Annotated in this window: 129 protein-coding genes and 7 tRNA genes (2 of these 136 cut by a window edge); 81 read left to right on the top strand and 55 right to left on the bottom strand. The window is 29.8% G+C overall.

The window, feature by feature from the left end:
• The 4 genes from amrS to leuS form a co-directional block, all read right to left on the bottom strand.
• Positions 1–41 carry the start of an AmmeMemoRadiSam system radical SAM enzyme gene (amrS, locus tag CALAG_RS02255; protein WP_015232126.1) on the bottom strand. 1,063 nt of this gene lie to the left of the window's left edge, so 41 of the gene's 1,104 nt are visible here — the first part of the coding sequence; it begins with the start codon at positions 39–41; its stop codon lies beyond the left edge, outside the window.
• Complete coding sequence (locus CALAG_RS02250; protein WP_015232125.1) at positions 8–871, bottom strand: hypothetical protein; 864 nt, start codon at positions 869–871, stop codon at positions 8–10. The genes amrS and CALAG_RS02250 overlap by 34 nt, the downstream gene beginning before the upstream one ends.
• A gap of 40 nt (positions 872–911) precedes the next feature.
• Positions 912–1,442, bottom strand: coding sequence for an HD domain-containing protein (locus CALAG_RS02245; protein ID WP_015232124.1), 531 nt, complete (start codon positions 1,440–1,442; stop codon positions 912–914).
• Between the two features lie 135 nt (positions 1,443–1,577).
• Complete coding sequence (gene leuS / locus CALAG_RS02240) at positions 1,578–4,448, bottom strand: leucine--tRNA ligase (RefSeq protein ID WP_015232123.1); 2,871 nt, start codon at positions 4,446–4,448, stop codon at positions 1,578–1,580.
• A gap of 307 nt (positions 4,449–4,755) precedes the next feature.
• On the opposite strand from leuS, the gene CALAG_RS02235 reads away from it, so the two are divergent.
• From CALAG_RS02235 to infB, 5 genes are all read left to right on the top strand, one after another.
• The gene (locus CALAG_RS02235; RefSeq protein ID WP_157463154.1) at positions 4,756–5,082 is read left to right on the top strand and encodes a hypothetical protein; all 327 of its coding nucleotides are present in this window, start codon (positions 4,756–4,758) and stop codon (positions 5,080–5,082) included.
• Positions 5,083–5,272: 190 nt separating this feature from the next.
• On the top strand, positions 5,273–5,974 hold the full coding sequence (locus CALAG_RS02230) for a 30S ribosomal protein S6e (protein ID WP_015232121.1): 702 nt from the start codon (positions 5,273–5,275) through the stop codon (positions 5,972–5,974).
• Between the two features lie 241 nt (positions 5,975–6,215).
• Entirely contained in the window at positions 6,216–6,440 is a 225-nt protein-coding gene (locus tag CALAG_RS02225; protein ID WP_425393262.1) for a hypothetical protein, read from the top strand.
• Entirely contained in the window at positions 6,406–6,741 is a 336-nt protein-coding gene (locus tag CALAG_RS02220) for a hypothetical protein (RefSeq protein WP_172633876.1), read from the top strand. The genes CALAG_RS02225 and CALAG_RS02220 overlap by 35 nt, the downstream gene beginning before the upstream one ends.
• A 98-nt stretch (positions 6,742–6,839) precedes the next feature.
• Positions 6,840–8,702: a translation initiation factor IF-2 gene (gene infB / locus CALAG_RS02215; protein WP_015232118.1), complete on the top strand. Its 1,863-nt coding sequence runs from the start codon at positions 6,840–6,842 to the stop codon at positions 8,700–8,702.
• A 132-nt stretch (positions 8,703–8,834) separates the two neighbouring features.
• Here infB and ndk read toward each other — a convergent pair whose 3' ends face one another.
• The gene (ndk, locus tag CALAG_RS02210; RefSeq protein ID WP_048816684.1) at positions 8,835–9,260 is read right to left on the bottom strand and encodes a nucleoside-diphosphate kinase; all 426 of its coding nucleotides are present in this window, start codon (positions 9,258–9,260) and stop codon (positions 8,835–8,837) included.
• 190 nt (positions 9,261–9,450) lie between these two features.
• On the opposite strand from ndk, the gene CALAG_RS02205 reads away from it, so the two are divergent.
• From CALAG_RS02205 to CALAG_RS02180, 6 genes are all read left to right on the top strand, one after another.
• Entirely contained in the window at positions 9,451–9,906 is a 456-nt protein-coding gene (locus CALAG_RS02205) for a 30S ribosomal protein S15 (RefSeq protein ID WP_015232116.1), read from the top strand.
• 153 nt (positions 9,907–10,059) lie between these two features.
• A complete protein-coding gene (locus CALAG_RS02200; RefSeq protein ID WP_015232115.1) occupies positions 10,060–11,334 on the top strand; it encodes a hypothetical protein in 1,275 nt (424 codons plus the stop codon).
• Entirely contained in the window at positions 11,316–11,579 is a 264-nt protein-coding gene (locus CALAG_RS02195; protein ID WP_015232114.1) for a KEOPS complex subunit Pcc1, read from the top strand. The genes CALAG_RS02200 and CALAG_RS02195 overlap by 19 nt, the downstream gene beginning before the upstream one ends.
• Positions 11,580–11,789: 210 nt before the next feature.
• Positions 11,790–12,425: a 30S ribosomal protein S3ae gene (locus CALAG_RS02190; protein WP_015232113.1), complete on the top strand. Its 636-nt coding sequence runs from the start codon at positions 11,790–11,792 to the stop codon at positions 12,423–12,425.
• Between the two features lie 504 nt (positions 12,426–12,929).
• Positions 12,930–13,130, top strand: coding sequence for a hypothetical protein (locus tag CALAG_RS02185; RefSeq protein WP_048816683.1), 201 nt, complete (start codon positions 12,930–12,932; stop codon positions 13,128–13,130).
• Between the two features lie 141 nt (positions 13,131–13,271).
• Positions 13,272–13,598 carry a hypothetical protein gene (locus CALAG_RS02180; RefSeq protein WP_157463153.1) on the top strand — a complete coding sequence of 109 codons (327 nt, stop codon included), beginning with the start codon at positions 13,272–13,274 and terminating at the stop codon, positions 13,596–13,598.
• Positions 13,599–13,691: 93 nt separating this feature from the next.
• On the opposite strand, the gene glmU is transcribed toward CALAG_RS02180, so the two are convergent.
• On the bottom strand, positions 13,692–14,939 hold the full coding sequence (gene glmU / locus CALAG_RS02175; protein WP_015232111.1) for a bifunctional sugar-1-phosphate nucleotidylyltransferase/acetyltransferase: 1,248 nt from the start codon (positions 14,937–14,939) through the stop codon (positions 13,692–13,694).
• A 6-nt stretch (positions 14,940–14,945) separates the two neighbouring features.
• A complete protein-coding gene (locus CALAG_RS02170; RefSeq protein ID WP_015232110.1) occupies positions 14,946–15,842 on the bottom strand; it encodes an MBL fold metallo-hydrolase in 897 nt (298 codons plus the stop codon).
• 234 nt (positions 15,843–16,076) lie between these two features.
• Between CALAG_RS02170 and CALAG_RS02165 the strand changes: the two genes are divergently transcribed.
• Entirely contained in the window at positions 16,077–16,484 is a 408-nt protein-coding gene (locus CALAG_RS02165) for a hypothetical protein (protein WP_048816682.1), read from the top strand.
• A gap of 70 nt (positions 16,485–16,554) precedes the next feature.
• On the opposite strand, the gene CALAG_RS02160 is transcribed toward CALAG_RS02165, so the two are convergent.
• Together CALAG_RS02160 and CALAG_RS02155 are read right to left on the bottom strand one after the other, a co-directional pair.
• Positions 16,555–17,133 carry a hypothetical protein gene (locus CALAG_RS02160; protein WP_015232108.1) on the bottom strand — a complete coding sequence of 193 codons (579 nt, stop codon included), beginning with the start codon at positions 17,131–17,133 and terminating at the stop codon, positions 16,555–16,557.
• A gap of 169 nt (positions 17,134–17,302) precedes the next feature.
• Positions 17,303–17,659 carry a hypothetical protein gene (locus CALAG_RS02155; protein WP_216475983.1) on the bottom strand — a complete coding sequence of 119 codons (357 nt, stop codon included), beginning with the start codon at positions 17,657–17,659 and terminating at the stop codon, positions 17,303–17,305.
• Between the two features lie 699 nt (positions 17,660–18,358).
• On the opposite strand from CALAG_RS02155, the gene CALAG_RS02150 reads away from it, so the two are divergent.
• From CALAG_RS02150 to CALAG_RS02095, 12 genes are all read left to right on the top strand, one after another.
• Positions 18,359–18,850 carry a hypothetical protein gene (locus CALAG_RS02150; RefSeq protein ID WP_015232106.1) on the top strand — a complete coding sequence of 164 codons (492 nt, stop codon included), beginning with the start codon at positions 18,359–18,361 and terminating at the stop codon, positions 18,848–18,850.
• A gap of 113 nt (positions 18,851–18,963) precedes the next feature.
• Entirely contained in the window at positions 18,964–20,625 is a 1,662-nt protein-coding gene (locus tag CALAG_RS02145) for a cytochrome ubiquinol oxidase subunit I (protein ID WP_015232105.1), read from the top strand.
• 2 nt (positions 20,626–20,627) lie between these two features.
• Positions 20,628–21,818 (top strand): cytochrome ubiquinol oxidase subunit I, encoded by a 1,191-nt coding sequence (locus tag CALAG_RS02140; protein WP_015232104.1) that lies wholly within the window; start codon positions 20,628–20,630, stop codon positions 21,816–21,818.
• A 109-nt stretch (positions 21,819–21,927) separates the two neighbouring features.
• Positions 21,928–22,116: a 50S ribosomal protein L24e gene (locus tag CALAG_RS02135; protein WP_015232103.1), complete on the top strand. Its 189-nt coding sequence runs from the start codon at positions 21,928–21,930 to the stop codon at positions 22,114–22,116.
• A gap of 162 nt (positions 22,117–22,278) precedes the next feature.
• Positions 22,279–23,043, top strand: a complete 765-nt coding sequence (gene psmA, locus CALAG_RS02130; protein WP_015232102.1) for an archaeal proteasome endopeptidase complex subunit alpha — start codon at positions 22,279–22,281, stop codon at positions 23,041–23,043.
• 62 nt (positions 23,044–23,105) lie between these two features.
• Complete coding sequence (locus tag CALAG_RS02125; RefSeq protein WP_015232101.1) at positions 23,106–23,804, top strand: ribosome assembly factor SBDS; 699 nt, start codon at positions 23,106–23,108, stop codon at positions 23,802–23,804.
• A 3-nt stretch (positions 23,805–23,807) separates the two neighbouring features.
• Positions 23,808–24,500: an exosome complex RNA-binding protein Rrp4 gene (rrp4, locus tag CALAG_RS02120; protein WP_015232100.1), complete on the top strand. Its 693-nt coding sequence runs from the start codon at positions 23,808–23,810 to the stop codon at positions 24,498–24,500.
• Positions 24,497–25,228 carry an exosome complex exonuclease Rrp41 gene (rrp41, locus tag CALAG_RS02115; protein WP_015232099.1) on the top strand — a complete coding sequence of 244 codons (732 nt, stop codon included), beginning with the start codon at positions 24,497–24,499 and terminating at the stop codon, positions 25,226–25,228. Before rrp4 ends, rrp41 begins: the two co-directional genes overlap by 4 nt.
• Complete coding sequence (gene rrp42 / locus CALAG_RS02110) at positions 25,225–26,079, top strand: exosome complex protein Rrp42 (RefSeq protein WP_015232098.1); 855 nt, start codon at positions 25,225–25,227, stop codon at positions 26,077–26,079. Before rrp41 ends, rrp42 begins: the two co-directional genes overlap by 4 nt.
• Positions 26,079–26,345, top strand: coding sequence for a 50S ribosomal protein L37ae (locus CALAG_RS02105; RefSeq protein WP_015232097.1), 267 nt, complete (start codon positions 26,079–26,081; stop codon positions 26,343–26,345). Before rrp42 ends, CALAG_RS02105 begins: the two co-directional genes overlap by 1 nt.
• Before the next feature lie 14 nt (positions 26,346–26,359).
• Positions 26,360–26,968, top strand: a complete 609-nt coding sequence (locus tag CALAG_RS02100) for a Brix domain-containing protein (RefSeq protein ID WP_015232096.1) — start codon at positions 26,360–26,362, stop codon at positions 26,966–26,968.
• Entirely contained in the window at positions 26,952–27,179 is a 228-nt protein-coding gene (locus CALAG_RS02095) for a KEOPS complex subunit Pcc1 (RefSeq protein WP_172633875.1), read from the top strand. Before CALAG_RS02100 ends, CALAG_RS02095 begins: the two co-directional genes overlap by 17 nt.
• Positions 27,180–27,192: 13 nt before the next feature.
• On the opposite strand, the gene CALAG_RS02090 is transcribed toward CALAG_RS02095, so the two are convergent.
• Positions 27,193–28,083: a prenyltransferase gene (locus CALAG_RS02090; protein WP_048816681.1), complete on the bottom strand. Its 891-nt coding sequence runs from the start codon at positions 28,081–28,083 to the stop codon at positions 27,193–27,195.
• Positions 28,084–28,488: 405 nt separating this feature from the next.
• Between CALAG_RS02090 and thpR the strand changes: the two genes are divergently transcribed.
• The 3 genes from thpR to CALAG_RS02075 are packed head-to-tail and all read left to right on the top strand — an operon-like array spanning position 28,489 to position 31,144.
• Positions 28,489–29,046: an RNA 2',3'-cyclic phosphodiesterase gene (thpR, locus tag CALAG_RS02085; RefSeq protein WP_015232093.1), complete on the top strand. Its 558-nt coding sequence runs from the start codon at positions 28,489–28,491 to the stop codon at positions 29,044–29,046.
• The gene (gene cca, locus CALAG_RS02080) at positions 29,043–30,404 is read left to right on the top strand and encodes a CCA tRNA nucleotidyltransferase (RefSeq protein WP_015232092.1); all 1,362 of its coding nucleotides are present in this window, start codon (positions 29,043–29,045) and stop codon (positions 30,402–30,404) included. Before thpR ends, cca begins: the two co-directional genes overlap by 4 nt.
• Positions 30,386–31,144 (top strand): hypothetical protein, encoded by a 759-nt coding sequence (locus CALAG_RS02075; protein WP_172633874.1) that lies wholly within the window; start codon positions 30,386–30,388, stop codon positions 31,142–31,144. The genes cca and CALAG_RS02075 overlap by 19 nt, the downstream gene beginning before the upstream one ends.
• Here CALAG_RS02075 and CALAG_RS02070 read toward each other — a convergent pair.
• A complete protein-coding gene (locus CALAG_RS02070; protein ID WP_048816680.1) occupies positions 31,109–31,459 on the bottom strand; it encodes a hypothetical protein in 351 nt (116 codons plus the stop codon). The two genes, CALAG_RS02075 and CALAG_RS02070, sit on opposite strands and share 36 nt — an antisense overlap.
• Before the next feature lie 709 nt (positions 31,460–32,168).
• Here CALAG_RS02070 and CALAG_RS02065 point away from each other — a divergent pair.
• Together CALAG_RS02065 and CALAG_RS02060 are read left to right on the top strand one after the other, a co-directional pair.
• Positions 32,169–32,272, top strand: a tRNA-Pro gene (locus CALAG_RS02065).
• A 17-nt stretch (positions 32,273–32,289) separates the two neighbouring features.
• Positions 32,290–32,505, top strand: a complete 216-nt coding sequence (locus CALAG_RS02060) for a hypothetical protein (RefSeq protein ID WP_015232089.1) — start codon at positions 32,290–32,292, stop codon at positions 32,503–32,505.
• A gap of 100 nt (positions 32,506–32,605) precedes the next feature.
• Here CALAG_RS02060 and CALAG_RS02055 read toward each other — a convergent pair whose 3' ends face one another.
• Positions 32,606–33,139, bottom strand: a complete 534-nt coding sequence (locus CALAG_RS02055; protein ID WP_015232088.1) for a GTP-dependent dephospho-CoA kinase family protein — start codon at positions 33,137–33,139, stop codon at positions 32,606–32,608.
• A 15-nt stretch (positions 33,140–33,154) separates the two neighbouring features.
• Positions 33,155–33,388 (bottom strand): transcription elongation factor subunit Spt4, encoded by a 234-nt coding sequence (gene spt4 / locus CALAG_RS02050; RefSeq protein ID WP_015232087.1) that lies wholly within the window; start codon positions 33,386–33,388, stop codon positions 33,155–33,157.
• 225 nt (positions 33,389–33,613) lie between these two features.
• Here spt4 and CALAG_RS07970 point away from each other — a divergent pair, with 225 nt between their 5' ends.
• The 3 genes from CALAG_RS07970 to CALAG_RS02040 all read left to right on the top strand — a co-directional run bounded on the left by CALAG_RS07970 (position 33,614) and on the right by CALAG_RS02040 (position 36,306).
• Entirely contained in the window at positions 33,614–33,778 is a 165-nt protein-coding gene (locus CALAG_RS07970; RefSeq protein ID WP_015232086.1) for a hypothetical protein, read from the top strand.
• A 193-nt stretch (positions 33,779–33,971) separates the two neighbouring features.
• The gene (locus CALAG_RS02045) at positions 33,972–34,790 is read left to right on the top strand and encodes a hypothetical protein (protein ID WP_157463152.1); all 819 of its coding nucleotides are present in this window, start codon (positions 33,972–33,974) and stop codon (positions 34,788–34,790) included.
• A 70-nt stretch (positions 34,791–34,860) separates the two neighbouring features.
• Entirely contained in the window at positions 34,861–36,306 is a 1,446-nt protein-coding gene (locus tag CALAG_RS02040; RefSeq protein ID WP_015232084.1) for a phosphohexomutase domain-containing protein, read from the top strand.
• Between the two features lie 29 nt (positions 36,307–36,335).
• Here CALAG_RS02040 and CALAG_RS02035 read toward each other — a convergent pair whose 3' ends face one another.
• Positions 36,336–37,046: a metallophosphoesterase gene (locus CALAG_RS02035; protein ID WP_245529250.1), complete on the bottom strand. Its 711-nt coding sequence runs from the start codon at positions 37,044–37,046 to the stop codon at positions 36,336–36,338.
• A gap of 205 nt (positions 37,047–37,251) precedes the next feature.
• Between CALAG_RS02035 and CALAG_RS02030 the strand changes: the two genes are divergently transcribed.
• Both CALAG_RS02030 and CALAG_RS02025 read left to right on the top strand, forming a co-directional pair.
• Entirely contained in the window at positions 37,252–38,412 is a 1,161-nt protein-coding gene (locus CALAG_RS02030) for a cystathionine gamma-synthase family protein (RefSeq protein WP_015232082.1), read from the top strand.
• A gap of 627 nt (positions 38,413–39,039) precedes the next feature.
• A complete protein-coding gene (locus CALAG_RS02025; RefSeq protein WP_015232081.1) occupies positions 39,040–39,825 on the top strand; it encodes a KaiC domain-containing protein in 786 nt (261 codons plus the stop codon).
• A 176-nt stretch (positions 39,826–40,001) separates the two neighbouring features.
• Here the strand turns inward: CALAG_RS02025 and CALAG_RS02020 are convergent, their stop codons facing one another.
• From CALAG_RS02020 to CALAG_RS02010, 3 genes are all read right to left on the bottom strand, one after another.
• A complete protein-coding gene (locus CALAG_RS02020) occupies positions 40,002–41,519 on the bottom strand; it encodes a hypothetical protein (protein ID WP_048816679.1) in 1,518 nt (505 codons plus the stop codon).
• Between the two features lie 9 nt (positions 41,520–41,528).
• Positions 41,529–42,725 (bottom strand): nicotinate phosphoribosyltransferase, encoded by a 1,197-nt coding sequence (locus CALAG_RS02015; protein WP_015232079.1) that lies wholly within the window; start codon positions 42,723–42,725, stop codon positions 41,529–41,531.
• Positions 42,726–42,858: 133 nt separating this feature from the next.
• Complete coding sequence (locus CALAG_RS02010; protein WP_015232078.1) at positions 42,859–43,146, bottom strand: hypothetical protein; 288 nt, start codon at positions 43,144–43,146, stop codon at positions 42,859–42,861.
• Between the two features lie 272 nt (positions 43,147–43,418).
• On the opposite strand from CALAG_RS02010, the gene CALAG_RS02005 reads away from it, so the two are divergent.
• The 5 genes from CALAG_RS02005 (at position 43,419) to priX (ending at position 45,670) form a co-directional block, all read left to right on the top strand.
• Positions 43,419–43,787, top strand: a complete 369-nt coding sequence (locus CALAG_RS02005) for a DNA-binding protein (RefSeq protein ID WP_015232077.1) — start codon at positions 43,419–43,421, stop codon at positions 43,785–43,787.
• A 6-nt stretch (positions 43,788–43,793) separates the two neighbouring features.
• Positions 43,794–43,949 (top strand): 50S ribosomal protein L39e, encoded by a 156-nt coding sequence (locus tag CALAG_RS02000; RefSeq protein WP_015232076.1) that lies wholly within the window; start codon positions 43,794–43,796, stop codon positions 43,947–43,949.
• Positions 43,950–43,961: 12 nt separating this feature from the next.
• On the top strand, positions 43,962–44,291 hold the full coding sequence (locus tag CALAG_RS01995; RefSeq protein WP_015232075.1) for a 50S ribosomal protein L31e: 330 nt from the start codon (positions 43,962–43,964) through the stop codon (positions 44,289–44,291).
• Positions 44,292–44,305: 14 nt separating this feature from the next.
• Positions 44,306–44,980: a translation initiation factor IF-6 gene (locus CALAG_RS01990; protein ID WP_015232074.1), complete on the top strand. Its 675-nt coding sequence runs from the start codon at positions 44,306–44,308 to the stop codon at positions 44,978–44,980.
• 234 nt (positions 44,981–45,214) lie between these two features.
• A complete protein-coding gene (priX, locus tag CALAG_RS01985) occupies positions 45,215–45,670 on the top strand; it encodes a DNA primase noncatalytic subunit PriX (RefSeq protein ID WP_015232073.1) in 456 nt (151 codons plus the stop codon).
• An 86-nt stretch (positions 45,671–45,756) separates the two neighbouring features.
• Here the strand turns inward: priX and CALAG_RS01980 are convergent.
• The 11 genes from CALAG_RS01980 to priS form a co-directional block, all read right to left on the bottom strand.
• Positions 45,757–45,849, bottom strand: a tRNA-Gln gene (locus tag CALAG_RS01980).
• Between the two features lie 56 nt (positions 45,850–45,905).
• Entirely contained in the window at positions 45,906–46,841 is a 936-nt protein-coding gene (gene thyX, locus CALAG_RS01975) for an FAD-dependent thymidylate synthase (RefSeq protein WP_015232072.1), read from the bottom strand.
• Between the two features lie 57 nt (positions 46,842–46,898).
• On the bottom strand, positions 46,899–47,528 hold the full coding sequence (locus CALAG_RS01970; RefSeq protein WP_015232071.1) for a PHP domain-containing protein: 630 nt from the start codon (positions 47,526–47,528) through the stop codon (positions 46,899–46,901).
• Positions 47,528–47,959, bottom strand: a complete 432-nt coding sequence (locus tag CALAG_RS01965; RefSeq protein ID WP_015232070.1) for an RNA-binding domain-containing protein — start codon at positions 47,957–47,959, stop codon at positions 47,528–47,530. Before CALAG_RS01965 ends, CALAG_RS01970 begins: the two co-directional genes overlap by 1 nt.
• 31 nt (positions 47,960–47,990) lie before the next feature.
• Complete coding sequence (locus CALAG_RS01960) at positions 47,991–48,641, bottom strand: 50S ribosomal protein L15e (RefSeq protein WP_015232069.1); 651 nt, start codon at positions 48,639–48,641, stop codon at positions 47,991–47,993.
• Between the two features lie 98 nt (positions 48,642–48,739).
• Positions 48,740–49,156: a thioredoxin family protein gene (locus CALAG_RS01955; RefSeq protein WP_015232068.1), complete on the bottom strand. Its 417-nt coding sequence runs from the start codon at positions 49,154–49,156 to the stop codon at positions 48,740–48,742.
• A 372-nt stretch (positions 49,157–49,528) separates the two neighbouring features.
• A tRNA-Asn gene (locus tag CALAG_RS01950) sits at positions 49,529–49,601 on the bottom strand.
• A gap of 284 nt (positions 49,602–49,885) precedes the next feature.
• Positions 49,886–50,095, bottom strand: coding sequence for a 30S ribosomal protein S27e (locus CALAG_RS01945; RefSeq protein ID WP_015232067.1), 210 nt, complete (start codon positions 50,093–50,095; stop codon positions 49,886–49,888).
• 5 nt (positions 50,096–50,100) lie between these two features.
• Positions 50,101–50,388, bottom strand: a complete 288-nt coding sequence (locus CALAG_RS01940) for a 50S ribosomal protein L44e (RefSeq protein WP_015232066.1) — start codon at positions 50,386–50,388, stop codon at positions 50,101–50,103.
• A 49-nt stretch (positions 50,389–50,437) separates the two neighbouring features.
• Positions 50,438–50,917 (bottom strand): hypothetical protein, encoded by a 480-nt coding sequence (locus tag CALAG_RS01935; RefSeq protein WP_015232065.1) that lies wholly within the window; start codon positions 50,915–50,917, stop codon positions 50,438–50,440.
• Complete coding sequence (priS, locus tag CALAG_RS01930) at positions 50,862–51,926, bottom strand: DNA primase small subunit PriS (protein ID WP_015232064.1); 1,065 nt, start codon at positions 51,924–51,926, stop codon at positions 50,862–50,864. Before priS ends, CALAG_RS01935 begins: the two co-directional genes overlap by 56 nt.
• A gap of 194 nt (positions 51,927–52,120) precedes the next feature.
• Between priS and pcn the strand changes: the two genes are divergently transcribed.
• The 4 genes from pcn to CALAG_RS01910 all read left to right on the top strand — a co-directional run bounded on the left by pcn (position 52,121) and on the right by CALAG_RS01910 (position 54,836).
• A complete protein-coding gene (gene pcn, locus CALAG_RS01925) occupies positions 52,121–52,864 on the top strand; it encodes a proliferating cell nuclear antigen (pcna) (protein ID WP_157463149.1) in 744 nt (247 codons plus the stop codon).
• Between the two features lie 242 nt (positions 52,865–53,106).
• Positions 53,107–53,685, top strand: coding sequence for a TATA-box-binding protein (locus CALAG_RS01920; protein ID WP_048816867.1), 579 nt, complete (start codon positions 53,107–53,109; stop codon positions 53,683–53,685).
• 111 nt (positions 53,686–53,796) lie between these two features.
• Positions 53,797–54,594 carry an enoyl-CoA hydratase/isomerase family protein gene (locus CALAG_RS01915; RefSeq protein WP_048816678.1) on the top strand — a complete coding sequence of 266 codons (798 nt, stop codon included), beginning with the start codon at positions 53,797–53,799 and terminating at the stop codon, positions 54,592–54,594.
• Positions 54,595–54,750: 156 nt separating this feature from the next.
• Positions 54,751–54,836 (top strand) — tRNA-Ser (locus CALAG_RS01910).
• On the opposite strand, the gene CALAG_RS01905 is transcribed toward CALAG_RS01910, so the two are convergent.
• From CALAG_RS01905 to CALAG_RS01890, 5 genes are all read right to left on the bottom strand, one after another.
• Positions 54,818–55,591 (bottom strand): RNA-guided pseudouridylation complex pseudouridine synthase subunit Cbf5, encoded by a 774-nt coding sequence (locus tag CALAG_RS01905; protein WP_245529270.1) that lies wholly within the window; start codon positions 55,589–55,591, stop codon positions 54,818–54,820. The genes CALAG_RS01910 and CALAG_RS01905 overlap by 19 nt on opposite strands.
• 56 nt (positions 55,592–55,647) lie before the next feature.
• Positions 55,648–55,923: a hypothetical protein gene (locus CALAG_RS08010; protein ID WP_216475980.1), complete on the bottom strand. Its 276-nt coding sequence runs from the start codon at positions 55,921–55,923 to the stop codon at positions 55,648–55,650.
• 30 nt (positions 55,924–55,953) lie between these two features.
• Positions 55,954–56,238 carry a 50S ribosomal protein L14e gene (locus tag CALAG_RS01900; protein ID WP_015232060.1) on the bottom strand — a complete coding sequence of 95 codons (285 nt, stop codon included), beginning with the start codon at positions 56,236–56,238 and terminating at the stop codon, positions 55,954–55,956.
• 90 nt (positions 56,239–56,328) lie between these two features.
• On the bottom strand, positions 56,329–57,054 hold the full coding sequence (locus CALAG_RS01895; RefSeq protein WP_015232059.1) for a molybdenum cofactor biosynthesis protein: 726 nt from the start codon (positions 57,052–57,054) through the stop codon (positions 56,329–56,331).
• Positions 57,051–57,296, bottom strand: coding sequence for a hypothetical protein (locus CALAG_RS01890; RefSeq protein ID WP_015232058.1), 246 nt, complete (start codon positions 57,294–57,296; stop codon positions 57,051–57,053). Before CALAG_RS01890 ends, CALAG_RS01895 begins: the two co-directional genes overlap by 4 nt.
• A gap of 398 nt (positions 57,297–57,694) precedes the next feature.
• Between CALAG_RS01890 and CALAG_RS01885 the strand changes: the two genes are divergently transcribed.
• Positions 57,695–57,907, top strand: a complete 213-nt coding sequence (locus CALAG_RS01885) for a ribbon-helix-helix domain-containing protein (RefSeq protein WP_015232057.1) — start codon at positions 57,695–57,697, stop codon at positions 57,905–57,907.
• Between the two features lie 46 nt (positions 57,908–57,953).
• Here CALAG_RS01885 and CALAG_RS01880 read toward each other — a convergent pair whose 3' ends face one another.
• The 3 genes from CALAG_RS01880 to CALAG_RS01870 all read right to left on the bottom strand — a co-directional run bounded on the left by CALAG_RS01880 (position 57,954) and on the right by CALAG_RS01870 (position 63,199).
• Positions 57,954–58,877: a GHMP family kinase ATP-binding protein gene (locus CALAG_RS01880; RefSeq protein ID WP_015232056.1), complete on the bottom strand. Its 924-nt coding sequence runs from the start codon at positions 58,875–58,877 to the stop codon at positions 57,954–57,956.
• Between the two features lie 796 nt (positions 58,878–59,673).
• Complete coding sequence (locus tag CALAG_RS01875; protein ID WP_015232055.1) at positions 59,674–60,273, bottom strand: hypothetical protein; 600 nt, start codon at positions 60,271–60,273, stop codon at positions 59,674–59,676.
• A gap of 91 nt (positions 60,274–60,364) precedes the next feature.
• A complete protein-coding gene (locus CALAG_RS01870) occupies positions 60,365–63,199 on the bottom strand; it encodes a DEAD/DEAH box helicase (protein ID WP_015232054.1) in 2,835 nt (944 codons plus the stop codon).
• A 191-nt stretch (positions 63,200–63,390) separates the two neighbouring features.
• Between CALAG_RS01870 and CALAG_RS01865 the strand changes: the two genes are divergently transcribed.
• On the top strand, positions 63,391–64,611 hold the full coding sequence (locus CALAG_RS01865) for a tRNA pseudouridine(55) synthase (RefSeq protein WP_015232053.1): 1,221 nt from the start codon (positions 63,391–63,393) through the stop codon (positions 64,609–64,611).
• A gap of 57 nt (positions 64,612–64,668) precedes the next feature.
• Positions 64,669–65,958, top strand: coding sequence for an ArsB/NhaD family transporter (locus tag CALAG_RS01860; protein ID WP_216475979.1), 1,290 nt, complete (start codon positions 64,669–64,671; stop codon positions 65,956–65,958).
• Positions 65,959–66,037: 79 nt separating this feature from the next.
• On the opposite strand, the gene CALAG_RS01855 is transcribed toward CALAG_RS01860, so the two are convergent.
• The gene (locus tag CALAG_RS01855) at positions 66,038–67,093 is read right to left on the bottom strand and encodes a glycosyltransferase (RefSeq protein ID WP_015232051.1); all 1,056 of its coding nucleotides are present in this window, start codon (positions 67,091–67,093) and stop codon (positions 66,038–66,040) included.
• An 86-nt stretch (positions 67,094–67,179) separates the two neighbouring features.
• The gene (locus CALAG_RS01850) at positions 67,180–67,431 is read right to left on the bottom strand and encodes a hypothetical protein (protein WP_048816677.1); all 252 of its coding nucleotides are present in this window, start codon (positions 67,429–67,431) and stop codon (positions 67,180–67,182) included.
• 275 nt (positions 67,432–67,706) lie between these two features.
• On the opposite strand from CALAG_RS01850, the gene tes reads away from it, so the two are divergent.
• A complete protein-coding gene (gene tes, locus CALAG_RS01845; protein WP_015232049.1) occupies positions 67,707–69,494 on the top strand; it encodes a tetraether lipid synthase Tes in 1,788 nt (595 codons plus the stop codon).
• A gap of 1 nt (position 69,495) precedes the next feature.
• Here tes and CALAG_RS01840 read toward each other — a convergent pair whose 3' ends face one another.
• Both CALAG_RS01840 and CALAG_RS01835 read right to left on the bottom strand, forming a co-directional pair.
• The gene (locus CALAG_RS01840) at positions 69,496–70,152 is read right to left on the bottom strand and encodes a 2,5-diamino-6-(ribosylamino)-4(3H)-pyrimidinone 5'-phosphate reductase (RefSeq protein WP_015232048.1); all 657 of its coding nucleotides are present in this window, start codon (positions 70,150–70,152) and stop codon (positions 69,496–69,498) included.
• Positions 70,153–70,270: 118 nt separating this feature from the next.
• Positions 70,271–70,627 carry a hypothetical protein gene (locus CALAG_RS01835; protein ID WP_048816676.1) on the bottom strand — a complete coding sequence of 119 codons (357 nt, stop codon included), beginning with the start codon at positions 70,625–70,627 and terminating at the stop codon, positions 70,271–70,273.
• Positions 70,628–70,789: 162 nt separating this feature from the next.
• Here CALAG_RS01835 and CALAG_RS01830 point away from each other — a divergent pair, with 162 nt between their 5' ends.
• Positions 70,790–71,593 carry a translation initiation factor IF-2 subunit alpha gene (locus CALAG_RS01830; protein WP_015232046.1) on the top strand — a complete coding sequence of 268 codons (804 nt, stop codon included), beginning with the start codon at positions 70,790–70,792 and terminating at the stop codon, positions 71,591–71,593.
• 4 nt (positions 71,594–71,597) lie between these two features.
• Positions 71,598–71,765, top strand: a complete 168-nt coding sequence (locus tag CALAG_RS01825) for an RNA-protein complex protein Nop10 (RefSeq protein WP_015232045.1) — start codon at positions 71,598–71,600, stop codon at positions 71,763–71,765.
• Position 71,766: 1 nt separating this feature from the next.
• Here the strand turns inward: CALAG_RS01825 and CALAG_RS01820 are convergent, their stop codons facing one another.
• Both CALAG_RS01820 and secY read right to left on the bottom strand, forming a co-directional pair.
• Positions 71,767–72,384 carry an adenylate kinase gene (locus tag CALAG_RS01820; RefSeq protein WP_015232044.1) on the bottom strand — a complete coding sequence of 206 codons (618 nt, stop codon included), beginning with the start codon at positions 72,382–72,384 and terminating at the stop codon, positions 71,767–71,769.
• Positions 72,384–73,748 carry a preprotein translocase subunit SecY gene (gene secY / locus CALAG_RS01815; protein ID WP_015232043.1) on the bottom strand — a complete coding sequence of 455 codons (1,365 nt, stop codon included), beginning with the start codon at positions 73,746–73,748 and terminating at the stop codon, positions 72,384–72,386. The genes CALAG_RS01820 and secY overlap by 1 nt, the downstream gene beginning before the upstream one ends.
• 233 nt (positions 73,749–73,981) lie before the next feature.
• Between secY and CALAG_RS01810 the strand changes: the two genes are divergently transcribed.
• Positions 73,982–74,066 (top strand) — tRNA-Leu (locus CALAG_RS01810).
• On the opposite strand, the gene CALAG_RS07785 is transcribed toward CALAG_RS01810, so the two are convergent.
• Positions 74,048–74,659, bottom strand: a complete 612-nt coding sequence (locus tag CALAG_RS07785; protein ID WP_157463148.1) for a hypothetical protein — start codon at positions 74,657–74,659, stop codon at positions 74,048–74,050. The genes CALAG_RS01810 and CALAG_RS07785 overlap by 19 nt on opposite strands.
• Positions 74,660–74,850: 191 nt before the next feature.
• Between CALAG_RS07785 and CALAG_RS01800 the strand changes: the two genes are divergently transcribed.
• From CALAG_RS01800 to CALAG_RS01765, 8 genes are all read left to right on the top strand, one after another.
• On the top strand, positions 74,851–76,044 hold the full coding sequence (locus CALAG_RS01800; RefSeq protein ID WP_015232042.1) for an NAD(P)-binding domain-containing protein: 1,194 nt from the start codon (positions 74,851–74,853) through the stop codon (positions 76,042–76,044).
• A gap of 5 nt (positions 76,045–76,049) precedes the next feature.
• The gene (hemB, locus tag CALAG_RS01795) at positions 76,050–77,066 is read left to right on the top strand and encodes a porphobilinogen synthase (protein WP_015232041.1); all 1,017 of its coding nucleotides are present in this window, start codon (positions 76,050–76,052) and stop codon (positions 77,064–77,066) included.
• Positions 77,067–77,114: 48 nt separating this feature from the next.
• Positions 77,115–77,190 (top strand) — tRNA-Arg (locus CALAG_RS01790).
• A 207-nt stretch (positions 77,191–77,397) separates the two neighbouring features.
• Positions 77,398–77,853: a hypothetical protein gene (locus tag CALAG_RS01785; protein WP_015232040.1), complete on the top strand. Its 456-nt coding sequence runs from the start codon at positions 77,398–77,400 to the stop codon at positions 77,851–77,853.
• A gap of 59 nt (positions 77,854–77,912) precedes the next feature.
• On the top strand, positions 77,913–78,194 hold the full coding sequence (locus CALAG_RS01780) for a hypothetical protein (RefSeq protein WP_015232039.1): 282 nt from the start codon (positions 77,913–77,915) through the stop codon (positions 78,192–78,194).
• A 58-nt stretch (positions 78,195–78,252) separates the two neighbouring features.
• On the top strand, positions 78,253–79,752 hold the full coding sequence (locus tag CALAG_RS01775) for a B12-binding domain-containing radical SAM protein (RefSeq protein WP_015232038.1): 1,500 nt from the start codon (positions 78,253–78,255) through the stop codon (positions 79,750–79,752).
• Between the two features lie 70 nt (positions 79,753–79,822).
• The gene (locus CALAG_RS01770; RefSeq protein WP_015232037.1) at positions 79,823–80,170 is read left to right on the top strand and encodes a Rieske (2Fe-2S) protein; all 348 of its coding nucleotides are present in this window, start codon (positions 79,823–79,825) and stop codon (positions 80,168–80,170) included.
• A gap of 64 nt (positions 80,171–80,234) precedes the next feature.
• Positions 80,235–80,570: a DNA-directed RNA polymerase subunit G gene (locus CALAG_RS01765; RefSeq protein WP_015232036.1), complete on the top strand. Its 336-nt coding sequence runs from the start codon at positions 80,235–80,237 to the stop codon at positions 80,568–80,570.
• Here CALAG_RS01765 and CALAG_RS01760 read toward each other — a convergent pair.
• The gene (locus tag CALAG_RS01760) at positions 80,567–81,079 is read right to left on the bottom strand and encodes a DUF1947 domain-containing protein (protein ID WP_015232035.1); all 513 of its coding nucleotides are present in this window, start codon (positions 81,077–81,079) and stop codon (positions 80,567–80,569) included. The genes CALAG_RS01765 and CALAG_RS01760 overlap by 4 nt on opposite strands.
• A 415-nt stretch (positions 81,080–81,494) precedes the next feature.
• On the opposite strand from CALAG_RS01760, the gene CALAG_RS01755 reads away from it, so the two are divergent.
• The 5 genes from CALAG_RS01755 to CALAG_RS01735 all read left to right on the top strand — a co-directional run bounded on the left by CALAG_RS01755 (position 81,495) and on the right by CALAG_RS01735 (position 84,864).
• A complete protein-coding gene (locus CALAG_RS01755) occupies positions 81,495–81,734 on the top strand; it encodes an LSm family protein (protein WP_015232034.1) in 240 nt (79 codons plus the stop codon).
• A gap of 6 nt (positions 81,735–81,740) precedes the next feature.
• Positions 81,741–81,929, top strand: a complete 189-nt coding sequence (locus CALAG_RS01750; protein ID WP_015232033.1) for a 50S ribosomal protein L37e — start codon at positions 81,741–81,743, stop codon at positions 81,927–81,929.
• Between the two features lies 1 nt (position 81,930).
• Positions 81,931–83,058, top strand: a complete 1,128-nt coding sequence (locus CALAG_RS01745) for a M24 family metallopeptidase (RefSeq protein WP_245529249.1) — start codon at positions 81,931–81,933, stop codon at positions 83,056–83,058.
• Positions 83,059–83,112: 54 nt separating this feature from the next.
• The gene (locus CALAG_RS01740) at positions 83,113–83,469 is read left to right on the top strand and encodes a DsrE family protein (protein WP_015232031.1); all 357 of its coding nucleotides are present in this window, start codon (positions 83,113–83,115) and stop codon (positions 83,467–83,469) included.
• A gap of 126 nt (positions 83,470–83,595) precedes the next feature.
• The gene (locus CALAG_RS01735) at positions 83,596–84,864 is read left to right on the top strand and encodes a Glu/Leu/Phe/Val family dehydrogenase (RefSeq protein WP_015232030.1); all 1,269 of its coding nucleotides are present in this window, start codon (positions 83,596–83,598) and stop codon (positions 84,862–84,864) included.
• On the opposite strand, the gene CALAG_RS01730 is transcribed toward CALAG_RS01735, so the two are convergent.
• Together CALAG_RS01730 and CALAG_RS01725 are read right to left on the bottom strand one after the other, a co-directional pair.
• Positions 84,839–85,861 carry a GTPase gene (locus tag CALAG_RS01730; RefSeq protein ID WP_015232029.1) on the bottom strand — a complete coding sequence of 341 codons (1,023 nt, stop codon included), beginning with the start codon at positions 85,859–85,861 and terminating at the stop codon, positions 84,839–84,841. The genes CALAG_RS01735 and CALAG_RS01730 overlap by 26 nt on opposite strands.
• 49 nt (positions 85,862–85,910) lie before the next feature.
• The gene (locus CALAG_RS01725) at positions 85,911–86,474 is read right to left on the bottom strand and encodes a TFIIB-type zinc ribbon-containing protein (protein ID WP_048816674.1); all 564 of its coding nucleotides are present in this window, start codon (positions 86,472–86,474) and stop codon (positions 85,911–85,913) included.
• A gap of 368 nt (positions 86,475–86,842) precedes the next feature.
• On the opposite strand from CALAG_RS01725, the gene xerA reads away from it, so the two are divergent.
• On the top strand, positions 86,843–87,799 hold the full coding sequence (gene xerA, locus CALAG_RS01720) for a site-specific tyrosine recombinase/integron integrase (RefSeq protein WP_015232027.1): 957 nt from the start codon (positions 86,843–86,845) through the stop codon (positions 87,797–87,799).
• A 78-nt stretch (positions 87,800–87,877) separates the two neighbouring features.
• On the opposite strand, the gene CALAG_RS01715 is transcribed toward xerA, so the two are convergent.
• Entirely contained in the window at positions 87,878–88,342 is a 465-nt protein-coding gene (locus tag CALAG_RS01715; protein WP_015232026.1) for a PadR family transcriptional regulator, read from the bottom strand.
• A gap of 49 nt (positions 88,343–88,391) precedes the next feature.
• A complete protein-coding gene (locus CALAG_RS01710; protein WP_015232025.1) occupies positions 88,392–89,141 on the bottom strand; it encodes a TrmB family transcriptional regulator in 750 nt (249 codons plus the stop codon).
• Between the two features lie 71 nt (positions 89,142–89,212).
• Between CALAG_RS01710 and CALAG_RS01705 the strand changes: the two genes are divergently transcribed.
• From CALAG_RS01705 to CALAG_RS01675, 7 genes are all read left to right on the top strand, one after another.
• A tRNA-Arg gene (locus CALAG_RS01705) sits at positions 89,213–89,288 on the top strand.
• A 371-nt stretch (positions 89,289–89,659) separates the two neighbouring features.
• On the top strand, positions 89,660–90,580 hold the full coding sequence (locus CALAG_RS01700) for an isoaspartyl peptidase/L-asparaginase (RefSeq protein ID WP_015232024.1): 921 nt from the start codon (positions 89,660–89,662) through the stop codon (positions 90,578–90,580).
• 205 nt (positions 90,581–90,785) lie between these two features.
• Positions 90,786–93,509 carry an ABC transporter substrate-binding protein gene (locus CALAG_RS01695; protein WP_015232023.1) on the top strand — a complete coding sequence of 908 codons (2,724 nt, stop codon included), beginning with the start codon at positions 90,786–90,788 and terminating at the stop codon, positions 93,507–93,509.
• 138 nt (positions 93,510–93,647) lie between these two features.
• Positions 93,648–94,670 (top strand): ABC transporter permease, encoded by a 1,023-nt coding sequence (locus tag CALAG_RS01690; RefSeq protein ID WP_245529248.1) that lies wholly within the window; start codon positions 93,648–93,650, stop codon positions 94,668–94,670.
• 15 nt (positions 94,671–94,685) lie between these two features.
• A complete protein-coding gene (locus tag CALAG_RS01685) occupies positions 94,686–95,585 on the top strand; it encodes an ABC transporter permease (RefSeq protein WP_048816673.1) in 900 nt (299 codons plus the stop codon).
• A gap of 1 nt (position 95,586) precedes the next feature.
• Complete coding sequence (locus CALAG_RS01680; RefSeq protein ID WP_048816672.1) at positions 95,587–96,972, top strand: ABC transporter ATP-binding protein; 1,386 nt, start codon at positions 95,587–95,589, stop codon at positions 96,970–96,972.
• The gene (locus tag CALAG_RS01675; protein ID WP_015232019.1) at positions 96,969–98,237 is read left to right on the top strand and encodes an ABC transporter ATP-binding protein; all 1,269 of its coding nucleotides are present in this window, start codon (positions 96,969–96,971) and stop codon (positions 98,235–98,237) included. Before CALAG_RS01680 ends, CALAG_RS01675 begins: the two co-directional genes overlap by 4 nt.
• Positions 98,238–98,240: 3 nt before the next feature.
• On the opposite strand, the gene CALAG_RS01670 is transcribed toward CALAG_RS01675, so the two are convergent.
• Both CALAG_RS01670 and CALAG_RS01665 read right to left on the bottom strand, forming a co-directional pair.
• On the bottom strand, positions 98,241–99,338 hold the full coding sequence (locus CALAG_RS01670; protein WP_015232018.1) for an ATP-NAD kinase family protein: 1,098 nt from the start codon (positions 99,336–99,338) through the stop codon (positions 98,241–98,243).
• A gap of 2 nt (positions 99,339–99,340) precedes the next feature.
• Positions 99,341–99,895, bottom strand: coding sequence for a DUF309 domain-containing protein (locus tag CALAG_RS01665; RefSeq protein WP_015232017.1), 555 nt, complete (start codon positions 99,893–99,895; stop codon positions 99,341–99,343).
• 167 nt (positions 99,896–100,062) lie between these two features.
• Between CALAG_RS01665 and CALAG_RS01660 the strand changes: the two genes are divergently transcribed.
• The 4 genes from CALAG_RS01660 to CALAG_RS01645 all read left to right on the top strand — a co-directional run bounded on the left by CALAG_RS01660 (position 100,063) and on the right by CALAG_RS01645 (position 103,992).
• Positions 100,063–101,829, top strand: a complete 1,767-nt coding sequence (locus CALAG_RS01660; protein ID WP_015232016.1) for a hypothetical protein — start codon at positions 100,063–100,065, stop codon at positions 101,827–101,829.
• Positions 101,830–102,021: 192 nt separating this feature from the next.
• On the top strand, positions 102,022–102,750 hold the full coding sequence (locus CALAG_RS01655; RefSeq protein ID WP_015232015.1) for a nucleotidyltransferase domain-containing protein: 729 nt from the start codon (positions 102,022–102,024) through the stop codon (positions 102,748–102,750).
• A gap of 57 nt (positions 102,751–102,807) precedes the next feature.
• A complete protein-coding gene (ribH, locus tag CALAG_RS01650; RefSeq protein WP_015232014.1) occupies positions 102,808–103,263 on the top strand; it encodes a 6,7-dimethyl-8-ribityllumazine synthase in 456 nt (151 codons plus the stop codon).
• Positions 103,264–103,284: 21 nt separating this feature from the next.
• A complete protein-coding gene (locus CALAG_RS01645) occupies positions 103,285–103,992 on the top strand; it encodes a GTP cyclohydrolase IIa (RefSeq protein WP_015232013.1) in 708 nt (235 codons plus the stop codon).
• On the opposite strand, the gene CALAG_RS01640 is transcribed toward CALAG_RS01645, so the two are convergent.
• The 5 genes from CALAG_RS01640 to CALAG_RS01620 all read right to left on the bottom strand — a co-directional run bounded on the left by CALAG_RS01640 (position 103,973) and on the right by CALAG_RS01620 (position 108,243).
• Complete coding sequence (locus CALAG_RS01640; RefSeq protein WP_015232012.1) at positions 103,973–104,620, bottom strand: HAD family hydrolase; 648 nt, start codon at positions 104,618–104,620, stop codon at positions 103,973–103,975. The genes CALAG_RS01645 and CALAG_RS01640 overlap by 20 nt on opposite strands.
• 174 nt (positions 104,621–104,794) lie before the next feature.
• Positions 104,795–105,643 carry a molybdenum cofactor guanylyltransferase gene (gene mobA / locus CALAG_RS01635; protein WP_048816671.1) on the bottom strand — a complete coding sequence of 283 codons (849 nt, stop codon included), beginning with the start codon at positions 105,641–105,643 and terminating at the stop codon, positions 104,795–104,797.
• Between the two features lie 152 nt (positions 105,644–105,795).
• On the bottom strand, positions 105,796–106,578 hold the full coding sequence (locus tag CALAG_RS01630) for a phosphopantothenate/pantothenate synthetase (RefSeq protein ID WP_015232010.1): 783 nt from the start codon (positions 106,576–106,578) through the stop codon (positions 105,796–105,798).
• Positions 106,575–107,408, bottom strand: a complete 834-nt coding sequence (locus CALAG_RS01625) for a pantoate kinase (RefSeq protein WP_015232009.1) — start codon at positions 107,406–107,408, stop codon at positions 106,575–106,577. The genes CALAG_RS01630 and CALAG_RS01625 overlap by 4 nt, the downstream gene beginning before the upstream one ends.
• Positions 107,409–107,418: 10 nt before the next feature.
• Entirely contained in the window at positions 107,419–108,243 is an 825-nt protein-coding gene (locus tag CALAG_RS01620; RefSeq protein WP_015232008.1) for a hypothetical protein, read from the bottom strand.
• Positions 108,244–108,469: 226 nt separating this feature from the next.
• On the opposite strand from CALAG_RS01620, the gene CALAG_RS01615 reads away from it, so the two are divergent.
• The 6 genes from CALAG_RS01615 to CALAG_RS01590 all read left to right on the top strand — a co-directional run.
• Positions 108,470–110,401, top strand: coding sequence for a 2-oxoacid:ferredoxin oxidoreductase subunit alpha (locus CALAG_RS01615; RefSeq protein ID WP_015232007.1), 1,932 nt, complete (start codon positions 108,470–108,472; stop codon positions 110,399–110,401).
• On the top strand, positions 110,391–111,323 hold the full coding sequence (locus tag CALAG_RS01610) for a 2-oxoacid:ferredoxin oxidoreductase subunit beta (protein WP_015232006.1): 933 nt from the start codon (positions 110,391–110,393) through the stop codon (positions 111,321–111,323). The genes CALAG_RS01615 and CALAG_RS01610 overlap by 11 nt, the downstream gene beginning before the upstream one ends.
• A gap of 12 nt (positions 111,324–111,335) precedes the next feature.
• Entirely contained in the window at positions 111,336–111,644 is a 309-nt protein-coding gene (locus CALAG_RS01605; protein WP_015232005.1) for a DUF424 domain-containing protein, read from the top strand.
• An 83-nt stretch (positions 111,645–111,727) separates the two neighbouring features.
• Positions 111,728–112,537: an electron transfer flavoprotein subunit beta/FixA family protein gene (locus tag CALAG_RS01600; RefSeq protein WP_015232004.1), complete on the top strand. Its 810-nt coding sequence runs from the start codon at positions 111,728–111,730 to the stop codon at positions 112,535–112,537.
• A 10-nt stretch (positions 112,538–112,547) separates the two neighbouring features.
• The gene (locus CALAG_RS01595; protein WP_015232003.1) at positions 112,548–113,453 is read left to right on the top strand and encodes an electron transfer flavoprotein subunit alpha/FixB family protein; all 906 of its coding nucleotides are present in this window, start codon (positions 112,548–112,550) and stop codon (positions 113,451–113,453) included.
• A gap of 97 nt (positions 113,454–113,550) precedes the next feature.
• Positions 113,551–115,343, top strand: partial view of a 2-oxoacid:ferredoxin oxidoreductase subunit alpha gene (locus CALAG_RS01590; protein ID WP_015232002.1) — the 5' portion only. 130 nt of this gene lie beyond the right edge of the window; only the first 1,793 of its 1,923 coding nucleotides appear in the window; its start codon is at positions 113,551–113,553; the stop codon falls past the right edge of the window.

The raw sequence follows: 115,343 nt of genomic DNA, 5'->3' as shown, positions 1-115,343 counted from the left end.
TGACTCTTTAATCTAGCTGAATCGCTCTCGGGTCGTACCAAATTATATCACCATTGCTTATTCTACCAAACATTTTATCAGTTTTTTTAGATATTACTTTATTAAATGGTAGCTCAACACCACAATTCCAACAATGGTTTCCTTTTAATTCCAAATCTAATAGTACACCTTCTTCTCTATATGCTACCGGTTTTTTACAGTTATAACAGTAGGTTATATACTCGCCGTATAGATTAACATGGATATAAACATATGGATTTACTTTTTTGAGCTCATTATATAACTCCCTTACAGCACCTCCTCCTTTATTATCAAGCAAATAGATGTGAACTGGTATTTCCTTTTTGCCTACAACTTTTACTAAAGGTAAAAATTTTTCTAATAATGGTTCTTTATAATATAACTGTACTTCTATCCATGAATTATATTTGTTAAAATTATTAATATAATTTATAAAATCAATATTTGTATAATAATCCAAAAAATGATCATAAACTATAAAATCAATATTGTATAAATTTATTGGTTCAGCAATTCTGATTCCTATAGGTATATTTAATTGTTTTTTAATATTATCTAATAGTTCATCATTAATTAGATTTTTTATATCACAGCCTTCTAATATTAACCCATCGGCCCCCCACTTATTAATTAGATTATCTATACTAGAAATATTAATTTCTCTTAGATTCTCAAAGTTAGATTTATAAATTTCGCATATATCGAAATCCTTACACCTTATAGGTTTAGTCGATGGTAATAAAATATGCATTACTTTACCCCCCGATAAATAATGATATAGGGATAAAGCTTCTGGAGTGCTAATTCCTATCGCTGATACTGGAAGATTTAATGTTTTCTTGTCACTCATTATGCCCATCCTTTTAATGTATACTCTGAAAGTCTTAATTTTATTTGTTAGTTTTGTCTAATCCTTTTAAGAAATCTATTATAATATTTTCTAAGTTGTATTTCTTTGATAGATTAATTATTTCTTCTTTAACATTATCTTTAATGCTGTTTACATTATAGCCTTCTCTTTCATATTTAAGAGAAATGATGTATGTAGATAATAAATCTGAAATCTTAGCAATAATGCCTTCTATAGTATTACTAGATTCAAACTCGTAGTATAGTTTCTTTATTTCATTGTTTATATCTAAGCTATTTATTGCATCTTTTTCTGATTTAGATTTATCTATGTTGGCAGTCTTACTTATATCACCAATTATTGCCTCACCAATATCATGTATCAAAGCAATTGATGCTGCTTTATATTTATCTACATTATTTAGTTTTGATGATATCTCTAATGCTATTAATGAGGATGCAAATAGATGTTGTGAAACAGTCTCAGCTTTGCATGGTTCTATTCCTTTTATCATCCATCCGCTTCTCGCAATGCTATTAAGAGAATATATTAATTCATCAATTTTACTCATTTTTCTGACCTTTAAATTTATAGAAGACTTAAATAACTTATAAAATTATCTTATAATAATATCTGAACCTAAAAGATGTGGATTTTCATTACGTTGTAATTTAGTTAGGCATGAAAATTCAATAAAAGCACAAAATTATTTTTCCAAATAAAGGGCAGGTCTTCCAGGTAATGCTAGATCGCTTCTCGGTAAGTTGCTATTTTCTTCTAAAGCTATACTGATTTCCTTATTAAGCTCTTTTTCAAGAAAGTCCTTAGATTCTTGGATGGATTTTATTTCAAGATCTCTTGATATGTAATTCTCTAAAAGCTCAGGATATTTAGATATCATATCAATAACTTTCGCTACCTTGCCTTTTTCTACTTTATAATCATTTTTAATCAGCTCACTTCTTAATTCTTTTAATGATTTATTTTTCATTTTGCTTTTGGCATCATTGAAAAGTTCATATTTCCATGGAGATGCTATTATTATATGGACTTTCTTTGCATCGCCTATTAAGCTGATTAGTTCTTTTGAATCGTTGATTATTTTTTCTATTAACTCTTCACTCTTTTCATAGTCTTTGTTAATTTTGCTTTCATCTGCTTCTGGCCATGAGTGAAGAGAAACAAAATCATTATGTCCCATTAAATGCCATGCTTCTTCAGCAACATGGGGTGCAATTGGGGCAATCATTAAAGTAACAGTCTCTAAGTATTTGTTAACAACTTCTTTATTTGGTACATTTGATCTAGTTAGATACCATTTGTATTTATTCTTAAGATAATAATATGACTTTATAAGAGCGCTCTTAAATCTCGTTTTTTCCATGTCTTCTGTAACTTCTTTTATTGTGCTATTAATTATGCTTTCAAACCAATAATCTAAACTGAGTCTATAATCTCTTCCCTTATTGTAATTATTTTTCACAAAATTAAGCCATGTGTTAAGCTCTTCTATTGCATTTTCAACCAAAGAAGATTCAAAGTTTGCATCATCATATCCAGGATCAGCCCCAGCCATTATTTCAGACCATCTTGTTACATCTGCACCCCATTTGTTTAATGCATCTCTTAAAAGCAAGAAGTTCCCTTTGCTTTTTGCCATCTTTTCTCCATTTAATAAAACCCAGCCATTTATACCAATTCCCTTAGGCCATCTTTCCTTATCAAATATTGCAGCATGATGGTAGATGAAAAATAGCAAATGATTTTGTATTAGATCTTTCCCACTAATTCTTAAGTCAACTGGATACCAATACAAAAATTCTTTTCTCATGCTTTCTATGAAATTTTTATCTAAATGAGTCTTTTTTGATATCTCATCTAAATCTCCTATACCCAAAAATATGTAATCAAAAAGCTCTGGAATAAGATTTGATGGATCAACTTTATTTTGAATAAAGTGAGAAATTGTATAATATGCCATATATATGGTTGAATCGCTAAGGCTTTCTATTACCCAATTTTTATCCCAGGGCAATGGTGTTCCAAGCTCATTCATATGTGTGCATGCCCAGTCATTAAGCCAATCAACTAGTCTTAGGAAATCATCCTTTGCGGATTCTGGATAGAAATTCATATTTTTAACAATTTCCCTTGCTTTGCTTTTCCACTCTTCATTACTATATAACAAAAACCATTGGTTTTCTACGAATTTTATATGAGTCCTTGCTCCACATCTACAATAGACTTTTGAAGGAAGTGTGTAAACTTTTAACGCTTTATTTTCGTTTCTTAAATCACTTGCTATCAATTCTTTTGCTTCATTAACCTTTAGATTTGTATATTTACTATCAACATTGTACATAATTCCGTTATAGAACTCCTTCGCATAAAGCTCCTTTGTAGCTTTTTCTAATAGCTCTACATTATTTTGATTCTTTATACCAAGCTTTTTTGTAATTTCCTTTGCAGGTATATCTTTAAATTCTGCTGTTTTTATGATTTGTATGGGTGTCAATTTGTTAATTTCTTCTTCATTTAGATTAAGTTCTTTGATTAATTTTTTATTGATTTTAAGATCTTCAAGCGCTACATAGTCATATGGTGCATGGGCTGGAACGCTCATAACTATGCCTGTACCTTCATCAGGGATAACGAATTCCGCTGGTAGGATTAATACTTTTTTATTGTTAATTGGATTTATGGCATATTTTCCTATTAATTCTTTCCCATTTATTTTTTGTATTAATTTAACTTCATGTTTCTGATCAGCTAACTCTTCAGCCATATAGTCGTTTATTATCCATATTTCCCCATCAATTTCAGCTATATTATACATGTAATCTTTATTTATCCATATATTTGTTACTCCAAATATCGTTTCAGGTCTATAAGTCAAAGTAGGAATGATTTTTCCATCTTCCATCTTAAACTTTATAATTGTTGCATCAATCGGGCCTATACCAGCATATTCATCAGGTCTATCATGATCTCCTACAACTTTCTTTTCCTTAGGGCACCATACTACTGGGTGGCTTCCTTTTGTAACATAATTTCTTTCTCTTAGTTTATAATATTGCCATTCAACAAATTTACTAAAATAAGGATTAAGGTTTGTTGTAAAGAACTTTCTTCTCCAATCAATGCTTAGGCCATATCTTTTTAAATCTTTTTCCCATTCATTTGTAAAATAATAAACCCAATATGATGGTTCCTCAAAATTTTTGATTAATTCATCTGGAACTCCCATGCTTTTAAGTTCTTGGATTTTCTTTGTGTCATTTTCTTTAATTCTTCTCGCAGATGCAACTATTGGCCCACCAGTTGCATGCCAACCCTGAGGAAACAAAACATTATATCCTCTCATTCTTTTGTATCTAGCCATTACATCAACTCTTAGTATGGTAAAAGCGCTTCCCAAATGTGGTAATCCGTTCATGTAAGGGAATGGAAATGTAATAAAGAATTTCTTTTTGTTTTCGTCAGGATTAGCTTCAAATATTTTGCTTTCACTCCATTTATTTTGCCATTTGCTTTCAATTTCTTTTAAATTATTTATTATTTCGTTTTTGTCTTCCATTTTTTTCACTCTGTTCTTTTGGGTTAATGTTGTTGCCTAAAAGTTTTCTCAGCTTTTAACCTAGTAAAGTATTCAAGTATTAAACCTGGATTTAAAATTTTTCATATAATTGCTGTTCATATGATCAAAAAAGGTAAAAGTTCATTAAGTTAGGATATCAAATAATCTTAAAATAATTAGATAGAAATAATTCATTATAGGTGATACATTATATAGCTTACCTTTCTATATGACTTTGCTTTTTGACATCATCTTTGCAGACATAAACATATTAAATCTAACAACTATAGTTATTCCGGTGAAAATTATGTCAGAAGAAAAGCCTGTTGTGGTCAAAGAGTTTAAAGGAGAAGCCAAAATTGGCAGAGTATTTAAGAATTTTGCAACTTTGACCCTAAAACCAGAGGATTTGTCAAGCCCTGTAACTTTCCAAATGGCTATATCAAGGTTGTATGAATCTTTGATGAAAGTCTTCGAATCAGGAGGACCTGAAACGACATATATTGCAGAGGTAAAGATAACTGATGATACTGGAAATCAAGTTTCTATAGCAATTGATTTAGGAAACTCTATCCCACCATTTTCATCAGAGAAAGTTAAGGCGGATGTTAAGGTCACACTGCATGAGGATTAATTTTGTTAATTTATCAATAAGATCAAAATATTGTTTTTATAATTAAAAATTAATTATCTTTAAACTAGAAAACTTATTCGTAAAGATGGGTATCTAGTTTTAAAATAATATTTTTATGGAATAATGATAGCAAAAGGATTTAAAACTACCGAAGAATGATTTTCAGAGGGAGCAAGAAGGTGTATAAAACATGCCAGCTGAAGAAAGACCGCCACTAAGGGTTGTTATATCTGATCCCAAAGCAGGAGATAAGACAGTTAGTGTAAAGGTTAAAGGAGTAGATGATAATGAGTTGAAATTAAATGAATCTATGAAAAAAACTAAGGAACAAGAGAGAAAAGAGTTGCCAAAAGCGAAGGTTAACAAAAAATTAATTGAAGATCTTAAATTAAACGAAGTAGGAGTTTTGACGCTTACCATTAAAAAAGAAGGAGGAAAATCAAATGTACCATTAAAAACCATTCAAGATGATAAAGTTCCTGAAAATGAGGTATGGGTTAGCAATGAGCTTTTAGGAGAAATTGCAGGATCAAATGAAGCAGATGCGATAGCATTTAGAGCTAAAGCTTGGCAATTAGCAGTCCCAGAGGATATAATGATAAGGCTATCTGGTTTAGAAATTGGTGATGAGTTTGATGGAGAACTATTAGGTTTTAATAATATTAAGCTCAAAATAAAGGGAGGAAGCGATGCTACTGGTTTTCCAATGCATCCAGGTATTCCGGGGGCAGTGAGAAAAAAGGTACTTTTATCAGGACCTCCAGGTTTTCATCCTGAAAAAGAAGGAGAAAGGAGAAAGAAAACGGTAAGAGGACGTATGATTCCAGATCCAAGGGCTGAAAGAAGAAAAACAGCATTAGCTCAATTAAATGTAGAAATAAGTTATTCATAAATTTAAAAATTGTATTTCTTATGAATTTATATTAAAATTTTAAATTTAAAAATAATTTATCAATAGATTTATAGAATAAGCTGAGTTCTCTCAACCTTTAGATTTTTAAAATTGTAATATGCTTTAAGCAAAATAAATTTAAGGAGTAAATTTATAAAAATAATTTGGAAAGCTAGCTTTAAAAAGGTGGCCTTAAAAATAAATACTAAATATAAAATTGATGGGGGAATTTTAATTGACTATGAAAGCAAGAATAACAAAAAGAGGAAGTTTAGCATTTATTGAAACTGAAGCAGGACAAAAGGCTGTAGTACCTTGGGATAACATATGCAACATAATAAGGAGATTTGAATTAATTCCTGAAATTGTTGGGAATGAAAAGTTAGATTGTGTAAATAACTTTAATAAAGAAGGTGAGGTTGATATCGATGTTGAGTCAGAAGGAAATGATGAAGAGGAAGATTGAATCCTTAATTTCTATATTAAGGCAAAAAGGTTTAAAGGTATCATCAATAGAAGATAAAAATACTTGTTTTTATTCTGTATCAGAATATAAAAATAAAATATTTGCGTTATTTTTCTATATTCCAAAATATAGTAATTATATTATAACGAAGCTTACTGTTACTATAGGAGGGTGCGAAGAAACCTTATATGGAGCAAATGGGCTGTTTATTCTAGAAGAGAATGAATCTACTTTGGCAGAAAAGATTATAGAAAAACTTGAATATATGAAAAAAGTTAATTTTAATGCAGATTTAAGCTAAAAATTTTTTAATTAATTTTATTATTAGAAAAACTATAATAATTTTATAAGCATTTTTATATTAAACCTTTAAGGGTTTCTGTATAAGAGGGAATCAAAATGAGTCAAGTACAACCTCAAGGTCAGACAAAAAAATTAAGGCAACCAATTGTTGTAGTATTAGGCCATGTTGATCATGGAAAGACTTCTCTCTTGGATAAAATTAGAAGCACTGCTATTGCTGCAAGGGAAGCTGGAGGTATAACCCAGCACATAGGAGCAAGTATAGTACCTTCTGCAGTTATTGAAAAAATATCCGAACCTCTCAAAAAGATTGTCCCAATAAAATTAGCTATTCCAGGTTTGCTATTTATAGATACGCCAGGTCATGAACTTTTTTCAAATCTAAGAAAAAGGGGAGGCAGTATTGCAGATTTTGCTATATTGGTTATAGATGTAACAAAAGGTTTACAAGATCAAACGTTTGAGGCTATAGATTTACTTAAATCAAGAAAGGTTCCTTTTCTAATTGCTGCAAATAAGATAGACAGACTACCTGGTTGGGAAAGTAACCCTGATCAACCATTTGTAGTTTCGTATCAAAATCAATCAAGAAGGGCCAAAGAAGAACTTGAAAGAGTTATTTATGGAATTATAGTTACAAAATTCTCTGAATTAGGATTTCAGACAGAGCTATATACAAAAATCAAAGATTTTACGAAAACTGTTGCAATTGTTCCAGTTTCAGCAAAAACAGGTGAAGGTATACCTGACTTGCTTGCCGTTTTAGCTGGTCTTACACAACAATATTTAAAAAACAGGTTGATATTTGCTGAAGGGCCAGCTAAAGGATCAGTTTTAGAAGTTAAGGAAGCTGAAGGATTAGGCACCGTTATTGATACAATAATATATGATGGTATTATTAGAGTTGGGGATATTATAGTTTTAAACGGCAAAAATGGGCCTATAATAACAAATGTGAGATCATTATTAATGCCAGCTCCTCTAAGCGATTTAAGAGCTAAAGGTACAAGATTTGTTAATGTATCAGAAGTTTATGCAGCTGCAGGAGTAAGAATTGCAGCCCCAGACCTTGAAAATGCATTAGCTGGATCATCTATATATGTTGCAAACAGTGTTGAAGAGGCTAATGAATTAAGCAAGACATTACAAAGCGAAGTTAAAGAGCTCATTTTTAAAGCGGATAAGGATGGGATAATAATTAAAGCTGATACTTTGGGAACCCTGGAGGCTTTAATAGAAGCATTTAAACGCATGAATATTCCAATTAGGGTTGCTGATATTGGAAATATAAGTAAATCTGATGTATTAGAAGCTTCATTAACGGCCAAAAAGAATAGGTCATTGGGAGTTATAATTGCCTTTAATGTTAAAATATTGCCAGAAGCAGAAGCTGAATTGGCAAATAGTAATGTTAAGGTCATACAAAATAATATTATATATCATTTAATAGAAGAATATGAAAATTGGAGTGAAAATCTAAAGAGGGAAGAGTTACAAAAAGAATTAGATTCTTTAATAAGGCCAGGAAAATTCAAAATATTGCCAGGATATGTTTTCAGGAGAAGTGATCCCGCTATTGTAGGAGTAGAGGTAAATGGGGGTATTATAAAACCAGGATATCCTTTAATAAATGAAAAGGGCAAGGAGTTAGGAAGAATTATGGCTATAAAAGATAAAGACAAGAGTCTTGAATTTGCTAAAGTAGGGCAGGCAGTTGCTATTTCTATTGAAGGGAAAATATTAATAGGTAGGCATGCAAATGAAGGTGATGAAATTTATACCGATGTTCCTCTTGAACACGCAATGAAACTAGTTTCTCAATTTAAGAATGTTATTAGTAATGATGAGCTATTAACTTTGAAAGAAATAGCTGAAATAAAGAAAAATTCAGGCTTTAAGGAATATAATTTGCTTTTATCAAAAATAAAGGATATTTTGGATAAAAAAATTAACAGTTAATAATTATTAAAAATTTTTCCTTTAATAAGTTTCAATGAAATTCTTTCTATAAGCTTTTTTTAGATATGAAACACATTTCTTAGCATAATCATGAATTTAAAAATTAAATTATTAAAAATTATTTATGTTGATTTAATAATTGGAGATTATCTCTTCATCTCTAAATATTACCTTATATTCTCGTTCAAAACTTTCCTGAGAGTCACTTGCATGAACCACATTATCTTGTATAGATAATGCAAAGTCCCCTCTTATAGTTCCTGGTTGAGCTTTTCTTCCGTCAGTACTTCCTATCATAAGTCTAACTACAGATATAGCAGAATCCCCTTCTAATATCATTGCAACTATTGGACCACTTGTTATGAAATTTACAAGATCCGAGAAGAAGCTTTTATCTTTATGCACAGAATAGAACTCTTCTCCTTTTGTCCTATCAAATTTAACCATTTTTAAAGCAACTAGTTTTAATCCTTTCTTTTCAAACCTAGAAATAACTTCTCCAATTAACCCCCTTTTGACTCCATCAGGTTTAACCAATACTAAAGTTCTTTCTGTCATTCTTATTGTCACCAAGCTATGATTTTGTTTGCTAGTTTATAACATTTATTATAACCTTTATCATGCTGATTTCTTTCTTTATTAAAGGGCAAAACTTTCATTATGTGGTAATTATAAAATAAGTTTAATGATATATCAATGATAAAAAATAAATTCCTAGATTGCATTAGACAGTATGGAGTGATTTAATATGCATAAGAATAGCAGGAGAGGTAAGTCACATTCCATAAGGCCTTCAACGTTTACAGCAAATTGGATTACTTATTCACAGCAAGAAGTAGAAATGATAATAGAAGAGCTTGCTAAGAAGGGATACACACCTTCTCAAATAGGATTGGTTTTAAGGGATCAATTTGGAATACCCCTTGTTAAACCAATTATAGGAAAAAAGGTAGGTAAGGTTTTAGAAGAAAAGAATTTATCACCAAAAATACCTGAAGATCTGTTTAATTTAATAAGGAAAGCAGTTAATTTGAGGAGGCATTTGAATGAACATCCTAAAGATAAGACAAGCATGAGAGGTTTAATATTTACTGAAAGCAAGATTAGAAGGCTTTCAAATTATTATAAAAAAGTTGGTAAATTGAATAAAGATTGGGTATATGATCCAAATGCTGCAAAGCTTTTGGTTGCTGGGAGTAGCTAATAATTAATTCTAATCCTACACTTCATGTTTATTATATAGAATCGTTGAATAAACCGAAAACCTTAATAAGTTTTTTATACTTTAATTAAATGAAATAATATAAAATAATGACATATAACGGAGAAATTCTAAAAATAATATGGTGAAAAACAATTGCTTAAAATAAAGCTCGATAAAGGAAAGGACATTGATAAGCTCAAGTTACAAATTTCAGCTGCATTAAATAAAGTATTACAAGAGTCAAAAGATAACAATATACTTAGAATTATTGTTTATCCATCTTTAGAAAATATAATAGGAGGCTTAATGTTATTTAATGTTGCATTAAATCTAAATATAAAAGCATCCATATCAACTAGATTAAATGCTCCATCAAAGATTACAGATCCCACTATATTAATTGGTTATTCTAACTTAAATTATAAGGTAAGCGATATAGAATCTGTTTTGGTTTCTCTTTCTCATGAGATTAACGAAATACCAATAGGAAACTCTACTTTTGTAGAAATAAATGGTAGCATAGGATCAGGAATTTATTTTGCTTTAAAAGGATCTGATATAATTAATGTTAAACCCGAATATGCTATATTATCATTGGCATCAACATATGCGAGCAAATATGTTAGCAAATCAGGTGAGTTTAGTTCTTTTGATAAAGATGTTATAGAAACATTGATAACATCTGATGACAGCCTTAATATGGAAATAGTAACAGGTCTAAAGATATTTAGACCCACTTCGCTCAATTTCTGTGAATCTTTATCGATTACACTGAATCCATTATATCTAACATTAACTAACGAAGATTCTTGCCAGAGGTTTTTAAAAGAAAATGGGTTTGAGATGCTAATCAATTCAAACATTGGGAAAATAGATAATGAAACGAATAAAAATATAACCGTATCTATATATAAATATTTGAAGGATAATATTATAAAAAATAAAATAGATATACAAGAATATGTTGGAGGAGTTGGAGTTTCTAAGGCAAGAATTGTTATGCAAGATCCAAGAGAGGTAATTTATTCAATAATGCTGCTTATTGAAACTATGGGATTCCATTCAGCTGTAGGTCTTATAGCTGATTATGAGAATGAATATCCTCAGATACCTCATTATCTTAGGTCTTCAGTAAAAATTGCTGAAGATGTTATCTTGAATAATAAATTTAATAGGGCATCTCAGATTAATTTTGCAAAAGTTTACGTTACAAATGAGGATAACTTGCCTATTACAGCAATACAAAAACAACTAAAAATAATGGGTTACATAGACAATGATGCAATATTAGGTTACTTGGATAAAAATAAACTAAAAATACCCATATTATCATTAGAGGATTCATTAGGATATGGATCTGCAGCTAGATTTATTCAGACATTTAAAGGAGAATTTGATGGTGAATCGGTATGGATAAAGATAGTGTAGAGTGCACAGCAGAATTAGTTATACCAAATAAAGACGCAAATGCTATAGCAAAATCATTAACTCCAGATAACATAAAAGACTTACCTAGTTATTTAGATATTAGTTGCAAAAACGAAAATGATAAACTAATTTGCACAATAAGAATTAAAGACTGTAAAGACCCTAAAAGAATAATGTCGTTAAAGAATACACTAGATGACCTGTTAATCAATATAAGATCAATTATAGATTCAATGAATATTTAACCATGAGTCTGAAATTTTCCTTAATATAACTATTTATTGTCTAATATTTATTTTTGTTAAATGGATATTAAAAATAATTTTTATTATTAAAAATAAATTCTCTTTTTATTAATATGGAATAATTATAAGCAAGAGAGAATTAGGTTAGAAGGATTTAAAACCTCAAACTTTTAATTTTATATGTGCGAAAAAGAATAAGGTGTGCTTGAGTTGCCAAGGCAAAAGTCAAAAACTTCAGTTAGAGATGCTTGGAAGTTAAAGAAATGGTATAATATAATATCACCAGAGACGTTTGGTAAAATACAAATAGGTTTAACTCCGGCTGATTCTGAGGAAAAATTAAGCAAGAGAACTGTTGAAATAACGCTTTTTGATATAACTGGAAATTATTCCCATGTTAATACCAAATTAAAGTTTCAAATAAATTCAGTAAGCGAAGATAATGCCTATACCATATTTAAAGGCCATGAATTGCTAAGGGATTATTTAAGGAGCTTAACTAGGAGAAGAAGCAGTAAAATAGCTATCATTTTAAATGTTACTACAAAAGATGGTGCTAAGATAAGGGTTACCTCAGCTGTATTTACGCAATATAGATGCAAAACAAGTCAAAAACAAACAATTAGAAAAATTATGAAAGATATAATTGAAAGCAAAGGAAATCAGTTAACCTTTGATGAATTTGTTAGATTAGCTGTATTTGGTGAGCAAGATGGAAGCCTAGCTCAAGAGATAACTAAAGCTGCTAAAAAAGTTTGCAATGTAAGAAAGGTAGAAATTATAAAACAAAAAGTTATAGAATTACCTAAAAATGTTGCTAGTTCTCATGAGGCAGTTGCAGCCTGATTTTAAACTTAACCTTGTTTTTAACTTTAAAATATAATTATTCATTTGATTTATTTAATTTAATGTCAATAATTTTATAGAATAAGTAAATATGTTAACTAAAATAAAAATTTATTTCTTGTTTTTATTTTACGCTATTAAGAAATAAAAAAGGTGAGCTTAATGGATACTCACCCGAATATCAAAGAATTGAAAATGTGCGATAATGAGAGGTTCTATGATTTAGTTAAATAATCTTAGAAATAGAAATAAATTTAAATAATATATGTTAAGAATTTATAAATTGGGAATAATTTTTATGCCTGAGGTACATGAAGAAGTCATTAATGTTAAGCTTGCTGAGATCTTAAGCAATGAATTTGGTATAGATGCTAGATCTGAGATACAAAAAGGAAGGAAAGGGCAGATATAAGATGTTTTTATAATGGATTCAATATAGGAATAGAGGCTTCATATCATAAAGAAGATGCTGAAAAAGATGCTAAGATGAGAATAGAATAGGGATTGGTTGATATTTCGATTGCTCTTTGGATTAAGAAAGAATATCATGATGTCCCTGAAAAGGATCTTTACAAAGAGATAAAGGAATCCAAATTTGATGCAAGAATTTTTGTTCCCAATTATGTGGAGAATTTTAATCCAGAATCATATATTTGGGAAGTTAAAAAATATCACAGCCTTCTAATAGCTGGTTCGCTGATTTAGATATACCAAAGCTAAAAGATGTTATTGATGCGTCTATAGAGTTCTTAGTTGGAAGTCATGAAATAGATAAATATGTGAAGAAAATCAAAGAAAAGATACTTGAGAAAGCTTTTACCTTATGGCTTAATACTACATGGGGTTATGCTAACAGTACTAATAAATAGAGAAGAAACAGGAGGGGCTTGGACAAGCTTAAAGATGTCTCAATGGAGATTATTACCTATAATAGATTTTTATAAGCTTAATAAGGAAACAATCGAAAAATTATCAGATCTTTTTGATAGGGTTAGCAAAAAAGTTCTCAAAGAAATTCCTGAGCAGTTTAATCCTGAAAACATAGATCAGATAAGATTTGAAATAGATTGTGGATTTCTTAATGCCTTTAATCAATCTCCAAGTGAAATAGAGAACTATCTAAACAAACTATATGGCAAAGTTTATATTGCTTTGAAAAGAATGTGGGGTTAATTTTTAATAAAAAGTGATGTTAGAAAACAAAATTAAAATCATATTTAAGCATCTATTCCATAAAATAATTTATGGGCTAATATCACCATTTTACTAAAGAGCATTTTTACATTTAAAAATCTCATAAGAATTTACATCTCTATCTACAATACAACCTGGATATATTATCGCATGTGAACCTATTTTTTTACCAGGCAAAATTGAAACATTAATGCCAGTTTGAGCATAATCTCCTATTATTGAACCTAGTTTTTCCATTTCTGTATCTATAATGTCCTCTTTAACTTTCATTTTTATTGATTTATGATCAAATCTCAAATTCGCTGTTATTGTACCAGCTCCTAGATTAACATGCTCTCCAATAATGCTATCACCAACATAATTAAAATGAGGCAATTTAGAAAATTCCATTACTATAGAACCTTTAACTTCTACAGAATAACCAGCTGATGAATTCTTTAAAAATATTGTATATGGCCTCAAATGTGATGTTGGACCAATTATAGAATTCTTTGATATAAATACAGGTCCTTCAATAACTGTATATGGTTTTATCTCAGCACCTTCTTCTATTATAACATCACCTTTAATTACTACTGAATTATGAACATCACCTTTAATTACTTGCCCTTTAATTTCTTCATCTAACGCTAATCTATTAGCAATTAATAGGTCCCAAGGTCTTCCTATATCTAGCCATTGATTTTTAGGTATATTTAATGTAAAAATATCAAAGCTTTTAATCATTTCTTTTATTGCATCAGTAACCTCATATTCATTTCTTGATGATAATTTAATGTTATCAATATATTCCTTAGAATCAAAAGGTAGTCTCAAAATCCCGGCGAAAATCGTATTTGAAACAGGCTCATCTATTTTAGGTTTTTCTTTTATATCTTTTATAATTTCATTTTCAATTTTAACCACACCATAATTCCAAGGTTTACTTACCTCAGTAACAACTATACCTGGGGATTTTAGTTTAATTAAATTTTTATAGACATTTTTTGATAAATATAAATCAGAATATATGATAAGATAATCTCCTTCTCCTCCATAATCCATAGCCATTTTTATTGCATGGCCTGTTCCTTTTTCCTCTTTTTGATCTACATAAACAATCTTATTTTCATTTGGAAAACACTTTTTTACTTCTTCAACAACCTGTTCCTTTTTATATGATAATATGATAATAATTTTTTCTGGGTTTAATTTAGATAATTCTTTAAGATGTCTGCATATTAATGGTTCTCCCAGTATTGGCATTAGTGCCTTTTGTTTATTATCAGTCAATGGTCTAAGTCTTTCCCCTTTACCTCCAGCTAACAGGACTAATTTCATGATTATTCACCTCATTAATTTTCTAGCTCTCCATGGCTTGTGATTTCTATCGACTTCTATTATCTTCATATTTTCAAGGGATCCTAGATACCCTATCATACTCCTTGCTGCAATATATAATAATGGACCGTTAAGATTTGGATAAAGCTTAGGCAATAAATCATTTATTGAAACCCAATCACTATTTAAAATGGAACTTAGTTGCATCATCTTCTTTTCTTTACCAGTTAACGTATCTTTTATCCATTGTTGTATATCAATTCTCTTTGTATCTGGTCCATGACCTGGACGTATCAAATCCCAATTGTTTAGAGTAAACAGTTTAATTATAGATTCTTGATATTTTAAAAAGTCTAATAACGTAAGTCCTCCTCCTGGTAAAATGTTATCTCCTGCAAAGAGATTATTAGAAATAAAATAGCATACATGATCGTTACTATGTCCTGGACATGGAATATATTCTATTATATTTTGTTTAATTGGGTCGCATTCATCTAATGGAATATATTCATTAAATTTTAATGCATTAGCAATATCATCGTAATAACTTAAAGTTTTATCTATTATAGTTTTTATTTCATTATTTATATTAAATTCTTTGCCATTATAGCCAAAGATCTCGGCAATTCTATTCGCGCTGTATTTAAATTCTCCGTTAATTAAACTATTGTAAGTATCTTGACTTGCGCATATTTTCTTATTTTTAATGCCGGTTATTCCATAAGTATGGTCCCAATGACCATGTGTAATCAATATATAATCAATTTTGCTTTCATATGCCATAAGATTTTCTTTAGTTGCTCCGGCATCTATTAGTATGTTATATTTGTCATGCTTTATTAAATAATTATTTGCAGGTCTATCTAAGGGGAAATTATAGCTTTCTAATCTAATTATTTCCATTATTATTCCCATGAGATATAATTTCGTTTAGGGTTAAAAATATAAATTGTTAATTTTAATTTTGTTCCTGATAAATAGCTTATATAAATTTAATTTAAGAGAAGAAATTTTGTATTTTATTTTAATAAAAATTAATTATTTAAGTAAAATTTTTATTAATAAAAAATTTTTGACATATATAATAGCTTATATACTTTAGTTTTATTATATATATAGGATATAGGGGTGAGAGAAATGCCAATATCTACTGAAGACCAATCTAGGAAAAAACTAATAGATAATATAAGGGCAAAGATTTTCAAAGAATATGAGGACATTCAATCATCTCTAGTAGATGAATCAGGTCTAAGCGTTACCACAGCATTAGATGACTTTGACATAGAAAAACTAGTATTAGATGTTTTGGAGGAAGCTAAATCGCCAATTAGTTGGAGGGATTTAAAAGTAATATTCCAAGGAATAGTAGGAGAAGATAGATTAAGGAGAATATTAAGTGGTCTTAAGGCAAAAAATGAAATTGCTGAGTTAACCCATACAAGGTATAGTTTACCAAAATATGTCCCACAAGACGAATTAAATAAGGTAAAGAATCCTGTTGTTATGAGAAAGTTTGAAGAATCCTCTGAGGAAGATACAAATTAAAATATTTTTATTAAAAATAACAAATTTTCTAATGATATATAATAAATAAAATTTATATTTATTTTTAAAATTAAGTATTTTGTGCTGTAGATTCACTAACTATTTTCTTTCCTTCATTGCTAATTTTTGAATCATCTTTTAATATATTTATAGATTCTCCAGAAACTAGGATTTTAACTTTAGTTGGTCCTTTAATGCTTATAGCTCCAATAATAAATGGCTGCATCATTATGTTTGATGAAAGCTCGCCATCAAGTTGAAGAGATAATTTATTGGTTTTTATATTACCAACTTTTGGTATTTTTATTATTATATCTTCTCCATTTTCATCTGATTCAAATTTTATGGTTATTATATCCCCAGATAGTATGTAACCTTCCTCTGTTTCTAATGCATTTTGAATTTTTTCTCCTAGAACGTCTACTATAAATTCGGATCCGTTAGCAACAACTTTTGTTGCCTCTTCCATCGTTGGTTCTACTTGAGGTAAATCTGCAAAAAGCGCTGTTATTTTTACTTGAGTACTTGTTATTTCTCCTGATATCTCTTGAGCTCCTTGTATCAGAACATGAGTTGTATCATAACTTCTCCCATCAACACTCAACTTACTACTATCAATCTCAACCTTTATTGGTTCTTTTGATTTCATTAATCCTAAGCCCCCGTGTTTTTATTTTAGTTGGAAGGTATTATCTATATCTATTTATTTAGTCTTTACTAAATATAATTAGCACTTTTCAAATATAATTAAAATTTAAGCATAACTTTAAAATAAAAGATTGAAAATCTGCTTTTTAAAGCTATATGACCTTTTGTTTTTAAAGGGTTTTAACTCTTTTTGAAAGTTTTATTGCACCATCTACATATTTTAAATTTTTTGAAAGTTTTATTGCACCTTTTTTATAGCAATCAATGCAAACTCTTCTTACATTATCCAATTGAATAGAATCCTCTATGCATACTAGTCTTCCACAATATGGACAATATGTAACTGAAAGCCTAGAGTTACATATTTGGCATAAAGAAGCTGCACATATTTTACAAACTCCTCTTTCTTCATCAAAATCATCATAGCAGACGTTTCTTTTACAAATTTTGCATTTATATATTGCTTCATTGATACCACAGATGTCACATATAGATCTTGATTGGTTCATTATTTTTACAATCCTCAAATACTTAATTTTTAGAAAGAAACAATTAAATTTTTATGCTGGAACAAATAAACCCACAATTTAAGGGAAAATCATAATCAGCTGGATTAGGACTCCTCATAGGTTGTATAAACCTCGGAAGTCCGGGTTCTTCACATCATCTTACTTTATGTTGCTTTTCTGAAACCTACTTTTTGTATTACATCACAATCATTATAGATTTTTGAAATTAAAATCTTTTCGCATTTTGTTTTAATGAATAATAAATCATAAATGTTTTATTTTTAATTTTTATGAATTAATTTAATTATTTAATGATAAAAAGATTTTTAATATTTTGCTTAAATCATAAGTATCAACATTTAGATTTTCAAATTAATTAAATCAGATTTCTTAATCAATTTAGCTAATAATAAAATCATTTAGCATAATGGAGATAACATCAATAAAATCATAAATACAAAATATATGCATGATTGTTATCGATTAAATCAATTAAAAAGTCTTACTAAAAGAATATATCAAATCTGACTTGGTTCAATCCTACAAAAGAGTAGACTTTTGCTTGAAGCAAATAAATTAATTATTTTAAATTTATTTTAAATAATATAAGTAAATATCTAATGATAGTTAAAGTAGGATTTAATAAGGGTTAAGGCCCGAAAACAACCTATTATCCTTATACAAGTCGCCTTTAATATAAACGTTTGGTGCATAGAGTTGTCAAGTGTTGATGAAATAAAAAATATAGATAATTTAATACTTCCGTTGGGTCAATTATCAGATAGTGAAGCTGAGAATCTAATAAGTGAAATAGTTAATCTGCTCAGCATAGCAGGAAATCAAAATGCTGATATTAAAGTTCAGTTCTCAACATATGCTGGGATGATATATGATGAACTTATAACAAAGATAAACTTAAGATTATATGCCCAAAAAGCGCTTAAAGTAATAGGTTATCCACTCGCAGATTCAGTAGAACTAATAGATTGTCTTGGGGAAAGTGCGATTAAAGAGTTATTGTTAAGCGCTGCAAAGATATTAAGTAACGAAAATGCAGAATTTGATCAAGAAGTATTAGATATATATTCAGATTGTTTAGGTTGGGATAAAAAACCATCAGAACTGGACAAAGAAACTATATCAATTGCAATATTTGTCTCATTCACTGGGGCATTAAATAAATGGCTTAATTCTTTAGGTACAGCTTAAAACAATTTTCAAATAGATTTTAGTTTTACCTAAATTTTAATTTAAATTAAATATTTGAATAATTTAAAAAGTTTATATATAAGATTATAACTATAAAAACTCTAGGATAAACCTTGGTTAACGCCATAGCATCCTGGGTTGAATTTGGATATTGGGGAGAAAGAGTTCTTTCCATGGTAGGTATAGGAATTCATTGGGGTATATTACAATATGTTTTAGGGTTGCCTTTTGCCGCTTTTATATTACAATTGATTTATCTAAAAAATAAAGATAAAGATTATTTAAGAATAGCAAAAACCTTGGTCAAGGGTATGGCAATAGTTTTTGCTGTAGGAGCTGCAACTGGTACATTAGTTGAATTTGGACTGATTGTTGTTTGGCCAAATGTTTTGACAGCAGTTGGAAAATGGCTATATTTCCCTATGTACGCAGAAGTTTTTGCCTTCATAATGGAAGCAATGATAACTTATTTACTGTATTATGGATGGGATAAGTTCTCAGATGTTACTAGAACAATACTGACATTTTTTGCATTTATTGGCCCTTGGTATTCTGGTGCAATGATTCTTTCAGCAAACGCTTATATGAATGTGCCTACAGGCCTATTGCCTGATTATAATGCTACAACTGGCCAATGGCTTTATTCATTAGGATATCCAAAAATTTTATTAGATGTTCCTTCTGCGTATGTTTCTTTATTAAATGTTTCTAAATTAGAATCATTAGGCATGACTATACAAGGCACAACCAGTAATGGAGTATTGGTATATATGCCTGTCTCGATTGTAAATAGGCTTGTATACGAATCTTTTAATAGTTATATTGTTAATCAAAGCATATTAAAGGCTGTTTTAAATAATAATGTATTAACAAACCAGGCTGTTTTGCAGACTCCTGTTTTAAACATAGTAAATAATATAATGGATTCAACAGTAAATTATTATGGTATATATACCTATTTATTTGATACTCCAGACTTTATCCCAGCTTTGCTGCATAGCATAGGAGCAGGATTAGTGGTTACAGGTTTTACAATGATTGCAGGTTTTGGAACAAGATATTTGAAAGTTAAGGATGAAAAATACAAGAAATACCTAGAAAAAGCATTGAAGTTTTCAATAGTATTTTCATTGATTGTAATAATATATGAAGGCTTAATAGCTGGAGATATGATGGGAAAAACTGTTGCAAAATATAACCCAGAAAAATTTGCAGCTATAGAAGGAACAATGCCAGGCTTTACATCTATAGCAAGCCTATTCCATTTAGATAAAATAGAAGCATTTTTAGCCTATGGTTCCTTCTCAGCTAAATTGCCTAATTATTCACAAATACCTCAATTGTGGGGTCAATTAGGAAGCTTTGGTGTTGGCATAACAAGCTATCTACCCCCGCTAATTGTTGATTATACTTATTATGCTATGGTATTTGTTGGAGTATTGCTTGGTATATATGCACTAATATTAACAGGTTATTTGATATTCAGAGGTGTTAGTAAAATACACAAATTCTGGCTTTATTTAGCAATACCGGGTGCTATTTTGGCTCAATTTGCAAGCCTAATGGGATGGGGTACAAGGGAAATAGGAAGATTACCATGGATAGTATATGGAGTAATGACATTAAATGTTGGGAGTACATTAAATCAACCTACTATTTGGGAAGATGTTGTTGTTAGTTTATTCTATATAGCAATTGTTATAGGATTAGTCTATGCGGTTTATAGATTTCTATGGGTTCCAAGTAAAAAAGAGATTTTAGAAGAGGTGAAGTAGAAATGGTTATGGTATCGGTTTTTTGGCTAGCTTTTAACTTTGGAATCCACATAGTATTAGTCAACATAATAATAGGACTGGCCATATTAGTTCCACTATTTAAATATCTTGGGATAAAAAGGAATGATACAGATTTGATAACTTTATCTAGAAAAATGATGAAATGGTACGCAGTAACATATGGTATAGCTGGCGTATTTGGAACAGCCTTTACGGTATTTTTGTTTTCATTTTATCCATTTTTTACAGATGTAATAGGTAATTTATTATTAGTCCCATTCGGCATATCAATAGTCTTCATAGCTCTTAACTTCTTTAGCCTAATAGCTTATTGGTATGGATGGGATCATTGGAGCTCAACTACTCATAATATAATTGGAATTCTCATGGGAGCTTCAGCTGTTATGATACCATTTGGTTTTAGACAAGTTTTTGCGTTTTTAAATGAACCCGTTGGATTAACTTTTTCTGCCTCAAATCAACCATACTTAAATGTTGTTAAGGCATATACAAATCCAACATTTTGGCCAATATATCTAAAAAGTTTAGATGGTGCAATAACCGCTGGAATGCTAGCTACTATGGGAGGATTCGGACTTTTATATTTAATTAATAATGAAAATAAAAAATATTTCGAAAAATCAGTAAATATGCTGTTATTACCTTCCCTTATAGGTTTATTGCTAATGATTCCCTTAGGTTTTTGGTATTTAATGTCACTTAGTAATATTCCATATAAATTTAACAATATTATGGGAGGTTTTGGTTGGGTTATTGGAAATTTAGGAATATCGTATAATTATAGTTGGCTCTTTGCTCTTAGCATGATACTAACTGCTATTCAGGTATTAGCTGTAATATATATATTTTATAAGGGCATTAAAGGGTCTTTGATATCAAGATCAACAGCATATTCTTCAGTTATAGCTGCAGCATCTGCTATTGGTACAATAGAAAGCATGGAAATGCTAAATGCCTTTAGTCAGTTCCCAAGATTTATAGCCTCCTTAGGAAATCAACAAATAGCTGCATTGCCATATCCTTGGAATGAAACTCTTTCAACAGCATTAAATTTAACTGACTATAATCCATTAGCAGCCGCCCCGTTTGCAACTTTCTTCACATCAATTATGATGGCCATAATGATAGTCATATTAGCAGTGTTTATATATGTTATATTCTTTAAAAAATAATTTTAATTTTTTTAATTAAATTTTTCTCATTTAATGTCAATGAAGTAATGTAATTTTAGTCATATGTATTTAAAAAGAGGTTATTATAGTTTTATATTTGGTGGTTGGAATGCCAAAAGAAATGATATGCAGCTTTTGCGGTGGCATAGTAGAGCCAGGTACAGGCAAAATGTATATTGGGCCAAGAGGAGAAATAATGTGGTTTTGTAGTAGTAAATGTTACAAAAATTCAATAAAGCTGGGTAGAAAATCTAGGAAACTAAAATGGGTAACAAAGCTTTCTAAGAAATTGATTTAATAAATATGTTTTGGGAAAGGTTTTCTAAAATATAATAATTTGCTGTGTAGTGACTAGGTAAATGCAAATTAAATAGATTAAAAATCTAGGTTGCTAGAAATGTAATATAAGCATATTTAAATTCTCAGATAAACTTTAAGTTTTGGTGAGAGATACTTGGCAATGGCTGCACCTCCATCTGCATATGATAGGGCAATAACTATATTTTCACCAGATGGTGAATTGTATCAGGTAAGATACGCATTTGAGGCTGTCAAGAAAGGTTGGACAAGTTTAGGAATAATAACAGATCAAGGAGTAATTTTAGCTGCCGAAAAAAGAAGAATGTTACCTCTTTTAGATCTAGAAGGAATTGAGAAAATATATAAAGTAGATGATCATATTGGAGTAACATTTGCTGGCATGGGAAGTGATGGCAGAGTTTTAATTGATTATGCAAGACAAGTTTCTATAAGGCATAGATTAACTTATGGGGAAGCACCAACAGTTGAATATATAACAAAATCTGTTGCAGATATAAAACAGGCTTATACTCAACATGGCGGTTTTAGACCATTTGGAGTTGCATTAATATTTGGCGGTGTTAATAATGATAACATACCAAGGCTCTATAGAACAGAACCTGGGGGACAATACTTTAGCTATTACGCTGTTGCAATAGGGTTAGGAGGAGACGTTGCAAATAATTACATGGAAAAACAATATAATAAGAACATGAGCTTAAGCGATGCAATAGAACTAGCAGTTAAAGCATTATTCAAGAGCAGGGTATCTACTAGTGATGAAAACAAAAATGATTTAATAAACAATTTCGGTCAATATGTTGAAATAGCATATATTGATGTGAAACAAAAAATGTTTTCTAGGGTTAGTGAAAAGGAAATAAACGATATAGTCGCTGATAATAAAGGAGAATTGTTAAGCTAAACTTAAAGAGATAAAATTTTCTATACCAATTCTTAAATATAATTAAGTGTGCGGTGGTTAGTTTGACAAAAAAACAAGAATTTATTATAGCATGGATTGAACTAAAAGGACAAAAATTTGAGATACCAGTAAAGCCTGATCTTGCTTTTAAATTTAGAGAAGGTGAAAAAGTTAGCATATCAGAAGTTTTGTGGGCTGATACCATATTTAAAGATGTAAAAAAAGGACTAAAGGCAAGTCCAGATTCTTTGAGGAAGGCATTTGGCACAGAAGATATAGAAAAGATTGCTGAGAAGATATTAAAAGAGGGGCAAATACAACTTACAGAAGAAGAAAGGAAAAAGATGATAGAGGCCAAGCGAAAGCAAATTATAAATTATATAGTTAAGAATACAATCGACCCTAAATCTGGAAAACCAATTCCTGAACAAAGAATTGAAAATGCATTAGACCAGGTAAGGTTCAACATAGATCCATTTAAAGGTGCAGAAGCTCAAGCATTAGAAGCCGTAAAAAAATTATCAATATTAATGCCAATTAAAGTAGCAAAGGCTTTACTTGAAATAACTATTCCATCAGAATATGCCTCTAGGGCATATAAAGAAATTCAAAGGATTGGTGAAGTTAAGAAAGCCAATTGGGGATCTGATGGTAGCTTAAAAGTAGAGCTTGAAATACCTGCGGGAGCACAGATAGAGGTGATAGATAAGGTTCAGTCCCTTGCAAAAGGGCAAGCAAACATATCAGTAAAGGTGGTGTAAAATATGAGTGCGATAAGAAAAGTATTGGTTCCAGGAGAAAAAATTGAAGGAACAATTAATATCTCAGACTATTATATTTATGATTATAAAAATGAGAAGAGAGTTGCAATCATAGGAGTTGTCGATTATAAACAAGAAGGGATATCTTATTCTCCATTGAATGGTATCTATATACCAAAAGAAGGGGATATAGTAATAGGTTTAGTAACATCACATGGTGTTGCTAATTGGTTTGTTGACATAAATTCACCATATCAAGCAATACTTAGCGTGCAAGACTTCTTTGGTACAAAGCAGAGTAGTCAGTTTCCAGAAGATCCATTTAAGTACCTTCAAGTTGGTGAATACATAAAGGCTAAGATAGCAGCATTTGATAGGATTAGAAACCCTCTATTAACAGTTCAAGATAAAGGACTAGGTAAGATTGCTGAAGGGATTGTTGTTTCAGTACATCCAACAAGAGTGCCTAGAATAATTGGTAAAAAAGGATCAATGATAGAGATGTTAAAAAATGAAACGGGATGTGAATTTTTTGTTGCAGTCAATGGTATGATAAATATTAAATGCCAAAATGAACAGTTGGAAAGTATAGCATCAAATGCAATTAAAATAATAGAAACACAAGCACATATATCTGGGTTAACAGAGAGAGTTAAGAAGTTCATAGAAGAGGAGAGAAAAATTAGGGGAGTGTGATAATATTGGCTAGACCTCAAAGATTTATTGATGATGATGGAAAAAGATTAGATGGAAGAAAACCTGATGAAGTAAGACCAATAAAGATGCAAGTAGGAGTTTTAACTAATGCGGATGGCTCAGCACTAGTAGAATATGGTTTAACAAGGGTGCTAGCAGCAGTATACGGCCCAAAAGAATCTCAAAAATCAATGCTATTGCCAGATAGAGCAACTTTAAGAGTTAGGTACCATATGGCTCCATTTTCTACAGAAGAAAGGAAGAATCCTGCGCCAACAAGAAGAGAATTAGAACTTTCTAAAGTTTTAAGAGAATCATTAGAGCCTGTTGTTATAACTGAATATTTTCCTAGAACTTCAATAGATGTATTTATAGAAGTTTTACAATCTGATGGAGGAACTAGAACCGTTGGGGCAACTGCTGCCTCTCTTGCATTAGCAGATGCAGGTATACCAATGAGAGCATTGGTAGCAGGTGTAGCAATTGGAAAAGTTGATAATGTATTGATAGTTGATTTAAATGAGGTGGAAGATATGTATGGTGATGCGGATATGCCCGTTGTAGCTGCTCCAGATATTGGTCAAATAACCTTATACCAATTAAATGGAGTTCTAACTAAAGAAGAATTCCATAACGCAATTGATATGGCTATGAAGGTTATCACAAAAATAGTTGATATGGAAAAGGAAACTCTAAGGAGTTCATACATGGAGGTTGGTGAAGAATGAGCACTACACCATATAGGACTCAGATAATTCCCAAAATAAAAAGAGATGTTTATTTGAACTTATATAGGAAAGGTCAAAGAGCTGATGAAAGGGATTTCTATTCACCAAGAAAAATTAGCATACAAACAAATGTGCTGGAAAAAGCAAATGGATCTGCTCTTGTTAAGCTAGGCAATACCCAAGTTTTGGCAGGAATAAAAATAGAACCAGGAGAACCATTTGCTGATATGCCAGATGAAGGTGTATTGCAAGTTCATGCAGAACTTGTACCATTAGCTTCTCCACAATTTGAGCCAGGTCCTCCTGATGAAAATGCAATAGAATTGGCAAGAGTTATTGATAGAAGTCTTAGAGATCCTAAAGCAGTTGATTTAAAATCACTTGTAATAAGACCAGGGGATAAGGTTTGGATGCTATGGCTTGACCTATATATATTAGACTATGATGGTAATTTATTTGATGCGAGCATGCTTGCATCAATGGCTGCGTTATCTACAGCAAGAATGCCTGAGTTTGAGGAAATGGAAACCGGAGAAATTAAGCTAACCAATAAAATCTCAGATATACCAATTAAGTTAAATAAAAGGATAGTAACTGTTACAACAGCAAAAATTGAAAATTATATAATAGTTGATCCTAATCTTGATGAAGAAATAATATCAGATACAAGGTCTGTTATTTCATTCGACGAAAATGGAAATATAGTCGGAGTTCAAAAAACCGGTATGGGCTCAGTTTCTCAAGAAGAATTAGATAATATAGTAAACATATCAAGTCAGGCGGCGCAAGTATATTTTAAATTGCTAAATAATGCATTAGTAAGTGAAAAGAAGGAGGAAGGTGGTAAATAATGGTATATAGCCATACAAAAATAGTCGGTCCAGCAGGTAGATATGGTCCTAGATATGGATCTACTCTAAGGAAAAGAACAAAGGCAGTAATGGAAAAAATGTATCAAGATCATCAATGCCCATTTTGCGGAAGCATAGGCACAGTTAAGAGGGAAAGTGTTGGAATTTGGATATGTAAGAAATGCGGTCATAAGTGGGCAGGCGCTTCATATACTCCAAGATCAGAGTTATCAATATATCTGCCTAGATATTTTAAATCAGATTAATTTTGTGATGTATTTTGCCTAGTGTTCCTTTAAGATTTGAAAAGATATATAATAAAAATAAGTCTTCGATTTTATTAACGAGCAGTAGAGATCCAAGTACAAGAACTAGGACATTTATAAATGAGCTATCCAGCGTTTTACCTAAAAGCATTAAGATTGGGAGAGGTAAACTATCATTAGAAGAACTAAATCAGATCATTTTAAGGTATAATATTCCAAAATTGATTGTAATTAATGAATATAAAGGTAATCCGGGTAAAATTCAGTTATTTAAACCAAATGAAAATAGTAAAAGACCTGATTTGATTTTATATGCAATAATTTATGGGGTTTCTTTGAGAAAAGAACTAGGATTTAATAAAAAAATAAGCGTAAGAGATGCTGCAATAAAGTTAATTGATGAAAAACAAGATAATGTAAAATATGATTATATAAATAAACTATCAACCATGCTAGATCTAAATGTAAATGATAGATTAATTGATGAAAATAATATTGCTTATTTTTTAGTAAAATTTGATTTTCCTTATATTGATATCAAAGTTTTTAATAGAAATGTGAATATAGGCCCTAATTTTAAATTAAAGTTTGGTGATGATATAAATGATGGAAGTAAATTTTAAAATATGTTCAAACGATAAAATTGATCCTTTATATAAATCATTATTAGCTGAAGTCAATCAATCATCACCAAAAAAAGGTAAGGTAAGAGTTGAATTAAATGATAACTGTATAAATTTATTTATTAGCAGCAACACATTATCAGGATTAAGAGCAATATCAAATTCATATCTTAATCTAATTTATGCAATAATTAATTCATTATCTGTTTAAATATAAATTCATATTATAAAAATTTAGTTAGTCCTATGCTAAATGTATACATAACTCCAAAAAGTAAAGCTTGCATTGCTGTGTTTACATCTAATTTTGTTAGGTTATCATTAATTGCATTTCTTATAATGACGTAATTATATAATATTGTTATATTTGATAATAGTGTAGTAATTGGCAATACTTTAAAAACAAATATGCCCATCATAACAAATAAATATGGCATAAACAACTCAAAGAAAAATAACATCTTAGCTTTATATTTTCCTAAAATTATTGCAATAGTTTTTGCGCCAGAATTTTTATCGTAATTTATATCTCTTATGTTATTTATGTTCATAACAGTAAAGAGATATACTGAGGTAGGCAATCCAACAATAAGAGGTACGAAGCTTATTTTATCGGTTGCTAGATAATAAGCACCTAATGGAACAACAATACCCCAAGCTAAATATGCTGTTATCTCTCCTAGGGCATTATACTTTAAATAAAATGGGAAGCCTGAGTATCCATAAGCTAGCAAAAAACCTAGTAAGCCTAGAATTATAGATAACGGTCTTCCATTAAATGTTAAGAATAAACCAATAAATATTGCGATTGCTGATGATATAAATCCAAAAATCAAAGTTATATTTGGACTTAATATTTTATCAATAATTAAGTGATAAGGTCTTACATTACCTTCTTTGTCTATGTTTTTCTTAAAATCAAAGTAATCGTTAAATATATTTGATGCGATGTGCAGAAAAATTGATCCTATTATGCCTAACACAATTAATGTTAAATTTATCTTTAAGTAAATTATATATGTTACTAACACTACCGCTATGTAATCAAATATTGTCATAGGTAGGCTCCATGGCCTAATACCCTTTAAGACCTTAACCAATTTGCTCGATATCATTTTTATCATTATATCAATTATTAACTAGAGCTTTAAAGGGCTAATATTAATTTTTATTAATTAATAAATTATATAAAAAATTAAAAATATAACTATAGTAAATGAATGGAATACCAAGAATTCAGTTGATCCATTCATCTCTTCATAGAAGTTAAGTTTGCACTTGGAAAACTTTTTAGCATTTTTGAGTTTTTTAGATCTCATTAGGCCATTTCATGAAAATTCTATTGTGCTCAATTGAATGGATACGAAATGAAGAAATCATAATCTCAATTAATGAAAGACTTTGTGATATGCATAACTCAGATAAATACCAGCAAATTATTAGCTGATGTTTATATAGGAATTGATAAATAAGTTTTAATATATTTTTATAGAATTTATAAAGTATGGGCGAAGAAAACATTGGTTAGAGCATTTATTGCAGTAGATGTAAATGATAATAGTATAATCAATAAAATAAATGATACTATTCAGGCATTAAGTGAACTTAGTTTAAAAATAAAATTTGTTGAAACAGAAAATTTGCATATAACACTAAGATTCTTAGGGGAAATAAGCGAAGGGGATGTTTTAACAATAAAAGAAAATGTGATCAGCAAATTAAAATGTGAGCCATTCAATATAGTTTTGAAAGGTCTAGGGGCATTCCCAAATAATGAAAATCCAAGGGTAATTTGGATAGGTATATCAGAAGGATTTGATTTTTTGAAAAAACTAAAAATTCAGATTGATGATCTTTTAATCAAAAATGGATTTAAATTATCGCATGAAGAATTTGTTGCGCATTTAACAATAGGTAGAATAAAATTTGGTAAATCCAGTGCATTAAAGGAGTTATTAGAACAATACAGAAACTTTGATTATGGTACAATTAAAGTAAATTCAGTTAAGTTGAAAAAGAGCACCTTAACAAGACAAGGACCTATTTACGAAAATTTAGTGGAGGCTAATTGTAAATGAGTTGCAATAGAAATGATTTAGAAGAAAATATATTAAATCAGATTAAGCCTACTCCATTTCAAATAAAAATTCTAGAAAGGTTTTCGAATATTATTAAAAGAAAAATAAGCTATTGCATGAAAGGCAATGGTTTAGACGGTGTAGTAGAAGAAGTGGGAAGCTTTGCAAAAGGCACATTGTTAAATGATAAATGGGAATTAGATATATTTGTTTTATTAAAAGATATAGATAATGAATGGATAAATAATAATGGTAAGAACTTCTTATTATCATGCTTAAATGATTTTCCAACTATAATAAAGTATAGCCAACACCCGTATGTAACAGTATCATATATGGGTTTAGAGGCAGACGTTGTACCAACAGTGTTCGTTGAAAAGCCTAGAAAAAATGGAATGGGGGTTGAAAGAACGCCTTTTCATACAAGATATATTAATTCAAAACTTAATGCTTGCCAAAAAGACGATGTCAGGTTGCTTAAATCATTTTTCAAGGGGTTATCAATATATGGAGCAGAAAGTCATATTGAAGGATTTTCTGGATATCTTTCAGAATTATTAATAGCTTATTATGGGAATTTCTTTAATGCATTAAAGAATATTTCAGGTTGGAAGGATTTAATTTATATAGATATAGAAGGTAATGGAAATAGGGATGTATTAATTAAAAGATATCCTCAATCAAAGCTTATTGTAGTGGATCCAATAGATCCTTATAGAAATGTAGCAGCTGCAGTTAGTCAAAAAAGCATTTCAACTTTAATTCTTGCATCAAAACTTTTTTTGGAAAAGCCAAACATTGTTTTTTTCCATAAGTTTTCTCATAATGTAAAATCTAATATAGATACACCTTTATTATTAACTATAGGCCATGGGGTATATTATAATTATCCACCAACAGATATTTGGGGAAAATTAAAAAAGATTACTGAAAATTTAGAAAATAAAATAAATGAACTTGGAATTGGAATTATTAAAAGTTCTTATTATACTAATGAATCAAATCTGATTGCTATTGGGTTTTTGATAGATAGAGACGCATTGCCTAAAACAGATATAATGGAAGGACCAAGTGTTTATGATGATATAAATAGCATTAAATCATTTATTAAAAAAAGGTTAGATGAGAAAGGAATAGTTTATATTAACGATAGCAAAGTTTATGGTGGTAGGAATAAAAAAATTAAAGACTTGATAGATTTTGTTAATAATTCTGTAATGGAATCTGGAATTAAATTTAATAATAAAATTGAAACCAGAGTTTACAATAACTTTGATGATATAGATATTAAAGGTGAAATTAAGGAATGGATAAAAAACTCTCTCTACTCGATTCCTGCTTGGATGATAAACATATAAATGAAAAAGATACAATATCATTAATTTGTTATCCAAATTCAAACAAATGCGATACATACTATAGGTTAAATCAAATTGATACGTTAGGAATAGAAAAATTATGCAATTATGGAAATATTATGATAAATGGTAACAAATATAGGAATTTTCACATATTAGGAAAAGGGCATTCTAGTATTGTATTGCTTGGATACGTTAAAAAAATAGGTTTAAAAGTTATTAAAATAAGAAGGGTTGATAGCAAAAGGTCTGAACTAATAAATGAGGGTAAAATTCTTGAGAAATTGTCTAAATACGGTATTTCTCCTAAAGTTTATGGCTATTCTAGAGATTTTTTGATTATGGATTATGTGGGAGAGATAAATTTAGGCTATGTATTAAATAATGAGAACAAATCCAATATAATAAACTCTTTGATAGAAAGTCTTAAAAGCATTAAATTATTAGATTACACAAATATAATACATAATGAGTTGAATAGGCCATGGAAAAATATTTACTTTCCTAATTACCCAAATTATTTTCCTGCATTAATTATAGACTTTGAATCATATTCTGAAGGTTGTGGAAATTTAAATAAATTTATTGGGGGGATAATTGGAAAACTTAATATAACTAGATTTTCAAAAAATTTGTTAGAGCTCTTAGCAGAATATAAAAACAAAAATTGTGATCCTTTATTTTTTGATAAAATAATAAAAGAATTACTCTTTATCATCAACACTTGCTTCATTAGATAAGCTCGATTGGGTTATTCCTTTCATATTATTCAAAATACTACCCTTAGTTTTATCAATTAATTTGTATCCATTTTCTTCATAAAGTTTGTTAAACATTTGAAATGAGAAGAATCTTATGCTTTTTGGCTTTAAATTTAAAGGTTCACCACAAACAGGGCATGTTAGTCTATCAAATCCGCTCAGGGCCTTTTTTGGTATGGGGGGTCCATTAAATTTATTTTTATCATTTTTATCTCCTATTACATACCTATATAGAATTGTTTGACAATTTTTGCATACTATTAATATTTTTCCTTCATTGGACATATGATTCAAATTAATCACCAAGAGTCGATCAGTTCCTCAGTAATACTAATGTTAACAAATTCTTTTAATAATTGAGTCTAATATAACAAAGTTTTAGTATCAATGAATTTTAGAAGTTATTAATAGAACTTAATTGAAAGTATACCTGATAGTTATAAAAAAATTTGTTTATAAATCTGAGTAAAATTTTAGGTAAACATAATACAAGCTTAATAACCGTAACAATTAAGTTTAAGGTTATAACTATTTAATAATTATTGATATCATAATAATTATTAATATAATAGATTTTCTATCAGCTCAAAAGGAGAGGTTCTGCGTATTGATTCTTATTATAAATCTTATATGAGAACATCGAGAGGTTCAGAGAACACTCTTATAAATATTCATGAATTGATATAAGAGATCAACAAACCTCACCCTTTAGGGCGGGGAAGAGGTCAGTTAGAAAGCTGAGTAAGAGAACTTTCATATCTAATATAGCTATAAATTACACGTTACTCATATTTCTCTCATTAAATTAAGTAATAAAAATAATTTACTTTATCCATCTTCCTTATTAATAACAAGGCTTTCTTATATTCTGTAAGTTTTAAAGCTTAGACCTAAAAATTTTTAGATATATAAAATGTTAAATCATTAATTGGGAGTATAGCAAGTTATTTATTAACTATGCGTAGAATTTTTAATCCTATAGAATGTAATAAATATAAAGGATGGGGCCGTCGTCTAGCTTGGTAGGATGCCAGCCTGGGGAGCATTTCCCTATTCCACCAATGCCTAGAGCGCTGGTGGTCCGGGGTTCAAATCCCCGCGGCCCCATTAAAGGTGAACAATATATGAGTTCAGAAAATATAATAAAAGTAGGAGGAAAGCAAATAGAGATAAATGATGAAGTACTGCTAAAAGTTAGAAAGTATGTTAATACAGAAATGAATTTAGATGAACTTTCAAAAGAACTTGGTTTAGATGGTTGGGAGGAAGCTTATGAGTTCATAAAGAAAATACCAGCATGGATGTTAAGAAAATATAGTAAAAGCCTAAATAAAAAATAATTTTTTATCATAGTATTTCATATTAATTTGGATAAGTTTTATTGATAAGCCTTATTCCTATTAGAAGCTAATTAACATTAAAATGGATTATTAAACTAAATCATTTTGTTTCAATTATTCCTGGCTTTAATACAAGAATTTTATTCTGTAATTCTCTTCTGATATAATTGTTTACATTAACCAATGCAGCTCCTTTATTTGGTATTCCATATATAACAAGAGAATTATCCTGAGCGCATGATAATGTAGGTAACGCCAATAGATCTTCTTCTCCATCAACATAAATTAAGATTTTCTCTTTGTTTTTACTTTTCAATATGTTACACAATAAATCTATGTTGTCATAAGTGAGCATCCCGGGAGGATTTTTTATTTTTATGAGATTATAATCGATAGGATTGCTATCAAAAGAAAAGCCTTCTTTACTTCTAAGAGTTTTACCATCTATAATAATAATATCAGGTTTTCTATTAGCTTTAAGACAATAATATGTAACTACGTCCCCTACACATATAACAAAATTCCATTCACGACTTTCTATATATGATTTAAGTTCTCCAGAAATAACCCTTCCTCTTGGTTGCGAAAAATCATATCTTACATTCTCAGGTAAGGTTAGGCCAACGAATTTCATATTTATATCATCTATTTACTTTATAATGTAAGAACCTGATACTTTAATAGCATATGTACCTTTCTTGTTAAACTTTAATTCTTTTGCTATTTCTGAATCCGTGCTTATTACAACAAAAATACCTTCCCAATCTTCAGTAAAGTTATTGCTGCCACAAACTGGACATATATTTGCCTCCTTTGGAACTAAAGCTCCACAATTCTTACATGCCTTCATTGCAATTTTCTTCGTAGGCATTTTTCTTGGCAATATTTTCACCTATGTATATAAATTATAAAATACGCTAATATGTTTTTATAAAAAATTTTACTAAAAATTAATTATTTATTTTAGAAATTTTTTCAAATATATATCTCTAAGTAAGGCTATATTTAAATCGATTACTTGATATATTATATATTTATGCTAACAGATACTAAAATATCTATTTCCCTAATTATTCCCTTAATTGTCTATTAAAGAGGTAGATGAGATATGCCCAAGAAAGATGAAGAAGAATTTGAAGATCTAGATGATGAAGAGGAATTCGAGGAAGAAGATGAAGAAGAATTTGAAGATCTAGATGATGAAGAGGAATTCGAGGAAGAAGAAAGCGAGGAAGAAGAAAGCGAGGAAGAAAGTGAAGAAGAGGAATTCTAAGAATATAAAATTTTTTAATTTAATTTTTGGAATTTCATCTTTTGCCCCATATCATGATAATTTCTACATTTAATTGTAATAATTAAGTTAGTATTTTACTTATAGAGATTTAACACTATGTCTGGTTCTCAATAAACATATATAAAGCACTGTTACGAACTTAATAGTGGAAATATTAGAGAGAGTTAACACTATGTCTGAGCGTCATGATAGCTGGCATAAACAAGATGAGGATGGTAAAAATAATTTTTTTGATATGCTGGATTCATCAAAAAATGTTAAACTAATGGTATTTAGATTGCTTGGAGCGCTCAAATATTTTTATTCATTTAAGGAATTGGAAGAAAGACTTAATGTCCCCGCTCAGATTTTATGGAGATATGTTACATTAAGAACAGTGCCAGAAAGATCAACAGCTGAAAAGATTTTAAATAAGATAAGGTCTTCACATATAATAGATGATATATTATCAAAGTATTATATTGAGAATGAAGAATTATGGTCGCTTTTAAGCAATCCTGGTATAATGACGTTAGCAGGATTAAGGGCTTTAGACGATTTAAAAGATCAAAAAATTAATGTAATAGTCTCAGCCCCTGATAGCTATGCAGCAGCTTTAGGGGCTACATTCTCATCGTTATTTCATGCAAAATTATGTGCTGCATCTCATAGCCCTTATTCAAAACATATCATATCTAAGAACTATAAAGTAAGTTCTGAATTCTTTGATGTTTTGTTATTGCCAAGAGAATGCATCTCTAGGAAGAGTAAAATAATAATAGTGACAATAGATGGAAATAAGACAGCATTATTAAGTTCAATGATAGATTTAGCTATAACAAGGCAAACCCATGTAGAAGGAATTGTTGCTGTTATGGGTTCAAAAAGCAAAATAGAAGAGCTAGCAAAGACTAAACTTAAATATAATACAAAAACAATAGTTCTTATAAATACTGATGATATAAAAGAAATTAAACATAAGGAACAAAGCGTAAAAGTAGATTTTAAATAAATATTTATTTTAGTAAGATTAAGAATAAAATTTATTAAATAAGCTTCTATTTAATAAAATGGAGATAAAATTGAAATTATTTGGCACTGCTGGAATAAGAGGTTTGTATCCAGTTAAAATTAATCCAATTTTATCATATAAGACTGGGTTATCATTAGCTAATTATTATGGGGGTAAAGGAGAAGCAATTGTTGGAAAGGATGTAAGGAATACAAGCGATGTATTATCATTTTCTTTATCATCAGGTTTGATGGCAGGGGGTATGAATGTCACATATATAGGTATATCACCAACACCATTAGTTGCTTATTCAACAGATAGACTTAATGCAAAAGTTGGGGTATCTGTAACTGCAAGTCATAATCCTCCTGAGGATAATGGTATTAAGATCTTTGGGCAAAATGGTATAGAAATAAATGAATTAGATGAAAATAAGATTGAGGAAATAATTCTAAATGGAAAAGAAGGTGATTTGCAAAAAAGTTGGGAAGAAGTTGGAAGCTTATCTTTTAATAATTATATTGAAAAGAAATATGAAGAAGATATAGTTAATCATATTAATTTTATATCAAATCAAAGAAAGCTTAAAATATTAATCGATTGTGCAAATGGATCTGCATCAAATATTACACCAACAATTTTAACGAAGCTCAAAGTAGGTCAAATTATAGGAATAAATTGTAATTACGATAGTAAGTTTCAGGCAAGGCTTCCTGAGCCAAGGCCAGATGTTTTACAACAATCTATCAGTGTTATGAATCAATTGGGAGCAGATTTACTTATAGCACACGATGGTGATGCTGATAGGATGGCTATTGCTGTCCCCGGGTTAGGATTTGTGAAACAAGATATTGTTATTGCTTTATTTGCAAAATATTTCCTATCTAATAAAAAAGGAGATATTGTGGTCTCATTAGATGTTGGTAATGAAGTTGAAGAGCTGGTTGAAAATTATGGAGGAAAAATTATTAGGGCAAAATTAGGAAAAATACATGAAAAAGCTATTGAATCAAAAAATGTATTAATGGCAGCTGAACCTTGGAAACTAATAGACCCTTCGTTTGGTTTATGGGTTGATGGTATTTATGAGGCAGCATTGATATCAAAAATATTCGCCGAGGAGAAAAGAAAACCTATTGAAATAATTAAAGATATTAAAATTTATCCAAGCGCAAGGATTTCTCTTAACTTAAGTATACCTGAAGACTTCAATTTAAACAAAGAATCTATAGTTAAACAAATTTTAGATAATTTTGCATCAGAATTAGATAAGGATTCTTATAATATAATCGATATTGATGGGTATAGAATTAATTTTAAAGACAAAAGCTGGATATTATTTAGAGCTAGCGGAACAGAAAATAAGATAAGGTTTTATATACAATCTTATGAAAAAAATAAATTAAAAGAATTAATAGAAAAGGCAAAAGAAATAGGAATTCAAGTTTTAAATAAATATTCCATTAAAATAAAAGGTATAGAAGAATATGTTGAAATGGGAAATGAAAACAAATAGCTTTTAAATGTTTTTAAGGATTTAATGGGTTATATAGATTTATTATCTCCAAAAATATGGATTAGCCTGGGCAGTTCTATAACTCCAATTTCTCTATCTACTATTATAGGTACAGTATTCTCTATATCACCTAATTCCCTTGAAATTGGAGATAAATAAGAGCTCTTATCAAGGTTAACAACAGTTCCTGTTTGATATAACCCAATAGGAGGGAGTACTAATGCAGTAGAACCATTTTTCAAGGGCATTTTTAATAATGCCTGTAATCTTACTTTACTGCCTGATAGATTAATTTCAACGCTTGGATGTTCATGGCCCATAACAATGAATTGATATTTTTCTATGTCATCAAATATTTTATGTCCATGAGTAACTGCAATCCCATCTCCAAGATCTAAAAAATTATCTTCAACTTGTATTCCTAGATCTTTTAATAAATTGGATATATATGTATCATGATTTCCTTTAACCAAGATAACCTCCTTTATATTAGATTTCGCTGCAAAACTCATTAATTCTAATATTTCCGCTCTTTCTTGCCTTATCAATTTTTCGAATACATGTTTAAGATCTCCAGCTATTACCAATTTTTTAAAATTAAGTTTACTTATTTCATTTATTATATTCTTAGCTTTTTTCAATTGCAACCTAGGTAAATATACTCCTTGAGATGACATAGCTTCTTCGTATCCTAGATGGATATCACTAATTATAGCTATCTTCTCTTTCTCATATGCCAATACCGGCAATCTATTGAGTATTTTGAGTTTTTCATTAAATGACATCTTTACTCGATATATTTGTTTTTTATAAAGTTTATAAACATCTTTTCTTAATAATCACTTAAACTAATGATTTATTAAAATCTCTATTTATATAAAAAATATATTAAATTCATGTTGAGATTTAAATTTTTATTGATTTCTATGTATAAGAGGGATTAAAATGGGAGATAGTACAAAATCAATTAATAGTGAGTATTCAGATGAATTTGGTTCTATTATTCCTCCAATTTATATTAGTTCTATTTATAGATATATAGATGAAGATACATCTAAAAAAAGTGATAGAAACATTACAATAAAATATTATAGAGAAGAAAATCCATCATTAAGGATTTTAGAAAAAGTATTATCGTCTCTAGAAGGTTCTGAAGATTCGCTAGTATTTAGCAGTGGTATGGCCGCAATTTCTACAATAGCAATGAATTTTTTGAAAAAGAAATCAAAGGTTTTACTATTGAAAGAGATGTATGGATCTACTATACAATTATTTGAAAACTTATCTAATAAATTTGACATAACTATAAAAAAGGTTTATCCAAATCATGAAAATATTATTGAGGAGCTTGAGAAAAACACATATGATTTAGCCATTATAGAATCTATTACTAATCCTACACTAAAAGTTATTGATATTTCTAAAATAGGTGATATTATTAAAAAATTAGATACAAATGTAGTGGTTGATAATACATTTGCAACGCCAATATTATTGAAACCTTCAAAATATGGATTTAAATTAATACTTAATAGTACAACTAAATATTTATCAGGTCATAACGATACAATGGGTGGTTCAATATCAGGTAAATCGGATTTGATTAATGAGTTATGGGAATGGAGAAGATTATTAGGTAATATTCAACAACCATTTGAAGCATATTTAACGCTGCGCGGAATAAAGACATTACCAATAAGAATTAAGCAACAATCAGAAAATGCATTAGCTATTTCAGAATTTTTGGCTGATAATAGCAAAATATCAAGGGTATTATATCCTGGATTAAAAGATAGTGAGTATAATAAAATAGCATTAAAGATTTTTGAAAAACCATATTTTGGAGGTGTCTTATCATTTGAAATTAAAGGTGATCTGAATCAAGCAAAGGATTTCTTAAGAAATCTAAAAATAATTAAGCCATCACCAAGTTTAGGTGGGACAGAAAGCATAGCTACTCTACCATCGATTACAGCATCCAGATATATTGATGAAAGCGACAAAAAAGAACTTGGAATTTCTGAAAAATTAATTAGATTATCAGTAGGGCTAGAAGATACTGATGATCTAATAAATGATATACAACAGGCTTTAAACAAAATATAACTATTGTATATTCTCTGATAGTAAATAATCAGCAAAAGCCTCTTCTTATAAAAATATTAGAAATACATAAAGGAAAATCAATATAAGATAGAAAAGTTATGCTATATAGTAAAGTATCCGGTCCTATTAACAGAACTTTGGAGTTCCCGTACATTCATGACATACCTCGGCTCATACCTCTCATTAAGGCATGAGCTATGCTTAACTTTCTATCTACGCTTTCATGTGAACTTCTCCCCTTGGGGAGTCATTTCAGGATTTATATCCTTTACCCAAATTATTTTATTGTTACGTACTCTTCTAGCTAGGAATGGTTCTAGCTTATTATATAGATGAAACTATAGGTAGACCTATTAAGCCTAAATCTTCCCATATATTTCATACAAAATTTATTAAGTAACTATACTTCTACAAAGGCCCTATAACCAATGAGGATATTTAAGAAACTATGAAACATGAAATCCTAATTACAAAAGGATGATCTTCATGTGTATAGAGAGTTTAATAATATTTTATAATATATTTTTAAATTTTTGTTATAATCATAACAAATATATTCAATTTTAACTTTTATATAATAATTTTAACCTTAAATTTTACTAAAATATATTTTGGAAGTGAATAAAGATGAGTTTAGTTAAAATTGAAAGATTAGCCACTGGAGTAAAGGGTTTTGATAAGTTAATATCAGGAGGTATACCAAGAGGATTTTTTGTGGCTGTTGTAGGAGAGCCTGGTACTGGCAAAACAATTTTCGGAATACATTATGCATGGCAAGGGGTTAAAGAAAATGACAAAATAATTTATGTTACTACTGAAGAAAGCAGAGAAAGTATAATAAGACAGGCTAAGATGTTCGGGATGAATCTTGATGAAGCTGTAGACAGCAATAAAATGATAATCATCGATGCTCTTATGAAAAATACAAACGATGAATGGACTCTTAATGAAACCGATATTGATGAATTAGTTAAGAAAATTATAGATGCAAAGAAAAAATTAGGTTATGGTCGTGCAAGACTAGTTATTGATAGCATGTCGACATTTTGGTTAGACAAACCTGCAATGGCAAGAATTTATAGCTATAATATTAAAAGGGTACTTTACAAGTGGGACTTTACTGCATTGTTAACAAGTCAATATGCAATAACAACATCAAGTGCTTTTGGTTGGGGAGTTGAGCATGTAGCTGATGGAATTATTAGATTTGGAAGAAGAATAGTTGGTGGTGAACTTAAGAGATATGTTTTAGTTGAAAAGATGAGGCAAACACCACACGACTTGAGAGTTCATTATATTACTATTGAAGATAAGATAGGTATGAAAATAGAGGAAGCTACGGAATTAAGGCAAGAGGATGTATCTATGCCAGAAAAACTCAAAAAGCAGTTAAAGAACCATGAAGGGATATAAAATATTTTTTCTGCGATAAAGAACATTTTGATCAAATAATATATACCATTATTAAACATCATTACCTATCTATGTTATAAAGAAATCGTACGTTTTATAAAATTGAAGTAAATTTATTTCGAAAGTTATTTAAAATTTTGTAATAAATAATAAATTAAAATAATTTTTATAAAAAATTAAGATTTATGAAATGTTTTGAAAAAATTAATTATAAATAAAGTTAGATTTCTTCTTATACCTTTATCTGCTGCAATTAAAATGCCATAAAATATAATAGCCTCAATTATGCCGGGTATAGCTAAATTCTTTATATCAATTAATAATCTACTTGATGGCGGTCCAATAGGTTTTATGAAATAAGATAATGCTAATGATATAGATATATAAAAAATCAATTTTGGTAATAATTGTGTTGCAAAATTTTTATTTACGTTTTTTGGTATAAAGAAATGAGAAGTTATTAAAACAGATAATAAATACCTTATTAAATATATAATTGACCAAATTATTAAAATATCTTGAATTGGCATACCTCTAAACACAAAGAATGCAAATGCGATTAAAGCCAAGTAGATTATTGATGGTATTACTCCTAACAAACTCATTTTAGTGAATTTGCTTGCACCTTTTATTCCACTTTCTCTAATATTTCCAGACGCTATTTGTGAAATACCATTATTTATTATTTCAATAATAGCAGTTATTAAAAATATTGAGATACTAAAAGACGCCCAAGAATATATGGGATTATATACATAAATAACATATACGGGATGCATTATTCCATAAACTAAAAAGGGAATTACCAATGCTAATGAAACCTCTAAATTTCTTAAAGCTGTCCTGAAATCACCTGTTCTTAAAACATATGAATGTAGGTATCTTAATCCTACATTTGTTGAATCTCTTAATAATGTAGAAACGGATGACACAACAAAAAAGGCAGCAACTATTAATGAACCTATTAAAGGATATGCTATTAAAGCGTCTAGTGATGGCATTAAACCAAATGCAACCCCAACAGCTGTTGCATGAGACCCTAAAAACCATTCCTTTAATGTTTTTTTAGCATTTTTGGAGTCATCTTTTAAAATTCTATCTTTTAACCAAAGCATTCCAATAGTAGAGGTAAGAATAAAAGAAATCAATGTTGATACGAAAGCTAATATTAATGAATTCGATATTATATATAATGCAATAAAAATTAAGAGACTATAGGAAGTTCTATATATTAACTCTAATAGAGAAAGTCTAACAGGTCTCACGGCATCTATTGCTGTCCTTATAACATAGTAAAATGATTGAAAAGCGATCGATAAGCTGGCTATAACTAAGAGCAATGGTGTAGGTTTAGCATAAATAAATATTAATAAAGAACCTATAATTAATGTGATAAGAAATTGAATTGTTGCAAATGCAAAGCTTGCTATGTATGACCCCTTTTGTCTTTCTACCAAATATCTATAAATCCATAATCCGGCTAGACTTAAAGGGATTGTTGCATATTGTATTATTCTTTTTGTTGCTAATTGATAAATTGCATAATCCGTAGGAGCAAGTTTTCTTGCTAACACAATGGTTGCAACAATGTTTATAAGAATTGATAAAAAATATAAAACAGTTCTAGATGTGGTTATTCTAATTGCTTCAAGCCTTTGTGATTTCGTTTCTTCTTGTTTCATTTCATATTCCAATAAAATCCCCTATTTAACGAATTGTAGCTGTGATAAAACGTATTTTCTGATATCATCTAAACTAGGTAATGGTTCTACTAAATTTCCATTATTTAAGTAAAGCTTCATCAAATTAACTGGTTTATCATTTTTATCTGTACAAGTTGGAATTTCATTATCATTCCAATATTTTATGTAATATTCAAGTGGTTTGCATGAATAGACCTTTTTAGCCCCAGGTAATTTACCTCTTTTCGTATAAGGCTCCCATCCATTTCCCCTATCTATTTCAACTATATCCATGCTTAAATCAACGCTAGGAGCTGTTGCTATAGAAGTTCCTACACCAAAACCATCAACTAAATCTTTTAGGTTAAGAATGCTATTTTCGTCAAGCCCTCCACTTACTATTATCTTTACGTGTTTAAATCCATTAAGATCTAAAGTCCACCTAATCTCCTCTACAATATCCTTCATATTTCCTCTTCTGCTTGCAGGGGTATCAAGTCTGATTCCCCATAGCTTATCCCCTAAAAGGTTTGCTGCCATAAGTGCCTCTTTTCTTTCATCATCAAGTGTGTCTGCTAAAGCGACAATATTGATCTTACCTTCATATAATTTAGCAAACCACTTCCATGCTTCTTTTTGATCTCCAAAAACTAAGATGAGGGCATGAGGCATAGTGCCTTGAGGTGTTAAACCAAGATACTTTTCTGATAAAACCCCACTTATAGAATCTGCTCCCCCAATAAATGCTGCCCTATCTGCTGCTGGGAAAACAGCTGGGTGTAAAGCTCTTATTCCGAAAAATAGTAATATTTTATTACCAACTACTCTTTTTAAACTTGCAGTCTTTGTAGCAATGCTTGAGGAAAATCTTAATAAACCAAGTAGAGGCGCCTCCAACAAAGCAAAATCTATATATTTACCTTCAACAATCATTAAGGGCATTTTTCTAATAAATAAAGTGCCTTCTGGTACTGAATAAAGATTGAATGGTTTTCCTTTTAATAATGCAATTGCTTCTTCAAGGCCAGCATATACTGCCCAATTCCTTCCTTCAGGAGGATTACCATATAAATGGACTTCCATTCTAACCTTTACATCAGCTAATCCAGCTTCTTCTAAAACTTCTTTTGTTCTTTTAAAATAAATATCAGTAGCCTCCCCATTTAGAATTTCCTCTAGGCTTGCCATATATATCTTAGGTTCTTTGTTTCCGTCCATAATACTACCCCCTTATTTTAATTTATTAAAAAAGTTATTTAAAGTCTCTTATTTTATTATTAAAAATAATTTAATTAAACTTACACTTCTACTTTAATTTAGAGAGATTAAATATTGATTTTTTGACTCAATTTTAATACATCATATCGATTGTATTCAACCACCATTCTATTTCTTCTTTAGACATTTTTTTATGATAATTTAGACCTTCGATTTCTGCATCAATTACTTCTATTTCATCGTTTTTATTTCTTCTAAGCATTATATGCATATTTCTTCCAGTTTCCGATACATCATCGGATTCAGCAGCTTCTTGAATCGAAGGTGTATTAAAGATAATTTCTATTATATTTCCTTCTTCTTTATATGAATAAGCGGGATTATTTTCAATAAATTTAATCAATTTTTGATATTTTATCATTGTTTATCATCTATTATACTTAAGTTGGAAACAAGGTTAATATTTATTGACTTGGATTTCTAATATTCCTTATCATCAGATATCATCTTAAACAATAACGATGCCTTTAATTATAAAACATGATTATTGTATTAAAATTAATGCAATAATGACCTAGGCTTCCCTTCATAGAGTTCCTACTTATTTTTTAATGATATTGTTTCTTATATCTCTTAAGCTCTGGGAATTAACAAAAATCGTTTATTAGGTCTATTTTTAACTAATTAATTGCGGTGAGATGTTTGAGCGATAACTATAGCGATTATAACGATGATGAACTTGAAGAACTAAAGCAAAGGAGATTGCTAGAATTAAGAAAAAAACTTGAAGAAGAACAAAGGAGAAAAAAACTTGAAGAAGAACAAGAAGCGCAAAAACTAGCTGTATTAAGGGCAATAATGGAACCAGAGGCATTAGATAGATTAAGTAATTTAAAGTTGGTAAAGCCAGAGTTGGCTAATATTGCGGAGGAGACAATAATTAGATTAGTTCAAATGGGAAGATTATCTACACCAGTAACAGATGATATAGTAAAAAATATATTAATAGAACTAGATAACAGATCTAGAAAGGAGTATGAGTTCAAATTTAAGTGGAAGTGAGTAGCTATGGCTAGAAATAAACATTTGGCTAGAAAACTGAGACTTGCTAAGGCAGGAAAAAGTAATGAATCAGTGCCAGTATGGGTAGTAGTAAAAACTGTTAGGAAGTTTACAAGGAATCCAAAAAGTAGAAATTGGAGAACATCTAAATTAAAGGTTTGAGGGGATTAAATTATGGAAATAGGGGAAGCATTTGTATACGTAGTCCCATTAAAGAGAATTTATTTTGGCAGAAAAAGTAATAGAGCAAAAAGAGCAATAGATTATATTAGAAAATTTGTCTCAAGGCATGCAAAAGTAAATTTAGAAGATGTAGTAATTATGGATGATGTAAACTCCTATATATGGAGTAATAGTATAGAAAAACCTCCTAGAAGGGTAAAAATATTGGTTGAGATGAAAGAATTTAAACCAGAAGAAGGAGAGGCTTATAAAAAAGTATTGGTAAGGTTAGCAGGAGAAAAGGTAAGAGTAGGTAAATATGAAATAAAAAACAAACAATAAATAGGTGAATTTTTTTGCCTTTTGAAATAGTAAAAATGTCGATTTTTGGTAATAGTAATATAGGTGTTTATATATATGGGAATGATAAGATAACTTTTGTTCCTCAAGGTCTTCAGAAAAAGGATTTAGATGGAATTTCCCAAATATTACAAACTGATATAATGGAAACTTCTTTAGCTAATACAAAACTTTTGGGGGTTTTGATGGCAGGAAATAACAATGGTATTATATTATCCAGGAGTGCACTAGATGATGAGGTTGATATTATAAAGAAATCTATAAAAGATCTAAATTTATATGTCTTACCAAGTAGAAATAATGCTGTGGGAAATTTAATAGTTGCAAACGATAAGGCAGCATTGGTTTATCCCTATTTTGAAGATGATGTTATAAAACAAATACAGGATACTTTAGGGGTGGAAGTTTTTAGAAGAAGTATAGTAGGTATACCAACAGTTGGAGCAATTATAGCAGTAACTAATGTAGGAGGCTTAGTTCATCCAGATGTTACAGATGAAGAAATTAAATTTTTAGAAGATATATTTAAAGTGCCTTTCAAAACTGGTACAGTTAATTTTGGTGTTTCATTTATTAAAACAGGCTTAATAGTTAATACTAAAGGAGCAATTGTAGGTGAAGATACTACAGGACCCGAAATAGCTAGGATACAGATGGTATTTAGCGCTTAAATTTGGTATTAACCAATTCGTATTGATCTTCTAGTTAAAGTTTAGATTCCAAAATTTATATAAAATAATTTATGATTAGTTAATGAATTATTTTTATAAATTTTTATAGAATTCAATTTTTTGTTTTAATAATATTAGCACATTAATTAACATATTGAAAAAGCCTAATATTGTTTGCAATACTAGATTTTATAGGGGTTTATAGAAGTTTTCGAGCAAAAAAGGTGCTGATGTATGGTATTTGAAGATGTAATTAATAATTGTCAAAGATCAGAAATTGATTGCCAAAAATCTATTAAGGAGTTATTAAAAAAATACTGTCCAAACCCATCAGATTGTTCTATATCGATTTATAGAGAAAACTTAGTTCAAAAATTTAATTGGATCGAAAAAATAATAAAGAATGGTGTTCCAGATGGCAGAACAAGGCTAATTCTTTACGTGATTTCTAGGTATCTTATAAATGTAAAAAAATTGAACGATGAAGAAGCTCTTAATCAAATCAATGAATTTATTAATAATAGCTGTAAGAACTATAATAATTGTTCTCAGATATACAAATCCTGGATTATTAATGTTATAGGTAAAGTAAAAAATGGAAAGTGGAAGCCTTGGAATATGGATAAAATAAGGAATTCAGATCCAGAGCTCTATAAAGTTTTGGAACCTATTATTGGTAAAAATAATTAAAATTAATCCATATATACTAAATTTGTGGATAACATAAAATTGTTAAGAAATTTCTAGTATCTAATAGTACCATTTGATTAAAGAAATGGTAGCCGGGCGGGGATTCGAACCCCGGTCTCGGGGGTTCTCCCCATTTAAGGTCCAGAGCCCCGAATCCTTGGCCGCTAGACGACCCGGCTGATTATTTAATATTAGCAATTTTCCTTTAAATCTTTTTATTGGGCTAAATTGAAAATTATAAATTTAACGTGTTATAAGCATTTAATAAACATGGTCTTATTCCGCTATTTTTTACTAATTCTGGACACCTATTTATAGTGAAAAGGCTTTTGCCATCAATAAAATTCTGTAAAGTATCTGGCTCATCCCTATTTATGTTTTCTAAATGCACACAACTTGGGCCAGCATATTTAAATAATTCTGGGTGTATTTTCATTAATTCAACCCATAATAGCCAAGCAACTTTTCTAATTTCCCATTGAGCTCTTGTGCACATTCTTAAAGGGAAAAAGGTTTGAATAAGCTCCCTTGCATTCATTGTAACAGTAATTTTAGTTCTGACAGACATTGGTATTATAAATCTAGCATCCTCTTTTGATAGACCCGTTGATAGAAGTTGATAATAATTAGCAGTTGCATCAATTAATGAATTAGCATATATTAAAGCCCTATCCTTTTTCATCAATGGGGGGAACACATAAGCTACATTTGCTACCTTTATTAATTCATCTGGTTCTAATGCATTAATAGAATCTTTTAGGGCCTTACTATAGCATTTGTATGCATCTCTATCGCCTTTTTTAGGTTTATTAGGGCAATCCATTTTTAGTTTAGAAGCCATGTATAGAGCCATTTCCCTCAATGATGCTTCAGTATATCTCATACTTTGTTGCGTGAAACTAGCTATCCTATGTCTTACCAATTGATGGGAGCATACCCTGGAACATCCTTCGATCATGAAAGTATATGAGCTATGCTCCCAAGGACTAAAATGATTTCTTTTAAATGTTTCTTTAATCCATGTATCTATTTCTTCTTTATTTATCTCTAAAAGATCCTCAACCTTTTTTCTTGATGTACTCATTTTAGATGCTGAGGCTATAATTTTTGGAGATGCTTTTGTATATTCGACTAAGGTTACTTTTATATTAAGGTTTAGTTTTTCTTCCACTAAATTCACCAGATCTTTATTTACAATTAAATTTTAAAAGATTTTATCAATATAAACCTACTTATTCAGAATAGGAGAGATCGCATAATAAGGATAAGTTGTCATGGATAATGTTGCATAAGTATTATCAACGCCAAGGATTTCAAATAAACTCTTAACATGAAAAGGATGCCATAATTCAAATATATTACTTGCATCACTTACTACATAAAATCTTAATCCAAATTTTATTATATTTTTAAGTAAATTATTCATTTCTCTCCACAAAAATATATCATTATTTAATAGTTGTTTTAAACTAATTTCTATTACTCCGTTTTTATTTATATTAAACAAATTTTTTATAGTTTTATTTATTTTTATATTTTTTTCAAGATTAATCCTTATTGCATTTATAGTTTTTGTTTGGCTTATAATATTAAGGAGATAATTATTTTCAGGTTCTACAACTAAAAAAGAATTATTTGAACTTTTTAATATATTGTTCAATTCATCCTTATTGCTTATTTTAAAATACTTTCTTTTTATTACTTTTATAGAATTTTCTTTTGCAGCTTTTAAAACATCATCATTGATAAAGTTAGAATCCATTCCAATTATCTCAAAATTAAACTTCTTAAGCATTGGTATTATCTTAATCCATTCTTCATAATTTCTAGGGTTTATTGAAAGATCTACATATTTCATTATCCCACTTTATTATATTTTTCTATTATTAAGTTTTTTAGCTTCTCAATTTCAAACTTGTTTTCTAATTTAAATATTAATTTTATAACATCGTCTGAGTCGCTTAATGTTAATTGCCCTGAATAGGCCTTTTGCTTATTTAGCCTTAAATGGAATGTATTATTTTTTTCTTCAATTCTATCATAAAAAGTTTTTATTAACTCATCCTTATCTGGTCTTGAAAGGCTGTCAAGCAAATTATTTAATATCTCTTCCGCTTTTGATCCCTCAATAATACTAGATATAACTAATATAGAGTTTCCATAATATCCCTCATATTGCTCTTCTATTATATTAAAATCTTCTTTTATAATATTTTTTAAGGAAGAAACTATCTTCTCCTTATCTTCAGTTGCATGTACAAAAACTCTTATTTCTAAGGATTTAATCAAAAATTTCCACCGAATAAGAAAAAGCGGTTAATTATTTTTCTCTAGTATTGAAATATCTAATATATTTACTTGCTTCATGGCCTTTTTTAAGCTTTCTTTCTTTCTCTTTCTTACTCCATTTATGGTTGTGCGTATTTGTTAAACCTCTATTCTTTGTTAATCCTCTCATTTTCTTTCCGGCATGAGTTAAGCCACGGTTTGGTCTGCCCGATCTGCTTGGGGAATTAAGTATCCATGAATAATCCTTATCATTTCTAATTGAAGGATTACTAGGATCAATTAAAATAACTTCATACCATTTATGGGTACCATCTTCTCCTACATAATAGCTACCTAACACTACTAAATCTGGATATCTATTTTGTGCCCTTTCTTCAGCTATAAGTCTAAGGCTTTTTCTTAATGTAATTGCATTAACACCCATTCTTTTAGGTCTTCTTCCAGATATTGGTCTCTGTTTTCTCATCCCTCCCTTTCTCACTTTAACTCTAACAACTATGACTCCTTGTTTTGCCTTATAACCTATCTCTCTAGCCCTGTTTAATCTAGTTGGTTTCTCTACTCTGACTATCGTGGGTTCACTTCTCCATTTAATCAATCGCTCTCTCATTAATGCTACATGCTCGTTTTCGTATGGTTTTTTCCATGCGCTTGCGATGTAATGATACATAGATTTAGACATAACCTTCTACCTCAACATTTATTTTATCTTTCTTCTATACTCTAAGTTACAAGAGGAATTTTTAAAGTTAATTGGTAAATTCAAAATATTTATAGAAATTATAAAGATTTTATGTAAGAGGATATCCTATTTTCAAGTTTTTCTTTGTTTGTTTGACCTACTATAGAATCAACAACTTCACCATTTACTATAATTAAAATTGATGGTATATGCTTTACCTTATACTTATCGGCAATAGCATAGCTGGAGTCAACGTCAACTTTTCCATAAAAAACGTTTGGAACTATATGTTGAGAAGCTACTTCCCTAAATGTTTGTAAAAATGATATGCATGGACCGCACCATTCTGCTGTAAAGAATAAGAAAACTAGTTTATTTTTATTTATTATTTCGTTAAAATTATCTGATTTAACTTCAACAACTATTTCTTTCAAAGAATTTTCTAGTGCTTCAGCTTTTGACATCAATAACCTTGAAAGTTCTTTTCCTAAATTTTCTGCATTTTCATTGACCAATTTCTCTCCTATTAAATAAATTTACATTAACTAGATTAAATATATTCTTTCAGGAGCTTTGATTTATACGATCATATAAAAAGCAAAAGCCACCATTTATTACATGAAGTAATCTAGGTTATTTATATTAGCTTTGAAGGTTCTTTATTTTATTTTAGTATTTATATCTTTTGTTAAAATAAATTAATTGTTATTTTACGATTAGGAATTAATATAAACAAATTATTTTAAATAGTTAAAAAGATTAGTCTTATTTCTCCTAAAAGATTTTATTTGATTCTAAATACGCTTTTATGTTTATTTAATAATATATAGAATTCATTTTGCTTTATATGAAAATCAGAGGTTAGAAGTACTTGGCAACTAAAAAGGCGCCGGGGGAGGGACTCGAACCCTCGACCGCCCGGTTAACAGCCGGGCGCTCTACCTGCTGAGCTACCCCGGCTTGCCTAGAATTGGAGTTAATAATTTGGGTTTAAAGACTTTGCTAACATTATTTTTGCAATTAATTTTTATATTTGTGTCTTAACAATTAAGCGTTTTTTGAGAGGCTACGTTAAAATATTTTTAATAGTAAATTAATGTAATATATTTCTAATTATTAACTTAAACAAAAATAATTTTCTTTTATTTTTTAATAAACATAAATTTTATAAATTATATATATAAATAATTCACATAAAATTTATGACTATAAAATTATCGATAAAATTTAATTTTTCAATGAAATTAGCTTAGAATTTTTTCTACTTTTCCAAGGATTTGTGCCTTTCCACCTGTAGGCTTTACTAATAGTGCTCCACAAGATAAGCATCTTGCTGAAAATGAAGAGTGACTATAAACAATTTGCTTATGTCCACAATTTGGGCATTCTACGATAAGGAACCTACTTCTTGGTTGTGGTACTAATAATCTATTCCTTAATAAGCTTGATTTCATAAGAATCACCTTGTGGGTTCTACAAGCTCAATCTTCTTAAGTCTTATGCCTAGTATTGTTCTCTTATAGCCACATTTACTACATGTTATAAGTAATGTGATCTTCTTAGTTGTCTTAGCAAATCTCTTCTGTTCAGGCTTTCTTTTACTACCATAACCTTTGTTTTTCCTTAAATACCTTCTTTGGCCTTCAGACAATGTTCTCCTCTTTCCTGATTTATAAAGCGCTACACTATGCTCTGTATGTTCATTACATTTAGGGCAATAGGTTCTTATCTTCTTTGGAAACTTCATTCTGGACTCACGCTCACTATTCCTGTATTGGCTTAGAAAAAGTACCTTATTAATCTTTCTTTTGTTTATTAATGATGCTATACGATAAAGTAGTTACAGGATCTACGTATTTTAAGGATGAAAGCAATATTGCTTCTTCTAATGGAATCAATGATATTTCATTTTTTTCAATGAATTTTCCATTAGGTAACGATATACCCCTATTGAATTTCACTAACACAAACTCTCCAAATGAAATTATGCTCCCTGATAAATATAATGAATAGTTATTTTTAATTGAATTCATTATATTTAAAAAATCCTTATCTATACCCTGATATGTAGAAGAATCTATATCTTCTATTCTTGCTTCAGCTATGAGGTTTGATATATTAATTATTATATCATAGAATTTTTTGCACAACTCTAAATCATTAGTGCAATATGTACTCCATAACCTTCTCGAATCTTTGATATCATCAGCATTAAGTTGTTCATGAATTCCAATTGCAGCCTTGTATGGGCCACCAGCCGGTATTTTTTCTGACAACTAGATTCCCTCCCAATATATTTAAGTAGCCTTTAGTAGCTAAATAAATAGCATGCTGTGAAGGAATGCTAAGTTCTTCATTTTTTCTAAACTCGATATTAATTCCTAGGATTTTGAGTTTTTGCAGATCCTTTAAGGCCTTTACCTCTATTTCTCCATAAAATGGCGAAAGCCATTTACCTAATTTAAATTCTCCGCAAATAGGAACAACAAGCAATGATGATTTGCCATTTAATGTTCCAGGTATTCTAGTTAATCTACTTGGATCTTGTGTTACCATAGAGTCTATTTCTACTCTTATATTTTCTATGGCGTTTTTTATTTCGACAGCATCTACCTCTTTAATTCCATAACTTGCGATTAACCCTCTCCAACCAGGATCTTTTGGCGAAGGAGGAGCAGATTTTTTCCCTTTTGATGATTTAGGAAAAATTATTTCTAAGTCTAAATCTTGGGCCATTACAAATTTCGCAATTTCAGCTCTTTCTTCTCTTCCTAATAGTCTGCAATTCTCACAAATACCTCTTACATGATATCCTCTATTACCAGTAAAGTAAATTTGATGATATCCTCCAAAATAATTATTTATCATAGATGCAATAGTCTCAGCATATTTTAACCCCTTTTCTATACATAAATCGTCAGTAATATCATCTTGAGTTTGACAGCTCTTATCATGATCAAGATCTATATCAAACAAAAGATCTGACCCTTTCCAGCCTTTTTCTTCCATAGAATTAGCTTCTGGTAAATCATAGATGCCTATTGAATAATAAACATGTTTTGGTGTACTTTTAATTAAAAAATCGTAAAATTTTTGTTGATTATCAAATGATAAATGTCTAATGTATGATTGCTTATCAAATGGTTGGATAGCGAATTCTCTTCTTTCTATATCCTTCGGTAAAATTAGAGGGGGTATGAGTGAATAATATTCTTTATAAAGATATTTTATTGTTTGCTCTCCTTTCCACTCCTTTATTTTAATTTCTCTTTCTTCTTGAACCATTTTTATTCCTTCATTTTAAAATAATATTTATAAGAATTTATAAAGTGTTTAGCTAATGATAAAATTTAGTTTGTTAAACATGAATATTGTGGAATTATTTATTTTTAATTTGTATTTTTAATTTGTAGAAAAATATTGTAAATGCAATAAATCTAAAATAGTGGTAGAAACAATTTTATATATTGGTGAAAATTGTGAAAATAAAATTTAAAGAGCCTAGAACTTGGAGATACATCATAGGATCTATTGAAAAAATTATTGATGAAGGTGTTTTTACAATAAATGAAGAAGGACTTCACTTTAGGGCATTAGATACAAGTAGAATTGTAATGATTGACTTTATCTATCCTAAATCGTCATTTGAAGAATTTGATGTTGATAAGGAAGAAAACATAGGAGTTTCATTTTCAACATTATCAGATATTTTAAAGAGAGCTGAAAAAGATGATGAGCTTGAGATGATCAGTGATGAAAATAGTATAACATTAAAATATATTGGGAAGGGAGAAAGATTATTTAAAATACCTCAAATAAGTTTAAGTCAAGATAAGTTGCCTGAACCAAAAATAACGTTTACTGTTAAAGCAAAATTGACAAATAACACATTTATTGATATAATAAATGATATTGAGGCTATAGGCGAATCTATTACAATAAGGGCAGATGATAATGAAAATAAATTAATAATAACAGGGAAGGGAGATATAGAAAGCGCAGAAATAGAGCTTTCTTTAGAAAAACAAAATTTAATCGAGCTTAGCATAGATTCTCCAGATTCATCTACTTATAGTATTGAATATTTGTCTGATATGCTTATGGCTGCAAAGGAAGCTGACTTAATAACATTAATGTATTCTCAAGATGCTCCAGCGAAAATTGATATGGAATATCAAAATGGAGGAAGAATTACTTTTTATATTTCACCAAGAATTGATTAATACTAGTGATTTTCAATAAATTATTTATTTAAAAGCATCTTCTTATTTACAGTATAATGAGGACCATGCCCTTTAAAGTTGGGAAAATCATTGTAAAATTTTAATATTAAAAAGGTTTATAAACGCTTTAAAAAGGTTTATATATCTCAAATAGGTTTTAAATTAAATAGGCTTAAAAGTAGGTGAAAATTTTGGAGCATGAGAAGAAAGAAGATGAAGAATTTTTTGGGGAAGAAAAAACTATGGATGAAAAAGAGGAATTTGGAAAACCAACAGTTAAAATTGAAAACATCGTTGCAACTGTGATATTGGATACACCTTTAGATTTAAACTTAATTGAAACTAGAATACCTGATGTAGATTATAATCCTGATCAGTTCCCAGGTCTAGTTTATAGGTTACAAAGTCCTAAAATAACAGCATTAATATTTAAATCGGGAAAAATGGTGGTAACTGGAGCAAAAAGCGTTAAGCAGCTTGTATGGGCAGTTAAAACAATTCTTAAAAAACTAATGATAAAAGGGGTACCAATGCAAGGAAAACCACAAATACAAATACAAAACATTGTTGCATCGGCAAACTTAAATGTAGATGTTGATTTAGAAAAAGCGGCTTTTACACTTCCAAAAAGTATGTATGAGCCTGAACAATTCCCAGGTTTAATATATAGGATGGAAAAACCGAGAGTCGTGCTGTTAATATTTAGCAGTGGAAAAATGGTAATAACTGGGGCTAAGAGAGAAAGTGAAGTTCAAGACGCCGTTAATGGTATTTATAATATCTTAAAAGGAAATAAGAGCATAAAAGAAGACAATATTTAAATTCTTTTTTATTCTATAATATTTATATCTTTCTCTATAATGAGATATAGTTTTTTTATAAAACATGTTTATTAATCTATTCTTAGTATACAATTATGGGTGCAGTACGAGTTGGCAGCGTCTCATGAAATTGTGATGTCAGAAAAGAGAAAGTTATGTTATTGGATTTATCTGAATAGACCTGAAAAATTAAATGCATTAGATACAAAAACATGGAACAAACTAATAGAAGAATTGAATAAAGGTTGCAAATCAGATAGCGTTGCAATAGTTTTAACAGGTAAAGGGAGAGCATTTAGTACAGGTGATGATATAAACGAAATGCTAAAGCTTAATACTAAAGAAGAAGCAATTAAATTTTTTAATGGCATAAAGCAAACATTAAATATAATGATTTCTTGCGAAAAACCAATAATTTCTCTTGTAAATGGATTAGCAGTAGGTGGGGGTGCAGAGATATTATTAGCATCAGATATTGTAATAGCTTCGGACAATTCTTGGTTTAGCTTTCCAGAAATAAGTCTTGGATTAATACCACCTATACTGATTAGCGTTGGAGGAGGAGCTTTGGGATTTAGGAGATCAAAATATCTGGCTTTAACTGGTACAAGGTTCTCAGCTCAAGAGGCAAAGAATATGGGATTGGTAGATGAGATTGTCCCACAAGTAGACCTAGAAAAAGAGGCCTTTGCTATAGCAGATACTCTCTCGAATTATTCACAAGAAGCCATAAACTCTATAAAGAGGATAACATATGAGATTTATTGGAAAGATTTAGAAAAATCAATAGATGCATTAACAGATTTAGTTATTACAAAGGATGCTAAATATAAAATGGAAAGCTTTGAATCGCATAAATTGAAACCGGTAAAAAATCATAATTTGGTTGTTAATAAAAATAATCCCTAGAATATTTAAAATATAAGCAAATTTTAAGTTTAAAATTAAAAATTTGTTGCGGTGCTATAAATCGTATTCTTATAGTTAAAATTTGGTTAATAAACTAGCCTTTTTATATTAATCGGCCATTAAGTTAAAAACCCCGTAGTAGATAATATAAAACGAGCCGGGGTGCCCGAGCGGTCCAAGGGGACGGGCTTGAGACCCGTTGTCCCATGCGGGACGCGTGGGTTCAAATCCCACCCCCGGCGTTCCCGTCCCCACTCTTTTTAAATTTTCCAGAGCTCTTCCATGCTTTTGGATAAAGACCTCTTTCCATAACTATTCTAATTGGTTGGAAAGCTAGACCCTTTTCATTTTGTTTGATTTCATTAGAGTTCATCAATGCTTTTGCTAATCCTACAAGCTCTCCCTTTAATGTTAAAAGACTTACTAAATCTCCTCTGTTAATACCTTCATTATAATAAGAGATCCCAGGTATAGCCAATGGTGAGCCATTTATTACGCTTTCTACTGCTGTATCTCTAACCAATACTTTAGGTAATTCACAAACACTATATTCTCCTGGTATAATGACTTTTCTTAATAGATCATCTTTTTCTTCAGTTTTAAATCTATAAACAGCTTCTGTTAAATCTTGCATGGTTACTAAATAATAGTCTTCATTAAAAGGTCCTGTTTTTATTCTTCTTAATTCTCTCATATGAGCTCCTATTCCTAAAATAAGGCCTATATCCCAACATAATTTTCTCATATAAGTACCTGCTTCAGATTCTATTGTTAGAAGAACTTTTCTATCTACTATTTCATTTATGGTAATATTAAATATTTTTCTTGTTCTAAGAGTTCTCTTAACATGGCTTCTGATTGGAGGCTTTTGATAAATAGTACCAATAAAATCATTTATTACTCTTTTTAATTCATTTTGATCAACATCTTTATGAAGTTGCATCACACAAACGTAGGTCTTGTTCGAATGTGTTATATAGCCAATTATTTTTGTCATATGACCCAATGTAACAGGCAGGACTCCCGATACTCTAGGATATCCCCGCCTCTCTCTTAAGAGTCAGGCTCTAGGGTTCCTGCGTGTCCTGCCTTATCTACATTAAGCAATCTTTTAATCCATGCTACTACTTCATGGCTCGTTGGACCTGGAGGTTTATCTAGAACAATAATGCCATATTTTAGATACTCATTTAAAGGTCTTTTTAAGGGATAATAGCCATAAGCGTCATCCGTGCCTTCAGGAAATTTTTCCAAAAATGGTCTTTTATTATTACAAATCTTGTTTATTTCATTAATGAATTTTAAACCTTCTTCTGGAGATTTTTCCAAAAATATTCACCGCATATAAAATATAATTTTTTAAGCTAATACAATTTTTTCTTTAGTTTTCATAAAATCTGTTAGGTTTGAATTTTTTAATTGATTTAATACTTCTTCATCGCTATCCCCTTTTTTAATATTGATGATTTTATCAGTTGGCATTAAATGTTTAATATTTGTTCTTCTCCTTTTCACTCCACTTAATGATTTAGGTCCTGTAATCAAAACAAAATTCTGATCTATTATATCTACTATAACGCATTTCCTACCTAATTCTTTTCCTGTTGTTTTTATACAAACTCTTCCTATCTCAATTGCAGGCATCTTTTTATCACCTAATCTTTCTTTATAAGTTTCTGTTTTAAAAATTTAATTGCCAAAGAAATGATGGACTATTATCAATTTGAAATTAGATTATTTATTGCTAAAACTAATTCTTTTTAAGTCTTCTGCTCTAACTTGGTCTTCACCAAGAATAAAATACCTTCCACTTTCTCTATATTCTTGCTTCCAAATAGGAGCATTATGTTTTACATCATCAACCATTTCTTCTAATGCTGGGAAAACATTTTTTCTAGATTCTCCAGAAACTGCAACTATCATTGTCAAATCTCCGGGTTTTCTTTCACCAACGTAATGATAAATCACTACTGAAAATAAATTATATTTATTGATATATTTCATAGCTATTTCTTTTAGCTTGTTAGTTATCAATTCTTCTGAATGTTCATATTGCAATTTTTGCACGATTTCATTTTTATTAACTTTTCTTACAACACCAATAAATATTGCTACCCCACCAACATTTCCATCAATATATAAATTTTTTATTAAATCATTAAGATCTACATGCTCATTTGTTAAAACTTTTACGTCTATAACACCTCCAGAAGATGGGGGAAGGACATGAATTACATCAACTTCTTTTGGAATTATATCTTTTTTCTCTAATATCTTATTATTTGCTATAAATCGAAGAGAGTTGAACAATTGATTAAATTGAGGTGATTTGATGTTTTTATTTAAATATTCTAATATATCTTCTACAGTGATCTTGTCATTTTTGAATTCAACAGTTATCTCATTATTGTTGAATATTTCTTTAAGTATGGAATAAAGTTTAAGTTTTATGTATCTCATGATATCACCTTTTTTGTCTGCTTTTGTTTTTCTTCTCTAATTTTTTCTAGCTCTTTTATTAGATCTCTCGCACTTTTTTCTGAACACGATTCATCCAATCTTTCTAAATAAAGTTTGAAGAATTTTGATACGCATTTACTGCTATGAAAAGTAAGTTTTAATGAACCCTTTGTTAAAACTATTCCCTGTCCTTCGTTAAATTTTTTCCCGCAAACTATACATTCATATTCTTGTTTAACCATACTTATCTCCAAAAATGAATTAGAGATATAGGGTTAATAAGATCTAAGTATTAACCTTTAAATTTAGACTTATTGCTCAATTATATAAGATACATTAATAATGATTAGGCATTTAATATAGAAAATCTATTACGAAAAGGAAAAGAATTGGCATCAAAAATGAATATTGATGTAATAAAATCGTTCCCTTCTATATTGAAAGCGAAAAACTCAATTTTAATTAATTATAAATAATGTATACGATAATGTTTTTATTTTTATTATAAAAATAAATTTAATTAACTCTAACTTATCAGCTAATATCAAGAATTTTGAGGGATTTTTAAAGGTTTTAGTCTTAATAGAGTTTGTAACCTTATATTTCTCGTTCTTATAAATTTTACTCTGGTGGTCTATATATGAAATTAATAACTGTTAAGATGCCGGATCTCTATGTAAAAGGAATTGATGAATTAGTTAAGGCTGAAAGATATTCAAGCAGAAGCGAGGTTATAAGAATTGCAATAAGAGAATTGCTTAAACGGGAATTATGGGGGGAGATGCCCAATGAAGAAAACAATTTGTTATTCAATTTTAATCAATCAGGCATTGAAAGTTTAAACGAAGATTAAATTTTTAATTTTAAATCTTTATAAAAATTTTAAATTAAAGCAAAGTTTAATATATTGTAAATCCAATATTTCTTGGTTGTGTTATGTATACTTTTCCATTAATTCTTAGTTCATGCAAAACAGATTTTATAAGATCAGCGTCTCCTTCTGCCTCATCTTCGCGTGAAATTGTATATAATGTAGGTCCCCAGCTTGATTGGGCAACAATCATCCTAGACCTCCATAATTCTGAAACTATTTTTGATAAATCTTCTCTATACGATCCACCTTGTGTCTTGGAGAAATAAAGTCCTGTCCCTTCTTGTATCATTCTCAAACCTTCTAATGCATCTTCTATATCTTCTCTAGCAATACCAGAAGCTAGTCTTAAAAGACCATAGGACATTAGTCTTTTTACCCCCTCTGAAGGTTCCCATGGATTTTTCAATATTTTTTCCTCTTGGTTATAATCTAATCCCTTCTTTAAATCTGGAGTAACATAAACGAATCTCCATTTTTCTGGAATATTATGATGAATCAAGACTTTAGGTTCGCCATTTTCTGGTCTTCCAGCATCAGCAACGAATCCACCATTATAAAAAAGCAAATAACCGGTACCACTGTACTTAGCTATATTCATTTCATTTATAATTTCATTTATATTTACATTTAAATTAAATAATTTTTTGAATGCATTTATAATTGCCAACTCTATCTGGGTACCGCTTCCCAAACCTATATGCTCTGGAATATAAGACAATACTTTAACTCTATAATTATTAATTTTTAAAAGTTCAGATATCCTTTCCACTTTTTTCTTAATAAAATCAGGTCCTATGAATTCATTTTGTCCATAAGAAAATTCAGCAATAAACGAAGGATCTTTAATATAAAAGCCTGCCGATCCCCACTTAACATTCCATTCATTACCTGCATAATAAAATCCCGCATGCAATCTACTACCAGTTTCTACGAAGACTTTTTCTGGCATAGCTTTCTTACCTTTGTGTTTTTAATATTGTAAAGAGCTTATTTATTTTTATTAGCAAATTTATTGAAATAAACATTTTAGATGATTATTAAATGGAATTCAATTAATTGCTTTGATTAATTGGAATTAGTCCTAGTTCCTCAAGGAGCTGATGTATATTTAATTTAAGAAAATTTTTTATGTATTGATAGCGATAATAAATATTTTCCCTGAAAAGCCTTATTATGTTTTTAGGAAAGGAAGAAGTGAATTACCCCGCTCTTACGGCGGGGCATCCCCACCTCGCGGTGAGGATTTCCTGGTTCATAGAGCAACCTCGGTCCCCTTACACACACAGTAGAGGCTCTATTGAACGGAACCGTTTCGTTATGCCCCATGTGGAAGAGAGGTTATGGAGAGTTTGCTCACCACAGGTTTAATCCCCAGTCCCTAGGGTATTTCCCAGCGCTTTCAGCCAAGGCCTAATAATCTTCTCCCCGAAATAATAAATCCTTCTATAAGGGGTTATTCATCCTCTCCCTCACGGGAGGGAACTTTCGCCCCCTTAACCCCCATAAAGTTAAACCTATTGAGAATACGCTATTCATAAAACTCTTATCAAGGGGTTGTATAAAAGTCTCTTAGATGAATCTTAGTTATTGGTATTGGTAATTAAGTTATCATTAAGAAAAGAAATATCACAAATCGTAAAGTTAACTTGTTCGTTGATAGACTAATTCTAGTTATAATCTCTAGATCTATGAAGATTCAGTGACTAAAATTAATATAAAAATAATTGTTATATAATTTCATAAACTTATGGTGTTTTTGATGAGTTGATTTTTCTGTTTAAAAAGATGCCTAATAAACTGATAATGGTAATTAATATTTGACTAAAGAGGAGTGGTAAGTTATCAGATAAATAAATGTTTATTGTTTCTAGCAAAGAAACAAAGAATAAGGGTAACTGTATCATGCTATAAGATACTAAGGCTGCGAGCCCAATAGATATTCCTAATAAAAATAAATTTAAAAGCCACTGATATATGTTGATTGCAGAAGATAAAAGGATTATTAATGAAGTAATAATTAGGGTAAGAGATATAAAAAGCCTAAATAACTTAAACGTTTCATTTATTACATATTTTTTCGATTGATTTCTTATAAGATTTTCTATATCAGTCAAATTATTATTTGCGTTTAAAATATTATCGTTTTTTACTGATTCAAGAAAGTCTAGACTTTTCTTTTCTAAAATTTCATGGTCATTTAAAGCATCATTGTTACAATATTTTTCAAAAACATTTATAGTATTATTTAATTTTTTCTTTATGTAATCCCATTCTTCACTCTTTTCATTGACTAACGCGTTTGCAAAATATAAATATTGCAACATATCAATGCAGTACTTTTTCATTTTAGCACCAACTATAGTATTTTAATTAAAATTATTTAATTCTTATGAAATTATTTTATTATTTGTTAAAAATTAAAATTTAAATGTAAAATTAGAAAAATCTTCTAATTTGTTTTTTCTCTATATACGTAGCAGCATTCAAGATTAATGGTTTTAAACTTTTTATATTCACAAAATAGTGCAATATGTTGCTGTCTTCTCTTGTTCCATATTCATAGGCAGATGTAATCCTTAACTCATATATTTCTTCAGGTAAAAGCTTTTCTAGGTCTTCTAATCTTTCCATTAAAAACTTTGGTGTTATTATATATTCTTTTGGCTTTGACTGTGGAGAAATTCTTATATATACTCTTAAAGGTTCATCAGCTTTTTTAGGAGTAAAATAACTTCTAAACTCATCAGATCCTACTATATTATCTAGAGATTTTAATAAAGTCCACCTGTACTCATCTTCATCTACATCTAAAAACCTTACAACTCTCATATCATTATATTCAGGTTTTCTCATATCCTTAAGCTTATTTTCGATTGTTTTTTCTGCAAGCTCCAATATATCAGCAATTTCAAATATAGTTAAGCTGTTATTTTCTAGTAGTCTACCAATTTTTATAGCTAAGTCTTGAATCCATGGTCTAACGGCTGGTAATTCTAATATTCCTTGAGCTAGAGGTGATGGATTTCCACTATTTAAATTAATAATTTTTATTTCATTAGAGACTAATAATTTTAAAAAAGCCTTTGCCCCCTCAATATCCAAATAATCGTTTATTACTTGCCTTTTTGCTTCTTCAATTAAGAATTGATCCTTTTCTTCATCAATTGAACCTATTTTACCTAAATGTAATTGAATCTCTCTTAAAGTTTGATATAAGTAGGGACTCTTATTTAACGCTTCATTTAATTCTTCATATAAGTTTTCAACATTTATACTTTTAATTAGTTCAAAAGGATTTTGGTTTCCTACATTAATGCTGAATCCATAAAATGATGGTCTATAATAAACGTTTAGTCCTTCTATTTTAGATGCCTTATTTATTAAAATGAGGGCAATTGCTTCTGCTGCTCCACTACCTATAGGATAAATAAAAATATGTTCTCCATCATGCTGTTCATATATAATCTTATTTTCATCAATCGTTACCTTATTTTTAACGTAATTTTCTTTTATTTTGGAAAGTTCGTATAGACCATTTTTATCAATAGTAATATCGTTAGGAATTTCTCCCATAACAACTCTTAAAAATTGCTTTGATATAACTTGATTTCTTTTAGCTCCCTCCCCTTTCCATAATGGTATCTCTGCAATTCCAGAAGATGGAATTACATCTATTCTACCATTCATATCATCTATTCTTTTTATTTCCCATGATCCTCCTGCTAGCCTTATTACATCACCTATTCTTAAATTTCTGTAAACGTAAATAGAATCAACATAGCCAATTGTATCATCACCATTTTTTACAATAAAAACATCTTTTTCAGGTATTGTGGTAAAGAATTCTGAGAAGCTCCTAGACCACCACGCTTTCATTTGGTCTTTAGATTTGAATTTCCATATCTTGTAAAAAGTATTTCCTGGAGATATTATACCATCTTCATTTTTAATAACTCCGTTTTGTTGCATATATTTTATTAGTTCATTGAATTGCTTATTATTCATCTTAAATATAGGTGATTGAGAAAATACATCATAAATAACGTTTAAATCTGTTGGTCCTTCGCCTAGAGTAAAACCTAAGATCTCTTTTGCAATAACATCAATAGGTGCATCATTAATTATATCATTTTCTACAAAGCTTCGTTTAGCAAGGCTCGCTTCAGAAATTGCTTCTGCAAAATCTATTGGTCCTATTGATATTATATCTCCTATCGATAATCCACCTGAGATATGTCCACTTCTTCCAACTCTTTGAATTAGGTTTGAAACCTTTCCAGGCGATCTAATTTGAATTACTTTTTTAACTGAGCCTACGTCAATTCCTAATTCTAATGTTTTTGTACAAACTATTGCTGAGAGTTCGCCTTGCTTTAATCTATTTTCTGCTTCTTCTCTCAATTGAGCTGACACGCTTGAATGATGAACAAATATATCTTTTGCACCAATCGTTTCTAATGAATGCTTAACTCTTTCCGCTATATATCTACTATTAACGAAGACTAAACTAGGCTTTTCTATAGTTTGTGTTAAGGTTTTTGCCACAATAAGCCATGGATCCTCGTTTTCTTCATTTATATATTTAACTTCAAACTTATATTCCTTTGAAAAGTCAACAGATATAACTTGTTTTTCTCTTTTGCTACTTCCACTTAATAGATCTAATGCTTTTTTTGGAGATCCGATCGTTGCTGATAAACCTATTCTTTGAAAATCATAATCGGAAATATATCTCAATCTCTCGAGTAATAATAAAAGTTGCGCTCCTCTTTTTGAGCTAAGCAATTCATGAAGTTCATCTATAATTACATATTTTACATTTTTGTAAAACTGTCTGAATTTTGGAGCCCAATCTAGATCGATCTCTAAGCTTTCTGGGGTTGTTATTAAAATGTTAGGAACTTGCTTGATCCTTTTTGTTCTTTCGCTTGCTGGAGTATCTCCATGTTTCTTAGATACCTTAAAACCTAATTTTTCAGCCCACCATGATATTCTTTTATGTATATCGTTTATTAGGGCTTTCATGGGAGTTATGTACAATACATCTACAGGGTTTTGTAAGTTATTTAATAACATGGATAAAACCGGTAATAAGGCTGCTTCTGTTTTTCCTTCCCCAGTTGGAGCCATTATTAATACATTATTTCCTGACAATATATATGGTATAGATAATTCTTGAATATCAGTAAGTTTATTCCAACCTCTTTCATTTATCAATTTTCTAATGCTCGGATGTAATTTTTCTATTATAGATTGTTGAATTTCTTCCATTTTGCATCTACCATTCTACAGCTAGCCACATCTGGTTAACCTAAAAAGAGTTAGCAGTCAGTTCTTATTAACTCTCCGTTTTTATTTCTCAAGGTATAGATTCATTATGTTTAAAATAGAATTTTTATAAAGCTATAATAGCTTACTAGGTCATTATAAGCTAGGTTTAATGCTTAATGGTGAAATAATCTATGGAAGATGATAGTCAAATAAACGATGAAATAATAAATCCAGCGATGAATATACTAAAAAATTTTCCATTATGCGATAGGTGCCTAGGAAGGCAATTCGCAAAGCTTGGTATAGGATACTCAAATGTTGATAGAGGAAAATCAATAAAAATGGTTTTGCTAATGCATATACATAAAAAAATTAAATATGAAAATTTAGAGAAAGAGAAAATTAATGATTTATTAATTAATATGGGCTCAATATCTTATAATTTTTATAAAAATTTGTTTGGAAATGAACCTTCATATAAGAAGTGTTATTTGTGTAAAGATACTTTAGATAAGTACATTTATGATACTGCAATAGAGATTTCAAATAAAATGAAAAATGATAAGATTAAGAAATTTTTAATAGGGGTGAAGGTTGATGAGGATATTATATCAAAAGAAGAAAAATTAAAATCTACTTTTAAATTATCATATGGAGAATCTATAAAAAATGAATTGAAGAGAGAAATAGGAAAAAGAATTCAACAACTAGATCCAGAACATAGGGCTGATTTTAATTCCCCTGAAGTAATATATGAAGTTTCATTTCCAAATTTAGAGATTAGAGAACAAATTGTATCGTTATTGATATATGGTAGATATAAGAAATTTAAAAGAGGAATTAGCATAATTGGACCAAAAAGTAAAAATAGTGTACTAAATGATATCAGCAAAGCTTTTAATGCGGGAGGAGTTGTGGTTCATGTACCTGAGAGAGATGAATCTGAATTCAGAACCTTAGGAAAAGGTTCCTCCATTATTCTTGAAGTAAAAGGAAGTAAAAAAGAAGATATTAATATTAATTTGATTGAAGGACATTCATCTATAATAAATATTGATAAAATTGAAAGGAAAAGAGGCCAACTTAATAGTCTATCAAATAGAAATTATATCAAAATATATAGAGTATTAATTTTATGTGAAAATAAGATAAAAGATGAATATATTGAAAAATTAAATAACATAAATAATATAAATATTCAGCAAAAAGTAAATAGGAAAAACTTAAAGGGAATTGGTAGAGAAATAAAATGTTATCGTATTACCAGTAATGTTATAGAATGTCTTATTTCGATGGATCAAAATTTATACATAAAAGAATTTATAAACGGTAATAAAAGTAATCCAAGTGTTTCAAGCATTTTAGAAAATAATTGTGACGTTATTGAGTCTGATCTTTTAAGTTTTGAATAAAAGATGCTAAAATGCAGTAATGCTTTTAATACTAATTAAGAAAATATCCTAAGGGAAATGGAATTGATGAATGTTAAAGAATTTTTTGGTGGGATCATTCTTTTAATTATAATTATAGGCCTAATAATGAGAGCTAAGTTTACCAAAATTCCTTCATGGTCTATAATGTCTTTAGCTGCTTCTATAACAATATTATTTGGGTTAGTTCCAATATATAATGTAAGTAATATTATAGATTGGAACGTTATTTTGTTTCTAATAAGTATGTTCAGCATTATTAGTATTGCAGAAACATCTGGTTTATTGGATTATTTGGCAGCATATTTGGTATCTTCTTTTAAAAGTAGAATATTGTTACTTTATCTTTTAGCGTTATTTTTTGGGTTATTATCAAGTATTATGGTTAATGACGCAGTAGCAATAGTAGGCACTTCATTATCTGTAATAATAGCAAAGTCTTTAGAACTTCCCTTCGAACCATTAATTATATTAGTTGCATTTTCAATAACAATAGGCTCTGTAATGACTCCGTTAGGTAATCCTCAAAACATGCTTATTGCAACAGAAACCAATATAAATGCACCCCTACTAACATTTTTGAAATATTTAGCTATTCCTACAATAATTAATTTATTTTTAACAACATATTTTATTATTAAGTATTATAAAATAAAAGAACTTAAAAAAGAATTTTTTATGGGGGTTCCTCAAGAATATATTAAAAACAAGAGAGATGCATATATATCATTAATTGCTATAATTATTATAATAATTTCTCTCTTAGTAAATGATTTCTTAGAGTTATACAAGCTACCTCATGTAACATCGATAGGATTAATTCCATTCACGATAGCTGCATTCATTTATATATTTGTATCTGACCCTAGACAAACCCTTTCTAAAGTAAATTGGGGAACAATAATATTTTTCATAACTATGTTTATAGCAACACAAGGTATATGGAATTCTGGCATATTGTATGAGCCTTTGCATTTATTATTACCTCATTATATGAGAGGGGTTAACAATATTTTGCGGATTTCTGCTTCTTCTTTAATTTTTAGTCAATTAATAAGTAATGTTCCTTTCACTAACTTATTCATTGTATATATGAATAACCTTGGTTATACATATGCTAATGTTATAAGTTGGATTACATTGGCTATGGCTACAACCATTGCAGGCAACCTAACGATTTTGGGTGCAGCATCAAACATTATAATTATAGATAATTTGGAGTCAAAATATGGAATTACAATTACTTATAAGGACTTCATGAAAATAGGAATTCCAATTACACTAATTAATCTCATTGTTTATATAGTTTATATAATTTTAATATTTTAAGATTAATCTTTCAAATATGTTTAGTATCTTCTTTAATAATTAGAATTTGTTATACCTAATTAAAATGATTAATTTAAAATTAAACATTCCATACTTTGCTATATGATAAAAGGAAGTTTACTACGAATCCAAATATTATACCTATGAATTGACCCATTAAAGGATATATTTTTAATAGTTTTGTTAGTAATTCCATTACAAAAAATATTGTTACCCCACTGGGACCTACTATCAAATTATATCTTAAAATTCTTGATAGTAAAGGCCTTCCTTTTTTATCCTTAAATGTCCATTTATCATTAAGGGTAAAATTGAACAATATGCTTGTTTCTATTGCTATTGCACTTGCATAATCATAAAAGAGTCCCTTGCTAATTAATAAATACATTATTCCTAAATTTACAATCGTTCCCAAAGCACCAATAATTCCAAACTTGATTACTCTAGAATTTATTATTACATGAATTAAGAATTCAAATATTTCTTTTATTCCAAGCTTGCTTTTACCTTTACTCCTCTTTTTAAAAGTATAGGGCACATCAATAACTTTTAAATTTGGATTTTTATATAATATTTCAAATAAAATTTTATACCCAATAACATTTAACTTATTTAAGTTAACAGAATCTTTTCTAAATGCAAAGAATCCTGACATTGGATCAGATGTTTTATTAACCTCTGGAACTAAGATTTTGGCTAATAATGTAGCTCCTTTGCTGACTATTTTTCTATAAAATGAAAAACCCTCAGTTTTCCCTCCTTTTGTATATCTAGAGGCAACAGCAACATCATAGTTTTTTAAGGATTCTATCAATTTAGGTATTTTTTCTGGAGGGTGTTGATAATCTGCATCCATTACAACAATTATATTTCCACTTGATTTTTTTATACCATCAAATATAGCTGAAGATAGGCCTTTCTTTTCTTTCCTTAATATTAATTTTACATGGTTATCGTTTTTACTGATTTTGTCTACAATTTCATATGTTTTATCTGGGCTATTATCATCAACAACCACAATCTCATAATCATTAACATGATTACTTAATTCACTCTCTATATTTCTTATTAGATTTCCTATATTTTCTGCTTCGTTATATGTTGGTATAATTATTGATACCTTATCATTGTTCAATTCATTAACCCAAAATTACTATACAATAAAAATATTTTATATCTTACTAATTCGGGCAATTAAAAAACATTGTTATTTGTTTTCAATTATAAATTAGAGGCCCATGGTGAAGGGCACTTAGTTATCCCTATAAAATCTTCTAATGGTTTTGGTTTTATACATATTACTCCAGTATTTTCATCAATTTCGACTACGAAGTTTTTGCCAAACTTTTCAATGATGTGCTTTTTAACATATATGTTAAGAGGTAAAGTGTAATATTCATATTCATAAGATTTTCCATTTACATCTTTTTTGCCCTTCAATTCTTTTGCCATAACAACCCTATCTCTAACCATCTTTATCACCAATCTCTTTATAGATATAGATTACACCTAGATTTATAAGCTTTTATCCTTTTTTAAAATATATAGCTAATAATAAAAATACATCTCTGATTTTGTATAGACTTGTATATAAGAGTACATATATGTATAATGAAATTCAGGAAAATATTTAAAAAATATTTCAAACAATAATAAATTAATAAGTAAATCTTAAAAAACAGTATCCAGACATATATAAGAGGAGATTTAATATATATAACAAGCAATGTATTTAGGAGGTTTAGAAATTGGCAGTAGTTCAGGTAAGTAAAAAGCAGGAAGTGGCTCAGAACCAGATTAATAGAACTTTACCAGCTCCTGGGAGATTTATAACAGAAGGAGACAAGGCATATGTGGAAATTGCTGATAAGAAAATCCCTATAGGAGGTCCAATGCCTAAACTTAATGATCAAGAAAAACATTTACATTATACAACAAGCTTATGCCCAGTATGCTTAAGATTACTTCCTGCAAGGGTCTTTGAAAGAGATGGTAAGGTATATCTTAGAAAAGTCTGTCCAGAACATGGAGAATATGAAGAGCTTTACTATGGAGATTCAAACCTTTATACAAAAATGATGAAGTTTGAAGAGACAGGAAAAGGAGCAGGTAAGATAAAAGCATATGTAAGTCTTAGTGCCCCTTGTCCATATAATTGTGGCTTCTGTTCTATGCACGAAAATCATACTGCATTAGCTAATTTGGTTGTAACAAATAGATGTAATCTTAGCTGTTATTATTGTTTCTTCTATGCTGAGAAAGCAGGTTATATCTATGAACCAAGCTTAGAATTACTTAGGTTCCAAATACAACAATTGAAAAAACAAGGAGTAACAATGGCAATACAAATAACAGGAGGGGAACCTACATTAAGAGAAGATCTTCCTGAAATTGTTAAAATGCTAAGAGAAGAGGGTGTTAGGCATATTCAATTAAACACTGCAGGTATTAAATTTGCTGAAATGTATCTTAATGACCCAGAAGCTGCTATAAATTATTCAAGAACATTAAGAGAAGCCGGAGTGAACACTGTTTATTTAAGCTTTGATGGAGTATCTCCAAAAGTTAATTTCAAGAACCATTGGGAAATACCGTACATTTTTGAGGTATTTAGGAAATCAGGTATGACGAGCGTAGTTTTGGTCCCAACTCTTATAAAAGGTCATAATGATCAGGAAATAGGTAAAATATTGAAATTTGCAGGTAAGCATATAGACATAGTAAGGGCAGTGAACTTCCAGCCGGTAAGCCTATCTGGTCAGCTTAAAAAGAGTGAAAGGGATAAGATGAGAATAACGATTGCTGATGCTATATTAGAAATAGAGAAACAAACTGATGGTCAAATATCAAGAGATACTTGGTACCCAATTCCAGTCGCAGCGAAATTCGCTAAATTTGTAGAGGCAGCAACAGATTCAAACCAATTCTGCATGTCTAACCATCCAATGTGTGGATCAGCAAACTATGTCTTCATAGAAAGAGATGCTAATGGTATACCTACAAAGTTTATTCCAATAGGCTCATTCTTTGATGTAGATGGGTTCTTAGAATATTTAGATGATAAAAGGATTGATATATTAGATAGTAAATTTAAGAAACTACATCTATTAAAAGGAGTAATAGATTTAAGAAAGTTTGTAGAAGAAAAGAACATGCCCAAAGATCTAAAGTTCAACAAGCTATTAGCTAGTATATTCTTAAAGAGGAATTATGATGCATTAGGTCAACTCCATTATCATATGCTATTTATAGGAATGATGCACTTCATGGATCTATATAACTATGATGTTGAGAGAGTTAGAAGATGCAACATAAGTTATCTGATGCCAGATGGAAGAGTTGTACCATTCTGTACATTTAATGTAATGGAATCATTGTATAGAGATTATGTTCAAGCGAAGTACAAGAAGTTAGATCTTAAATCAAGTGAGATGAAATCATTTAACCCTGGAGAAAAATACAACAGATCAAAGTATATTATTAGGATAAATAATGATCCATTATACATTAATGCTTATAAAGGAATCATATATTAAATTAAATTAAAGGTTTTTTTGGATATAAAATACTATATTTTATATTAACCCAGTTTTGGCATAAATTTTTTATTTCTTTTATATAAAATTCTGCTTTTATTTCTTTTAAAATACCTTTTTCAAAGATTGATGTCCCTCCACCAAAAGCAAATGGTGATATTGTTACCCATAGCTCATCTACTAATCCATTATAGAGGAGGGAATAATTTAAATGACCTCCTCCTTCAACCATTAATCTTTTTATGCCAATATCATAAAGATTTTTTAATGCAGTAACCATATCTAAAACACCATTAAAATCAACTTTTATAATTCTAACGCCTATTTTTTCAAACTTCTCGTATCTTTCTTTATTTAAATTGTTAGATGTTATAATAATGCTCTTAGCTGGATTTTGAAAAATTTTAGATGATAGGGGGACGATCAATTTTGAATCTACTATAATTTTATATGGAGATGTTCCTTTTACAAGTCTTACAGTTAAGCTAGGATCGTCATTAATAACAGTGTTTGCTCCAACCATAACGCCATCGCTATTTGATCTCAGATAATGTTGTAATCTAAAATCATCGATACAACTTAATTTAGAGTATCCATCACTATTGGCTATTTTTCCATCAACTGTCATTGTAGAGAATATTATAACATACGGCCTCAAACTTTCACCTATTTATTATAGTTTTAAGGAGATATAAATTTGTCTTTTATAAAAATTTTAATTAAATTAACTATAAGTTCTCTACCTTATTAAATTTGATTATTTCTTTTACATTGTACTATGAAGAATCTAAATCAATTTGAATCATAATTACATTGTACAAATTGTCCTTCTTTAACCCTCTTTCTATTCTATACAATTGTTCTGGCGCTATATTAACCCTCTTTGCCATTATATAGGTAGGAATATTCTTCTTTTTAGCATAGAGATAAACAAGGAGGCTTCTTAATGACATAGGATTAGATAGTCTTTTCTTAAAACTTTCATGATTAATTAATATATATAATATTCTATTTAATATTTTGCTTCTAGTTAACCAAGGTATAATTTCTTCCGGCACTTCTATAATCTTCGGTTTACCTATTCCGTAAATTGTAGCCTTGTTTGATTCGATTTTTATATATTCATTATCCATACTCATTCTGCCCTGTTGATTATAAAGAATGTAAAGATATTAAAATTATTTTAATATTTACATGTTGATGGTATAAATTAACTATAGTTAAATGAGCAAAACATTCAAAAATTTCATAGGAACATAAAAAATAGGATAGAATTAAATAAGTAGGGGATTGGGTTGGCTCTAAAAAATAGAAAAGAAATGCCAGACATTGGAGAAATTGTAGTGGGGACTATAAAAGAAATTCACGATTTTGGCGCTTATATGGTTATAGATGAATATAATGATTTGAGAGCTTTTTTACCTTGGAGTGAAGTTGCTACAAAAGCTGTAAAAAATATCAATGAAGTAATAAAGGAGAACCAAAAACTTGCTGTAAAGGTAATAAGAGTATATAGGAATAAAGGTCAAGTTGATGTTAGTCTAAAAAGGGTTAATGATAATGAAAGGAAAAGAAAGATGATGTATTGGAAAAGAACATTAAAAGCAGTAAATCTAATATTGATGGCTGCAAAGCAAATTAATAAATCAGAAGACGAGGCATATAAAGAAGTTGTCTGGCATCTTGAAGACTACTTTGGAGATGCAATGTCAGGTTTAGAGGCTATTAATCTTGAAGGTAAAGATGCGTTAAAAAGGGCTAAGATACCAATAGAATGGCATGATATCCTATTGGATTATGCAAAGAAATATGTTGAAGTTAAGCACGTTCAAATAAGCGGGTATTTTAATTTGAAATCATTAGAATCTGATGGCATCGATAGAATTAGAAAAATATTGTTGGATATAAAAGAAGAGGTTAAAAAATACGATGGCATCGATATAAAAATATATACTATTGGTTCTCCAAAGTATAGGATTGACTTAATAGGTCCAGATTATAAAACATTAGAGAATGTTATAGAAAAGCTAATTAGTAAAGGGGAAAAGTTAGCAAAAGATCTTAAGGTAGAATATTCTTTTGAGAGAGTGAAGGCGTAACGATATGAGATGGCTTTTAAGGAAATGTATTAAATGTAATAGGTACACTTTAAGCCAAGAAAGATGTCCATATTGTGGGGGTCAATTAAAAGTTCCCCATCCTCCTAAATACTCTCCTAATGATAAATATATTGAGTATAGATATAAATTAAAATATAAAACTACTAATTAGACTAAAGTTTTTGTATAAATTGTAATAATTCTTCTGCAGCTTCGTTTGCCTTATTCTCTTTATTAGTTATTATTGCAACAGTAGAAGCATAATGTACTGCACTACTAAATGATGCCATTCTTGCATATTCCATTAATTTTTCTATATCTTTTTCAGTTCCAAAGTCAGATCTATTTCTTGAAGAATCCTTAACCTGTCTGTTAAAAATTTCTTTTGCATCGGCCTCTATAACAGTTATCATATCAGGCTTTAGTTCGTCTAATACATGCTTAGGAAGTCCAGGTAAATAACCAGAAGATGTTTTTACTATTGCATGTGTATCTATTATTAAATAACCATTTTCATCGAGATCTTTAAGTGTCTCTTCAATAATGCGTTTTGCAGCTAATTGTTGCAGGTCTAATTGTTTTCTTAGGGTAAGATGCCTTAGCTCATCTCTATTGTTAACCAGTTTTTCTTTGAGAGCAGTTTCTAACATAAAAGTTCCAAAATTTAATACTTTTAATTTAATATTTGATGCCTTAGCTTTTTCTTGTAAAACTGATAAAACTGTTGTTTTTCCAACCCCTGGAACACCTGTAACTATTATTACTTTGAATTTATTTCTTAATTGGCTCATCATTTCTCACCCATAATCCTCCTAATTAATGGATATGCCTCTAACGCTCTCTCATAGCTTATCATAGAATAATACTGGTATATAATACCTACTGCTAGCAAAATGCCTGCTCCAGTTCCAAATGAACCAAATATTGCTGCAACTATTGCAATTGCCCCAACGATTAAACTGCTTAATACCGTTAATGGGTATATATATCTTGACAAAACTGATTCAAGTATTTTTGGATTTCTTCTCATACCTGGAATTTCCATTCCCCCTGATATTAATTGTTCTGCTTGACTGCTTGGATTTAGTCCAGCAACTTCAACCCATAAGTAACCAAATAGTATTGATAATATTAACCATGTTATAGCAAATATTACAGTCTTTAATGGATTTATTGATGCGCTAATAATGCCATTAGGGGGAGATAGATAATAAACTAGGTCTGCATAGCCTTTATATACAATAGAACCTGCTCCCAAAAATCTTTCTATTGGGGTTTCAAAAAGCTGTAGGTCTGCAACTAATATAGCTAATAATAGGATTGGTATGTTTGTAACATAAATAAATTGTAATGGTATTCTGCTTCTAATTCCTCTGAGTCTAGATGACGTTACTGGTATCTCAACTCTCATACCATTTAGATAGACAAGCAAAATAATTATTGCAAACGTTGATAGTAAACCTGTTAAATCTGGGAATCCATTAGGTCTTGCAAAAACCAATAAGTTTTTATCAATTATTATAGCGGGTATTACTCCAAAGTCCATAGCGATATGTGGGATAAAGCCAAACATATCCCAAATAACTGTTTGTGCAACACCAGCTAATATAAACAGGCTTATTGCGCTTCCCAATCCCCAACCTTTTTGTAAGGCCTCATCCATTAAAATTACCAAAAAAGAAGCAAATGTTAGTTGAATTACTATTAAAACCTTAACTAATAATGAAGCGCTGAATCCAACAGGGAATAGTTCACCGCTTAGCATCACGACAACGCTTTCAACAACTGCTAAAATTACTGCTAATGTTTTCATAGCCCCTGTAAACTTAAGTTGGTCATCTGGGTTTGACAAATCTATATCGATAATCTTAGCGCCTGCTAAAACCTCTAATATTAAACCTGAAGTAACTATTGGTCCTATTCCCAATTGCATTAATGTGCCTGCGCTGCTTGCAAATATTATATTTTGAAGTGAAATTGTGCTAGTTAATGCCTGTGTAGGAACACCATATAAAGGTATATTAGCCATAATTAGATATATAACCAATATAATACCTGTCCAAGCAAGCCTTCTATATAATGTAAGCTTCTGTTTCGGTTTTTTGATAGTTGGTAAATAGCTTGACCAATTTGCCAGGACATCTAAGGCTCCCAAGTTTTTGCACCACTGTTTATATCTAGGATTTTTTGGAAGGAGGGGTATATTTAAGCTCTTTATGAAGTCAGCTATTGATGTTAAGAAATGTAAATAAATATGTATAAAATTGATTAAAATTCTGAATAAGAATTATATAAAGCTAAATAATATTATATTTATGATGATACAAAAATATTAAAAATAAGAATATAAATAATATTTTATTCTAAATGAATTTAATGTAAAAATGCGCGGGGGTGCCCGAGCCTGGCCAAAGGGGACGGGCTCAGAACCCGTTGGCGTAGGCCTGCGTGGGTTCAAACCCCACCCCCCGCATATTGCAAATTTTTGACCCACTTTACCAAATCATCTTTTATTATACTTAGTAATTCTTCTATTACTTGGGATGAACATTTTTCTCCTAATTCTTTAGCTTTTTCAGACATTATTCCTCTCATAATGGTTAATGCAACAAAGCAATCATGACATTCATTGCAATTTGAATAAGTTTTAATGCCTAAATCATTTCTAATATTGTTTAAAATTAGGTCAATGTCTTTTTCTTGCATTTCAACAAACCTTTTCGCTTTCCAATAAAGGAAGCAAACATCTTTGCATTTAATCCCCTTTAAAAAGTATTTTAAATTATCATATATTATATTTAAAGGCATTTTGATAAAAATGGCTTTGTTCATTTTAGCTATATCTTCAATGCTTTTATTATGTCCTCCTCCAAAAGGTATTAATGAAACAATTAATTCTCCTTTTTCTGGGTTTATATTGTCAATTTTAGAAATAGGAATAAATTTAGCATTTATTTTATTTTCTTCCATCATTTTTATAAAAAATTCAGCTTCTTTTTCATCTCCTGGATCATGATAAACAATTATCATTTGTCTTTCCTCTGAAGTTATTATAATCCATATCAATTAATATTAGGCGATCAATTTAAGTTTTGATATAGTGTTTTGTTTATCAATTACAGGAGATTTTATTAAAATCATCAATTTTTTCTAGATTTTATATAAAGATTTGTATATAAATGTATATATTTATTCCGGTTTTTTATATAAAATGCGCTTAATATCAAAGGTTTGTTAAAAACCTGTAGGTGCTATTGATGATCGATCAAACATATAATATCAATAATCTAAAACTATATTCAATTACCTATAAAGATTCATGCTTTTATGATATGGAAAAGATAGATGAACTTAAAGAGAGAATTTATGATGATATATTCCATATTTCTAATGGGATAATTATTCTTTCTACATGCAATAGGTTTGAAATATATGTAGATTCTTATAATGATATTTTAGAGGAAGAAATAAACAAAAATATGGGCATTTATTCAAAATTCTTTCATAAATATTCGGGTTTAGAATCAGCAGAGCATTTATTTAGAGTTTCTGCAGGCTTGGAATCCTCTATTCTTGGAGAAACAGAAATTTTGTCCCAAGTTAAGGATGCATGGGAAGAAGCTAAGAACTTAGGATATACAAGCAAGTTACTTGATTCAGTGTTCCATCAATCAATAATTGTTGGTAAAAGAGTTAGGAGTGAAACAGATATATCCAAGGGAGTTTTAGGATTTCCTCAGGCCTCTGTAGAATTGGCTTCAAAACTTTTAGGTACACTAGATAACAAGGAAATTGCAATAATTGGTGCAGGAAATGCAGCAAAAATAATGGTAGATCACATATGTTCTAAGTGGAATCCAAGTAAAATAACAATTGCTAATAGGACATTAGAAAAGGCTAAGATGATTATAAACAATAAATGCAATTTTGAAATAAATACCTTAAATGAAATTGCTAACAAAAAATTTGATGCAGTTTTAATTGCAATAAAAGGGGGTCCTTTTGATTTTCTTAATAATTTATTAAATAAAAACGATGTAATCATTGATATATCAACTCCAAGTGCTATAATGAATGATAATACTATATATAACATTGAAAGTGTTGATAAGTTAGTTAAGGAGAATTTTAATCATAGATTAGATCAAGTTCAGTTGGCTGAAAAGATAATTAAAGAGGAATTGGATAAGCTGATAGAATATTTAAAGAAAAGATCAATAGATGAAAACATAAGTGAAATTATGAGATACATAGATTTAATTATAAAATATGAAATGGAGCAAACAAAGAAAAATATTAATAAAGGTATGGATTTAGATGAGGCTTTAAAAATAGCATTTGAAAGCTTTGCAAAGAAGTCTATGAAACCAATTTTTAATTTGTTGCATGATACATATAATGAAAACATATCAGAATTAATTATACAATATTATAAGAAGAACATGAGGTGAAAAATTTGGGATCATTCCCTAGAATTAGACCTAGGAGATTAAGATCGTCAAAATATCTTAGAGATTTGATATCAGAAACTTCGTTGGATATATCAAAACTAATATTACCAGTTTTTGTTAGCGAAGCAATAGAAAAGCCTATCGAAACTCCTGGCTTAGAGGGTCAATTAACATATCCTTCTGACTCAAGCAATCTTGTTAATTTTATTAGCGAAGCATTGGATCTTGGTATACGTTCATTTTTAATTTTTGGCATCCCAAAAATAAAGAATGAAGATGGCATAAGAGCATATGCGCCTGATGGACCAGTTCAGGTTGCGATAAGGAATATAAGAAAAGAAATTGGTTGGGATCCACTAATTTTTACTGATTTATGCATATGTGAATATACCTCTCATGGCCATTGTGGTATTCCATTAAATTCAAGGAAAGGTGATGTTATTGATAATGATTCCACTTTAAAGGTTTATCAAAAAATAGCAGTATCACAAGCCCAATCTGGTTCTGACTTCATTTCACCCTCTGGTATGATGGATGGTCAGGTTAAAGCAATAAGAGAAGCATTAGATGACGCAGGATTTAATGACGTTGGTATAATGGCCTATTCAGTTAAATATGCAAGTGCCATGTATGGCCCATTTAGGCAAGCTGTGGACTCTGCTCCTAGATTTGGTAATAGGAAAAGCTATCAAATGGATCCAAGAAATGCTAAAGAGGCATTAAAAGAGGTAAGGCTTGATTTAGATGAAGGAGCAGATATAATAATGGTTAAACCTGCCATATTATATTTAGATGTTATCCGTTTAGTAAAGGAATATTATCCTGAGGTTCCATTAGCAGCATACAATGTTAGCGGAGAATATGCTATGATTAGATCTGCTATCAAGCTAGGGTTAATTGATGAAACCCAATCTATAATAGAATCCCTTATATCAATAAGAAGAGCTGGGGCAGATATGATAATTACTTATTTTGCTTTAGATGCCGCCAAAATTATTAGTTCCGGAAAAGAGATTTTTTAACAAATTGATAATTTGTTTATAATCTTTTTTGTTGATTTTAATTATTGAGGGCCCGTAGCCTAGCCAGGATTAGGGCGTCGGCCTGCGGAGCCGAAGGTCGGGGGTTCAAATCCCCCCGGGTCCGTGACCTTATTACTAATTGTTAACTCCCCGGTTAACAATGAATTAATGATACATTTTTATGACTAAAAATTTAATTAAAGTTTATTTTAGGATTTAGATTTCAAGGCTTAGGGCTTTTATCATTAATATCTAATTTGTTAAAAATTTTTTAATTATTTGTTTATGAACTTATAAATGTTCAAATTTAATGATTAATGTGGTGGAATATATGCAAAATGTAAATGAAAAAGTACCTGGTAAAGGACTGGTTATAGCTTCAATTGCGTTAGCAATATTATTTTCCTTAATAGTTCTTTATGCAGGTTATTCATTAAGCACTCTTCCAGCAAGTATTTTTTCTAATATAACAAAAACTTATGGTCAACTTTCTTCATTAAATTTAACTGGTACTGATATAATAAGATTAGCCGCTAATGTATTATATGGCTATGGTATTATATTTTTAATATTAGGTTTAGTTAGCATACCTTTTGTATATTTACCATTATATCATAATTTGCCAGAAAAAGCTATTGGACCAGCATTAGCTATCGGCATAATTGAAATCATTGTAGGTATATTTTCTATATTATTTGTTATACCTGGTATACTCATGGTTATAGCATGGTATCAGGTAAGGAAATTTAATTACGAAATGAAAATAAAAGCTTCATTATCCCATTAATTATAAGTTTTTTTAAAATGTATAAATTTTTATGCGTATGAATAAACAAGGAGATTAAAATGGACAAGAAAATTTGTAATAGATGCGTTAACTGGAGACCACATGTACAATACCCATTTATTGGTTTATGTATAAAGCTTGGTAAATTGACTGTTGATGATGATACGTGTAGTTTCTTTGAAGAAGTAAACATAAAATCAAATGAATTTTATTGGATTCCTGAAATGAAAACGAGGGTTTTTGGAGATGAGGCTAAAATTTTTCTAAAAAATGGTTATAGAGTTTTCTTAGGAGCATATGTTGATCCAGATGTTAGAGAAGAAATATATGGATCATTTTAACTATAAAACTTCTCTTTCTATTATGTTTTAGCAGGATACAGAAACAAGTTGTGATCGCATGCCAGATAAAATAATAGAAAAAGAATTGATTAATAAAAAATATAATAAGAATATGATAAAGGTTGCACTATTTTATCCATCCATATATAGTGTTGCAATGTCATCATTGGTTTTTCATAAATTATATTTTTTACTTAACCAACTTGATGATATTTATTTACAAAGGTTCTATATGCCTAGTTTAACAGGTAAACCAATACCAATGAGAAGCTTTGAAAACGGAATGCCTTTAAAAGACTTTGATTATATCTTTATTCCTGTGCATTATGAACTAGATTATATAAATATAGTTAAGGCATTAATTGGAAGCAATATAGAAATTTACTCGAGTAAAAGAAATAAACCAAAAATTATAATTGGAGGACCTACAATTACAGCTAATCCAGAACCTTTAGCAGAATTAGCAGATATTGAAGTAATAGGTGATTTGGAAGCAGTTTGGGAAAGGATAATTGATATTATTTATGGTGGAAACATAGATGCAGGCTATGGATTATATGTTCCTTCTTTAGGGAAACATGAAGTAAGAGTTGCATTTTCAAATTATTTTGATTCCTTAACTAAAAGGATACTTACTAATGAAACTACTTTTACATTAGCAGTCGAGGTAATGAGAGGTTGTCCATTTAATTGTTTATTTTGCATGGAAAGTTACATATCAAGACCTGTAAGATATAAAAAATCTGATGATATTATTAATGAGGTTGAGGAATTAAACAAAAGGTATAACGATAGGATTTCATTAATTGGACTAACTGTTAATTCCCATCCAGAATTTAAAAATATTTTAAAAAATATAAATGAAAGAAAATTAAATATTTCCTTACCTTCATTAAGAGCTGAATTATTAGATGAAGAATCTATAGAGTTAATCGCAAAATTAGGACAACAATCTCTTACAATTGCCCCAGAAAGTTCTGAAAGGGTAAGGTTTGCATTGGGGAAGGAAATAAAAGATGAAGATATAATAAAAGTATCTAAATATGCATCTAAATTTAATTTGAATATTAAGGCATATTTTATTACCTCAATACCTGGAGAAACTAATGATGATTTAAAAAGCATAATCGATTTAACATATAAAATAAAAAAATTAGGGGTTAAAAAAATACATCTAAGCGTTAACCCTTTAATTATAAAACCTAGAACACCACTACAATGGTTACCTATGAGCGATGAAAACGCAATGAAAATAAAAATAAATTATTTAAAAAGAAATTCTAATTATGATGACTTTACAACTTATGACCCTTTATTAGCATTAGTACAAGCATCAATATCATTGTCAGATAGGGACGTTTTAAAATATTTGATACAAATGGCTATCGAGGGAGGTAATAGATCTTCATATAGGAATGCTTTAAAAAATGGTTTATCTGATATAGCGTTAAAAGGAAGAAGCGAACCGTTTCCATGGGATCATATTAAGGATATTATTAATAATGAGTACTTAAAAGAAAGGTATATAGCATTTAAGGAAAAAATGGGGTTAAAATAACTTCATTTTAATGAATTTTAGCGTAAAAAGATATATATTCCAAATATATATAGCAAGATGGTGATATAAGGTGGTGTTTAGAAAGATTTCTGTAATAGGGAAAGTATTTGAAAGAAGGAATTCTGCAGTTGTAATGGTTGAGGACAAGCCAATATTAATAGTAAAATATAATAATTCATTGTATGGTATGGATGCCATCTGCTCTCATATGGGATGCGGTTTATTAACTGATGTAACTGATAATATAGCAGCATGTCCCCTACATGGGGCTAAATTTAACGTAATAACTGGAGAGATGGTAGCCCCTCCACAAATAAAACCTGAGGTTCCTTGCGAATTCAAATCTGATTCAAAAACTCCATTAAAAACATATAAAGTAAGAATTAATAATGAAGGTTTTGTAGAAATTGATATATGATATAAGTGTTTAAACACATAATATTTTTATAGATTTATATTTCATTTAAGTATGGGGAAGAATTATGATTAATATAGAAGCAGAGGTTAAAGAAATAATCCAATCAAAGTTGCAAGGCGCTAAAATAGTTAATGCTAGTAATGGCAATACTCAAATATATTTTGATTTAGTTCAAGATATGATAAAAATTTCTGAAAAAGATAAAATACAAATAGTTATAGACGAAAATAAACCAGAAAACTTAGACATATATGACTTCTGTGGTCATGGATATTTGGTAAAACCTGAAGAAGAATCAAGAATAACTATACTATCTTTATGGGGAATAATATTTCAATTCGAGCCCCCATTAGGGCTAAAAGAGAATACTAAATATTATTTATGCTTAAGAAAGATTTAAAGAGAAACGGAAATTTTCCAAATAAGATCTCCTGAATAATGCAAATTTTCTATAGCTTTACCTTTGGCCTTTTGTTTTATGAGGTCAGAAATCTCTTTGCTATTATATAAGGACCTTCCTATCATTACTGGAACTCCCTTGTCTTGATCATATGCAGCAATTATTGATTTCTCTTTAAATTCACCTCTTACACCTTTAATTCCGGGAAGCATTAAGTCTGCTCCTCTTGATACAGCATTGGTTGCACCTCTATCTATTATTACCCCATTCATCCATGAATTGTCTCTTTTCAATAAGCATAATAACGTTGGAAATATAAGATCACCTTTTTTAACTATGCATGGGAAGTTGTTATCCAAATAAAAACTAATGTCTTGATAAACTGCTATCTCTACTTTATCCCATTCCATGGGTAAGTTTGGATATTCTTTTAATATCTGATCTCTAACCTCTTTAATTTCCTTTTTTGACAATAAATGCCTTTTGCTTATTTTTATCTTTTCCGACATGCCGTTTTAACCCTATAATTAATATAAAAAAGAATAAATTTAGCTTTATCTTGTATTTTAGTTTATTGGTATTTTCTAAGCTAAAGACTAAAATCAATGTTCCATAATATATCTAATTGAAGTAAAACACTTAAAGTACGACATTAAAATTCATTTTTATTTAATTTATATATTAATAATAAAATCAATTTTTTATAGATCAATTCACAACTTTAATCTCCTATACACCCCTCGCAGACCCGTTGATCATCATAGCATTTTGCTCTGCAATAGCTAGCGGCAGTCATAGGGGTCATTTAATAATATCTATTTTAAGCTATAAATTCTTATTCATAGCTAAAAATTTTGTTAATTGTCATAAAAAAGCAAAGATTTTAAATAATCTAACAGCTCTGAATACTCAGGAGGGAAAATCATGTCAGAGAACTCGCATTTACAAGCAAATACGTTTAAGGCAATGGCAGATTACTTGAATTCAAGCGTATTAGTTAAAATGAAAGGGAATAGAGAAGTAAAGGGAATATTAACAAGTTATGATCAGCATTTAAATTTAATTTTAGAAAAGGCAGAAGAACTCGAAGGAAAAGTTTCAAGACCATTGGGTTTGGTTCTTCTCAGAGGAGATAATGTAATAGCAGTAAGTCCAGCAGGGTGATGAATTATGACAAAAGGAACACCTTCAATGGGATTGCATAGCAAAGGTAAAACACATATAGTATGCAGGAGATGCGGAAGAAGAGCATTTAATGTATCAAAGGGCTATTGTGCAGCATGTGGTTTTGGTAAAAGTAAAAGGATAAGAAAATATAGTTGGCAAAATAAAAAGGTTAACAGAATTAGAATAGTATAAGGTGTTTTGTTTGGAAGGTAGATGGGATAAAAACAAAGAAAAGTTGAAATCTCTTTTAGATAAATATAATTTGGATGTCCTTATATTAACTGGGAAGGAAAACATAATTTATTCAACAGGTATAAGGGATCCTACAGAAGTATTAATATTATCAAATAAGTGTCCTGATTATCTGCTTACATCAACTCTAGATTATTTCAGAATGCTTAGTAGAGCTCCAAAAGATATTTCATTAAAGGCATTTTATAGACCAGGAGAAAAAGGAACAGAACCTCCAATTCCCAAATCAGATTTAGTGGAAGGGGGTTTAATTGATGCAATAAAGCTCATATCTTCTCAATGTGGAAATAAGATAGCAGCTGATTTGCAATGGGCAAATTATACTATAGGAAATTATTTAAATGAACAATTAAAAATTCAGGACTTAAGTAATGATATTATAAAAATAAGAGAAATTAAAGATGATTGGGAAGTTGAATTCATAACAAATTCTATTAATGCCTCTGAAAAAGCATTAAGGGATGCATTAAATGTATTAGAATCTAATCCTTCGGAAAACGAAGTAGAAGCAGTATTTTATTCATCCCTTATGAATCAAAATGCTTGGGGTGAGGCATTTCCAACAATAGTTGGATTTTATGAAAATACAGCATTACCTCACTATAATCCTGGTAATGTTAGATTGCAAAAACCAGGGCCTGTTCTTATAGATTTTGGAGCAAATATGAACGGGTATTTAAGCGATATGACAAGATCTCTATGGTTTGGCGAAGGAGGTAAAGAATATAAAAAATTAATTGAAACTGTTGCTGAAGCACAATCAGAGGCTATAGATTCTATAAAGCCTGGTGTTGAGGCGTGGGAGCCTGATAAAGCTGCGAGGCTTGTCTTTGATAGAGAAAATATTACAAGATATTTCAATCATGGCTTAGGTCATGGAGTAGGTGTTGAAATTCATGAAGCCCCATATTTAAGGCCAAACTCTAAAGAAATATTAGAACCAGGAATGATTGTAACAGTTGAACCCGGGATATATTATCCAGGCTTGTATGGAGTTAGAATTGAAGATATGGTTTATATTACCAAAAATAAAGCCAGGTTAATAACTAAGTTTTCAAGGATTTTATAAATTTGATATTAAAACTTTTATATTCTTATTCACAAAATTTTATCAGGGAATTCTATGAAGGAAGTTAAGGCAGTATTTCATATAAATGAAGATAGTCAAGAAACTTTAAAGAACCTATTTTCAAGCATTTATAATTTAATTGATTCATTAAAAGGATCAGAAATTAAGGTTGAGGTTATTATAACTGATAGGGGGATAATTAATTTCATGAAGGGTAACATGGATAAATATACTTATGAGACAATAAATGAACTCCTAGGATCAGGGGTTAAATTTAATGTTTGTAATATATCATTAAGATCCTTAGGAATCCCTTATAATGATTTAGTAGAAGGTCTAAATTTAGTTGAATCTGGAATAGTTAAAATAATAGATCTTGTTAATAGTGGTTATGTGTATATAAAACCTTAATATACCCATCTTTTTCCCATAATCATTAAATTCATCTACATAAAATACACAATTTAGACTTTATTAATTTAATGTTGAAAATATTTTTATAGTATCGAGGACTATTATTGTAATAGGGTGATAAGTATGGCAACGAGTAAGGACCCTTATTTAGAGGCAAAGAAGCAGCTTAGAAGCGCTGTAGATATTCTTGGTTATAGTGATGAAATTTATGAAATGTTGTCAACCCCAGAAAGAATAGTTCAAGTTAAAATACCAGTAAAGATGGATGATGGAAAATTAAAAATATTTACTGGATGGAGAGTTCAACACAATAGTGCTCTAGGCCCCTATAAGGGAGGGGTTAGATATCATCCAGAAACAAATCTTAGCGAAGTAATGGCACTAGCAATGTGGATGACATGGAAAAACTCTCTAGCAGATATACCATATGGAGGGGCTAAAGGTGGAATACAAGTAGATCCATTCCAACTAAGTCCAAGAGAACTTGAAACACTATCAAGAAAGTATTTCGCTGGCATAAGCAAGTTTGTTGGTGTTGATTTGGATGTGCCTGCACCAGATGTAAATACAAATCCACAAACTATGGCCTGGTTTGTTGATGAGTACTCAAATAGAAACGATGCTCAATTATTTGGTGTGGTTACCGGTAAGCCATTGGAATTGGGAGGATTACAAACAAGGATTTTCTCAACAGGTTTGGGGGTTGCAACTGTTGCTAAACAGGCAGCTAAGAAAATATTTGGATCAATTGAAGGAAGAACTGTAGCAGTTCAAGGATTTGGTAATGTTGGTTTTTATACAGCTAAGTTTTTAAATGAAATGGGAGCTAAAGTTATAGCTATTTCAGACGTTAAGGGAGGAATTTATAGCAGCAAGGGATTCGATGCTGATGAAATAAAGGCAACAATTAGCAAGAAAGGAAGCATGTTTGTTACAGACTATCCAAATTATGAGAAAAAGATAAGCAATGAAGAACTCTTGCAACTTAATGTAGATATATTAGTTCCAGCTGCAATTGAAAATGTTATAACAGAAGAGAATGTATCAAAAATAAAGGCAAAATTAATTGTTGAAGGAGCTAATGGTCCAACTGCGCCTGAAGCAGAGGAATACTTAACAAAGAAGGGAGTAGTAATAGTTCCGGATACTCTAGCCAATAGTGGAGGAGTAATTATGAGTCACATTGAATGGGTAAACAATAGAATGGGTGGATGGATAACAGAAGATGAAGCAAGAAACAGATTAATACAAAAGATGGAAAACAATCTAGATATGATTTGGAATTTCTGGGAAAACAAATTAGACCATGAGAAATATAATTTAAGGATGGCTGCCTACGGCATTGCAGTAGATAAAGTAGTTAGAGCTATGAAACTAAGAGGCTGGATTTAACTATATTATTAATAGTATTTAATAAAATTTTTTTATCTAATGCACTTATTTTATAGAATTCTTTTATGTTTAATTTTTCAAGGTATTCATTTAATAAATGATCTAATGCTTTTAATTCATTATCATTTAGCAGATCTATTTTATTTATAATTAATATAATTTTTTTATTTATAATTAATTTTTTTATGTTATTTATAATATTAAATTGTTCCTCAAGGGGCATGTACGCATCTTTAGAAGGATCTAAGATAAAAATTATAATACCATCTAGATGAGTAAGCGCACTTATTGCTTTTTTCTCAATTTCATTCATTTCATTAATGCTTCTATCTAAAAGTCCTGGAGTATCAACTATTTGGATTACGTTATTTTTGTCATATTCTAAATGACCAATAATGATTTCTTTTGTTGTAAATGGATATGAGGCTACCTTGGTGTTTGCATTTGTAATTGATGATACTATTGTTGATTTTCCTGCATTTGGAGGACCTGCGATAATAAGCGTTTTTCTAGAAGGATCAAGACCAGGAAATGACATGATAGTTATAACAAGATTTCTAAGATATTCTAATGATTTACTGCATTTTTTTATCGAAGAAATCATTCTACCCCTAGCTTCTCTAGAAAGCATTCTCATTTCTTTAGGGGTATCCGATGCTAAAATTTTGTTTCTATAATCAACCCAAAATTTTCTTACAAAAAATCTAGATTTTTTGATACATTCAATTGATTCAAAAATTTTTTTCTTATCATAGTTTGCCTCAATTAGTCCCCAATAAAAATTATGTAGCTTTTTCAACATTTTTTCTAATTCAACTATTGATTCAGTTTTTGAATTTATTATATTATAAATGAGCTCTATTGATTTTATTTCTTTTTCATATTGTTTACCTCCTTTTTTTGAGTACCTAGATTTAATTTTCTCCATTATTTCATCATATAATGGTATTTGAATTTCCTTCACTATTTCCGCTGGATCCATAATAGTTTCTTTCAATTTCCTTCCTATTTATTAGGTTTTTCTTAACTTATTAAGTATTTCAATCTCATTTTTTATTTAAAAAACTTCTTCTAACCTCAATCTCATATTTATTTATTATATTCTTGTTTTTTCTAATTATACTTTTTAATGATAATTTAGATACACCCAACTCTTTTGAAACTAACATAATAGATTTTTCTATTGAATAACCATATGATCTATATAATGCATATAATGCAATTGCATATTGATTTCTTTTAGTTCTAGATTTTAAGATAGGATAATTTTTTAAAATTTCATAAGAGAGTTTAAATTTATCTGAATTTTTTAATTTTTCCAATTTTTTATCAATAATTGATGATATATGAACTTTACCCGTTAGATCTACTTCAAAGAATTTACCTTTTTTTATAGATTTTTCCAATTTTTTATCTATGGAATTTTCACTACTATGATAAATCCTAAAATAATTTGTTTTGTTATCTTTTGCGCTTTTATCAATATGATATGCATTATCATCGATAAGAGATTGCAAAACTGCACCACAATTTTGGCATACTAGGTATCCTGTTTCATTGCTCCACGCTAATCTATGAGATCCACAATATGGGCATTTTATATTAATCATTTTCTTCACAATTAAAATTTTGTCATTTTTTATATGTAAGTTTTTAATTAAAATTTTTATCTACACTGAGACAGGGGAAATCTTTTGCAACAAAATGAAAGCCTCTGATGGGATGAATAAAATATTATCCTTTTTTATTTTAGGTATGTGCTTGATACAGCGTATTAGAGTTAAATTAGCAAAAAGCTCTACTTAACCTCTTCTAAATTTTGTATTTATGTATAGAAATGAATTTATGCATGTTTTATCTTGATTAGAGAGGGGAAAGCAAATATTAGATGATTAAAACTTAAAACAAATAAGAAAAGTGTATTACTATCTTGTTTTGTTTAGAATTTCTAAAGAAATATATAATAAAGGGGTAAAGATTGTCAAAAATTGATTTACCTAAAATAAAATCTAACATATCTAGCATTAAAGAAGCATTTAATTTATTCATAAAAAGCATGGAAGTTTCTGGAGCTTCTCCATTAACTATAAAATCCTATAAAGTTGCAATACAAAATTTTATTAATTTTATAGGAGAAAATAAAAGAATTGACGAAATTAATTATGATATTTACGCTAATTGGATTAATTATTTAAAGAAAAATATGTCTAAGAGAACTAAGAGAAATTATGAAGCAACTATACATTATTATTCCATTTTTGTTAGAAGATTCCTAAACTGGATTGGAACTGATCAAGAATTGCCAATAATGTCATTAAGGAGGCAAACATTTAGCGAAGCATTAACTTGGGAAGAAGTAACAAAATTAATTTCATCTGTTAGGGATTTAGATGATTTGCTAATAGTTTCAATATTATCCGAAACAGGTCTAAGAGTTAGAGAACTTTTGAATTTAACTTGGGATGATATAAATTTAGATACAGGTCAAATTAGGGTTATAGGTAAATATAATAAAGAAAGAATAGTTTTCATAGGTCCTTTAAGTAGACAGGCTTTAATAGAGGCATATAATCTATATGGAAACAAGAGAAAGAATATCATAGATTTAACTTATCAAGCCGTTTATAAGAGATTAAAGAGTTTAGCTGTAAGAGCAGGATTAGATCCAAGAAAAGTTAGGCCTCACATAATAAGACATACTTTTGCTACTGAAGCGTTAAGAAGAGGTATGAGTTTACCTGCATTGCAAAGATTGCTAGGACATAGCGATATAAAAATTACACAACTTTATTTGCATCTAGTAAATGATGATGTTAGGAGAGAATATAATAGATTATTTTCACAACAAAATTATATTCAAGATAATAATGCATTTCAACCTTACTATATTAATCCTCAATCATATAATAAAGGTAAAGGCTTTGCTGGCATTTAATAGTATTTTCAAGTTTTAAATTATATGTCTATAAAACATTTTTATAATTGCTCAGAGATTATCTATTTCAAAATAAAGCTAAGAACTATCTGTATATCTTAATATATTTTCAATTTTATTTTTAATTGAGATTAATTTATCTTTATTAGATTTGATTATTTCCCTATTTTCTTTTTCTAAGCTTTCAAGAAAGTTTAGTAAATCTGTAATTCTATCAATTATATAATTTGGATCTGGTGATAAATAGAAAGCAGTTAAGGTAGCTTTTGCAAATTCTTTGCCTTCATTTGTTAATTCATATTTTCCATACTGATTTTTAAAAACTAACCCTTCGCTAATAAGCTCATTTATTATAGGATATAAACTACCTGGGGAGGGCCTCCAAATTCCATTGGTCAATAATTCTATTTCATTCATTAGCTCCACTCCATTTAAGGGTTTTTTGTATAGCAAAGAAATTATCATTGGGCGTAGCCATCCTCTATGTCTCCATGCCTTTGCCCATCTTGGTTGAGATCTTCTTCTCCACTCCCAAAATGACATATTTTTTCACAATTTTCTATTATAACTAGAGAATAAATAAGTTTTTTAATTAAAATTTGTTAATTATTTCTCTCATTCTTTCTTTAAGTGCATTTGAAAATTCTTCGTTATTTATAACAATGCTTATAACTTCATAAATTTTGCTAGGTAATCCAATTATAACTGTTTTGCATCCTACATAAAGGTCCATAAATACTGCCCTGCTCTTAATTATTTCAAAGTTATGTTTTTTCGATTCTTCAATATATTTTTCACCGATTTTTGCATCATAAGGAAGTAGAAGATAAGCTCCATTTTTGGTTGTTGAAATTATTTCATATAATAATGGCCAAAGATCAAGCAGTTTATCAAGAACTTTATAAACCATAAAATATGGTTTTTCATTACAATTTTTGACGTATGTTATTGTATTTCCTATGGTTTCCTTAACTCCATATATTATTTTTATTTCATCAATCGTCTTAATAGTTGTAATACCTGACAAGAATTGGCCTATGTTTTCTATTTCCCTTGCTTTAATATTTGCATCAGCTATTAAATTTTGGGCAATTGTTTGAAAAGATAATGAGGGTTCTAGAATTTCATAATATATTTGATCCTTTGTCGTTATTAATCCCTTTTTTTCCAAGCTTTTCAGCACATCATATATTCTTTGAATTGGTATGTTGGAATTTTTTGCTATATCAGTTGGTCTCGATTTTCCAAGTTTTAACAATGTAAAATATGCATTTGTTTCATATTTATTTAATTTTAAAGTCTCTTTGATTTTATTTTTAATTTTTTCTAAATCTTCACCCATTATTAATCCCAAATTTAAAAAGACAAATTAAATTAAAAAGCATTAATAACAAATTGTGCTATTATTAAATTGGACCCGTAGCTCAGCCAGGATCAGAGCATCGGCCTTCGGAGCCGGAGGTCCCGGGTTCAAATCCCGGCGGGTCCATACGAATTAATTTCATAAAATCAAATTGAAATCCTACCTTTTTAAGACCTCATAGATTAATTCAAAAAGTTTAAAATCTCTTTCCCTTCTTTAATTCTAATAAGACTTCGTTGAGCAAAGATAAGATAGTAAAGTGTGAGGGATAATTATACTTTTAATCGTTTTTTGTTACTTAGTTATGTTCTCTTAAGAGATTTAGAGAGTTCTTAAGTTTTGAACCTTATTTATATATAAGGTAAAAATCAATTGAAAACAATGATCTATTTAGATGATTCCTTTTGAGATAGAGAGTCAAATAAAATTGAATGCAACAAAAAGGTTAACAATAAATTTAATAAATTGATTAATACAAATTTAAAAAGGTGAATTTCATGTCGGAGCCAATAATTGTAGTTCATGCAGGTGCAGGTACATGGAAGAATGTTGAAGATATAAATCAAATAGTTGATATTTTGAAAGAATCATTAGAAGCAGGTTATAATTCATATAAAAATGGAAATTGTTTGGATATGGTTACAAGTGCTATAGAAGTTATGGAAAACTCAGGAATATTAAATGCTGGACTAGGCAGTACTTTAGATTATGTTGGTAATGTAACAATGGATGCGGGAATTGTTAATGGGAATTCGTTAAAAGCAGGAGCAGTTGCAGCAGTAACCTATCCAAAAAATCCAATTAAATTGGCCAGATTTGTTTTAGAAAAAACTCCTCATTTACTCATAGCCGGGCAATACGCAGATAAACTAGCTAAAAAAATTAATCTTGAAAAACACCCAGGTCCTTCAAAGAATTCTATTTATTTATGGAACAAATTAAAAAATAATCCAAATGTTGAGAATTTTGTTTTAGAAAGGATAAACGCTGCAAAACAAATTGGCTATGATACTGTTGGTTCAGTTGCGATTGATAAGGATGGTTGCCTTTCAGCAGGAGTTAGTACTGGAGGGGTAAGCTTAAAATTACCTGGTAGGGTAGGAGATAGCCCAATCTTTGGAGCTGGATATTATGCAAATAAAAAAATTGCAGTAGCTGCAACAGGTATTGGAGAAGTTATAATGACTACTCTCCTTTCATATAAGGTTTCTGAAATTTATGAGATAAATGGTAATTTAATGGAATCGATGAACAATGTTATTGAATATATAAACAAAGGTTTTGGAAAGGATGTAGTTGGAATTATAGGAATAGATTATAAGAAAAATGTATATGGAATATATAATACCGAGGCAATGCCATGGGGTTATATTACGCTAGACAAGAAAATAGTAATTAAGGGACTTCCTAATATGTAGTTTTAATATAAATTTTTAATTAATTAAAAATAAGAAAAATTCTTTATTATATCGTAATGCGGAGTTTGAATTTGTGGGATTTAATTAATGTAAAATAAAACACTGATAAATTAGTAATCTAGTTTATTTTATATGCTATTTTTTGCCTATCATTAATTTATATAAGTGTGTTTTAGCATAAACTACATAGCAAGGTGGGAGAATATTGAGTAGGAAAGATAGATCCTTGTCTAAAGGCGCGTTATATGGAATAATAATCGTAATTATCGTGGTAATAATCGTTGGAGGAGTAGCAGCATATTATGCAACTAAAAAGCCTATAACTACAACCACAACTACCTCAACAACTACAACAACAACTACATCCATAACCTCAACAACTCCAACAACATTTTCAACATTAAGTCCAGTTGCAACATCAACATATGCATCAGTAGCAGGAACACCAATTAACTTTGTATTATCATCATTTACCCCATCAAGCAATAGATATGCATTATTCTATGCAGGTAATGGGAAAATAATAAACACAACATCACAATACGTTAATATAACCTATAATTATCCAGGTCATTATTTAGTTTATTATAATGTATATCAAAGCGGTTCATTAATAGGATCTTCATTAAGTAATTTAATAGAAATAACAGTAGCACCAAATGTACCATCAAGCCTATCAGATTTAGTTACAGTTCCAACAATTACATTTAACATAACAAGAAATCCAACAGCACCAATTTTCTCAACAGGTGAAACAGTTTATTTATCAGGAGGATTTTTGCAACCACCATCTGGTCAAAACATGACAATATATGAATATGTATGGAACTTTGGTAATGGTCAAACAATGACTGTTATGGCAAACCAAACAACATTATTACCTGAAGAAAACCCAGTTAATGTAACTTATTCTTCACCAGGATTATATGCTGTATCATTAACAGTAATAACTAAAAACGTTTCATCTGGGAAAACATATAACTATACAACATATCAAACTATTGCAGTATCATCATCTACTTCACCATTTGCAATATATTCATCAAACTTGCAAGTACCTAACCCAGGTTCTATAATTGTTTCAGAAAATGTTCCAGGAGGTCCATACAGCTTTGATCCAGATATAGACTATGAATCTGTAGGTTTTGAGGTTATATCAAATATATTTGCAACGTTACTTGTATACAATGGTTCTTCAACTACTTCATTCATTCCAGTCGCAGCTGAATACATACCAACACAACAGAATGGTGGCATAAACTCCAACTATACTGAATATACATTTAAAATAAGACCTGGTTTGTATTTCTCTAATGGAGATCCATTAACAGCATATGATGTATGGTATTCATTGATAAGAGATATGTTATTCTCAGGAGGATCACCAGGTACACCAGGTTGGATATTAACACAGTACCTTATACCAAATTATACACCATTTACTTTTGTTATAACTGCACCAAATGATACACAAGGATTTGAAGAAATAATGAATGCAATAACTTATAATAATCAAACAAATACAGTAACTTTCCATCTATATAAACCAACAGCTCCACAATTCTTATTTACTGCATTAGCTGATCCATTAGGTGCTGGTATATTGGATGCTAAATGGTTAGAACAAATAGGGGCAGGAATTAATTTCACGCCAGCTGGATTTTATTCATATCAACAACAAGCAAATGAAGGTAATTATAATACACAAGTACAATGGAACCCAATATCATCTGGACCATACATGATCAAATCTTATACCCCTGGAGAAAGCGTTGTTTTATCACCAAATCCATATTGGCCTACAAATATTTCATACATACCAAAACCAAATGATACTGTTATAATATATTGGGTTAAAGATCCAAACACTGCATATGAAATGTTTGCATCTGGACAAGCTGATATAGTAACTGGTTTACCATCTAACTATATACCCTTAGTTGAGCAATTAGAAAGCAAAGGACAGGCATCATTATATGAATTCCCAACGTTATCAGAATTTTTCTTCACGTTTGTCGATAACATATCACAATCAGCATTACATAGCCTAAACCCATCTTATCATATTCCATCATATTACTTCGCAAACCCATTGGTTAGAGAGGCATTTGCATATGCATTTAACTATACACAATACCTAAATGATATAGTAGGTAATGTTAAATATCACTTTGACTTTGCAAGTCCCTATTGTGGAGTTATAATACCTGGTTTACCATATTACATTCCACCAACAGAGCTAACAGGTTGCCCAACATTTAACTTAACATATGCAAAACAATTAATGGAAGAATCTGGATATTATAACATATCAGTATACTTCCCAATAATTGTATCAAGTGGTGATACAGTTGATTTCACGGCAGCATCAATGTGGGCACAAGCATTGCATGATATGGATCCAAACATAAATGCTGTTCCCTTATATGTACCATTCTCAACTATAATATCATATGAGGTTCCAGGAGAAAATCCAATGCCAATATACTATCTAGGTTGGATAGCTGATTATCCATTAGCAAGCGACTTTGTTAATGCTATGTACGAAACAGGAGGTACCTATCCTGGACCAAATGGATGGAATGTATCATATTTTGCTAATCTAAGCAAATATTATGCTTCACAAGGAAATACATTCTTAGCACAATTATATGCTAATGAGTCTAATGAATATGCTGAATTAAATAATTTAATAATAATGGCTGATAATGCAGCTTTAGTAGGTAACACAACAGAAGCAGCACAACTTTATAAACAAGCTGAACAAATAGCAATTAATTTGTATTTCTATGTATACACGCAAATGCCAAATGCATATTGGGTAATTAAACCATATATGCACGGATTTAATAATCAGATAAGCTATGAAGAGAACCCAATGATAGGAGGAGCAGCAGATTCTCTATATTACTGGTGGGTTAAAGGATAAATACATATACTAATTTATATTTTTAAATCTAAACGATATGTTTATTTTTTTTGTATTTCTTTATAAACCCCAGAGAGTGTTTAATCTTGTGTGGGGGGATGGGATATTAAACTTTGGCAGTATGTTTTAAGAAGAGTATTGTTATTTATACCAACATTGTTAGGATTGACAATAATAGTCTTTGTTTTGATTCACATAGGAGGAACAAATAAGCTTCTTGCTATGTATTTAAGTCCTAGGTTAACTGGAGCTGCTAGGCAACAAATAATAGCTGAGCTAGATCAAAAATTTCACTTTAATGATCCTATTTATATACAATATTTTTATTGGTTAGGACAAATATTTGAGGGTAATTGGGGAATCACAAATACCCCCATCTTTAGTGGTCCAGTAACTCAAGCTATAGAAATATTTTTCCCAAATACCCTAATGCTAACTATAGTTGCTGCTATATTGATATGGTTTATTTCAATACCATTAGGTGTGCATACAGCAGTAAATAGGGATAAACCTTCTGATAATACTATAAGAGTAGCAAGCCTTACATTCTATGCTATGCCTTGGTATCTTATTGGTATTGTCTTAATAATCATATTCGCAGTTTGGCTTAAGATTTTGCCAATAAGTGGAACAGTCAATCCTTCTCTGGTCGCTGGTTTATCATGGTATAAAAACGGAATATCTTATCCAACTCATGTTTTATTAATAGATGCATTAATACATGGAGACTTTGTTGTTGCTGGAAATGCATTTTTACATTTAATTATGCCTTCCCTTACGCTAGCTCTAGGAGTTATGGCAGCTTTAGTAAGATTAATGAGAGGTACAATGCTTGAAACGCTAGATCAAGACTTCGTAAATTTTGCAAGAGCAAAAGGTGTTCCGGAAAAAGTAGTAATAAATCTTTATGCTAAAAATAATGCCCTATTGCCTGTTATAACAAACTTTGGTTATTTGGTCGCAGGCTTGTTAGGAGGAGTTGTTGTAATAGAAGATGTATTTTCTTATCCCGGTATTGGAATGTGGTTAACTGATGCCATGATAAATAATGATATGGGAGGTATTATGGGAGGTACTTTATTATTTGGAATAATCTTGGTTGTAACAAGTCTCATACTTGATTTGATTTATGCAAAAATAGATCCAAGAATAAGGTATTGAGGTGTGAAAAAGAAAATGAGTAATAAAAATGAAGTAAAACCTGATAGGTGGAGGGAATTAAGGCTTTCACTTCAAGTGTTTTTCTCAAATAAAGCTGCAGTAGCTGGTTTAATAATTTTTCTATTTTATTTCTTTGATGCATTAATTTTGCAATTCTTCCCTCAAATTATGCCCTTCAAACATCCCTATTTATTAACTCCAAATTATGCTAATCCAATTCCACAAGCTCCTTCATGGAAGCATCCATTTGGAACAACATATCCGGGAATAGATTTACTTAGAGCCGTTATAAAATCAATAAGACTTGATTTTTGGTTATCATTAGAAATAGTCATACCTGGGGCAATAATAGGCTTAGTTATAGGGATAATAGCTACATATTTTGGGGGCTGGGTTGATGAGGTATTAATGAGGATAACTGACATAGTATTTAGTATACCTTATTTAGTATTGGCTATAGCAATAGGATATGTTTTAGGCAGAACCCTTAATAGTATGATGATAGCTTTAATATTAGTTTGGTGGCCTTTATATGCAAGATATGCGAGGAGTGTTACATTGCAGACTAAAGAATTAACGTTTATTGAAGCAGCAAGGGCTTCAGGCACAAGCAATTTTAAGATAATGTTTAAACACATATTACCTAACTCATTACCTCCAGTTTTCGTCCAAATATCTTTGGATTTAGGTACAATTATGCTAACGATATCTGCCTTAGCATTTATAGGATTTTTACCTGCTGCAAACTTACCTGAATTAGGGTATTTAACGAGTCTTGGCTATGAATATATACAAACAGCACCTTGGGCAATGATAATTCCAGGTTTATTTATTGTTTTATTTGCTCTAGCAGTAAACTTAATGGGGGATGGATTTAGAGACGTTATAGATCCAAGAAGGAGGAGTGAGCTTTAGTATGGAGTCCAATAGCTTATCAAGCAATCTTGCACCAATTGTTAAGGTAGAGAACTTTCATTTGCATTACTATACTAGAAGAGGGGTATACAAGGCATTAAATGGAGTTAACTTAGAAATAAGAAAGGGAGAAGTATTAGGAGTTGCAGGAGAAAGTGGTTGTGGTAAATCAACGCTGGGAAGGGCAATAATGGGATTAATCCCAAGAAATGCTGCAGTCGTTGATGGAAGAATATTAGTTGATGGAAAAGATTATTTGAAGCCATTAAATGAATACTATAAAAAAGCCAAGAAATTTAAACCTGCTAAAAATGCAGATGTTCTTAAAAAAGTTAATGAAGAAATGTCCAATGTAAGAGGTCAAAAATTATCAATGGTATTTCAAGAACCTATGACAACATTGAATCCTTTATTGCAAGTTGGTTATCAAATAGCAGAAGTTTTATATTATCATAACCCTGGTTTATTAGCTAGTAGAAGGTTATCAAGGCATAGAGCAACTAAAGAAGATATGAAAAATATAATTAAGATACTTAAAGAAAATGGTATTAATGAAGCATTTAAAGATTATTTGAAAAATAGAAATATTCTAGGATTAGAAGATCAAGTTGCATCGATTTGGAGAAGAAAAGATTTGCACGATTTAAAGAAGGAGCAAATAATTGAAAAGTTATGCTGTGAACCAATAAATTCTTTTACTAAGAAATATTTAGAAGTAATTGAAAAGGAAAATAAATTACCTAACTTTTCTAGGATTCCTATAATAGGAAGGATGGTAAAGAGAGAATTGTTTAAAGAAGGCTATAAAAAGGCATCAGAATTTTTAGGATTATTAGGAATACCTAATGCTGATAAAATGGTTTATATGTATCCTCATGAATTGAGTGGGGGACAGAGGCAAAGAATAGTTATTGCTACAGCAATGATTAATAATCCAGAACTTGTTATCTTAGATGAGCCAACTAGCGCATTAGATGTTACGATACAAGCACAAATTTTAGAGTTAATAAAAGAATTAAAAGAAAGTACAAATTCATCTTATATGTTCATTTCACATGATTTATCAGTATTAGCAGAGGTTTCTGATAGAATAGCAATAATGTATGCAGGTCAAGTCGTTGAGGTTGGAAGGAAGGAATACATTTTCGACCAACCAAAGCATCCATATACTCAAATGCTTATGGAGGCAATACCAACTATTGAGGCTCACGAGTTAAAAGGCATAAAAGGAGAAGTTCCTGATATGAGGAATCCTCCAAAAGGTTGCATGTTTAGAGATAGGTGTCCATATGCCATGCCTATATGTGCTGAAAAAAGACCTGATCTAAGAAAGGTTGGAGAAGATCATTTTGTTGCCTGCTTCTTGTATGAGGTGGAAAAGCCATGATAATAGCAGCAAGAGAATTAAGTAAATTTTTTGATGTCAAAGGAGTTAAAAATGCAAAAATAAGGGCAGTAGAAAATGTTAACATTGAAATAAAAGAAGGAGAAATTGTAGGTCTTGTTGGAGAAAGTGGATCAGGAAAGTCAACATTGGGTAGATTACTTATCAGATTAATTGAACCAACTTCAGGGGAGATATTATATAACATTCCAGATGATGAATTAGATGAATTTGATAATGCGCTAAAGAGTAATGATCGCAATGCAATTGAAAAAATTGCTAATAAATATTCTATAATGAGATTGCACGGAAAAGAATTAAAAACATTTAGAAGAAATGTAGGGATAGTATTTCAAGATCCATATTCTTCATTAGATCCAAGAATGAAAATTGAAGATATAATAGCCGAACCAATAGTGGAGACTGGATATCTAAATGGAGAAAAGGTAAAAGAAAGAGTACTAGAATTATTAGATGAAGTTCAATTGCCCAGAGAATTTAGCTTTAGATATCCTCATGAATTGAGTGGGGGACAGAGGCAAAGAATAGCGTTAGCTAGGGGAATAGCAACAAATCCTAAGCTTGTTATCTTAGATGAGCCGACAAGCGCATTAGATGTTTCAATACAAGCTGAAATACTAGAATTGCTGAAAGGACTTAGGAAGAAATATAACATGGCTATGTTATTAATAACTCATAATATATCAGTTATTTCATATATGGCTGATAGAGTATTTGTCATGTATGCAGGGAAAATAATGGAGAAAGGAAATAAGATTGATATTATAAAGAATCCCGAGCATCCTTATACACAAGCTTTGATTTCTGCAGTTCCTCAAATCAAAAGGGTGAAGGCTAGAATTATATTAAAAGGAGATCCGCCAAACTTAATTAATCCTCCAAAAGGATGCAGGTTCCACCCTAGATGTCCAGTCGCTTTACCTGTTTGTGGTTGGACAGCTGATGAAGTAAAGCCAACCCTAGATTATTTAATAGATACAAAATATTTTACTGAATTTAGTAATACCAAAGTCGAAGTTAGAAATGAGCTAGAATTAGCTGTATATAATGCAAAGGCTGATAAATTAAAAGAAATAATAAACGTTGAAAAAGAGAACTTAAGGCCATTGATGTCAATAAAAGATGTAATTGAGGAGAATGGAAATGTAACAATAAAATTATATCAATATGAAACTCCTGAATTAATTGAACTAGAAAATGGTAGAGAAGTTGAGTGTTTACTTTTTTCTAAGCCTCAAATAAAATAAATGTTAGATTATTTTCATAATTTTTTCTTGTTTATACCCTATAATCACCTTTATATAACCTTTAAGCATGTTATCCGCATTTTCATCACCTGTATCAACTAAAAGATATTTTAGTGATGAGAGCTTAGAAATAGTTGATATTACCAATATATTATCTTTACCAACAATCTTTAATATTTTAGGACTTATTTGTTGATTACCTCTTCCAAATAAAAAACCTTGCCCTCCTATAGGAGATACTATTATTTTTACCCTTTGATTATTAATATAATTTAATAAATCATTTTCATTAGCATCATATTTTATAATTTCATAATTTTTTATTAAATCTACTCCTAAAAGTGTCTTTTCCAACCCTAAATTTTTAAAAACATTGTACGTAGTTGAGCCAGGACCAACAATATAAAAAACGTCTTGCTTTATTATCTCCTTAATGTAGTTTGAAATTCCCATTATTTCATCTTCATCTACACTATAAACTGCTTGTTTTCCAACATTAATCATACCTTCTGATGAGATTGATTTCATATATCCATATAATTTGATTTTAAGCTTATTATTTCTATATTCATCTTCATCTATATCAAGTACTTCCTTTAATGTAATATTTGAATTTCCATAAAAATATGATTCAATAACCTTAGCTGCATCTTTCGGATTTTTAGCAAATAAGGGGCTATACATTTTCACTCCAGATGGTATGCCTATAACAGGTATTGAATCTTTTATTGAGTCATAAATATCTCTAGCTGTTCCATCACCTCCTGAAAAAACCAATATATTGACCTCTTTTGCTATTAATTTGGAGCAATTTATTGTATCATATCTATTAGTGTTATAATTATCTTGCGAGCATTGTATAACTTTATAATTTTTTATTTTACTTTCTTTTATTACATATTCACCCATAATTCCATTAGGTACTATAAAGAATAACTCATTGACTAAACTTAGATTATTTAAAAAATCTAAAGTCCTATTTATAGAAATGGGTTGAGCCCCTAGTTTTAAAGCCTTCTGATACAAATTACCGTCAGTTCCTTTTAATCCCACCCTACCTCCCATACCTGCTATTGGATTTATTATTAATCCAATTTTCATTTTTAATTCCTCAACAACTCCCTAATTTTTTCTAAGTTTAAGCAACTAGAAGCATTAGTTCTTTTATTTTTTAAAATTAGATCAATTTGTTTTTTAGCACAATTTAGATCTATTAATTCCTCTGCTCCAAAGTCTTTAGCCATATTAAGCAGATTTAGTGAGGCTTTCAATTCATTTTCTTGTGCTTTAGCTAATGCTCCTGCATATAATACTAGGGATTGTAATCTTTTATCGTTATGATTTTTCCATGGAGTTTCCATAAATGTGTGTGCTAACCAAAATAATTCATTATCAAGGAAATCAATGAAATTACTTAATTCTTTTCCTTCTTTAACTTCAGGTTCCCCAATAAAGACATCAATAATTCTTGAACCCAAAGCTTTTGTTATTTTATCTCTAATGATTTTACTATCTTTGCAAAAAACAACCACTTCTATATGTGTAATAGAAATTCTGATTCCATGGGGGCATCCTAAATCCATTAATCTTTCTTTTAATCTATCTAAATCGCTAACACTATATTTATTGTTTTCAATTATATATAATGCTCTATCCAATTTTCCACCATTAATTAACATCTGTAATAAAATTTATATTTATCCATATTAATATGTAAATTTAATTATTTATTAAATGATAAAAACTATAAATAAGTTTTAAGAAATTTAGATAAATTTTATCTAGGAGAGTGCTATTTATTTTTTAAATTTAAAATGGGATAAGTATGAAAAGGTCTTTAAGTGAAATTATTGGAAGTATTATTGTAATTTCCATAGTGATAGCTTCTATAGCAATTATATACAATTTTTATTATAAGAGTATAAACGATTCATCAAAATTATTAAATATGTATCAAAAGAAAATTATTGAAACTTATGATCCCCCTTTGATTTCAATGATATACAACAGTAGTGGTTTATATTCTTTAATTGAGGTAAACTATCCAATAAATATATCTTATCTAATAATTAAGTATGGTAATCGATCAATTATAGATAACATAAATAAATTTGTTACATCTCATTATGAAGTTCAGCTAATAAAAAATTATAATTGTTCTCAAAATGTAAGCCTTTTATTAGTTACTAGTGATGGTGCAATAATTCCTTATAATCCATATTATGATCCTAATATAAATAAAAATTTATTAAATCCTAGCTTTGGCTATTTTTCATGTATGTTTCTCTATAAAAATAATTCATCAAATAGTTTTTCTAATCATCAAGAAGACACAAAATTATTATATAATGAAACATATTTTAATGCAATTAATCCCCCTGATATTAATTATTATACAATTAAAACTAATAAAGAAATAAACATTAATGTTAGTGGGAATTTGAATAATAATTTGAATTTAATCTTCTATATTAATGGAGAAACTATAGAATTAAATAATAATGGAATTTCATTACTCTCAACTATTTATGTTAATGATTCAAAGATATACCTTTATGGAGGAGGTTATTATAACTCTCCATATACCCTTGTATATCTATATTTTTATTCCAATAACACCTCTTTTTATATTCTAAGCTCAAACATAAAAGGTACAATTACTTTTACAGCATCAGTAATGGCAATGCCAATAATACTTCATAATGCACCTATATTAACATTTATAGGTGATGAGGATAATTATTTTGGAACATTAAATTATACTAATACGCTGATAAATGGGGCTAATAATATAGCAACGTATGTAGGCAATGGAAAAATTAATGGTAGTGCTATCATCTCGGGTCCACTTATTTTCTATTTTTCTAACATAGGAATCACGCAGAATTTTAATATAAATCTATCATTAATTTTAAAAGAGATAATAAATTATAATTATTCTGAATTTAAATATACATTACCCTATTATAATTATTTGAAATACAATATAATATTATCTAATGAAACATATAGACCAATAATTGATTTATATAAAGCAATCTCAATGATTAATATAAGATATCCTTATTTGATGTTCGTAACCCCATTAGGTAACGTAGACAGAAATTTATATACCAATTACCAAATATTTCAAGCTCCATATAATATATCTTATCTAATATATTTCCCTTATATTTTATTATATTATAATTCTCTACCGAGTTTTTACATAAATAAAGAAACCCAGCTCACATATTATCTAATTTTGAATCCGGTAAATACAACACCTTCTATAATAAACCCAGTATTGTTTACAAATATTAATAATATTACATATTTTATATCTAATGATAATTTTAGTCCAAAAATAAAACATAATAATGTTAATCTTAATCAAAGCATTATTTATGAATTTATAAATGGTTTAGATTATAACACAAGTTGTAATCAGAATATATTCTATAGTTTAATTAATAATAATGGAGAATTTGAATTACAAAATGAATTCGTATATGGAAAAAATTTTTTGGCAAATCTTAATAATGGGCTCTATGTTTATGTTTGTTTTAACAATCTTACAAATGATTCAATAAATTTGGCCTATTTTTCATAATATATGAATATGAGATAATTTTTTAAGCATTAATTTTTAACTATTTTTATTGAATGGAAATGATGAAAAGCAGCTTAATGCATGGAGAAAATAATACAATGGTAATGAGCTTTGCTATAATTGTAATTTATAGTCTATTAAATTTTAAAATGTTATTAGATTATTTTATTATAATAAGTTAAGGTGTAATTCATGAACAATAGTTTTGATAAAATTAATCATGAGAATTTAGGCCAAGAAGTTCATTACGATGAATATAGATGGCGTATATTTAAAAAGAAAAGGTTAAGATCATTAGAAATATTGGATTCTTTGAAAGAATTAGGAGAATCGATAATAGTTATAGGAAGTGTAGCTAGAGGGGATGTAAGGGAAAATAGTGATATTGATATTTTTATTCTAGGCTCTATCCAATCTTATAAGTTGGAATATATTCTAGAAAACAAAGGATACAAGATATATAACAAAGAAATTATTCAAGCAACTCCAAATTATGCTCCAAAGGCTTACTATTATATAGATAGCGATTATAAAGAAGTTATCAGTTTTCCCCTAGCTAAGCTCAACAACAATGAATTGGAGTTTTATGGATGGGGAGGGAAGATAAGTAAAAATGAGATATTATTAAATAAAAGAGTTCCGGGAGTAAATAAAGAATTAAAATTGATTATTCCTACAGACTTCGGTCATATTGAATATCCTATATTTGGGAGGGAATCTGAAGTATCTAGAATATTAAACATAAAGTTAGAAACAGTGTTAGAAAGGGAAAGGGTTTTATCTAGAAGGAAAGAAATAGGAAAGACTGGGGTTTTTTTAAAATACGAGGTTCCGTTTGATGAACCTTTAGATGAAGCAATAGAGTTTTTGATGAAAAAAAATCAATTTTTTGCAAAAAGAATGATGGAATATAATAATTAATTTTTAATTAAACAATATTTATAAGTAACTATTACCTAAAGTTATCTGGTGAAATAAATGAACGTAAGATTAGGTCTAGTAATTGCAGAGTTCAACTATGATATAACAAAAATAATGGAAGAAAAAGCAATAAGTCATGCAAGGTTTTTGAATGCTGAGGTTCCTATTGTATTTAAAGTACCTGGTGTATATGATTCACCCTTTGCAGTTTCTAAGTTATTAAGGCTCAATTATATCGATGCCGTATCAGTATTAGGAGCAGTAATACAAGGCGAAACAAAACACGATGAATTAGTAGCAAATCAAGCCGCTAGAATGTTAATTGATTTAAGCGAAAAGTATGGTAAACCTGTCACCTTAGGCATTATAGGGCCTGGAGCATCAAGAATGCAGGCTTTAGAGAGATCAGAAGAATATTCAAGAAGAGCTGTAGAAGCAGCTGTTAAATTAGTATTAAGATCTAAAATGCTAGATGAGGTTAAGTATGAAGGAAAACTTTTAACTATAGGATAAGAACTTATATGGGAGTCAAACATGATAAGAATATCAATAATAGAGCAGATAGGTTATCGAGAATGGACAGAAACCATAGGCACTGATAGGGAATGGAAAATACAGGAAACTCAAGCAAAAATTTATCAAGAAGCACAAAGAATAGCAACAAAATTTGGAGGGTTTGTCTTGCCATTAAGATATGATTATATGACGATTATATCAAGCAATCTTACTGAAGATGAGGAAAAGGAAATATTGGAAGTTGTTTCTTCATTGTCCCCAGTTGCAGTTAGATTATCAAGTGATTTAGGGACCACACCATTAGAATCAGAAAATAATGCATGGTCTCATATATCTAGCATAGAGCCAGGAAAATTGGGCCATTTTGGCAATGGAAAAGAATTTGTAATTGTAAGTCATATAGATTTAAATGGTTTAACGCCAATTACTCAAAAAATTGGTACCTTCAGAACATATGGTAAAATTTTACAAATTCTAGAAAAAATTAACTCTATAGCACAGGGAAATGGTGGTGTTGCCCAATATTTAGGCGGAGATAACATACTTGTTCTTCTGCCCGATTCAAATTATGAAGACCTAGTCACAAAAATGATTTCTACAGATGACCTAAAGGCTGGAATAGCGATAGCAAATAAAGCTAGAGATGCAATGAAATTAGCAGCAGAGGCTTTGCATGAAATAAGAGTAACTAGAAACAAAAGAATTGTTAAGAAGTCATTTCTTTAGAGATAATATCAGATAATTCACACAATGATGATATTTTAATAGTATCTTCATAATCTATATTTAATAAAAAGATTTTACTTAACCCAGCTTTTTTATAAGAGATTGCATCAAAAATGCTATCTCCGACAGCTATTATCTCATTACTAGATAAATTCAGCCCATTTATTGCTAAATTAACAGGTTCAGGATCAGGTTTTACATTTTTAACTTCATCACTTGTTATAAGCAAATCGTACCTTATATTTAATCTATTTAGTACTGCTAATGCATCGTTTCTCATGCTTGAAGTAACTATGGCAAACTTTAGTTTGTATTTATTTATAATATTAATTAAATATAATGTACAATAATCAGGCTTTAATGATAAAACCAATTTTTTGTATTCTTCGTTTTTAACAGATAATATATATGTTATTTGATTTTGATCTAAAGATATGTTTTTTTCTTTTGCAAAGCCTTTTAAAAAATCAATATCTCTTAGCCCCCAAAATTTATTTAAATCAATTTTATTATTTAAATTAATTTTAACTCCAAATTTTTCTGCAGTATTTTCCCATGCCTTGAAATGAAGGGCTTGAGTTTGTGCTAGAGTGTCATCTAAATCACTGATAATTCCCTTTATATTCATCGTTATCGTCCAATATCTATGTGTTGATAAGATTTAAATAATTTTATTTATTTTAATAGTTTTATGAATTCAAATATTTTAATAACAAAATTATAAAGTTTCTAGCAAAGAAATTTCTATTGGAAGATCATCATTATTTTAAAGAAAATTGTTTCTATAAATTTTATTAGTTTATTAATATTCTTTTGGTCTCCTTCCTAATTTCTTTCTCAAAACGTTTATTCTTTTTTGTATTTTTTCATCTTTATTAATTAAAAATGCATCAATTAAGCAGGAGAGCTCTAATGAATTTAACTTGTTAATCTTATAGATCTTAGATTCATTTATAAAATCTTTAAAAGCTTCATCGTTTTCTCCATTTTTTAAATTCTCAATACCATCAATGAAGTATTTATAAGATTCTAGGTAAACTATTTTTCTTGGCAAACCTCTAGTATGAGTTGTTAAATCTAATTTTGTATCTACATCATAGAACACCCTGGGATTGTCAGTAAGATGATAAGATCCTATCAATAACGATTTATTTCCTCTTATGAAATTGCTTGGCCTTGATGCTAAAACAGAATATTCATCACAAATTCTGGATATATTATCTTTGTAGCTTTTTGGAAATGCTAAAAATAAGGGGGAAACTATACCTGAATATATTATAGGGGAAACCAAATATTGTGTTCTTTTAGCATATTCTAAAAGATTTTTTAAAGCAATATAATGTATCCATGGAATGTCACCAGGCATGATTAGATAATAATTTGCATCTATAGCTTTTATCGCAGAGGCTATTCCTCTAGATGATCCTTCACACTTAAAAGAAGGATCATCGAAAATAAATTCAACATTAATTACTTTTCTTAATTTTTCATACTCTTTGTCATTTGTAACTACGAAAACGTTATCAGTAATTTTTTCGGATTCATTAATAGGATAAGAAATTATGGGCTTATTATTATATAGATATATTAATTTATCTTCAGCAAACCTTGTTGACTTTCCACCTGCTAAAATTATGGCAGCTATTTCCATTTTATTCACAATTTATTAGTATTTAATAAAAAGTAAAAAGTATTTTACTTGATATCGAAGGATGTTATTAAAGAATAATTCATTTTAAATGATTAGTTTGATATCATATGTTAAAATATTTTGAAACTTATGGTCTTATATCAAAATAAATGTCATAAATTAAAAATGATTCCTTTTTCATATGCGTTTTTTAGATTAACAAACATTTGATTGAAAGCCTTTGATAATATAGATTTATTATCATACATCGAGGTTATTTTTAGTAATTCACATCTACTTAATTGGGATAATTCTTTACTAAACTCTATCATATTTTTAGTTGCTCTAATTGCTTCATCAACAATAGTAATAGATGCGGCCTGTGCTGTTCTACTAAATGGGTTCAAATCTATAGCGGAAACAGTTTTTCCTAGATTTCTTAAAGCTTGGGTTCTATCACCATCCTCGATAGCTAGCAATACAAAGTCTGATTTATAAATTCCGTTTTCACATACAATACCTCTAGGTCCTTCTAGATTAGGTAATTTCACTTTATTGCATTCGCTGCCCATAATATTTTTGGCTCCTATATCTTTTAAATAATTTTCAATTTTTTTAATTCTCTCTTCGGATCTATGAAATAGATTAACTTCTATTGGAACGTTCAAGCTATTAGATAACTCGACTATTTCTTCTCCTGCGAGGGCTGCATAATTTCCATTTACTGAGATGATGGGTGATTGTGATAATAATAAATATGCGACAGTAACTTTCTCTGCATCTAAAGCAAAATCATGAGATTTTTCTCCCAATATATAATCAAACGCTTCACCTCTACCTTGAGCAACAAGCCCATGTGCCACCACAATTCCTTTATTAAAAAAATCAACTAATTTTTCTCTAGTTACCAATGATTGATATCTTGGATGGTTTTTAGGTATGTCTTCTATATTCATTCTTGCCAAGCCTCCGGTCCATGTGATGAGGGTCTCAAAATTCTTAAATTTAAACCTATACCTTTTAATTTATGCAATGCATCCTCTATTTTATTGTTTTCTATTAATAATACAATCATTTTTTTCTTTATATAATAGCTTAATAATCCTGGGGTTTTCAATATTTCGTCGTTGTGATTTAATAAATTTATCATTTTTGTTTTTTCACTAAAGTCCTTAATTTCATATAAGACAGTTTCGAAAGTAAAATTTTCTTCAATTTTATTTAAAACTCTTTGGGATTCATTTAAAATTTTTGAATCATAGCTATTTAGTAATTCTTTTGTTTCCATAGAGCCAAATTCTAACGTAACTATTGATATATCTTTTGGAAAAGAAATACAGTCAACATCTCCAATTCCGGGGGCCCCTTCTTTTTTCCTTAATATTATTCCTATCCCACATGAAATTGCTAACACATCACCAAGTCCAGTTTTATTTTCGATTTCTATTTTATGGGCCTCTTGCAGGGCTTTAATATAGCTTGTTTTTCCATAAAGAAAACCTATTAGTTCAGCCGCTATTGTTGATGATGCACTACTCGCATAACCAATCTTTATGGGTAAAGGCATATTCAAATTAAAATTTTCATGTATGTTTAGCTTATCTAGTACGTTTTTTGCAGTTAAAGGAAGGATTCCATTATTATCTATTTCTTCTCCTACACACAATTTTAGTCTAGGTTCAATTGCTATACCAATCCCAATTGAACCTGAATAAATCGGATCTTCCTTAATTTTTGGTATAAATAAGGCGGTAATATGGTATGGAACTGATGCACAAAAAACCATTTAATGCACCTTAATATAATGTTCCACTTTCTTCTTTTACTTGTTCTTTAATTTTCTTCTTAAGATCCTTGCTTTCAAATGGTAATTCTTCTATGATATTATCATAAATATTTAGTATGCCTTTTTCTTTGAGAGACATAATTGCTTTATATGTTATATAAGAGGTCAATTCGTTTGAATCTTCATCAAGCAATGCTATAGTAATTATTTTAGTTATATTATATAGGGTTCTTAGCTCGTTTATCGTAGAAAAAACTGCTACTTCTCCATCTCCTTTTTTTAAACTAGAGAGTAAGTTATAGAAATCTTCATATCTCATTCTTATAATAAGTTTGCCATTATGATATTTTGCATCTGATCCATCTTCAGGATAATCATAAGATATCTCATTATCTATATCAGTTTCATCATCAAATAAGCTAACCTCTGGATACACGAGAGCAAAGTCTCCTTTATATATTTCAATAATAATGTCTTTAGCTTCTTTACTTATCTGTTTTACTATACCTTTTATTAAATTGTATACAATAAATAAATCTTCTTCATCATTGCTTACCGTCTCTTCTTCATTCTGTGTTGTATCAAAATCCATATCATCGCTAAGTTCATTAACTTTCTGATATAAATTATTGACATAATTCATCAATTCCTTGGATGCAGCATCAGAAGAGACGTAAGTTAATATACCAACCATTAAAGCTGGTATAATAGATAAATATAAAGGCCTTTTTAGAGCTATAGCTAGGCTAATACCCACTGCAAATGTTATTAATCCCAATATAACAGATAAAATTAGCTTGAAACCTTTATAGTTTAGTAGTTTCGTAAGCCTCAACCTCTCCTTATTTCACATTAAATTTACAAGTTATAAATATTAATCATTCTTGGAAAATAAATCAAATCATAGCAATTTTGATAATAATTAGTATTATTTCATATGTTATTAAATTTAATCTTTTAAAATTTCAATAGTTTAGCTTTTATTTACTTTAGATGTTATTATAAAATAATATGATTATATATAAAAAGTCTTTTTAATATACTATACGAGGTGCTATAAATTGAACGACGTCGATATTTCAGTAATGATTGGTGGACCCCAAGGAGGTGGAATAGAATCCTCGGGGCAAATGCTAGTAAGAACATTTATGATCAAAGGATATGATGTATTTGGAATAAGAGAATATCATAGTAATATTATGGGGGCTCATAGTTATTATAATGTAAGGATTAAAAAAACAAGGCCGAGAAGCGTTAGATTACCAGTTGATGGATTAATTGCGTTAGATGCGGAAACTATATTTACCCATTATAATGAGGTTTCACCAAACAGTTTTATAATTTATGATATTGATGTGCTTAATACTAATATGGATAAAATAGCCCCTATGGAACCTGAGGTAAAGGAAAGGATTGGCAATGAATTAAAGAAACTAGGAGTTGAACCTATTGTATCTGAAGTTATTAAATATTTGTCTAATAATGGAATAAAAACTGTTGGACTTCCCCTTAAGAATTTATTAAAGACCACTGCGGAAAAGCTTAAAACAAATGTAGTTTCTGTAGCGAAAACAGTTAATACAATGAGTATAGCAGCTTCAGTCGCATTATTGGGCGTTGATGTAGAAACAATCGAGAAATCTATTAATTATTATTTTTATGGGAGAAAAGCAATCATAGATTCCAACGTTATGGCTGCAAGGATAGCATACGATTTCGTAAAGGATAATTTTGGTATAGGGAAACCCATTGATGATGGTCCAAATAAAAACAGAACTAGAATGGTTGCAACAGGAAATGATATAGTTGCTATGGGAAAACTGGCTGGAGGGCTAACATTGGAAACATATTACCCAATAACACCTTCTCAAGATGAGGCATTTTATTTAGGTGAGCATAGGCACTTTAAATTGGATGATTGGGCAGCAAAAGAACTTGGCGTTGATAAATTAGGTGTATTAGTATTTCAAGCTGAAGATGAATTAGCTGCGCTTAATATGGCTATTGGAGGCGCATTAGCTGGAGCAAGAACTGCAACTACAACCAGTGGTCCAGGCTTATCATTGATGAACGAAGCGATTAGCTTTGCTGTAATGGCAGAGGTACCAGTTGTTATTACAGTTTGGATGAGAGCAGGGCCAAGTACTGGAGAAGCAACTAGACAAGGACAACAAGATCTTTTACATTCGGTCTTCGCTGGACATGGAGACACTCCTAAAATTGTTATTGCAAGTGGGGATCATATAGAGGCTTACTATGATGCTATGAAGGCGTTAAATTGGGCAGAAAAGTATCAAACACCAGTTATCCATTTGGTAGATAAATATATTGCATCTAGTATGATGAGCTTTGATAGAGAAGATGTAGATCCACAATTAGTCCCAATTGATAGAGGTAAATTTAATAATAATCAGGGCGAAGACTATAAGAGATATGAAATAACAGATGATTATGTAAGTCCAAGATCACCCTTAGGAAAGAGGCTTATGTGGGTTAGCAGTTTAACACATAATGAATATGGTATTGTTACCGAAGATCCAATTACTAGAGAAAAAATGTTATTGAAGATAGCGAAGAAAATAGAAAATGCAAACAAGGAAATACCTATTAATGATAAAGTTTCATTATATGGAGACCAAGATGCAAAAATAACGATAGTTACTTGGGGTTCTGCTAAAGGCCCAATATTAGATGCTATGGAACTCCTGAAAAAAGAAGGAATTAATACAAGGTTGTTGCAAATAAGGATGATGTCACCATTCCCCTCAGAATATGTATCTAATATATTGAATACCTCAGAATTAGTAATAGATGTTGAGGCAAACGCCTTATCACAACTAGCAATGTTAATAAGGATGAATACAGGATACGAAATAAAGAAAAGGATTATTAAGTTAACTGGTAGAAGTATAATGGAGCATGAGTTGTATAGGGCTCTTAAGTCTGTAATTCAAAATAAACAAGATTTGGTGGTGATTAGCGATGGCGCGTAATTGGTCTGATTATAAAACGAATTCCTGGGTACAATGGTGCCCAGCATGTGGTAACTTCGGTATATTGTTAGCTGTACAAAAAGCATTTGCAGAATTAAATTTGCCCCCTGAAAAAGTATCAATAGTATCAGGTATAGGCTGTTCAAGTAGAATTCCTTATTACGTGAAGTCATCTAACATACACACATTACATGGAAGACCAATACCTGTTGCTGAAGGTATAAAACTGGCGAACCCAGAACAAACAGTCGTTGTTGCAAGCGGAGATGGAGATCTCTTAGGTATAGGTGCAGGTCATTTCGTTGCATTAGGGAGAAGAAATATGCAAATAGCAATATTATTACATGATAATGCTGTATATGGGTTAACTAAAGGCCAAGCCGCACCAACATTACCGTTATGGGTAAAAACAAAAGCGCTAGATTCACCCAATATACAATCTCAAGTTAACCCTCTCTTGCTAGCCTTTGCAAGTGGATATACATTTATAGCAAGGGCATATGCATATCACGTTGATCAATTAAAGGATCTTATAAAGGCAGCAATAAATCACAAAGGGACATCATTAATTGATATATTACAGCCATGTCCAACATATAATGATATTATGACGAAGGAATGGTATGAGAAGAGAATATATTATCTGACATCAGAAGATCCTTCATGGGATCCATTGGTATCTTCTTCTGAAGACTTTGATGCAAAAGCTCCAAAGATACTGAATAAAATGACTGAATGGGGAGATAAAATTCCCTTAGGGATATTCTATGTAAACATGTCAGTAGAACCTTTGGATACAAGGATTGAAAAGATTTTACCAGGATACCTTCAGTATCCGCCTGCTAAAAGGCCTATAGAAATAAAATCAAAGCCTTTGGTCCATCCATTTACTGAATTTAAAGATAGGATAGTACAAACATAGCAAGTGAATAATATGAGTTACTATATCAACATCATAAATTTAGAAACTGGAGAAATTATGATTTCAATGGCAGATAAAGAAATAATTGGTAAAAAATTTGAACAACGCGATGGAATTGTAATAGATGTTGACCAAAATTTTTATGGTAGCAAATTAGTTGATGATGAAGAGGCATTAATTTATCTAAAATCTGCAGATATTTTAATATTAACAGGGAGTAAAATAGTTGATATGGCAATAAAAGAAGGTATAGTAAATCCTGATTCAGTATTAGAAATTAATGGGGTAAAGCACGTTCAGGTTTATAAATTTGCCTTTTAAACCTTTTTTATTTTTATTATAAGTTTATATTATAGGATTTATATGCTTTTATTTTTAATTCTCTCTAGTAAATTTTAATAATGGTGAGCACATTGGGAGATATAGTTGTGTTAATAAAGCCTGCCTTAAATCCAGAAATGATAAGATCTTTACCAGATGGTGGAGTGGATTTTGATAATATTCCATTAAAGCTCTCAGATATTGATAGAAATGCTATTGAGGAGGCTAATAGGCTAAAAGAGATATTAAAAGGTAAGATATATTCTATTACGATATCGACATGGGGACCAATTGCAAAAAGGGATAAAGATATAAAGATGGCAATACAAGAAGGCCTAGCCAAGGGAGTAGATGAGGCCATTTTATTAGAAGACGATGCTATAACACCAGGAGATCAAGTAACTACAGCATCAGCTATCGTTTCTATATTAAATAAATTTAATATAAAGCCAGATATCATTTTAACAGGGGAAGCAACAATAGATGGATTTTCTGGTCAAGTAGCAGGTAGGGTTGCTGCTAAATTAGACTTACCATATATCAGTTTTGCAAGAAAAATTGATTTAAACGGTAACAAAGTTGTTGCAGAAAGAGATTTAGAAGATTATGTTGAAGTAGTAGAGACTCAATTACCTGTAGTAATTAGTGTAACAAGGGAAATAAATTCCCCCAAACCCCCTACATTAATTCAAATTAGAATGGCATCTAAAAAACCTCAGCATGTTGTAAAAATAAGTGAATTGCAAAATGTAACAATGCAAAAGAAAAAGTTAATAGAAGCTAAAGTATTGGCAGTCAAGAGAAAGCAAACTATGATAGAAGGTAAATCTTTAGAGGAAGTTGCTGATAAATTAATAAATATACTTGAACAAGAAGGTGTTTTAAAGCATTAAGGTGATGAATATGGTAGATGTATTGGTTGTTGTTCAAAAGGAAATTGATGCATCTGAGCTTTTGACTATTGCTAAAAAGGTTGGAGAACCCATTGCTTTGACTTATGGAAATAGTGAAGCAGAAAAGCTTACAAAATATTTTAATAAGGTATATAAAATTAAAGAAGATGATCCTAATAGCATATTCTTTGCTATCAAATATTTATATGAAAAGTTTAATCCAAAACTTGTTATAGGTATGACTAGTAAAAATCTTAAAGATGCATATTCAAGGTTAGCAGGAATTTATGATCTTCCATTTGCAACAGATATATTTGATTTTAATGTATCTGGCTCTAAAGTAACTTATAAAAGAAGTTTCTTGAGCGGTAGAGCTATAGAAACAGAAGAAGCATCAGTGCCATTACTTCTCTTGGTATCACCAAGAAAAACTCAGAGATCTGAGGGCAATTATAATGGAAATATAGAGGAGTTATCTGTAGGAAATTCATCAAATGTTGTAATAAAGGAAAGGAAAGAAAAGGTGAAAGGAGGAGTTAACCTAGAGGCAGCTGAATTTATAATAAGTGTTGGCAGAGGGTTTAAGAGCAAAGAAGATCTAAAGCTTGCGTTTGATCTAGCCGAATTAGTGGGTGCACAAATAGGTTGTTCTAGACCCATAGCTGCTGACCTCAAATGGTTAACAGAAGATCATTGGGTAGGTTTAAGCGGTAAGAAAGTTGCTCCTAAAGTATACTTAATGTTTGGTATAAGTGGGGCACCACAGCATTTAGCTGGAATAACTGATGCAAAAACGGTTATAGCCGTTAACAATGATAAAACAGCACCTATATTCAAAAACGCCGATTATGGAATAGTTGCTGATTTATATCAATTTATCCCAATATTAACAAAGAAACTAAAAGAAAAACATTAAAAATAAAAATTTTAATATCTTTTTATCTTTTTATTTAAAATACATATTTAGATTTAATAGCACCTAAAACTTTTTTTCTATTGAGAAGGCGATTAATATGCCAAGGAAAGAAATATATTTTATATTAGGTGGCCCCCAAGGAGCGGGGCTTGAGACAAGCTCTAGCGTATTAACAAGTGCCTTTACTTCAGAAGGCTATGCAGTTTTATCTGATAGAGAATATTATTCAAACATTATAGGCAGGCATAGCTATATACATGCGACAGTCTCTTCAATTAAAATACCTAGAAGCCTAACATATCCTGTTGATATAGTTGGCGGCATGGATGCCGAAACAATTTTTACTCATTTTAATGATCTTAGCGAGGATGGCTTCATTATATATGACTCAGGAGTAGAAAACACAAAAATGCAACAAGTTATTAGCATGGAAAAAGAGGTTTATGATAGGATTTCTCAATATTTTAAGAAAAACAACATAAATCAGGATATTAAAAGCCTTATAGGCCATATTGAAAATAATTCAAAGGTTGTACCAATAAAATTAGATTATAGGAATATATTAAATTCATTAAGAGATAAGTATTCAATTAATTCTGTTGAGGCCCAAAAATATAAAAGTAGTATTTTAATTGGTGCAGTTGCAGGCTTAGCAGATATTGATTCTGAATCCATATCAACAGGGATAGAACAAAGGTTTAAGGGTAAACAAAAAATTATAGAAGCAAACAATTATATTGCTGAAACAGTAAAAGAAATGATACAAAAACAATATGGATCTCCACTTAAGCTAGATCATTCTTTAATAAATATGGATGAATTCATAGTTGCTAGTGGTAATGATATAGTTGGTATGGGTAAAATTGTTGGAGGAGTAAGATACCAATCTTATTATCCAATAACTCCAGCAGCTGATGAGTCAGTATTTTTGGAGGCGCATCAGGCAATAAATGTTAATGGAAAACCCATATCTTCTATTGCAGTATTTCAAACTGAAGATGAAATAGCAGCTATAACGTCTGCCATTGGAGCTGGTCTAGCAGGGGTTAGGAGCGCTACTGCAACAAGCGGACCTGGATATAGTTTAATGGTTGAAGGATTAGGTTGGGCTGGCCATAATGAGGTTCCATTAGTTATAACGTATTATCAAAGGGGTGGACCTAGTACCGGATTACCTACAAGGGGTAGTCAAAGCGATTTGCTTTTCTCATTATATTCAAGCCATGGAGAATTTCCAAGGATAGTGTTAGCAAGTGGCGATAATATGGAGGCATTCTATGACTCAATAGAAGCATTTAATTATGCTGAGAAATATCAATTACCAGTTATTCACCTTTTGGATAAGTTCTTAGCAAACGTTATATCAACAACCCCATTACCAGATTTAAACCAAATAAAGTTGGATAGAGGTAAACTTACATTCAATCCAAAAACAAAAGGTGCTTATAAGAGATTTGATTTATCAGAAGTGATAAATGAGAGACCAGCATTAGGTAGCGGAGTAGTTATGTGGCATACTGGAGATGAACATAACGAATATGGCCATATAAGTGAAGATCCTGAGAATAGAAAAGCTATGTATGAAAAAAGAATGAAAAAACTTGAAATTGCAGATAAAGAGATACCCCCAGAAAAGAGAGCTGTATTATATGGAGATGAAAATGCTGATTTCTTATTGATTGGTTGGGGATTTGTAAAAGGGGTTGCTTTAGATGCTTTAGATGAACTAAGAGCTCACGGACTTAATGGAGCTTATTTACATTTGAAGATGTTTATTCCATTCCCATCTAAATATGTAAAGGGTATTTTAGATAAATTTGATAATAATAAAATTATAGACGTAGAGCACAATATATTGGGTCAGGCAGCTCAAGCAATAACCACGAATAC

The sequence above is a fragment of the Caldisphaera lagunensis DSM 15908 genome, assembly GCF_000317795.1.
GTDB classification, from domain to species: domain Archaea; phylum Thermoproteota; class Thermoprotei_A; order Sulfolobales; family Acidilobaceae; genus Caldisphaera; species Caldisphaera lagunensis.
This window is presented reverse-complemented; position numbering and strand designations above follow the sequence as displayed.

What these genes read in the sequence shown, in the direction of transcription:
- CALAG_RS01675 (WP_015232019.1), top strand. Translation starts at nt 96,969, where the DNA reads ATGATAATAGCAGCAAGAGAATTAAGTAAATTTTTTGATGTCAAAGGA.
- glmU (WP_015232111.1), bottom strand. Translation starts at nt 14,939, where the DNA reads ATGAAATTAGTCCTGTTAGCTGGAGGTAAAGGGGAAAGACTTAGACCA.
- priX (WP_015232073.1), top strand. Translation starts at nt 45,215, where the DNA reads ATGGTATTTGAAGATGTAATTAATAATTGTCAAAGATCAGAAATTGAT.
- CALAG_RS01765 (WP_015232036.1), top strand. Translation starts at nt 80,235, where the DNA reads ATGATTAATATAGAAGCAGAGGTTAAAGAAATAATCCAATCAAAGTTG.
- CALAG_RS02225 (WP_425393262.1), top strand. Translation starts at nt 6,216, where the DNA reads ATGAAAGCAAGAATAACAAAAAGAGGAAGTTTAGCATTTATTGAAACT.
- CALAG_RS01905 (WP_245529270.1), bottom strand. Translation starts at nt 55,591, where the DNA reads ATGACAAAAATAATTGGCTATATAACACATTCGAACAAGACCTACGTT.
- CALAG_RS02140 (WP_015232104.1), top strand. Translation starts at nt 20,628, where the DNA reads ATGGTTATGGTATCGGTTTTTTGGCTAGCTTTTAACTTTGGAATCCAC.
- CALAG_RS01895 (WP_015232059.1), bottom strand. Translation starts at nt 57,054, where the DNA reads ATGAGATACATAAAACTTAAACTTTATTCCATACTTAAAGAAATATTC.
- CALAG_RS01625 (WP_015232009.1), bottom strand. Translation starts at nt 107,408, where the DNA reads ATGGTTTTTTGTGCATCAGTTCCATACCATATTACCGCCTTATTTATA.
- CALAG_RS01995 (WP_015232075.1), top strand. Translation starts at nt 43,962, where the DNA reads ATGGAAATAGGGGAAGCATTTGTATACGTAGTCCCATTAAAGAGAATT.
- leuS (WP_015232123.1), bottom strand. Translation starts at nt 4,448, where the DNA reads ATGGAAGACAAAAACGAAATAATAAATAATTTAAAAGAAATTGAAAGC.
- CALAG_RS01595 (WP_015232003.1), top strand. Translation starts at nt 112,548, where the DNA reads ATGGTAGATGTATTGGTTGTTGTTCAAAAGGAAATTGATGCATCTGAG.
- CALAG_RS02250 (WP_015232125.1), bottom strand. Translation starts at nt 871, where the DNA reads ATGAGTGACAAGAAAACATTAAATCTTCCAGTATCAGCGATAGGAATT.
- CALAG_RS02170 (WP_015232110.1), bottom strand. Translation starts at nt 15,842, where the DNA reads ATGGAAATAATTAGATTAGAAAGCTATAATTTCCCCTTAGATAGACCT.
- CALAG_RS01610 (WP_015232006.1), top strand. Translation starts at nt 110,391, where the DNA reads ATGGCGCGTAATTGGTCTGATTATAAAACGAATTCCTGGGTACAATGG.
- CALAG_RS01820 (WP_015232044.1), bottom strand. Translation starts at nt 72,384, where the DNA reads ATGAGCCAATTAAGAAATAAATTCAAAGTAATAATAGTTACAGGTGTT.
- CALAG_RS01645 (WP_015232013.1), top strand. Translation starts at nt 103,285, where the DNA reads ATGATAAGAATATCAATAATAGAGCAGATAGGTTATCGAGAATGGACA.
- CALAG_RS01685 (WP_048816673.1), top strand. Translation starts at nt 94,686, where the DNA reads ATGAGTAATAAAAATGAAGTAAAACCTGATAGGTGGAGGGAATTAAGG.
- CALAG_RS01740 (WP_015232031.1), top strand. Translation starts at nt 83,113, where the DNA reads ATGAAGGAAGTTAAGGCAGTATTTCATATAAATGAAGATAGTCAAGAA.
- CALAG_RS02160 (WP_015232108.1), bottom strand. Translation starts at nt 17,133, where the DNA reads ATGAAATCAAAAGAACCAATAAAGGTTGAGATTGATAGTAGTAAGTTG.
- psmA (WP_015232102.1), top strand. Translation starts at nt 22,279, where the DNA reads ATGGCTGCACCTCCATCTGCATATGATAGGGCAATAACTATATTTTCA.
- CALAG_RS01670 (WP_015232018.1), bottom strand. Translation starts at nt 99,338, where the DNA reads ATGAAAATTGGATTAATAATAAATCCAATAGCAGGTATGGGAGGTAGG.
- CALAG_RS01710 (WP_015232025.1), bottom strand. Translation starts at nt 89,141, where the DNA reads ATGGGTGAAGATTTAGAAAAAATTAAAAATAAAATCAAAGAGACTTTA.
- CALAG_RS01660 (WP_015232016.1), top strand. Translation starts at nt 100,063, where the DNA reads ATGAAAAGGTCTTTAAGTGAAATTATTGGAAGTATTATTGTAATTTCC.
- CALAG_RS02015 (WP_015232079.1), bottom strand. Translation starts at nt 42,725, where the DNA reads ATGGACGGAAACAAAGAACCTAAGATATATATGGCAAGCCTAGAGGAA.
- priS (WP_015232064.1), bottom strand. Translation starts at nt 51,926, where the DNA reads ATGGTTCAAGAAGAAAGAGAAATTAAAATAAAGGAGTGGAAAGGAGAG.
- CALAG_RS01900 (WP_015232060.1), bottom strand. Translation starts at nt 56,238, where the DNA reads ATGCCTGCAATTGAGATAGGAAGAGTTTGTATAAAAACAACAGGAAAA.
- CALAG_RS01880 (WP_015232056.1), bottom strand. Translation starts at nt 58,877, where the DNA reads ATGCCAGAAAAAGTCTTCGTAGAAACTGGTAGTAGATTGCATGCGGGA.
- CALAG_RS01875 (WP_015232055.1), bottom strand. Translation starts at nt 60,273, where the DNA reads ATGAAAAAGTACTGCATTGATATGTTGCAATATTTATATTTTGCAAAC.
- CALAG_RS01835 (WP_048816676.1), bottom strand. Translation starts at nt 70,627, where the DNA reads ATGGATAATGAATATATAAAAATCGAATCAAACAAGGCTACAATTTAC.
- CALAG_RS02000 (WP_015232076.1), top strand. Translation starts at nt 43,794, where the DNA reads ATGGCTAGAAATAAACATTTGGCTAGAAAACTGAGACTTGCTAAGGCA.
- CALAG_RS02195 (WP_015232114.1), top strand. Translation starts at nt 11,316, where the DNA reads ATGGATAAAGATAGTGTAGAGTGCACAGCAGAATTAGTTATACCAAAT.
- CALAG_RS01890 (WP_015232058.1), bottom strand. Translation starts at nt 57,296, where the DNA reads ATGGTTAAACAAGAATATGAATGTATAGTTTGCGGGAAAAAATTTAAC.
- CALAG_RS01605 (WP_015232005.1), top strand. Translation starts at nt 111,336, where the DNA reads ATGAGTTACTATATCAACATCATAAATTTAGAAACTGGAGAAATTATG.
- CALAG_RS07970 (WP_015232086.1), top strand. Translation starts at nt 33,614, where the DNA reads ATGCCCAAGAAAGATGAAGAAGAATTTGAAGATCTAGATGATGAAGAG.
- CALAG_RS01630 (WP_015232010.1), bottom strand. Translation starts at nt 106,578, where the DNA reads ATGAATATAGAAGACATACCTAAAAACCATCCAAGATATCAATCATTG.
- CALAG_RS01735 (WP_015232030.1), top strand. Translation starts at nt 83,596, where the DNA reads ATGGCAACGAGTAAGGACCCTTATTTAGAGGCAAAGAAGCAGCTTAGA.
- mobA (WP_048816671.1), bottom strand. Translation starts at nt 105,643, where the DNA reads ATGGAAATAGCTGCCATAATTTTAGCAGGTGGAAAGTCAACAAGGTTT.
- CALAG_RS01680 (WP_048816672.1), top strand. Translation starts at nt 95,587, where the DNA reads ATGGAGTCCAATAGCTTATCAAGCAATCTTGCACCAATTGTTAAGGTA.
- cca (WP_015232092.1), top strand. Translation starts at nt 29,043, where the DNA reads ATGAGTTGCAATAGAAATGATTTAGAAGAAAATATATTAAATCAGATT.
- CALAG_RS01870 (WP_015232054.1), bottom strand. Translation starts at nt 63,199, where the DNA reads ATGGAAGAAATTCAACAATCTATAATAGAAAAATTACATCCGAGCATT.
- CALAG_RS01920 (WP_048816867.1), top strand. Translation starts at nt 53,107, where the DNA reads ATGGATGAAAAAGAGGAATTTGGAAAACCAACAGTTAAAATTGAAAAC.
- CALAG_RS01850 (WP_048816677.1), bottom strand. Translation starts at nt 67,431, where the DNA reads ATGGTTAGAGATAGGGTTGTTATGGCAAAAGAATTGAAGGGCAAAAAA.
- CALAG_RS02025 (WP_015232081.1), top strand. Translation starts at nt 39,040, where the DNA reads ATGAGTTTAGTTAAAATTGAAAGATTAGCCACTGGAGTAAAGGGTTTT.
- CALAG_RS02060 (WP_015232089.1), top strand. Translation starts at nt 32,290, where the DNA reads ATGAGTTCAGAAAATATAATAAAAGTAGGAGGAAAGCAAATAGAGATA.
- CALAG_RS01760 (WP_015232035.1), bottom strand. Translation starts at nt 81,079, where the DNA reads ATGTCGGAAAAGATAAAAATAAGCAAAAGGCATTTATTGTCAAAAAAG.
- CALAG_RS02055 (WP_015232088.1), bottom strand. Translation starts at nt 33,139, where the DNA reads ATGAAATTCGTTGGCCTAACCTTACCTGAGAATGTAAGATATGATTTT.
- ndk (WP_048816684.1), bottom strand. Translation starts at nt 9,260, where the DNA reads ATGACAGAAAGAACTTTAGTATTGGTTAAACCTGATGGAGTCAAAAGG.
- CALAG_RS02205 (WP_015232116.1), top strand. Translation starts at nt 9,451, where the DNA reads ATGCATAAGAATAGCAGGAGAGGTAAGTCACATTCCATAAGGCCTTCA.
- CALAG_RS01945 (WP_015232067.1), bottom strand. Translation starts at nt 50,095, where the DNA reads ATGAAATCAAGCTTATTAAGGAATAGATTATTAGTACCACAACCAAGA.
- CALAG_RS02090 (WP_048816681.1), bottom strand. Translation starts at nt 28,083, where the DNA reads ATGATATCGAGCAAATTGGTTAAGGTCTTAAAGGGTATTAGGCCATGG.
- ribH (WP_015232014.1), top strand. Translation starts at nt 102,808, where the DNA reads ATGAACGTAAGATTAGGTCTAGTAATTGCAGAGTTCAACTATGATATA.
- CALAG_RS01775 (WP_015232038.1), top strand. Translation starts at nt 78,253, where the DNA reads ATGCCAGATAAAATAATAGAAAAAGAATTGATTAATAAAAAATATAAT.
- CALAG_RS02030 (WP_015232082.1), top strand. Translation starts at nt 37,252, where the DNA reads ATGGGAGATAGTACAAAATCAATTAATAGTGAGTATTCAGATGAATTT.
- CALAG_RS02135 (WP_015232103.1), top strand. Translation starts at nt 21,928, where the DNA reads ATGCCAAAAGAAATGATATGCAGCTTTTGCGGTGGCATAGTAGAGCCA.
- CALAG_RS01865 (WP_015232053.1), top strand. Translation starts at nt 63,391, where the DNA reads ATGGAAGATGATAGTCAAATAAACGATGAAATAATAAATCCAGCGATG.
- CALAG_RS02230 (WP_015232121.1), top strand. Translation starts at nt 5,273, where the DNA reads ATGCCAGCTGAAGAAAGACCGCCACTAAGGGTTGTTATATCTGATCCC.
- rrp42 (WP_015232098.1), top strand. Translation starts at nt 25,225, where the DNA reads ATGAGCACTACACCATATAGGACTCAGATAATTCCCAAAATAAAAAGA.
- CALAG_RS01970 (WP_015232071.1), bottom strand. Translation starts at nt 47,528, where the DNA reads ATGAAATATGTAGATCTTTCAATAAACCCTAGAAATTATGAAGAATGG.
- CALAG_RS02165 (WP_048816682.1), top strand. Translation starts at nt 16,077, where the DNA reads ATGCCAATATCTACTGAAGACCAATCTAGGAAAAAACTAATAGATAAT.
- CALAG_RS01750 (WP_015232033.1), top strand. Translation starts at nt 81,741, where the DNA reads ATGACAAAAGGAACACCTTCAATGGGATTGCATAGCAAAGGTAAAACA.
- CALAG_RS01655 (WP_015232015.1), top strand. Translation starts at nt 102,022, where the DNA reads ATGAACAATAGTTTTGATAAAATTAATCATGAGAATTTAGGCCAAGAA.
- CALAG_RS02235 (WP_157463154.1), top strand. Translation starts at nt 4,756, where the DNA reads ATGTCAGAAGAAAAGCCTGTTGTGGTCAAAGAGTTTAAAGGAGAAGCC.
- CALAG_RS02010 (WP_015232078.1), bottom strand. Translation starts at nt 43,146, where the DNA reads ATGATAAAATATCAAAAATTGATTAAATTTATTGAAAATAATCCCGCT.
- CALAG_RS01860 (WP_216475979.1), top strand. Translation starts at nt 64,669, where the DNA reads ATGGAATTGATGAATGTTAAAGAATTTTTTGGTGGGATCATTCTTTTA.
- CALAG_RS01780 (WP_015232039.1), top strand. Translation starts at nt 77,913, where the DNA reads ATGGACAAGAAAATTTGTAATAGATGCGTTAACTGGAGACCACATGTA.
- rrp4 (WP_015232100.1), top strand. Translation starts at nt 23,808, where the DNA reads ATGAGTGCGATAAGAAAAGTATTGGTTCCAGGAGAAAAAATTGAAGGA.
- CALAG_RS02045 (WP_157463152.1), top strand. Translation starts at nt 33,972, where the DNA reads ATGTCTGAGCGTCATGATAGCTGGCATAAACAAGATGAGGATGGTAAA.
- CALAG_RS02245 (WP_015232124.1), bottom strand. Translation starts at nt 1,442, where the DNA reads ATGAGTAAAATTGATGAATTAATATATTCTCTTAATAGCATTGCGAGA.
- CALAG_RS02095 (WP_172633875.1), top strand. Translation starts at nt 26,952, where the DNA reads ATGGAAGTAAATTTTAAAATATGTTCAAACGATAAAATTGATCCTTTA.
- CALAG_RS01640 (WP_015232012.1), bottom strand. Translation starts at nt 104,620, where the DNA reads ATGAATATAAAGGGAATTATCAGTGATTTAGATGACACTCTAGCACAA.
- CALAG_RS01725 (WP_048816674.1), bottom strand. Translation starts at nt 86,474, where the DNA reads ATGATTAATATAAAATGCCCATATTGTGGATCTCATAGATTAGCGTGG.
- infB (WP_015232118.1), top strand. Translation starts at nt 6,840, where the DNA reads ATGAGTCAAGTACAACCTCAAGGTCAGACAAAAAAATTAAGGCAACCA.
- CALAG_RS01755 (WP_015232034.1), top strand. Translation starts at nt 81,495, where the DNA reads ATGTCAGAGAACTCGCATTTACAAGCAAATACGTTTAAGGCAATGGCA.
- CALAG_RS01885 (WP_015232057.1), top strand. Translation starts at nt 57,695, where the DNA reads ATGAAATTAATAACTGTTAAGATGCCGGATCTCTATGTAAAAGGAATT.
- CALAG_RS02180 (WP_157463153.1), top strand. Translation starts at nt 13,272, where the DNA reads ATGCTAACAGTACTAATAAATAGAGAAGAAACAGGAGGGGCTTGGACA.
- CALAG_RS01825 (WP_015232045.1), top strand. Translation starts at nt 71,598, where the DNA reads ATGAGATGGCTTTTAAGGAAATGTATTAAATGTAATAGGTACACTTTA.
- CALAG_RS01800 (WP_015232042.1), top strand. Translation starts at nt 74,851, where the DNA reads ATGATCGATCAAACATATAATATCAATAATCTAAAACTATATTCAATT.
- CALAG_RS01785 (WP_015232040.1), top strand. Translation starts at nt 77,398, where the DNA reads ATGCAAAATGTAAATGAAAAAGTACCTGGTAAAGGACTGGTTATAGCT.
- CALAG_RS01715 (WP_015232026.1), bottom strand. Translation starts at nt 88,342, where the DNA reads ATGTCATTTTGGGAGTGGAGAAGAAGATCTCAACCAAGATGGGCAAAG.
- CALAG_RS02105 (WP_015232097.1), top strand. Translation starts at nt 26,079, where the DNA reads ATGGTATATAGCCATACAAAAATAGTCGGTCCAGCAGGTAGATATGGT.
- CALAG_RS01940 (WP_015232066.1), bottom strand. Translation starts at nt 50,388, where the DNA reads ATGAAGTTTCCAAAGAAGATAAGAACCTATTGCCCTAAATGTAATGAA.
- CALAG_RS01700 (WP_015232024.1), top strand. Translation starts at nt 89,660, where the DNA reads ATGTCGGAGCCAATAATTGTAGTTCATGCAGGTGCAGGTACATGGAAG.
- CALAG_RS01960 (WP_015232069.1), bottom strand. Translation starts at nt 48,641, where the DNA reads ATGTCTAAATCTATGTATCATTACATCGCAAGCGCATGGAAAAAACCA.